Genomic DNA, 82070 nt, shown 5'->3' with positions numbered 1-82070 from the left:
GCCGCCCACCAAGTCGCTATCATCGACTTGGCGAGCGGAAAAAGTGTCGGCTATGTCCCCGAACACCCGTCGGTCATGTCCCCGGGCTGAACACTTGATCGGGCGATCCAGTATTCCAGAGACAGTGCGAGGATACGGAGGCGACCTACTGCTTCGGCGTCGGCGCCATCATCGCGCCGCCCTTCTTCGCTGCCGGCGCGGGCGCCGGCTTCGTCGTCGCGGCGGTCGCCTGTGCCGGAAGATATTTGGCGACGATGGCAGGATCGACCTGGGCGATGTAGGCGTCGGGAAGACGCGTCCAGGTCTCGTCCTTGCCGAACAGGGAAATGCCGAGGAAGCCGCGCATGGTCAGCGTCTGCCCGTCCGCGCTGACCGACATCTTGGCCTTCCAGATGTTGCCGTCGCGCGGATTGACCACGTTGCCGCCGTCATACTTCAAGCCGTCGCGCTTCATGTCGCGGATGAAGGAGAGCCCGAGCACCGGCGCGTTCTTGCGATCGTCCGTGCATTTCGCACAGACCTCATTCGGGTCGTCGCCGGGGCGCGGAAAGGTTTTTGCGATCACGCCTTCGAAGATGCCGTTGTGGTCGACGAAGAGAAACCATCCCACCGTCTTGCCGTCCTCGATCTTCTGCCAAAGACCCGCGGCGGTTGGCTGCTGCGCCTGTGCGGCTACCGGCCCAACCGCGCCAAGCGTCAGCGCAACAGCGAGCGCGAGGAGCGAGAGCAGCCGAAAGCTGGAAAAGAGAGTCCGCATTATGATCACCTTGCTAAGCCGCCACTGCAATGGCCGCAGACTACGGCGATTTCGCGAACGGTTCCAGCGCCAGAAACATGGGGCATGGCCTGCCGAACCCGGTGCCGTCAGTTGACACCGAGCTTCTTTTGCAGACTGGAGGACGAGGTCGTGTACTGGAACACGAGCCGCTTCTCCGGATAGACGTAGCGATGGGCTTTTTGCGACATCAGCGCGCCCTCGTGGAAGCCGCACAGGATCAGCTTGATCTTGCCGGGGTAGGTGTTGATGTCGCCGATGGCGAAGATGCCGGATACGTTGGTCTCGAACGCGGACGTCTCGACCGGCACCAGATTGTTCTCCAGCGCGATGCCCCAGTTCGCGACCGGACCGAGCTTCATGGTCAGCCCGAAGAACGGCAGCATGGTATCGCAGGAAATTTCGCTCACGCTGTTGTCGTTGCCCTTGACGGTGGCGCCGGTCAGCTTGCCCTCGGTGCCGGACAGCGCGGTGACCTGCCCGAGTCGCAGATCCATCTTTCCGTCGGCCACCAGCGCGCGCATCTGCTCGACGCTGTGGGGCGCGGCGCGAAAATCGTCGCGCCGGTGCAGCAGCGTGATGCGCTTGGCGAGCGGATGCAGATTGAGCGTCCAATCGAGCGCGGAATCGCCGCCGCCGACGATCAGAACGCTCTTGTCGCGGAACGTCTCCATCTTGCGCACGGCGTAGTGCACCGACGTGCCTTCATAGGCCTCGATGCCCGGCACCGGCGGACGCTTGGGCTGGAACGAGCCGCCGCCGGCCGCGATCACCACCACCTTGCATTCGAACACCTTGCCCGCGTCGGTGGTGCAGCGAAACAAGGGATCGCCGATCTTCTCCACCGTCTCCACCATCTCGCCGAGATGGAAGGTCGGATGGAACGGCTTGATCTGCTCCATCAGCGCGTCGGTGAGGCCGTGCCCCGAAATGTGCGGAATGCCGGGAATGTCGTAGATCGGCTTTTCCGGATAGAGTTCGGCGCACTGGCCGCCGACCTTGTCGAGGATATCGATGAAATGCGCCTTCATGTCGAGAAGGCCAAGCTCGAAGGCGGCGAACAGACCACAGGGGCCGGCGCCAATAATCAGCACATCGGTTTTGATCACGTCGCTCATGTCGTCTCTTTATCGATCGTTATCGGTTGGACGCCGCCCGGGGGCAGAAGTGACCCTGCCTGTCTAGCCAACGGGGATGGATCAGGGAAGGCATAAAAGAGGGAGCACCCCGCGGCCGCGCCCACTTGCCGGGTCAGGATAACTGGGCTGTAACGGGATGCGATATGACGGAGATCAATCGGTGAACGCACCAAGCCGCCTCGATACGACGCCGCGCCTGGAGGACTATCCCTATCGTCTCGGCGACAATGTCCGCTTCGGCGATCTCGATCCGAACCAGCACGTCAACAACGCGGTCTACGCCACTTATTTCGAGACCGGCCGTGTCACGCTGATGAAGAGCCCGGAATACGGGCTGACGCCGCCGGGCTCGCCTGGATCATGGTGCGGCTCGACATCCATTTCCGCGCCGAGCTGCACTGGCCGAACACGATCGAGCTCGGCCTCGGCGTGGTCAAGCTGGGACGGACGTCGGTGACCTTCGAACAGGTGGTGTTTTCGGAAGGAAAGTGCATCGCATCGGCGATGTCGGTCGGCGTCATGCTCGACGAGGCGACGCGGCGGCCTGCACCGCTCACCGCTGAGATCATCGAGAAGCTCAGACCCTGGCACAAGCGCGGTATCGAGGTCGCGCCGCCGAGCATCTAGTATAGTGAGGGACGATCAGGCCTGCCGTTCCGGCGTCGCCACGACGAGCCCGTCGAGTTCGTCGGAGACCTTGATCTGGCAGGACAGCCGCGAGTTCGGGCGCACGTCGAAACCGAAATCGAGCATGTCCTCTTCCATCGGCGTCGGGCTGCCGACCTTCTCGCGCCAGGCTTCGTCGACATAGACATGGCAGGTTGCGCAGGCACAGGCACCGCCGCATTCGGCCTCGATGCCGGGAATGCTGTTGCGGATGGCGGCTTCCATCACGGTCGCGCCGTTCTCGACTTCCACCGTACGGGTTTCGCCCTTGTGGTCGACAAAGTTAATCTTGGCCATGTGTGCTCGTGCTGCCGCGATGTTGCGAATGAAGGAGGGTCCGGGCTGTCCTATAACGGGTCGATCCGCCCGGCGCCATAGGGTTTTGAAGCGACGTGAATCCCGCTTCGCGGGAAGAAAACGCGTCAAAACAAAAGACTAGAGCGCGGTTTCTCGCCCTGTCGCCCTAGGGCTTCAGGATCGCCTCGATGGCGGCGCGAGCCTCGGTCACCGCCTCTTTCAGCGCGGCGAAGGCGTGGGGCTGGCCATGGCCGGTCCGGACCGCGGTCTCCAGGCTGGCTGCGGCATCCGCCACCGCAAAGGCGCCGATTCCGCGCGCCGAGCCCTTGAGCTTGTGGGCGAGTGCGCCGGCCTCGGCCGGCAGTGCTGCCATCGCCGCGATCAGGCGGACCGCCTGCTCGGCGAACATCGCGAGCACTTCCTGTTCCAGCTCAGTGTCCCCGAGCGTCATGCGCGAGAGGTGATCGAGGTCGAGCGGGCTGTCGATGGGTGCAAGCGGGGGCGAAGGCATCCAGTCCATCCGTTGCAGTTCAGGCGTCATGGCGCAGGCCCCGGCATCGCGCGATGTCCGCCGATCCGGCGGTCAAGTTCCCCCCACCGAAGCATGGAAATGGTTAACGAAGTGTTTGGGCCGTTTTACGCAAATCCGCCCGTTTATTGACGAAAAGTTGCCGCAATCCGGCGAGTCCAGTGGAGAATTCCATTTATTGCTAAGGCGTTACGGCGCTATCCTGTTAACGATGATTAAGATTGTCTTAATCCCGGGCATTTCATTCGCGACGCTCTGCCAATAGGATGTTGCGGAAATTGGCGGACAAGCCGTCCGGGTGGGGACGGCTGGGAATCCGCGTAAGCGGCATGATCCGGTCTGTGGGCTTGCGTAGCGCGCTGGGCTCGCGGGGGGACGCGTACAAGTAACGAGGGCTCGGACTGAACATGGCGAACACTCCGAAAAAGGTCAAAGACCCGACAGAAGTTGCGCTTTCTGCGATCCAGGAAGCCCTGAACATCAGCGACACGGCCGCGGACACCAGCCGCAACGCCTCGATGCGCAACGAAACGTCGTCTCCGGTGGGGCCGCCGGCTCCCCCGATCTTCGACGAGCCGACCTTCGAGCCGCGTCCTGCCGCCAACGAGCGCGCCACCGTGTTCGATACGATCGAGGAGCCGCGCAGCTCGCGCCGTGCCGCCAACGACGACCGCGAGACCATCGGCCAGTTGCTCCAGGCGCTTCAGAAGGGCCGCCCTGCCCGCAGCGTCTACACCTTCGCCACCATCTTCGCCGGCGTCTGGCTCGCAGCCTGCGCCGCGCTCACCGTCGGCTTCCTGCCCTCGATCCAGGCCGCCATGGGCCAGAGCGGCGGCGTGCTCGTCATCGCCGGCCTGATCGCGATGTTCTTCGCGCCGATCATGCTGTTCTACTTCCTGGCGAGCCTCGTCTGGCGCGGCCAGGAAATGCGCATGATCGCGCAGGCGATGGCGCAGGTCGCGATCCGCTTCTCCGAGCCCGAGGGCTCGGCGTCCGATTCCATGGTCACCGTCGGCCAGGCCATCCGCCGCGAGGTCGCGGCGATGGGCGACGGCATCGAGCGCGCCATCGCGCGCGCTGGCGAGCTCGAGACGCTGGTCGCCAACGAGGTTGCGGCGCTCGAGCGCGCCTATTCCGACAACGAAGTGCGCATCCGCTCGCTGCTCCAGGACATCGCGCACCAGCGCGACAATCTGGTCGGCCAGGCCGAGCAGGTCCGCAGCGCCATCTCCGGCGTGCAGATCGATCTGCGCCACGACATCGCGCTGATCTCGGACGCGATCGCCTCGCGCGTCGACGAGGTCGCCAAGAGCATCACCGGCGCGCTGGAAGAGCGCGGCGCCCACATCACCGGCGCACTGAGCAATGCCGGCGATAACATGATCCTCGCGCTCGGCGAGCGCGGCGGCGACCTGCTCGACCGCCTCGAGGAGGCCAGCAACGAGACCACGCGCGCCGTGCTCGACGCCAGCGAGCGGCTGACCACCAGCCTCAACTTCAAGACCGGCCACGTCCACGACGAGTTCGTCGACCTCGCCGACCGCGTCCACGAGATGCTGAACGAGCGTATCGACCGCATCACCGGCGAGTTCGAGCAGCGCTCCGCCGCCATCGTCGACGGCATCTCCGAGCGCACCGAGCAGGTGCATGACAGCCTGAAGAATTCGTCGGACTCGCTGCTGCTCGAGCTCGAGCTGCGCTCCAACGACCTCTCCGCCAAGATCGACGATGCCGGCAACCGGCTCGCCGGCCACATCATGACCTCCGGCGACAAGGCGAGCGAGGCGCTCGACGCCACCGTCAACACGCTCGTCGCCAAGGTCGTCAGCCAGACCGAGACCGCGCACGACTCGCTGTCGCTGCAGATGAGCGCGTTCGACGAGCTGGTGAAGAACCAGGGCACCGAGCTGGTCGAGAGGTTCGCCCGCGACTCCGGCACGCTCGGCGCGCTGATCACCCGCCACATCTCCGAGTTCGACCGCACCGTGAAGACGTTCGGCGGTGATATCGTCGATCGCATGGGCCAGCGCACCCAGGACATCGCCGAGAGCCTGAAGACCTATGTCGACAATTTCGATACCCGCTTCACCTCGAACGGCGGGGCGATCACGGCCGTGCTCGACCAGCGCCTGGTGCAGTTCGAGACCACGGTCGGCGAACGTGTCACCAACCTCGACGCCTCGCTGAACGACAAGATCGTCAGCCTCGACGGCACGATCGAAGGCCACATCAGGACCTTCGACGACCAGCTCGTCGGCCGCGTCGCCGCGCTCGAACAGTCGTTCGACACCCGCGCCAAGTCGGTGACCGAAACCATCGACGGACGCCTCAACACCCTCGCCTCGTCGCTGACCGACGGTGCCGCGCAGGCGATCCAGTCGATCGACTCCCGCCTCACTCACCTCACGACGTCGCTCACTGACGGCGCATCGCAGGCCATCGAGACGATCGATACGCGCCTCAACTATCTCGCGACCTCGCTCACCGATGGCGCATCGCAGACCATCCAGTCGATCGATACGCGGCTGACGCACCTCACGACGACGCTCTCGGGCGGCGCCTCGCAGGCGCTCGAATCCATCGATACGCGCCTCACCTATCTGACGACCGCGGTGACGAACGGCGCCTCGCAGGCCGTGCAGTCGATCGACACGCGCCTCACCCTCCTGACCTCGACGCTCACGGACGGCACCGCGCAGGCGATCGAGGCGGTCGACCGCCGCATCACCGGCGTCGCCGAGATGATCGACGGCCGCAGCACGCACCTGACCGACACGGTCACGGCGCGCTTCCAGGACATCCACCAGGCCATCGAGACCAAGGTCGGCTCGGTCGCCAACGACATCGACGTGCGCGTGGCGCAGTTCGAGGACCTGCTCGGCTCGCGTGTCGAAGCCGTCGCCGGCCGCATCGAGAGCAGCGGCCGTCAGGCCAGCGAGGACATGATGTCCCGCGCCGAGATGATCTCGACCGCGATCCGCTCGCATGTCGAGGATGCCGAGCGCTCGCTCACCAACCTCGTCGTCAACACCAGTGAAACGATCCAGACCGGTGCGCGTACCGCCCAGCAGTCGCTGATGACGGTCTCCTCCGACGTCAACGCCCAGCTCAAGATGACCTCCACCGAGGTCGAGCGCGCGCTGACCGCAGTCGGCACCGGTGCTGCGAACTCCATCCTGAGCAGCGCCCGCGAGGCTCAGTCGACCCTGGTCGCGGCCTCGGGCGATGCCTCCAACCAGATCAAGGGGCTCGCGGTCGACGTCGAACGCACGCTGTCGGCGGCCGGTTCTGCCACCGCAGCCTCGATCCTGGCCGGCGCCCGCGAGGTGCAGACCACGCTCGTCACGGCGTCTTCGGACGCGGCCAACCACGTCAAGACCCTCACCGCCGACGTGCAGCGTTCGCTGTCGCTGGCGGGCGCCACCACGGCGGAATCGATCACCGCCGGCGCCCGCGATGCGCAGAGCGCGCTGATCGCGGCCTCGACCGAGACCGCCAACCAGATCAAGGCGCTGTCCTCGGACGTGCAGCGCTCGCTCTCGATGGCCGGCACCTCGACGGCCGAGACCATCATGACCGGCGCCCGCGAAGCCCAGACCACGCTCGTCAACGCGTCCTCGGATGCGGCGACCCAGGTCAAGTCGCTCGCGGTCGAAGTGCATCGGTCGCTCTCGCAGGTCGGCCAGTCGACCGCCGAGACGATCACGACCAGCGCCCGCGACGCCCAGAGCACCCTGCTCTCCGTCTCGGCCGAACAGACCAGCCAGGTCCGTTCGTTGGCGGCCGAGATGCAGCGCGCGCTGGCGACCGCCGGCGGCGCCACCATCGAGGCGCTCACCAGCGGCGTGCGCGAGGCCCAGGGCACGCTGATCACCGCCTCGACGGATGCGGCAAGCCAGATCAAGTCGCTGACCACGGACATCGAGCGCACGCTGACCTCAGTCGGCGCCGACACCGCCTCGACCATCCTCAACAGCGCGCGTGAGGCGCAGACCTCGCTGACGTCGACGTCGGCGGATGCCGCAAGCCAGATCCGCACGATCTCGACCGAGATCGAGCGCGTATTGAGCACGGCCACGACCAACGCCACCAACGACATCCAGACCAGCGCGCTCAACGCCCAGAACGCGCTGATCAACGCCTCCAACGAGGCAAGCTCGCGCGTCAAGTCGAGTTCGTCCGACGTCGAGCGTTCGGTGCTCGCCGCCAGCAGCAGCTTCGGCCAGGCCATGACCGGCAAGACCGACGAGATCGTCACCTACGTGCAGCAGCAGGCCGACCGTCTGTCGAACATGATCGACGCCAAGCGCGGCGCGCTGGTCGACGCGATCGGCTCGAAGACCAGCCAGCTCACGCTCGACATCGACCGCGTCACCTCGGATGCGCTGAAGTCGATCGAGACGCGCGGCCATGCGTTCTCGCAGACGATGATGGGCAACGGCTCCGAAGTCGCCCGCACCATCAACGCGGCGAGCGAGATGGCCACCGGCGCAGTCGGCAAGTCGCTCAAGGACCTCGAGCAGGCTTCCCGCTCGGCGATCGACCAGTCGCGCCAGGTCTCGATCGCGGCCGTCACCGAGATGCAGGAGACCAGCAAGATCCTGCGTACCGACACGGTGGCCCTGTTCGAGCGTCTGCGCGAAGGCAACATCCTGCTCCAGGAGGTGCTGACCGGTGCGCACGACAACCTCAACTCGCTCGAGCGGGCGCTGGTGACACGCGTCGCCGACTTCGTCTCGGCGATGAACGACGTCACCTCGCGCAACGGCGCTGCGACGCAGAACCTGGAAGACCAGCTCAACGTCTTCAACACGAAGACCACACGGGCGCTGCAGGACCTCGGCGAGCTGTCGACCCAGTTCGACGCGCACGGCAAGGCGCTGGTCGAGGCCGCGCAGGTCGTCGAGGTGAGCAACAAGAACACCACCGCTTCCCTCGCCGAACGCAAGCAGGCGCTGGAATCGCTCGTCACGACCATCGACCTGCGCACGGCCGATCTCGACCAGCGTCTGTCGCGCTTCACCGGCCTGCTCGATGAATCGCTGGCCGCCGCCGAAGAGCGTGCCCGCGACATCGCCCGCGTCGTCGCGGAGACCGCTGGCGCAGGTTCCGCCGCGATCACCCGCCAGTTCGAGGCGGTGCGCGTGGCGTCCGAGGAGGAGCACCGCCAGACCATCGAGGCCATGCACGACATCTACCGCCAGACCACGGACGAGGCGGACACGATGTTCAAGCAGTCGACCGAGAAGTTCACCAACCTCGTCTCCAGCATGAAGCAGATGGCGTTCGAGATGCACAACGAGCTCGAAGCCACCCGCAACGAGCTGCGCCGCGGCGTGCTCGAGATGCCGCAGGAGGCCGCCGAGAGCACTGCGCAGATGCGCAAGGTGATCGTCGACCAGATCGAGGCCCTCGCCGAGCTCAACCGCATCGTGGCCCAGCATGGCCGTGGCCTCGACGTCTCCACGACGGGCCGCACCGGCGTGCAGCGCCAGGAAGAGCCATTGCTGGCAGCCGTCGGCACGCGCAACACCGAGACCCGCGGCCGCGACACCGGCAGCGCCTCGACGCTGCCGCCGCCGGACCTCGGCATGCCCGCCCCCTCGCGCCGCACCGAAGCGCCGCCGGTCGCACCCGCGGGCAACGACCAGGGCCGCGACGGCTGGCTGTCGGACCTCCTGAACCGCACGGACGCCAACCAGGGTGCTCCGACCGGACGTGAGGCCCCGCGTGGCCGCGCGGCACCCGCGCCGCAGCCACAGGCTCCGCAGGGTGGCAGCAATCCGCTGGAGTCGCTGTCGCTCGACATCGGCCGCCTGATGGACCGCAACCTCGCCGCCGAGATGTGGGACCGCTACCAGCGCGGCGAGAACAAGGCCTTCACCAAGCGCCTCTACACGCCCGCCGGCCAGAAGGCCTTTGACGAGGTCGCCCGCAAGTACCGCGCCGACCGCAACTTCAAGGGCACGGTCGACCGCTACGTCGCCGAGTTCGAGCGTCTGCTCGACGAAGTCGCCCGCGACGGCCGTGGTCCGCAGGAGCTGCGCAGCCACCTGACCTCGGAGACGGGCCTGGTCTACACCCTGCTCGCACACGCCGCGGGTCGGCTGGGGTAAGCGGCTCGTAACGACAACGAATAACGAATGAAAACGGAGGCCTCACGGCCTCCGTTTTTGTTTGGGGCGTCACTGCGCGAACAATTCGCCGCCTATTGGAGAATTACTGCGTCCTACAAGCACCGTCATTGCGAGGAGCTCTTGCGACGAAGCAATCCAGGCCGTTCCCGCGGAGATAGTCTGGGTTGCTTCGCTTCGCTCGCAATGACGGAGAAGAAAGGCGTGGACTAGACTAGGTGAATGCGCCCGGACCACTCCAATCGAATATCATTGGCCGCAGTTCTTCCAAGACAGATTCAAGCGTCGACAGGGTTGCTCGACGCTCTTCACGCTGACCCCATTTGGTCGGGCTAGAGGGATCAAGCGCAGAAGCGATCACGGTCACGTCGCCTTGAGCATTCGGAAGGTCAAGCCACATTTGAGCGCGCCGATTGCCAAGTCGGTCGAACACCCAGACCGAGCGTACATTGCATTCGCGGTCCAGCTTAGCCACTTGTATGCCGTGCTTTCTTGCCCACGGCGCTAGGACGGAGTCGATGACGTCGTATGGATCGCTTTGAAACACGAACGGATCGCCACCGGACATTGATCGGTCCTTTTGTCACTTCGGCTTCGGCGATCGGTAACCGATTCACATCGAGTCCTACTGCCGCTTGCGCTCGTTCGCTGGCGCCGGCCTCGGCGGCTCGGCGGGCGGCGGCGCGGCGGCCGGGGCGCTGTTGCTGGCGCCGAACAGCACGCGGGTCGGGTTGCGATCGAAATTGTTCACGGCGCGGCTGATGTCACCGAGGGTGCGGCGGCCGTCGGTCATCAATGCGCCGGAGCGCTTGTCGAAGTCATCGGCCAGCTCGCGGATCGACTTCACCGCCTGGAACAGCTCGCCGCCATCCTTGCCGCCGGCGAGCGTGTTGAGGCCGAGCATGAGGCTGTCGGCCTTGTGCATGACGCCGTCGACCTTGGCCATCACGCCGTCGATCTTCTCGGAGTTGCGCGCGAGCGAGTTGGTGAAGGTCTCGAGGTTCTTCAGCGAGTTCTTCACCGACTCCTGGTTGTCCGCGACGATCTTGTTGATGTTCTGGAGCGTGCCGCGGATCGCCTCGGTGACGTCCTGGAGCTTGTTGGGATCGGCCGTCAGCGACGGGATGCCGTCCTCGTCGAGCGGCGGCGGAGGCGCCGCCTCCTCGCCGCCCTTGAGCGAGATCGCGGCGACGCCGGTCAGGCCCTGGAATTCGAGGCCGACCAGGGTGTCCTTGCGCAGCGGTGTGTTGTTCTCGACCATGGCGAGTGCGACAACCCGCCGCGGGTTGTCGAGCTTCACCGAGACCACCTCACCTACCCGGATACCGTTGAAGTTGACACTGCCGCCGTTGCGCAGGCCCGCCGCCGGGCCCTCGAACACGACGCGCAGGGGGCTGCGCTGCTTGGTGGTGTGCAGCGACTGGAACCACAGCACGAAGCCGATCGCCGCGGCGATCACCGCCAGCGTGAACGATCCGATCAGTACGTAATTGGCCCGCGTTTCCATCAGCTACTCCGGCACCTCAGCCCATCACCGCACGGGCGCGCTTGCCGTGGAAATATTGTCTCAGCCAGGGATGCTGCGAGGCCTGCATGTCGGCGATCGACCCTGCCGCAATGATCTTACCGTTCCCTAAAACGGCGATGCGGTCGCAGGCTGTGTAAAGGCTGTCGAGGTCGTGCGTTACCATGAAAACGGTCAGGCCCAAAGTACGCTGGAGCGTCCTGACCAGCTCGTCGAAATCGCCGGCGCCGATCGGATCGAGGCCCGAGGTCGGCTCGTCGAGGAACACGAGATCCGGATCGAGCGACAGCGCGCGCGCCAGCGCCACGCGCTTGATCATGCCGCCCGAAAGTTCCGAGGGAAAGCGATCTGCGACTTCCGGCTTGAGCCCGACCATGGTGAGCTTGGCCAGGGTGATCTCGTCCATCAGCCGCTGCGAGACCCGGAGATATTCGCGCATCGGGAACTGGATGTTCTGCCTGACGGTCAACGAGGAGAACAGCGCGCCCTGCTGAAACAGCACGCCCCAGCGGCGCTCGACGCTGCGGCGCTGCGAGGTGCTGGAGGAATCGAGGTCGACGCCGAACACCTCGATGGAGCCCGCGACCTTCGGCACGAGGCCGATGATGGTGCGCGTCAGCACCGACTTGCCGGCACCGGATGGGCCGACGAAGCCGAGGATTTCGCCGCGCTTGACGTCGAGGTTGAGGCCATCGAGCACGCGCGTCGCGCCGAACTGCACGGTGATGTCGCGAACGCGGATGATCGGATCTTGAATCGCGTCTTGAGATTCTTGCGCCATCGTCACATCCCGATCGAGGCGAAGAAGATGGCGAACACGCCGTCCATGACGATGACGAAGAAGATGCCCTTCACCACGGAGGCCGTGGTGTGCTGTCCGAGCGACTCCGCGCTGCCCTGCACGGCCAGCCCCTCGACGCAGGCGACGATGCCGATCACGGCCGCCATCACCGGTGCTTTCACGATGCCGACGATGAAATGGTCGATCGAGATGGCGTCGCGCAGGCGCAGCAGGAAGGCTTCGGGGTCGACGCCGCCATAGAGCCAGGCGACGAGGCCGCCGCCATAAAGCGCGGCCATGGCGCCGAGGAAGGCGAGGATCGGCAGCGCCAGCACCAGCGCCAGCATGCGCGGCAGCACCAGGACCTCAATCGGGTCGAAACCCATCGTGCGCAGCGCGTCGATCTCCTCGCGCATCTTCATCGAGCCGAGCTCGGCCGTGTAAGCGCTGCCCGAGCGACCTGCGACCATGATCGCGACCAGGAGGACGCCGATCTCGCGCAGCACCAGCACGCCGAGCATGTCGACGACGAAGATGTCGGCGCCGAATCTGCGGAAATGAAAAATGCCCTGCTGGGCGATGATGCAGCCGATCAGGAACGTGATCAGCACGATGATCGGCACCGCACGCCAGCAGACCTGCTCCATGTGGTGCACGGTCGAGGTCAGGCGGAACGAGCGCGGGTGGATCAAGACGCGAAACCCCGCCGCGAGCACCGCGCCGAGCATGTCGACGAGGCCCGCAACCGTGCCGGCGACCCCGGCCACGGCCCGGCCGATCTGCTCCAGCATGCCGGTGATGGTGACCGCGCTGCTGTCGACGACCGGCGTCGCCCTGACCCGCCGCACCTCGTCCACGAGGCTCGAATAATTGGCGGAGAGCCCTGCGATCTGCGCCTCGACAGCGCCCTGGGTCAGGCTGCGGCGCAGCCGTTCGATCAGCCAAGCGCCGAAGGTGTCGAGCTTGGCGACCTCGGAGACGTCGATGAAGATGCTTTGCGAGCCGCCGGCAAGCTTTTCGGCGTCAGCCACCATCCGCTCCAGGACCGGCGCGAAGCTCGCGGTCCAGGTTCCGGTGGCGCAGAGTGCCAGCGCATTGCCCTTGGCAATCCGTTCCAGCTTCGGATCGCCGCTCAAGGTCTCCGCTCCCGTGCCGGGGCGCGAGAAACGGGTAGAATCAGATGGTTGCGCACACGCCCTTACCCAGAGAAGGTATCCCCAACTGGTTAATGTTAGTTGCTAGAGGTAACTAGCAGGTTCAGATTTCGCCAGAGTTCAAAATGACTTCCAGCAAAGTTCCGGCCCTGGCCGCGCGAATCGAGCGCTTTCCCATCGCCGGCAGTTTTACCATCAGCCGGGGCGCCAAGACCGAGGCCGTGACCGTTGTGGCCGAAGTGAGCCGCAACGGCCTCACCGGCCGCGGCGAATGCGTGCCTTATCCCCGCTATGGCGAGACGCCCGAGGCAACCCTAGCCGCCATCCAGGCCATGCAGGCGGCCGTCGCGGGCGGCCTCTCGCGAGAGGCCCTGCAAGCCGCCATGCCGCCGGGAGCGGCCCGTAACGCGCTGGATTGCGCCCTGATCGACCTCGAGGCCAAGGCGACCGGCCTGCGGGCCTGGAACCTGCTGGACCGCCCGGTGCCGGGCGAGCGCACCACCGCCTTCACGATTTCGTTGGGCACCCCCGAGGCGATGGCGGCGGCGACGGCCAGGGCCGCGCACCGGCCATTGCTCAAGATCAAGCTCGGCGGCGACGGCGATCCGGAGCGGATCGCGGCGGTTCGGAAGGCCGCCCCCGAATCCGAACTGATCGTGGATGCTAACGAGGCCTGGACCGAGGCCAATCTGGAGCAGAATCTTGCCGCCTGCGACGCCGTCGGCGTCACCTTGGTCGAGCAGCCGCTGCCGGCCGGGAAGGATGACGCGCTGGCGCGGATCAAACGGCCGCTCGCGGTCTGCGCCGACGAGAGCGTGCATGACCGCAAATCGCTGGCGCCGCTCCGAGAGCGCTACGACGCCGTGAACATCAAGCTCGACAAGACCGGCGGCCTCACCGAGGCGCTCGCGATGGCCGATGCAGCGCAGGCGCTCGGTTTCGAGGTCATGATCGGCTGCATGGTCGCGACCTCGCTGTCGATGGCCCCCGCAATGCTGGTGACGCCGCAGGCGCGCTTCGTCGATCTCGACGGCCCGCTGCTGCTCGCGCGCGATCGCGATCACGGGCTGCGCTACGACGACAGCCTGGTCTATCCGCCTGATACCTCGCTCTGGGGATGAGCCTTGAGTCGATGCCGCGCCGACCAGATCACCAGCGCGCCGGCCGCGGCCATCGCGGCCATGACGTAGTACAAGCTGTCGCCGATGCGGGCGTAGATCGCACCTGATGCGATCGATGTCGCTGCACCCAACAGCCCGTTGCACGCGGCGTAATAGCCCTGCCCCCGCGCGATCTGATGCGATGGCACGCGCTGCACCAGCAGGTTCATGGTGCCGACGATGGTCATGCCGAAGGTGAGGCCGTGGCCGAGCTGCACGATCACGAGCAGCGCCAGCGGCGGCTCCTGCGCGGTGACGATCCAGCGCACCACGGCGCTCACGCCGCCGATCGCGATCAGCGTGGACGGATGCAGCGAGAACCGCGGCGACAGTGCGAACACGACGATCTCGGCGATCACACCCAGCGTCCAGAGGCCCGCGATCGTCAGCCCGTCGAAGCCGTGGAGCTGCCAGTTGATGGCCGAGAACGTGTAATAGGCGACATGGCTGCCCTGGATCAGCGCGGCCGACGCGATGACGGCCCAGAAGCCGCCATCGCGCAGCAAGGCCTTGCCGGCATGCGTCTCCGTCGTCCTTCGCCTGACATCGTCGAGCGGCTGCAGCAGCAGGCTGGCGGCGACCGCAACGACGGTCCACGCGACGATGATCCAGATCAGATCGCGCGCCGCGATGTGGTCGACGAGAAAGCCGCAGGCGAGCGAGCCCGCGGCGAAGGCCGCCGAGCCCCACAGCCGCAACGGTCCGTAGTCGAGCCCGTAGCGGGCGACGCCGCGCAACGCATAGGCATCGGTCAGCGGGGTCGTCGGCGTCCACATCATGCAGGTGAGCGCATAGATCAGGAACAGCGCCAGCGGCTGCTGCTGCAAGCCGACCGCCGTGAACCCGATCGCGGTTGCCACCACCGACACCATCATGCCGGCGCGAATGGCATGTCGCCTTTCGGCAAGGGCGGTGATCTGCGGCAGCGTGGTGAAGCGCGTGATCGCCGGCAGCGCGTTGATGAGGCCGATCCAGCTTGCGTCGATGCCGATCGCCTTCAGCCAGACCGGAAAGAACGGCAGATGCGTGCCCGACACCGCGAAGACCGCCGAATAGAACAGCGCAAGACTCACGGCGAATCGCCGCTTCACGGCGGCTTGCGTGGGGATTTGTGATTCGCCTGCCATCAAACCAATTGCGATTCGGTCGATATCGTGGTGATCGTTACAGTAACGCGTAGTGATTTGCGCGACGAGATTGTCATGGCCAACGAAGCATTCGCCCTCTCGCCTATGTCTGCCCGTGCGGCCGAGCCGAACGAGCAGGATTACGACGCGATCCGCGAAGCCTTCATGGAGACCGCGCGCGGCCGCTGGTTCCTCGGCGAATATGCCAAGCGCAACCGCAATGCGGATACCCGCATGGTGCTCGATGCGGTCGCGAAAATCGAAGAAACCCTTGCGGCACAGCGACTACCGGTCGTCGAGGATCGCCTGCCCGAGGCGCTGGTCGAGATCCGCCGCGCCATCCGCGAGGCCGAGACCATCGCGATCGCCGCCTTCGATCCCGCGGCGATCGAGGCCAGCCTCGCGCCGATTCCGCGCGGCGTGCGCATCATCAAGGAGATCTCCTGGCGCTGGCGCGAGATCGGCGCCGACGGGCGAATCTGCGATCTCATTGATTCGCAGCTAGCCTCCATCGAGGCGGCTTGCGGACAGCTATCGACCATCGACCCCCGCGTCGAGCTCAAGGCCGCATTCGATCTGCTCAGGGATCGGGTCGAGCAGCTTGATGGTGACGGCGACACAGCGCCGCAAGCGGCGGTGCATCCCCCGCCTGCGCCGGTGCAGGAAGCGCCCGTCGCAGAGGCTGCGCTTGTCGAGGCCGCGATGGCCACCGAAGCACCCGTGGCTTTTACGGAGGCGCCGCAGGACATCGCAACGACTCCCGCGCCCGAGGTAGCGGTCGAAGCGGCCAGCGCCGCCGAAGCACGCGCCGTTGGCGAGGACGCGATCGACGTCGCCCCCCAGCCGGAGCTCGTCGCCGGCCATCACGTCGGCCCCGAAGAGGAGGTCGCAGAGGCCGCCGCCTTCACTGAGGTGACTGACGGGGTCTCGCTCGACGCCGCCGCGGAAGCCGAGGACGAAGCCATACTCGATGCCATCGCGCTGGAAATGGCCGCACCCGATCCGGAGTTCGACGAGATCACCGAACCGGTCGAGCTGGAAGCGGCCATTCCGGAGCCGATGGCCGCGGAGGTCGCAGCGCCGATTGCCGCAGAGCTTCCGGAGCCGGTCGCAGCCGAGCCGGCCGTCACCGCAGTCGCGGAGGAGCCCGCCGAAGACGCGCCGATCGCGATGGACTCGCTCGCGCGCCTCACCGACGCCATTGCGGAGGCCGCCGCCGAAGTGATGGAGCAGCCGGCCCCGGCCATGGCGGCCGCCGCGACATTCGGCACAGCTCCGACCGCGACGCTTCCAATGCCCTCGCCCTTGTCCGCCTCCTTGCCCGAGCCCTCGCTCGGCGCCACCATCCTCGCCAGCGGCATCCTGCAAAAGCCCCGCGCGGCGGCCAACGACCCCATGGCGCCAATCCGCCGCATGACCCAGGCCGAGAAGATCGCGTTCTTCTCGTAAGGGGCGCGCGCTCTCCACATCGTCATTGCGAGCGCAGCGAAGCAATCCAGAGTCTTTCCGCGGAGAGATTCTGGATTGCTTCGCTGCGCTCGCAATGACGGAACAAGGTGAATCACCGCACCCTCTCTCGTGTCCCGGACAAGCTGCAACGCGTAGGCAGTTGCGGCGCAGAGCCGGGACCCAGGCTGCTGCACGGGAGGTCTCGCAAACCTAGCCGCGCTACGCGAAGGGGGCCTGCCCGGTCGATGCGTCGACGCCGCCGTCGACTGGCAGGTTCACCCCATTCACGAAGCTGGCGTCGTCGCTTGCGAGAAATGCGATGACGCTCGCGACTTCCTCGGACCGGGCTCCGCGCCCCAGGGGGATACGTTCCACCAGCTTCGCGAACAATTCCGGATATTGCTCCATGATCGGCGTCGTCAGGTCGGTGAGGGTCAATGATGGGCACACCGCATTGATGCGCACGCCTCTCGGGCCAAAGTCGAGCGCCAGGCTGCGTGTGAGATTGCTGACGGCCCCCTTCGTGGCGTTGTAGAAGCTCAAGCCCCGATCGCCGCCGAGCCCGCTGAGAGACGACACGTTGACGATCGAGCCGCCGCTTTCGATCAGGTGCGGAAGCGCGGCGCGCGTCATGTAGAGGACACCGTCGACATTGACCGCGAAGAGATCTCGCCACAGCTGGACCGGCGAGCCCAGGAAATCGATCAGTGCGCCCGTCCCGGCATTGTTGACGAGAATGTCGATCCTGCCGAATTGAAGGACCACGTCGGCGACCAGGCGCTCGACATCTGCGGCGATCGAAACGTCGGCGGATCGGATCATGCAGCGATCGGTGCCGAGTTCGGCGGCGACTTCAGCCAGCTTGACCTCCCGGCGCCCGTTCAGCACGACAATGGCGCCTTCGCCGTGAAAGCGCCTTGCGGCTGCGGCGCCGATGCCGCTGCCGGCGCCCGTAACGATGACGACTTTATCCTTGAACCGATCATTCATGCCAATAACTCCATCCAAAACCGCGAGGTCCGGACAAGAGCTAGGACACCGGAAAGACAGCCCGGTTTCAGCCGAACCGGATTCGGTTACGATTGAAATCTATCGCGCGAAGCGTTCCGCGAGGCCGATCAGCCGCAATTCCAGACTGCGCCGATCGGCGTCCGCGTCCAGCACGGCCCAAAACTGCCGCCATTGTAGCGGCCGCCGCCGAAGCCGGGCCGGCCGAAATAGCGCCATTCGCCATCCCAGCCGTAATATTGGGGCACCGGGTCGATGTACCAGTGGCGGCGGTCGCTGCGCGACATACGCCGCATCGCCTCCTTCTGCTTGTAGAGCGGAATGCTGTTGCTCAGCGGCTGGCGATAGCCCGGCAGGAAGCCGTAACCATGCCAAGCCTGCTTGGGGCGTTTTTGAGATGACGCAGCAGACGCGATGGCGGGCAGCAGCGACAGGACGACAGCAATGGATAGACACATAAGGCGCGACATGGATCGACCATAGACAGTCGCTTGCCCGAAGGCCATTCAAATTCGGGTGCGAGACTTTTCGCCGCTTCGACTCATTGGCTTCTCCCGATAAGCTCGCATTGCGCAGCATGAGGGCTGCGCGTGAAATTTGCATGTTCCGGAGTGAGCGGATGTCTGAAACCCCGCCCGTCGGCGCATTCGCCATCGTTCCCAGCAACGACCTTGCCGCTGCGATTCCGTTCTGGGAACGCCTCGGCTTTGCGCGCGCGGGCGGTGACGCCGACTACGTGATCATGACCGGTTGGGGCTGCGAGGTGCATCTCACACGAGCCGGCAATGGCCCGTGGCGCGTGCCCGAGCACAATCCCTTCGGCGTCTTCATTCGCACGCCCCACGTCGAGGCCATCGCCGCGCGCGTGGACGATCTGATCATCCACCCCGGTGGCGTGCTGCGTCACCGCGAATGGGGGATCTATGAGGTGGGCATCAACGGACCTGACGGTCTTCTCGTCAGGATCGGCTGGCCGTCAGGGCTGATGCATCGCCCTAGCTGATTACGCCCTTCCGGATCAGGAAGCATCCATAACCCCTGCTGTCGCCGACCTGCACGACGCCAAAGCTCGCCGCCGCCGCGCGATAGAATTCCGGGCGCGAGAGCTTGCCGGGAGCAACGGCGCGGCCGACCGCGCGTTCGATCTCCGCCAACACCGCGCGCTGCACGTCGGGGACGCGATCGGGATCGTCGACCGGCGCCATCACGCGCACCGGATCGGGATCGGTTCCAAGCGTGAATCACGCAGCCTACGCTAGTGATTGCGATCACGGACCACGGGCTCGAACGCGGCCAAGCTTCCTCGCAACCAATCTCGCATCGAGATGAGTGCCAGAGGAGCACGCCATGTTCCGCCTAAAGCCTTTCCTGATGACGGCTAGCCTCGTGGGAAGCCTGTTCGGCTTCGCCTGCGGCCCTGCTTCCGCGCAAGTCGCCCCGGTCCAGCCTGCCCCGACCGCGCTGCAAGGCCCGGAACAGCGCGTGGCGCTGGTGATCGGCAATTCCAACTACAAGAACGCGCCGCAGCTCCAAAACCCCGACAATGATGCGGAGTCGATGGCGCAGTTCCTGAACTCAGCCGGCTTCGAGGTGGTCGCCGCGACCGACCTGACCCAGAACGACATGCTCCGCGTCGTCCAGGATTTTTCCGCCAAGGTTTCCGCGCGGGGTCCGAACACTGTCGCCATGGTCTACTACGCCGGTCACGGCGTGCAGCTCGCCGGCGAGAACTATCTCGTTCCCGTCGATGCCAAGGTTTCGAACCCCACCGAGCTCGTGAGCAACTCGGTGCGCCTGGTCGACGTGATGTCGACGCTGGAGACGATCCCGAGCCGCATGCGCATCGTCATCCTCGATGCCTGCCGCAACAATCCGTTCCCTGATGTCAACGACGCCGGCCGCGGCCTCGCCATCGTCGATGCGCCGAACGGCTCGATCGTCGGCTACTCGACCGCGCCGGGCGCGGAAGCACAGGACGGCACCAACGGCCACAGCCCCTATACCCAAGCCTTCCTCAACGTCGCGCGAGAACCCAACGTGCCGATCGAGCAGCTGTTCAAGCGCGTGCGCCTCGAAGTGAACCAGACCACCAGCGGCGCGCAGATCCCGTGGGAAAGCTCGTCGCTGACCTCGGACTTCACCTTCTTCGGCGACACCGCTGTCGCCGCCAACCGCGCGCCGGTGAATGCGCCTGTCGTGCAGGTGGCCTCCAACCTGCCGAGCCGCTCGACGCGCCAGGCCTATGACTACGTCGTGTCCGAGGGACGGCCGGAGTACTATCAGGAGTTCATCCAGATGTACCCGCACGACCCGCTGTGCGACCACATCCGCTGGCTGCTCAACAACCTGCTGATCACGCAGGCCTGGCACAAGGCGGTGCTCGCGAACTCCCCGCTCGGCTACAAGAGCTTCTATGACAGCTACGGCAACAGCCCCTATGCGCAATCCGCGCTGAAGCTCCAGGTGCAGCCAAAGCTGATCCCCCTGATGCAGGCGACCAAGTTCCTGGCGCCGCAGAACATTGCTCCGACGTTCAAGGTCAGCAATCTCGGCCAGCCCAAATACATGCCGCTGATGCAGCAGGGCAATGGCGGTGGGCAGATGAATGGCAATCTGCCGGTCGTGCAGAAGCCGGTGGACAGCAACGTCATCGGCAAGCTCGGCAATGGCGGTCAGGTCGTCAACCTGCCGGCGGGCAACAACCAGCCGAACGGCACGCCGTCGCAGACCCCGGGCAAGATCGTCACTCTGCCTGCACCGACCAACACCAATGGCGGCACCGGCAAGATCGTGACGCTGCCCGCGACCAACAATACGCAGAACGGCGGCAGCAAGAATAACGGCACGACCAAAGGCACGCCTGGCAAGATCGTCAGCATGCCGGTGAATATCGGCAAGGGTGGCACGACTGTCGATACGAAGCCGGTCGTTCAGACGCAGAACAACCCGATCCGCGTCAACAACGGCGTGAAGCTCAACAACAACCCGGTGAACAAGGTGCAGGTCCAGAACAACCAGCAGAACAACCGCCCGCAATTCAATGCGACCAACCGTGTGGTCAACAACGGCGGCAACAACTTCCGGCAGTCGATGAACCAGGCGCCCTCGATGGGCGGCGGCAACAACCACCGCGGCTTCATGCGCTGATCGCCACAAGCGAAACGACAAAGGGGCAGAGCGGCGACGCTCTGCCCCTTCCTCGTGTTAGAAGGTCCGAAACCTAAGCAACCAGCTCGGCAAACAGATCCGCATCCACATTGCCGCCGGAGAGTACGATGACGACGTTCTTGCCGGCGACGTCGAGACGTCCTGCCAGCAGTGCGGCAAGACCGACAGCACCGCCCGGCTCGACCACGAGCTTCAGCTCGCGATAGGCAAAGGCCACGGCCGCACCGACTTCCTTGTCAGATGCCGTCACGCCGCGCGCCAAGAGCTTGCTGTTGATCGCAAAGGTCATCTCGCCGGGGATCAGGGCCATCAGCGCATCGCAGATGGTGCGGCCCGCAGGCCCATGCGGCTCGCGGTGGCCGGCGGTCAGCGAAATGCCGTGATCGTCGAACGCCTCGGGCTCGGCCACCACGATCTCGGCGAGCGGATAGCGCGCCTTCACTGCCGTGGCGACACCCGCGATCAGGCCGCCGCCGGAGGCCGGCGCCACCACGATGTCGGGGCTGAGGCCGAGCGCAGCCATGTCCTCCGCGATCTCACGACCTGCGGTGCCCTGCCCCGCGATCACGAACGGATCGTCATAGGGCCTGACCAGCGTCGCGCCGCGCTTCTCGGCGATGCCGCGCGAGATCGCCTCGCGGTCGTCGCGATCGCGATCGTACAGCACCACCTCGGCGCCGTAGGATTTGGTGCGCTCGCGCTTCGACAGCGGCGCATCCGCGGGCATCACGATGGTCGCGTGCATGTCGAGGATCTTTGCCGCGGCCGCCACGCCTTGGGCGTGGTTGCCGGACGAAAACGCGACGACGCCGCCGGCGCGCTTGTCCTGCGGGATCGAGGCGACCTTGTTGAAGGCGCCGCGGAACTTGAAGGAGCCGGTGCGCTGGAGCATCTCCGGCTTCAGGAAGACCTTTGCGCCGACGCGCTCGTTGAGCACGGGAAAGGACAACAGCGGGGTGCGGATGGCGAAGGGCGCGATCACGCGCGCTGCTGCATCGATATCGGCAGGGCCGATCGGGAGGAGCTGTTCGGTCATACCCAATGTTATCGCGCCGGACGAGGCGCGGGGCAAGACACCTGCGCGCGATGAACCTTGGTTTTCAGGCTACGAAACTAACCGGCTCCGCCCCATTCCTGCCTGGAAGCACCGCGCCAACCGCCTTGATGCTGTCCACAAAGGCCCTCGCCGAGGCATCCCAGGTGTAGTTGGCGGCGAATTCGACGCAGTCCTGCCGGGACACGTCGAGCGCCGCGAAGCAGGCGTTGCGCAGATCGTGATCGAGGGCGCCGACCGGTGCATCGCCGATCACGTCGCGGGGGCCCTTCACCGGGAAGGCCGCAACCGGCAGGCCGCTGGCGAGCGCTTCCAGCAGGACCAGGCCGAACGTGTCGGTCTTGCTGGGGAACACGAACACGTCGGCCGCCGCATAGATTGCCGCCAGCGCCTCGCCGTGCTTCTCGCCCAGGAAGATCGCATCCGGATAGGCTTCTTCCAGCGCGACCCGCGCCGGGCCGTCGCCGACGATCACCTTGGTGCCGGGCAGATCGAGATCGAGAAACGCCTCGAGGTTCTTCTCCACTGCGATCCGGCCGACCGAGAGAAACACCGGCGCCGGCAGGCAGAGGTCGATCCCACGGGGGTGGAACAGGCTGGTGTCGACGCCGCGCGGCCACAGCACGACGTTGTCGAAGCCGCGTTCGCCAAGCTCGCGGGCGAGCGCCGGCGTTGCCGCCATCACGGCGCGGCTGGGCGCGTGAAATCGGCGCAGCGCTCGCCAGATCAGGGATTCCGGAACCGGCACGCGGGCGCGGACATATTCGGGAAAGCGGGTGTGGAAGCTGGTCGTGAACGGCAGCTTGCGCTGGCGGCAGTAGCGGCGGACCATCAGGCCGATCGGCCCCTCCGTCGCAATGTGGATGCTGTCGGGGCGCGCCTCTTCGATCAGCTTCGCGATTCGCGCCGGGCGCGGCATGGCGAGCCGCACGTCGCGGTAGCTCGGCATCGCGAAGGTGCGGAACGATTGCGGCGTCAGGAACGTGAACTCGACACCGAGCCCCTCGGCGGCGTCTGCGAGCTTGGTCAGCGTCCGAACCACACCATTGACTTGCGGGTGCCAGGCGTCGGTCGCGACCAGGATGCGCATCAAGCGGCCCTTGCTGCGACCTGCGGGACCTGTGCCGGCTTCCGCGCCTGATCCGCCCAGGTGATGATCTCGAAATGACCATCGTCATGCTCGACCAGCGCCGTGCAGCTCTCGACCCAGTCGCCGCAATTCATGTAGCGGATGCCGCCCTCGTCGCGGATCACGGCATAGTGGATGTGGCCGCAGATCACGCCGTCGGCGTCGTGACGCCGCGCCTCGGCGGCGAGCGCCTGCTCGAACGCGCCGATATAGTTGACGGCGTTCTTGACCTTCTGCTTGGCCCATTGCGACAGTGACCAATAGGGCACTTTGAACATGCGCCGGAAGAAGTTGACGAAGCGATTCATCTGGATCGCGAAGTCATAGGCCTTGTCGCCGAGATGGGCGAGCCAGCGCGCGTTCTGCACCACGAGGTCGAAGATGTCGCCGTGGATGACGAGATAGCGCTTGCCGTCCACGCCGGTGTGGACGGTGTTCTCGACCACGTCGATGCCGCCGAAATGCGTGCCGTAATAGTTGCGCAGGAACTCGTCGTGATTGCCGGGAATGTAGATGACCTTGGCGCCCTTGCGCGCCTTGCGCAGCAGCTTCTGGACCAGGTCGTTATGCGATTGCGGCCAGTGCCAGCTCGATTTCAGCGCCCAGCCGTCGACGATGTCTCCGACGAGATAGATCGTGTCGGCATCGTGGTATCGCAGGAAGTCGAGCAGCAGGTCGGCTTGAGAACCGCGGGCTCCGAGATGAACGTCGGAGATGAACAACGTGCGAAAGCGCCTTTCAGGGCTCTCGTCACTCACATCGTAACTTCCCATGCGACAGCCTGTAACAATATCCCGTGACAGGGGGATGACCAATGAATCTTTGAGGCACCCTCGGATACGAATCAAACCTCGCCTCGCCCGTCCCGCGAATATCAGTCGCATGCGACAATCAGGCGACATGACGCCGCAACGGCCTCCGCAAGACCCCGGAACCGATGGCTGATCAGGTTAACGGCAGCGGTCCCGCGCGCCGCTGGCGGCCCGGATCAGTAAAATTTGTGGAAATGATGGATCGGCCCGTGGCCGTGGCCGACGCTGAAGCGGTCGGCGGCCGCGATCGCTGCGCTGATCCAGGCCTTGGCGCTCCGCACGGCCCGCTCGAGATCCTCGCCCCGGGCAAGCCCGGCCGCGACGGCCGAGGACAGTGAGCACCCCGTGCCGTGGGTGTTGCGGGTGGCGACCCGCGGCGCCGCAAGCGCGATCGTGTTGTCGGCATCGACGAGATAGTCGATGCTTTCGGCGCCCTCGCCGTGCCCGCCCTTGATCAGGACCGCGCGGCTGCCCAGCGCCAGCAGCCGGCGCCCCTGGCTCTCGATCTCGGCCTCGCGTGTCGCGACGGGCTCGTCGAGCAGAGCCGCGGCCTCGGGCAGATTAGGCGTGATCACCGACGCCAGCGGCATCAGTTTCTTGCGCAGGGCTTCCACGGCCTCCGCGGCGAGCAGGCGATCGCCGGAGGTTGCGACCATCACGGGATCGAGCACGATATGGCGAGGCTTCCAGCGCGACAGCGCCGCCGCGATCGCATCGATGCTGGCGGCCTGCGCCACCATCCCGATCTTCACCGCGCCGACCTCGAGATCGGAAAACACGGCATCGATCTGCGCGGTGACGAATTCGGCGGGCACCGCGTGGATGCCGGTGACGCCGTTCGTGTTCTGCGCCGTCAGCGCCGTGATCGCGGAGGCGCCATAGACGCCGAGCGCGGCAAAGGTCTTCAGGTCGGCCTGGATGCCGGCGCCGCCGCTCGAATCGGAGCCGGCGATGGTGAGCGCCACGGGCGTCGTCATGGGGCGATTTTCCGCGTTTTTGAGACCATCACCCGTCCTAGCGCGCACCCCGGTGGCCCGCAAGTTCGCTTGCTAAATCCGGCCGATTTTGGCCTATTAGCCGCCAGATATGCTTCGGAGTGACTGCAATGGTTCCTTTTTTCGTCCAGATCAAATGCAAGCTCGGCCAGTCCTACACGGTCGCCAACGCGCTTGCCGAAGCCGAGATCGCCTCCGAGATCTACTCCACGGCCGGCCATTACGATTTGCTGGTGAAGTTCTACGTCGACAAGGACACCGACATCGGCCACTTCATCAACGAGAAGGTGCAGGTGCTGCCGGGCATCCAGGACACCCTGACCATCATCACCTTCAAGGCGTTTGGCGCGAGCTGACTGCGCGTCGATTGGAAAGGGCCTGCTTCAGGCGCCGCCTTCCTTGCGTTTCGGCCGCGGCGGCCCGTCCACCGGAGGCAGCGATTTGATGTACTCCGCCATCGCCGCGAGGTCCTCGTCCGGCAATTGCGAGGTGTTCTTGATCACGCGCGTCATCGCGCCGCCGACACTGTCGCCGTCGGGCAATTCGCCGGTCTTGAGAAAATAGGCAATATCCTTCGCGCTCCACTCGCCGAGACGCTTCTGTGTGATGTTGGGCACCCAGCCCTCGCCTTCCGGATTGGGTCCGCCGGCAAAGCGTTCTCCGGAGATGATGCCGCCAAGCGCGTTGCGCGGGCTGTGGCATTCGGCGCAATGGCCGAAACTGTTGACGAGATAGGCGCCGCGATTCCATTGCGGCGACTTCGTGCCGTCGGCGACGAAAGGTTTTCCGTCCATAAACAAGAATTTCCAGATGCCGATGTTGCGCCGGATGTCGAACGGAAAGCGCACGTCGTGGTCACGCACCTTGCCTGCAACAGGCGGCAGCGTTTTCAGATAGGCGAAGAGGTCGAGCACGTCCTCGCGCCTGGCGTGCTGATAGGACGTGTAGGGAAAGGCCGGGAAATAATGCTGTCCGTCCGGCGAGACCCCATGCATGACCGCGTTGACGAAATCGGCGTCGGTCCATTTGCCGATGCCGTAGGTCGGATCGGAGGAGATGTTCGGCGCGTAGAACGTTCCGAACGGCGACTTGATCGCGACGCCGCCGCCGAGCCTGGTGCGATCGGGCTGGTCGGGGACGGCATGGCAGGACGCACATCCGCCGGCGTTAAACATCACCTCGCCATTGGCGAGATTGGGGACATGGGCAGGCGCGGCGGCACCGGCCGCCACCACCGGCGCGCTGAGCCACCAATAGACGCCCGCAGCAGCGACCGCGGCAAGCAGCGCCACGACAATTGTTCGTTGCAACATGCAGATCCATTCATTGCTTGCCGCGAACTTATGACCGATGTCCACGCGGCTCCAGCCACGAAGAATTTAGCCCGCCCCGGCCGGATTCGGGAATAAACTGAAACGGCCAATGTTGGAAGGTTGGCAGGGCCAACGAGGCCTCAGGGAGAATGTCATGAACAAGACCGTCATCGCCATGGTCGCGCTGGGCGCCGCAGCTTTTGCAGCCCCCGCCGGCGCCGAAAAGCTGAAAGCAACGCTCGACGGCAAATCCGAGGTGCCAGCAACCACCACCAGCGGCGCCGGAACCGCCGATCTGGACTATGATGCCGCCAGCAAGAAGCTGTCCTGGAAGGTCACCTATTCCGGTCTGTCCGGCCCGGCAACAGCCGCTCACTTCCACGGGCCGGCCGAGGCCGGCAAGAACGCCGGCGTCGCGGTCGCGATTCCGAATGCGACCTCCAGCCCGGTCGAGGGCTCGGCGACGCTGACCGATGCGCAGGCCGCCGATCTGCTCGCCGGCAAGCTCTACGTCAACATCCACACCGCGGCCAATCCGGGCGGCGAGATCCGCGGCCAGGTGACGAAGTAACCTCAAGGCTGCTTCGTACGCGAAGGCCGGGCGCCGGAGGGAGCGTCCGGCCTTTTCGATTCCGCACGCCGCGAGGTGGCCGCGCACGCTCATTCCGGCATGCCGGCAACCCGGAGCGCTTGCGTCAGCTTTTCGACATCGTCCCGTCGGCGGTATCGCCGTGTGTACGCATCGATACGCTTATTGGGACATAGTTGCATCGCACGGTCGCAAATCCGCCGGGCTTCCCCAACCCGGTCTGACGCCGCATGGCATGCCGCCAGAATGAATTGCGCAGGCGGAAAGATCGGTATCAGCCTGATGGCGGCTGCCGCGCAAGCCAAGGCGTCATCATGACGGTCAGCAAGAAAATGAGCGTAAGCCAAGCCCGTCTGGGCATTGGCGCCCCCATGCGGATGAAGCGGGTTCAAACGCAATGCGGTGTTGAATTGCTCGATTGCGGCGTCACCACGACCAAGCCAGAGTTGGCTCCAACCGTTCCAATGTCGTGCGATGACGAGGTTTGGGTCCAGCTTTATCGCGCGCACGAGAAGAGCATCGCCTTCCTCGACCTCGCCTGCCACCTGGGAGAGCGCGTGTCCGGCCATCGCAAGCACCGACGGATCGTTCGGGTCAAGCTCGACCGCCCGCCTCGCCATCCGCGCTGCTTCACTGTGTTCATGGGCTTCATCAGTGATCCAGTCGAAAACATTCCTCAGGACATAGCAACGGGCGCCGAGCGCGTATGCACGCGCGAATTCGGGATCGATCTCGCGGGCAGTTTTTGCGAGCTCGATAGCCTCGATGCTTGCTTCCTCGGTGAATTTGAAGAAGGAGGCAAATGCCCGAAGATAATAGTCGTAAGCCTGAAGGTTGTCGGTCGGCTGGCGTTGGGCGCGCTCGATTTCGGCGCGCTCCAGTCGCGGGGAGATTGCGCCGATGACGCTGCTTGTCAGCCGATCCTGCAGGTCGAAAAGATCTTCGATCTCACTGTCAAACCGGTCCGTCCAGAGATTCAGGCCGGTCGCCGCGTCGATCAACTGACCGGCGATTCGGACTCGATTGCCGGCCTTGCGCACACTGCCTTCGAGCACGTAGCGAACGCCCAGCTCCTGACCGATCTGTTTGACGTCGATCGCCCTCCCCTTGGAGGCCAGAGTCGAATGTCGCGCGATGACGAAAAGAGACTTCGAACGCGACAGTCCCGAAATGATGTCCTCGACCATACCGTCGGCAAAATAGTCCTGCTCCGGATCCGGGCACAGGTTGGCGAATGGAAGGACCGCGATCGAGGGTTTGTCGGGGAGCGAGAGCGCAGGTTTCGGCGTCTCGGCTCCGCCGTCGGCGGCCGCTGCGCCCTCGGCGGCAAGCGTTTCCCGGACCTGCCCCACGAAGCGGAAGCCTCTGCGTGGCAGTGTTCTTATCAGCCGCTGCTCTTCGCCAGAATCCCCGATCGCGCATCGCGCACTGTTGAGGCGGGTCGTCAGCGCAGCATCGGACACGCAGCGCCCCTGCCAAATGGCATCGATGAGTTCATCCTTGCCTACGACGCGCTCCCGATTGCGGATCAGGTAATCGAGGAGATCGAACACCAGTGGCGTAACTGAGATCCGATCCGCTCCGCGATGCAGCTCTCGCCGACCGGCGTCGAATGCATACTCCTCAAAGAGATAGCGCACGGTGCGAATCCCTTGGGTGAGCCCTCCGGGACGACCGGGGTGGGCTTTTGGGCCCGCTGGACGTCGCAAGAATAAGCTGCCGGTAGGAAAAATGTAAGCTATCGGTCAAGCACGCGCGTCGGTCTTCGGGCACCTTCTCGGGGTGAAAAACACCCTCCGAAGGCACCGCAATGACCCTGATCCAAGGTACAATGTGGCCGGAACGGGCGTCCATATCGTCCCGGCATGTCCGCAGCCTGATCCGGAAGTACTGGGATGTCTTTCAGGCACGTCGCGATCGCCAGAGATTGCGCGGCACGTTGTCCGGCTTGAGTGACCGGGAGTTGATGGACATCGGCACGACGCGCGGCGAGATCGACTACGTTGCCTCCAGCCGCGATATCGACCCGCGAGACATCGTGAGCCATTCGCGCGGAGCGTAAGTCCGGAGCCATTCGGCCTGCCAGAAGATACCAGCCTGACCAACGGCTTGGCACCTTGGCTCGCGCGAGCGGCGGCATGGCCGACCTCATTGCGTTACTTGGGGACGCTTCGGCAATGCCGGGGCTACGCCCTCAAGCCGCGTTCAGCGCCTGCGCGAGATCGGCGATCAGGTCCGACGGGTTTTCAATGCCGATCGACAGCCGGATCGTGGAATCGAGCACACCGATTTTCATGCGGATGTCGGCGGGAACGCCGGAATGGGTCATGGTTGCAGGCAGGCTCGCAAGCGACTCCGTTCCGCCAAGACTCACTGCCAACTTGAGGATTTGCAGCGCGTTGAGGAATTTCACCGCCGCGTCCTTGCCGCCGACGATGTCGAACGAGAAGGTGGAGCCCGCCCCCAGGCATTGCCGCGCGAACACCCCTCCGGCCGGCGAAGCCTTCTCGAGATGGCCGAGGTAGTGAACCTTGGCCACCTTGGGGTGATCGCGCAAATAGTCCGCGACGAGGCGCGCGTTGCTGTCAGCCTTTTCCATGCGCAGGCTCAGCGTCTCGAGCGAGCGGTTGATCATCCAGCAGGAATGCGGATCGAGCTGGGTGCCGATCGCGCCCCGGAGCGCCTTGATGCCCTTCACGATCGCCTTCGCGCCGAGCGCGGCACCCGCGATCAGGTCCGAATGACCGCCGACATATTTCGTGAGCGAGTACAGGGAAATGTCCGCACCATGCTCGATCGGCCGCTGAAACACCGGACCGAGCAGCGTATTGTCGCAGGCGATGATCGGAATGTGTCCCTGGGTCTTGCCGATGGCGTCGGCGACACGGCGCATCATCGCGACGTCGACCAGCCCGTTGGTCGGGTTGGCCGGAGTTTCGATCAGAATCATCGAGACCCGGCCCTTGCGCATGGCCTCCTCCGAGGCCTGGCTGACCGCCGCTTCATCAACGCCATCGGCGAAGCCGACGGCGCCGATCGACAGGCGCGCAAGCGTGTTCGTCAGCAGGGTTTCCGTCCCGCCATAGAGCGGCTGGGAGTGCAGGATGACATCGCCGGGACGGACGAACGCCAGGATCGTGGTTGCGATGGCCGCCATGCCGGATGAGAACAGCGCGCAGCTCTCGGTGCGCTCGTAGATCGCGAGCCTGTCCTCGACGATTTCGCTGTTGGGGTGATTGAAGCGCGAATAGACCAGCCCCGCGCCCATCCCTTCCGGCGGCTCGCGCCGGCCGGCGACGAAATCGAAGAAGTCCTGCCCGTCATCGGCCGTCTTGAACACGAAGGTGGAGGTCAGGAACACCGGGGGCTTGATGGCGCCTTCCGACAATTGCGGATCGTAGCCATAAGTCAGCATCAGCGTTTCAGGATGCAGCATATGGTTGCCGATGTGCGTCTTCGACGGGAACGGTTTGACCATGGCCTGCCTCGCTGTTTTGATTCAGATTCTCGCCGCGAATTGGAACTCTGCGATCGAAGCACACGACTCGGATGCGCCTGCATCCGACAGCTCTCGTCAACGTCGCAGCGGCTGCGATTGAAGATAAGCCCATACGTGGCGCCCCGACAGCGATCAGCCAGGCCTCGCAAACAAATTTTGCCCTTGGTGTGGTTCGACGAATCGATGCCTCGGTCACCGAGGCACCTCAACGCAATGGTCCGAGCCTCCCCCGCCGCGGCCCTACCTATGACGGGCCGCCCGCAAACATCCCCGATTCCGTCCATCCATTTTCGTGTTGCCGCCACAAACAGCACTCACGAAGGCGTGACCGCGTATGGGGAGAAAAAAGTGCGCGCAAGGAGACCATGGAAAGTCGTGGGGGCCAAACATCACCACTCAAGTGTCGAGCAACTTCAGCTCGATCTGGCGGCGATCAACCGGTGCATACACGTGCTGGAAAAGGCGGACGTCAATCCTCAGGACATTGAGGTACTGACCGTTCATGCGCTGACGCTCGCCGAACAGATCGATGAGGTGCGCTGGTTGAACCCAGCGAAGGCTTTGGGGTGGTTACTCGAAAAAGAGACTCGCAGGCCTGCCGCTCGAAAAGCTTCAGGATCCGGCTGAGCAATTGCGCTCGCCTTCGATCCGCCCAGATGCGCGTCCGACCGAAAACGCGTACGAGTCAACCGAGGCGCCCGCACACAACGCAAAAAGGGCGGATGCCGTGCGCATCCGCCCTCACTTTTTGCCGACTCCGCGTCAGCTGTTCTTCACACGAAAGGTCTCGTGACAGCCGCCGCATTCCTTGCCGACCGCGGGAAAAGTCGCCTTGAGCGAATCCAGGTCCTTGATCTTGCCCTTGGCCTCGCCGACGACCTTGGCGAAGCTTGCGATCTTGGCGTCGAAGCCGGCCTTGTCCTCCCAGATCTTCGGCGAGGCGCTGTAGTCGCCCTCGGGCTTCTGGCCCTTTGCGCTCGCCGGGAACAGGTTCGGCAGCTTCTTGGCAGTATCCGCGAACTGCGCCAGCGCGCTATCCACCGTGGCCTGGTCGTAAGGCTTCTCGCCCTTGACGATCGCCGCAACCGCGCCGGCGTTCTTGCCGTTGCCCTTCATGAGGGTCTGGACCTCCTTGACGGAGTCCTGCTGCGCCCAAACCGCGCCCATGCCGAGCAGCAGCGCGCCCCCAACAACCAACACTCGCTTCATTCGCAAAATCCCTTTCCCTGAGACAGGATCGTGCTGACCCCACATTGGGCCAACACCGATTGGCAGAGTTCATTCCATCCAAAGCGCGGCGATAGATCGTCGCACTATGGATTATTTGGTCGAGCTCGAGATTAAAGGCTGTGACGGCGGTGGTGCTCGTTGACGGCGATCCACACCCGCTCCGGGGTGGCCGGCATGTCGATGTGGTCGATCTTGTATTCGCGCCAGAGCCCGTCGACGATGGCGTTGACGACGGCCGGACAGGAGCCGATCGCGCCGGCCTCGCCCGCCCCCTTCACGCCCAGCGGATTGGTCGTGCAGGGAACGTTGCTGGTCTCGAATACGAAGTCCGGACCATCCGCCGCGCGCGGCAGCGCGTAGTCCATGAAGGTCGCGGTGATCAGTTGCCCGTCAGTGGCGCCGTAGACCACCTGCTCCATCAGCGCCTGGCCGATGCCCTGCATGGCGCCGCCATGCACCTGGCCCGCCAAAAGCAGCGGATTGAGCGTCTTGCCGAAATCGTCGACGATCACGTAGTTGACGATCTTGATGATGCCGGTCGCCGGATCGATCTCGACTTCCGCCAGATGCGTGCCGTTCGGATAGGTGCCGTCGGCGCTGGCAAAGGTCGCGCTGCCGTTGAGCTTCGATGGATCGGCGCTCCCGCGCTTGGCGAGATCGGCGAACGACATTGAACGGTCGGTGCCGGCAATCCGCACCACGCCATCGGAGAGCTCGAGGTCGCCGGCGCTGGCTTCCAGCGCCTGCGCCGCGATCTCCTTCAGCTTCTGCCCAAGCTCGCGCGTGGCGCGCTCGACGCTGACGCCGCCTGACGGGATCGAGGCCGAGCCACCGGTGCCGAGCCCCGTGGCGATCTCGTCGGTGTCGCCCTGGCGCACGTGCACGCGCTCCGGGGGCAGGCCGAACTGCTCGGCGACGATCTGCGCATAAGCCGTCTGGTGGCCCTGCCCGCTCGACTGCGTGCCGATCAGAACGGTGACGTCGCCGTTGGGATCGAGCCGCACATTGGCGGTCTCCTCGCCCATCACGCCGCAGATCTCGACATAGCTCGCAAGGCCGATGCCGCGGATCAGGCCATTCTTCTTGGCCGCCTTGGCGCGCTTGGGAAATTCCTTCCACTCGCCGATCTCCATCGCGCGCTTGAGATGCGCGGCGAAGTCGCCGGAATCGTAGACCTTGCCTGTTGCGGTCTTGTACGGCAGCGCCTTCGGCTGAATGAAATTCTTGCGGCGGATGGCGTCCGGCGTCATGTCGAGTTTTCGCGCGCACGCGTCCACGAGGCGTTCGATGACGTAAGCGGCCTCGGGACGGCCCGCGCCGCGATAGGCATCGACCGGCACGCTATTGGTGAAGATGGTGCGCACCCGGCAGTGGAAGGCCTGGATGTCGTAGAGGCCCGGCAGCATGCCGGCGCCGCCATGCGGAATGTAGGGGCCGAAGGTCGACAGATACGCGCCCATGTCGCCCATCAGGTCGCAATCCATCGCGAGGAATTTTCCGTCCTCGGCCAGCGCCATCTTGGCGGTGGTGACGTTGTCGCGGCCCTGCGCGTCGCCCATGAAGTGCTCGGTGCGGTCGGCCGCCCATTTCACCGCCTTCTTGAGCTGCCGCGCGGCGACCGCCATCAAGGCGTATTCGCGGTACGGAAACAGCTTCGTGCCGAACCCACCGCCGACGTCGGGGCAGATCACCCGCATCTTCTCGGTCGGGATGTTGAGCACGTTCTGGCAGAGGATGTCGCGCAGGCGATGGCTGCCCTGGCTGCCGACCGTCAGCGTCAGATGATCGCGCTTGGCGTCGTATTCGCAGACGGCCGCGCGCGCCTCCATGAAGCTCGCGACCACGCGCGGATTGACGATGGAGATCTCGGCCACCGCATGCGCTTTGGCAAAGGCAGCTTCGGTCGCCGCCTTGTCGCCGATCGAGACGTCGAACAGCACGTTGCCGGCCTTGTCCGGCCAGACCTGCGGCGCGCCCTTCTTGACGGCGTTGACGACGCCGGTCACCGCCGGCAGCGGGCTCCATTTGACCTCGATCGCCTCGATCGCGTCGCGGGCCTGGTCGATGGTCTCGGCGACCACGAAGGCGATGGAATCGCCGACATGGCGCACCTCGTCCTTGGCGAGGATCGGGTAAGGCGGGCCTGTGAAGGGATCGGTCTCGAGATTGAACAGGCAGGGCAGATTGCCGAGGTCCTTGACGTCATCGGCGGTCAGGATCAGCGCAACGCCCGGCAGCGTGCGAGCCCGGCTCGCATCGATGGTGTATTTGGCATGCGCGTGCGGCGAGCGCAGCATCAGGCAGCGAAGCGCGGCCTGCGGCGCATAATCGTCGGTATATCGGCCCTTGCCGCGGATGAGCGCGTCATCCTCCTTGCGCAGCACGCTTTGGCCAACGCCGAACTTGATGGGAGCCGCCATTTTCTTATCCCGTCCTCATGGTTGTTTTGCGGGCATATTGCCGTGGAAAAAGTGGCAAGGCAAACGGCTTTAGGCGGGCATAGGCCGCGCAGGCTCGCCCGGTGCCTCGCCTGTCAGAGCGGGATGCGACGAAAACGCCGCAGCCCGGTCATTTCCCTGTGAGGAACGGTCCGGTTGATGGCACGATAGTTGCCGAACTCGTCCCGCGGTGCACTCCTAAGAAGTAGTCGTGCTGACTGCCGCTTGTTCGCAAAGCGTATCTCCGCTTCTGACGGTTGATCACCTATATCACGCCCCGCCTCCAAAGATCCGTGGCGCGATCTCTCAGCGTATCGATAGCGCGTTCAGGCGTGATGTAGTCGATCTCGCTACGCGTCAAGCCGATATCCATCAGCTCCCTGTCACTCAGGTCCTGCAATGCGACCTGCGGGCGCTGCCGCCGCTCCTGAAACGCACGCCAGTATCGCTTGATCAGTCTCAAGACGATGGAGAGGTCGAGCCGAAGCCTCGCGGCATCGCGCTCAATCTCGGATGAGATGTCCGTCTGTTGGGGTGGCATCGGATGCTCCTGCTGTTGTGCCGGCAGGGAGCGTGGCCAAACAAAAGGCCCCGTCCGATGCCGGCGGGGCCTGGTGGAAAAGATGTCGTCGTCGAATTCCTAGCGCGCGACTCCTTCCACGGCCCAGCCGAAGCGGGTCATGTGGTTGCGGTTGAAATGGCGCGACGATTTGATCATGCGGCGCCAATACCACGGCAATCGTGCAAAATCAAGGGATGTGCGGAGGTCGGTTGCACCTTGGAGGCGAGTCCCTCGCTCCGACGAATTCGCTCATTCGACGCGACGGTTCATGTCCCCTACGCGAGGGGCATTCCAAAGCGGACGTTTACGACCGCTCCGAGAGGGCGGCCATTGCCCCCTGGGACATTCTCAACAGCCGGCCGACCCGGACGAGCCGGCCGGCTGCGCGCATCAACGGACGTGCGTCGCTCAGGGACGAACGCGGATAATCATATTTCCCTTACGTCGCTCGGTCGAATTTAAGGCGGCGACGGCATCGTCGAGGGTCGAGACGTTGCCGATGTTGGTCCGCAGTCGTCCGTCCCGCACCCGCTGAACGATCTCACTCAGTTGGGCACGATCAGCCTCGACGACGAAGTCGATCGCCAGCCCGTTGGAAGGCCGCGCTTCCAGCGGCCCGACGATGGACACCAGTGTTCCCCCGGCTCGAATGAGTGCTGTGGACCGCTTCTGGATCTCACCACCGATAACATCGAACACCAGATCGACTTCGCCGATGTCCTCCAGTGCGTCGTTGTCGAGGTCGACGAACTCCTTCGCGCCGAGGTCGAGCACTGTCTGACGATCGGCGGCACGTCCGGAGCCGATGACATAAGCTCCGGCCGCTCGTGCGAGTTGCGTCACCATTGACCCGACTGCGCCTGCAGCCCCGTGTGCCAGCACGCTCTGCCCCGCCTGTAGGCGACCGTGCTGGAACAGCCCTTGCCACGCGGTGAGGCCCGAGATCGGCAGGCTCGCGCCCACGGTAAAGTCGACGTCGCCCGGCAGCGGCGCAAGGTTGCGCGCCTCGATTGCCACGTACTCGGCCAGCGTGCCGTCGCGATACCAGTCCGCGAGGCCGAACACCCGTTGTCCCACCGACAGCCCCGTCGTTCCATATCCAAGGGCAGAGACCACTCCGGCCAGCTCGTGCCCAGGGATCGATGGCGTTCGGTTGCGATCAAGGCGATCGGCCCAGCTCGAGGGCCACGCAAGCTCAGTCGGGATAAATCTCGACGCATGAACCTGGACGACGACATCGTTTATCGCTGCCTGCGGCTCGGGCCGGTGCACCAGCTTCATACCGGCCGTTCCTGCGGCTTGCTCCGTTACAACGATCGCCTTCATGAGATTTTCTCCTTGGTCATTTGTCTCTTCGGTGGAAATGTGAGGGAGCGCGCACGCGCCGGCTTTCCACAAAATGCCAGGCAGTGTGGAACTCCTGTCTCCGTGTCGGCGATCTAATTGTCTGCACCGATCGGAACTCCCGCCAAGCCCGATGGATCGGGCTCGCTCCGATCCACGGTCGTAGCGAGTAGATGCGTTGCGCCTGGCTATAAAAAAGTACCAAGATTGACGATTCTGGCTGTACCAACCGATGCCGTGATGTCGGCCTTGAGACTGTGAGCCGACGAGAATCGCAAAACTGGGCTTGGCAAGTTGCTGCAGACATCAACCGACTGGACTTATTCAGTCACCGGGGCATTGCGCGAGAACGTCGCAATCATAAGTTCGGGATCAATCAAAACGTAGCAAGCGGCGACGGTGTCGCCGCCTGCTCTTCCAAGGCTAGATCAAGGCGCGAGATGTGCCTTGATCTCCGCCGACATCTGCCGAATCGCGGCCTTGGGCTCGGGGTCGCTCTGGATGCCGTTCAGCAGGACGAAGTCGTGGATCATCCCGTTGTAGCGGGTCGCGATCACGGACACTCCGGCCTCCTTGAGCTTGCGCGCGTAAGCCTCACCTTCGTCGCGCAGCGGATCGTTCTCTGCGGTGATGACAAGAGCCGGGGGAAGCCCCTTCAATTGCTGCAGGCTGGCGCGCAGCGGCGAGACGTAGGGGTTGTTGCGCGTCGCCGCGTCCGGCGCGTACAGATCCCAGCCGTATTTCATGAAGGCGCGGGCGAGAAATCGTCCCGTGCCATATTCGTGGTAGGATGCGGTGTCGACACTGGCGTCGGTCGCCGGGATCATCATGACCTGATAGCTGATCTTGGGTCCGCTGCGGTCTTTGGCCATCAGCGACAACGCCGCGGTCATGTTGCCGCCAACCGAATTGCCGGCCACCGCGATCCGGCTACCGTCCGCGCCGAACTCTTCGGCGTGGCTCGCCACCCATTTCAGCACCGCATAGGACTGGTCGAGCTGCGTGGGAAAGCGCGCCTTCGGCAGGGACGTGTACTCAACGAAAACACCGATCTGGCCGGAGCCGACCACCAGGTCGCGCAACAGACGCTGATGGTTCTGGAAATTGCCGACGATCCAGACACCGCCGTGAATGAACAGCAGTACGCCGGGCTTTCCGGTCACGTGCTCGGGCTTCATGATGTAGATCTTCACGGACTGACCATCCTGGGTGATGGTCTGCTCGGTCGTGTTCACCCCCGACATGTCGACTGGCGTCTTGTTCTGAAGCTCCGTCAGGATGTCCTGCGGCTTGGGCTGGGGCAGCTCCCAGAACGGGCTCGGATCCTTGTTGATCTCGCGCAGGAAGGCGCGAACCTGGGGATCGATCCGGGGGTCGGTCCCGGCGTCTGGGGCCGCATCGGCGGCTTGGGTCATGAGGATTGCTCCGAGGCTGAGGATTGCGAGTGAAGAGAACAGTTTCATGGTCAACTTTTGCTTGGGGGTAGACGCACTCGCACAGCTAGCCCGCGCGGAGGGGCTGCCGCTTCTGTCAAATGACCAGTCCGATGACGGGACGGCGATCAGTCCGCGGGGCGGCTGATGCTTGCGAGAACGGGGCGTAGCCCGGACCGCGAGGTGATTCCGGCCTTCGAAAAGATCCGGTGCAGGTGGTACCCGACAGTTCTGTGGGACAGATACAGTCTGGCGCCGATCTCCTTGTTCGAGAGACCTTCGGCGGCGAGTTGCGCGATGTGAAGCTCCTGCGGGGTCAACGTGTCCCACACCTGTTCGGTTCGCCGGCGGCTGGTTTCGCCCGACGCTCGCAGTTCCTCGCGGGCCCGATCGCTCCAGGGCGAAGCGCCGAGCGCATCGAACATGTCGCGTGCCTCGCGCAACGGAGCCCTCGCATTGGCGGATCTGCGCTGGCGGCGCAGCCATCCGCCATAGGCCAGGAGAAAACGGGCTCGCAGGAACGGCCATTTCTTCGCGGCCGGCCCAGGACCTTGCAGTCCAGGACCTTGCAGTCCAGGACCTTGCAGTCCAAGACCTTGCAGGAAGAACGGCTCGGCATCTTCCGGCGCTGCGAGGAACGCCTTGCCATATTGCAGCATCGTCCCGACCCACGGCACCGGCGTCGGAGCCGAGGCGCGCTCGATCTCATCAAGCACGCGGCTCGCCTCGTCCGCATTGCCGGACGACACGGCGGCCTCCACGAAATCCGCGAGGCCAAAGAACTGAAGGCCGAAATTGAAAGCGGGATCGGCCGGCGTGAACAGGCGTCGCAGATGCTCAAAGGCCTCCCAATGACGGCCCGCGCCGATTGCGGATACGCCTCGTGCGATCTGCAACATGGCCAGCAGGAAACTCGCGCCGATGGACAGGGCCAGGGCTTCCGCCTGCGCCGCATACGCTTCGGATTGCTCCAGATTGCCTTGCATTCCTGCGAGCCTGGCTTTCAGGATCGTGGCTGCGGCAATCCACGGAAGCCCGCCGGTCTCTTCGGCAAGCCGGGCGGATTCCTCGGCCTCCCTCATGGCGCCCCGCCAGTCACCGACTTCCATTTCCGCCCACCCTTGGGCGAAAAGCACCCGGGCGAGATCGCTGAGCCGTCCCTGCATGCGCAGCACGGCACTGGACTCGGCGAGAAAGTTCACGCCGATGTCGAAGGTCCCGATGACATTGGCGGTGCTGCCGAGGATGCTCGCAACGGTGGGATCGCCGTGCGCCGTTCCCGCGAGCCCCTGAAGCTTGAGGTACAAGTCCGCCCCCCGCCGCAGCGGCTCGACGTAAGCGGATATCGCGATCAGGCGGGGGTCCCCGTCAGGCAATTCCAGCCGCGCAGCCGCATCGTGAACCCTTGTGCAGAGTTCATCGCTTGCGCTGCTCCACCAGCAGCGTTGCGCGGCTCGCCAAAGAAGATTGGCGGCCAGATCGATCGCGCCGGCGGCGTGGGCTTTCGCGGCGAACCCGATCAATGCGAGAATCTTTGCGGGATCGTTGACCGCCGGGGGCTGGCTGATCTCACGGCACCAGGCGATCCGGACCAGCGCCAACTGGTTCGTCTCGTCGATGTCGGCCTGCCGCAGCAGGCGCTCCATGAGTTCCGGCTGCCCCAGATCGGCGGCGAGTTCGGCCGCTCGCAACAGCCGGTCGCCTCTCGCCTTCGCCGTGCTGCTCAGCCGTGCCGCGCTTTCCAGAACCTCGATCGCCATCGCCACGGCGCCGCGCCGCAACGCGCGCGCCGCCATCAGGTCGTATTCGCCGGCGAGCTCGTCGTCAGGTCCGATCGTTGCTGCGGCACGATGCCACAATTGGCGGTCGAGCTGATCGTGAATCACGGCAGCAAGCGCGGCGTGGATCCTTTGGCGGGTCGCCGGGTCGGCGGCCTGGTGCATGGCGGAGCGAACGAGCGGATGCCGAAACCTCACCTCCGTCCCGTTGATCTCGATGAGCTTCGCGGCGACCGCGGGCGCGATGGCAGCGATACCCACGCGCTCGCCCAACACGGCTTCGGCGGCGGAAAGGATTTCGTGGAGCGATGTCCCGTCGTTCTCCGCCGTCACGAACAACAGCAATTGCGCGATGTGCGGGAGGTCGGACAAGCGACTGGAGAAGGCGCGCTCGAGCCGGTCGGTCAGCGGAAGCCACGGCGCATCTCCAGCGGCTCGTTCTCCGCGGGGCAGCTCCGCAAGGGCCAGCGGATTGCCCGAGGCCTCCCGAAGGAAGCGGCTGCGCAGCTCCGCCGGAAGGCCCGGCGCGTTGGCGTCCAGCAAGCGCTCGGCGTCGGCTTGATCGAGCCCTGAAAGGCGCAGCCTCAGGGTGGAGGCGTCGCCAAGCGAACTCTTGAAGTCGTCGCGCATGGCGACCACGAGAACGATCGGGTCCGAGCTCAGTCTGCGCGAGACGAAGGCCAGCACCTCAAATGTCGCCTGATCCAGCCATTGGGCATCGTCGGCAACAAGCAGCAGAGGCTCGCGCGTCGCCCTTTCGCTCAGAAGAGACAGCGTCGCGAGCGCAACCAGGAAGATATCGGGCGGCCCCGCGTCGTCATGCATGCCAAAAGCGGCCAGCAAGGCCGATCGCTGGCGAGGGACAAGGCCCTCGGCCCCTTTCATCAGCGGACGCAAGGCCTGTTCAAGTGCTGCAAACGGCAAATGGACCTCGGCGAGGACGCCGGTCATGCCCAAGACGGTGAAGCCGCGTTCACTGGCCCTGTGTCTGGCAACATCGAGGAGCGCAGATTTTCCGATGCCGGGCTCACCGCTGATAACAAGAGTGGATCCACCTTGGTCGATCCGTTCGATCAGGTGATCGATCAGCGCAATGTCCTGCGCGCGACCCTGCAAACTGGGAGACGCAAGGGTAGCACCAACCCGCCCTTTCCGCGGCGAGGTCGCCTTTTTCGCCCGTCTGGTCATCGCATAACCGTTGGTGAGACCGCACCCTTTCGAACTCGACCGAGGTTAAACGTTACCATGTACTGGGAACCAGAGGAGAGCCATATACGTGATGGCTGCTTCCGGCGTGTCTCGCCTGCTGCAGCAGGCTTTGGCCCGTCGGATTGATACAGGCCTAGCCACGCACCAGCGAGACCAACCAGCTGCGGCCGAACAGGATGAGGATCGCGAGCGCGTAGACGATGGTGCCTCCGACGGCCAGCAGCACCAGCATCAGCTCATCGCGGAAGTGCATCGAGCCCAGCATAGAACCGCTGAAGCGCGCGATCAGCCAGAACGTGGCGGCGAGGATCAGTCCGGTCAGCAGGAATTTGGCGAGCGACATCAGCCACGCGCGGTCCAGCACGAGAAAGCCTCGCCGCACGGCGAAGAACAGCACCAGCAGCAGATTGGTCCAGACACCGACAGCTGTCGCCAGCGCAAGGCCGATCTGGGCGAGCGAACCCATCAAGGCCACCTTCAGGGCGACATTGACCGCGATGCCCGTCAGCGAGGCGCGGACCGGTGTCGCCGTATCCTTGCGCGCATAGAAGGTCGCGACCGCGCTGCGGATCAGCACGAAGGGGATCAGGCCGATGGCATAGGCCGCGAGCGTGGCGCCGGCGGCGGCGGCATCGGCCTTCGAGAACGCCCCGCGGGCGAACAGCGCACGCATGATCGCGTCGGGCACGGTGATGAAGGCCGCCACGAACGGCACCGAGAACAGCAGCGTGAAATCGAAGGCGCGGCGCTGCGCCTTCATCGCGCCGTCATGATCGTTGGCGGTGATCCGCCGCGACATCTCGGGCAGCAACACCGTGCCGATCGCGATGCCGATCACACCGATCGGCAGCTGATTGAGGCGGTCGGCATAATAGAGCGCCGACAGCGCGCCTGCGGGCAGGAAGGTCGCGATGATGGTGTCGGCGAACAGCGCGACCTGTGTGCCCATCGAGCCCAGCGTCGCCGGCCCAAGCGCCTTGAAGAAGCTGCGGACGTCCTCGTCGAGCTTCAGCGGCGCAAAGCGCGGCAGGCCGCCATGGCGCGCGAGATCGCCCGCGAGCAGGAAATATTGCAGGAAGCCGGAAATCAGGACGCCCCAGGCGGCGGCGTGGCCCGCGCTGGGAAACCAGGCGGCGAGCGCCAGCGTCATCATCATGGAGATGTTGAGGAAGATCGATGCCGCCGCGGCGCTGGCAAAGCGCTGCATCACGTTGAGCATGCCGCCGTAGAGCGTCACCAGCGTGATCAGCAGCAGATAGGGAAAGGTGATCCGTGTCAGCTCGATCGCGAGCCTGCGCTGCTCGGCATCCTCGGAAAAGCCCGGCGCCAGAATGCTCATGGCCTGCGGCATGAACAGCCAGGCGACGATCAGCAGCACCACCTGCGAGGCCAGCAGCAGCGTGAAGATGCGGTCGGCGAACAATTTTGCCGCCCCCTCCCCGCGCTCGCCATGGACATGCGCATAGGCGGGCACCCAGGCGGCGTTGAAGGCGCCCTCGGCGAAGATCGCGCGGAAATGATTGGGCAGCCGCAGCGCCACGAAAAAGGCGTCGGCCACGGGGCCGGCGCCCAGGATCGCCGCGAGCATGATGTCGCGGGCAAATCCCGTCAGCCGCGAGAGCAGCGTGTAACCACCAACCGTGAAGATGCGTCCGAGCATGCGTCTGTTTTAGAGACTTATCAGCCCAACGATAAGGCTTTGAAGTTTGACGTGATCAAAAAAGACGGGCGCTCGGCTTGCGATGTGCATCGCCGTGCCCTCTCCCCTTGTGGGAGAGGGCAGCGCCGCAGGTAGATACAAACTCAATCGGGTGAGGGGTCTCTCTCCCAGCTTTCCGTGCGGAGAGAGACTCCTCACCCGTCTCGCCGCTATCGCGGCCACCCTCTCCCACAGGGGGAGAGGGAAAGAAGGGCAAAACGACGAAATCAGCCCGCGATCGCGCCGCGGACTGCGGCGATGATTCGCTCGTGGTCGGCTTCCGTCAGGTAGGCGTGCATCGGCAGGCTGATGACGTCCTGCGACAGGTTCTCGCAGCCCGGCAGGCCGCCGTCGGCGACCGGATACTGCTTGTAGGCGGTCTGCTGGTGCATCGACTTGCCGTAATAGATCGCGGTCGGCACGCCCTGGGCCTTCAGCGCGGCGGCGAAGCCGTCGCGGTCGGTGCCCTCAGGGAGACGGATCGTGTACTGCGCCCAGACCGAGGTGTTGCCCGGTGCCAGACGCGGCACGGTGACGACGTTGGACAGGCCACGCGCGTAACGCTCCGCAACCTTGTTGCGGGCGGCGATCTCGTCGTCAAAAATCTTCAGCTTCTCGATCAGGATCGCGGCCTGCATGGTGTCGAGCCGGCCGGTCAGGCCGAGGCGGACGTTGTCGTATTTGTCCACGCCCTGCCCGTGCACGCGGATGCTGCGCAGTGTCGCTGCGAGCTCGTCGTCATCGGTGAAGATCGCGCCGCCGTCGCCGAAGCAGCCGAGCGGTTTGGCCGGGAAGAAGCTGGTCGCGGTGGCGAGCCCGAAGGTGCCGAGCTTGCGGCCCTTGTAGCTCGCGCCAAAACCCTGTGCGGCGTCGTCGAGCACGAACAGGCCTTCGGCCCTGGCGATCTCGGCGATGGAATCGTGGTCGGCGGGCTGCCCGAACAAATCGACCGGAATCACCGCGACCGGCTTCAGGCCGGCCTTGCGGGCGGTCGCGATGCCGCGCTTCAGCGACTCCGGGCTCATGTTGAAGGTGGCTTCATCGACATCGACGTAAACAGGCGTCGCACCGGTCCGCGCCACCGGCGAGGCGGTTGCGATGAAGGTGAAGGACGGGCACAGCACGGCATCGCCGGGGCCGACATTCTTCGCCATCATGACCATCAGGATCGCATCGGTGCCGCTGGCGCAGCCGATCACGTGCTTGGCGCCGCTATAGGCCGCAAGCTGCTTCTCGAGCTCGGCGACTTCAGGGCCGTTGACGAACTGGCAATGGTCGAGGACGCGCTTGACGGCGGCATCGAGCGAGGCGCCGAGCCGGCGGCGCTGCGAGGCGACGTCGACGAAGGGAATGGGTTCGGAACGCAGATGCTGGTTCATGGCGCCTTGCGGGTTTTGAGCGGTCGACATTGAGAAGAGATCAGCCCGCGACGCGGCGCGGGCCCTTGCGGGCAGCCGACGAGGCCGCGGGCCGCGACGGTGTTTCCAGGCACTGCGTGGCGATCTCGAGGCTGGCGACGCCCTCGTCGCCGGTGACCGCCGGCGTCTCGCCGTTGCGGACGGCCTTCAGGAACGCGATCAGCTCGGCGCGGAGCGGCTCGTCGTGGCCGACCGGCAGATGCCGCATCGAATAGCTGCCGTCCGGCTTGAAGCCGAAGCACTCGGTGACCTGGCGCGTCAACAGATCGCCCATCACGTATTTGCCGCGGGTCGCGACCGTGACGCTGCGCGCCTTGAACGGCGTCAGCCAGTTGGTGTTGATGTGCGCGAGCACGCCATTGGCGGTGCGGAACTGCAGGAGCGCGATGTCCTCGCGCTCGGCGACCGCGCTCGACAATTGCGGCTGCACCTCGACGATGTCGGATTCGGTGAACCAGCGGATCAGATCGATGTCGTGCACGGCGAGATCGATGACGACGCCGACATTGGACATGCGCGGCGGGAACGGACCGACACGGGTGATCGCGATGGAGAGAATATCCTCGCCCGCGATCGCCTGCTTGACGGCGGCGACCGCCGGATTGAAGCGCTCGACATGGCCGATCATCAGCGTGACGCCGGCCTTTTGCGCGGCGGCGACGATCTCGCGGCCTTCCGCGACCGTGGAGGCGATCGGCTTCTCCACCAGAACGTGGACGTCCCTGGCGATGCAGGCCAGCGCGACCTCGTGATGCAGATGGGTCGGCGCGGCGATGGTGACGGCGTCGACGCCTTCGGCGAGGAGCTGGTCGAGCGTCTCGAAGCCCTGGCAGCTGGCAAGCTCGGTGGTGCGCGTCAGATGCGCCGGCGACGGATCGACCACACCGACGAGGCTGACGCCTGGAAGACCCGCGAGCACGCGCGCATGGTTGCTGCCCATCACGCCCGCGCCAACGACGCCAACGCGCAAGCCGGCCTTTGCCGGTGCAAACCCTTTGGAACTCATCTGAGCAAACCCCGATTCAACGCAAATCCCCGGGCCGCTTCTAGCACGGGCGCCACATTTGTGGCGAATGTCAGCCGAATTGACCGGACACGATTTGATTCAAAAAGTTACACGTTCCCCGGGCCTTAGCGCCAAAAGTTTGCGCCTTCCGGCCCGGGTCGCGTGATTCGGAGCTTGCTGGTTACGACCTTTGATAGTCGTCTTCAATCCGGATGATGTCGTCTTCCCCGAGATAGCTTCCGGTCTGGACCTCGATGAGTTCCAGCATGATCTTGCCGGGATTCTCCATCCGATGCACCGCGCCCATCGGGATGTAGATGGACTCGTTCTCGTGCACCGTCTTGACGGTCTCGTTGACGGTCACCCGTGCGGCGCCGCGGACAACGATCCAGTGCTCGGCGCGATGATGGTGCTTCTGCAGCGACAGCCGCCCGCCCGGCTTGACCACGATGCGCTTGACCTGGTGGCGCTCGCCATTGTCGACGGACTGGTAGCTGCCCCAGGGCCGGTGCACCTTGAGATGCTCCTCGGTGACCTTCGGCGCGACCGCCTTGAGCTTGGTCACTAGGCGCTTCAGGCCGTTGGCATCCTTCTGGCGCGAGACCAGCACCGCATCCGCGGTGGCGACCACAACGAGATCGTCGACGCCTTCGAGCGCGACCAGCGCTGCATCTGTGGTGACGTTGCAGTTGCGCGAGTCTTCGAACACCGCGCTGCCGTGCGAAGCATTGCCTTGCGCGTCCTTCTCCGACAACTCCCACACCGCGTGCCAGGAGCCGACGTCGGACCAGCCGCAGGACACCGGCACGACCGCTGCGCGCGAGGTCTTCTCCATCACCGCATAGTCGATCGAGATCGCCTTCGCCGCGCCGAACGCCTCGGGCTCCAGCGTCACGAAGCCGAGATCGCGGCCGGCATTGCTCACCGCATTGGAGATCGCCTCGACGCTCGCCGGGTCGACCCTGCGGTATTCGTCGAGCAGGACAGTGGCCGGGAACATGAAGTTGCCGCTGTTCCAGAGATAGCCCGAACTGACGTAGTCGGCCGCCTTCACGGCATCAGGCTTTTCGACGAAGCGCGCGACGGCGTGCACCTCGCCGGAGATCACCTCGCCCGGGCTGATATAGCCGTATTCGGTCGCCGGCCGCTCCGGCTTGACGCCGAAGGTGACGATGCGCCCGGCGCTCGCGGCGGTGAGGCCTTCACGGCACGCCGCGACGAAGGCCGCATTGTCCTGCACCACGTGGTCGGCGGCGAGCGCGAGCACGATCGCGTCACTGGCGCGGTTCTGCGCGAACACCGCACCCGCGGCGATCGCGGGGCCGGAATCGCGCCGCATCGGCTCGAGGATCACGTCGGCCTCGATGCCGATCTCGGCGAGCTGCTCCAGCACCATGAAGCGATAGGACGCATTGGTGATGACGATCGGACGATCGAACAGCGAGGCATCCGACACGCGCAGCAGCGTGTCCTGGAAGGTCGAACGCGTGCCGAACAGGGGCAGGAACTGTTTTGGGCGCACCTCGCGCGAAGCCGGCCACAGCCGCGTGCCGGCGCCGCCGCACATGATCAGGGGGATAATGCGTTTGTCCATCGTCATTTCAAACCTTGAAGTAGTCCCGATACCAGGTGACAAAATTACGGACCCCGAGCGCGATCGGCGTTGACGGTGCAAAGCCGGTGTCGCGCGTCAGATCCTCGACATCCGCGAACGTTTCCAAGACGTCTCCCGGCTGCATCGGCAGCAATTCTTTGATTGCCGTCCGACCCAGCTCCTGCTCCAGAAGCCCGACGACATGCATCAGCTCTTCCGGATGGTGGTTGCCGACATTGTAGACCTTAGACGGCGCATTTGCGGCAGCCGGGTCATCCGCGGGCACCCGATCGATGAGCTTGGATACTACACGGGTGACGTCGTCAATATAGGTGAAGTCGCGACGCATTTTGCCATGGTTAAAGAGCCGGATCGGACGCTCCGCCATGATGGCGTTCACGAACAGAAACAGGGCCATGTCGGGGCGGCCCCACGGGCCGTAGATGGTGAAGAAGCGCAGGCCCGTGACCGGCAGCCGGTAGAGATGGCTGTAGGACTGCGCCATCAATTCGTTCGCCTTCTTGGTCGCGGCATAGAAGCTCACGGGATGGTCGGTCCGGTCCTGCACGGCAAATGGCAGTTTAGTGTTGGCGCCATAAACGGAGGATGACGAGGCGTAGACGAGATGACGACAAGAATTGTTGCGGCAGCCCTCCAGCACGTTGAGAAAGCCCTGGAGATTGGAATCGGCGTAAGTGTGCGGATGGTCGATCGAGTAGCGCACGCCCGCCTGCGCCGCGAGATGCACGACTTTGTCAAATCGATGTCGCGCAAACAGCGCCGCGATGGTGTCGCGGTCGGCAAGATCGGCCTCGACGAAGGCGAAGCGGGAATCGCTCCGAAGCAGCGCCAGGCGCGCCCGTTTCAGCGCCGGATCGTAATAGCTGTTGAGATTGTCGAGCCCGACCACGGGCCGGCCCTCGGCCAGGAGCTGCCGGGCGACGTGAAAGCCGATGAACCCCGCGGCTCCCGTGACCAAAATCGCCTGATCCGTCATCCTGTTCCCAAGCGATCTGTTGCCACGCGGTCCCCAAGCCGGCCCCGCGGCGCCTCTTTAGCCGCGGTATCGAGGCCGTCGCAATAGCCCCGCGGCTATTCATCACCGCTCCGGATAAGCGCTATTGCAAGATCGGCGCCAAGACCATACCAAAGCGGCCGAATTCGACGCCTCGCGTCGGGTTGCCTCAAATCTTCGCAAACCCTGTTCATGCGGGCGAGATGCGCCGAATCCTGCTGTCGACGGCCAAAATCCTGATTTCCGGAGCGCTGCTCTACCTGGCGCTGCGCAAGGTCGATCTGTCCGAACTGTTCTCGCGCCTGACCGCGACCAGCCTGCTCTGGATCGCCATGGCGATCGCGGTCACGTTCCTGCAAATCTTCGTCGGCGTGGTCCGCTGGCGCGAGATCAGCGCCGAATGCGGCGCGCCGCTCGAGCTCGGCCGCGCCATGCGCTACAACGTGATCGGCGCGTTCTTCAACCAGACGCTGCCCTCCGCGATCGGCGGCGATGCGGTCCGGCTGTGGCTGGTCGCGCGCGCCGGCGCCGGATGGCGCGCGGCCACCTACTCGATCTTCGTCGACCGCGCGATCGGCCTCGTCGCGCTGGCGATCGTCGTCGTCGCGAGCCTGCCCTGGAGCTACGAGCTCATCACCGATCCGCACGGACGCTCGGCGCTGCTGCTCGTCGATTTCGCGGCGCTCGCAGGCGGCGTCGGTTTCCTGATCTTCGGCGCGCTGAAATGGTCGTGGCTGAAGACCTGGTGGGCCACCCATCACATCCACGCCTGCGCCGTGATTGCCAACCGCGTGATCTTCAACGCCAAGCGCGGACCGATCGTCGCAATTCTGTCGCTTCTCGTTCACGTGCTCGCCGTCGTCATTGCGTGGTGCGTGGTGCAGTCGATCGCCGCACCGGTCAGCTTCGGCCAGACATTCCTCCTCATTCCGCCGATCATGCTGATCACCCTGATGCCGATCTCGATCGCCGGCTGGGGCGTGCGCGAGGCGACGATGGGCCTGGCCTTCGGTTTCGCCGGGCTTTCCGCCAACGAAGGCGTCAACGTCTCGCTGCTGTTCGGCGCCGTGCTCTTCATCGTCGGTGCGATCGGCGGCCTGGTCTGGATCCTCAGCGCGGAGAAGGCCGCGAAAGGGTCGGCGCCGCTCGGAGTGCCGGAGTGAGCCCAGCCATCGACGCTGTTGCCGCCATGTCCTCGCTGCTTGCCGTCGCGGTCGCCGCGCTGATGTCGGCGATCATCACCTGGACCAGCCGCCCCCTGCTCCAGCGCTATGCCCTGGCGCGACCGAATGCCCGTTCCTCGCATCGCATTCCGACCCCGCAGGGCGCCGGCATCGCGGTGATCACCGCCACGCTGCTGGTCGCATCGGCCTGGGCCGCCTGGGCGAACGTTGCGATCCCGCCGGCGCTGGTCATTGCAACGATCGTGATCGCCCTGGTCGGATTCGCCGACGACATCGTGTCGCTGCCGGTGTTGGCGCGGCTCGCGCTGCAAGCAGCCTGCGTCGGAGCGGTCGTGTTCACCGCGCCCGAGACCGCGCGCATCGTGCCGGCACTGCCGCTTCCGCTCGAGCGTGGCCTCATCCTGCTCGCCGGCGTCTGGTTCGTGAACCTCGTGAATTTCATGGACGGGCTGGACCTGATGACGGTCGCGGAAGTCGTGCCCGTCACCGCAGCGCTGCTGCTGCTGGGACTGCTCGGTGATCTCTCGTGGCCCGCCGCGCTGATCGCCACGGCGCTGTGCGGCGCCACGCTCGGCTTTGCGCCGTTCAACCGTCCGGTCGCAAAAGTGTTCCTGGGCGATGTCGGCAGCCTGCCGATCGGCCTTTTGCTCGGCTGGTGCCTGCTGGAGCTCGCCTGGCACGGGCAGCCCGCCGCGGCGCTGCTGCTGCCGGCCTATTACCTCGTCGATTCCACCATCACGCTGTTTCGGCGCATCGCGCGCCGCGAACAATTCTGGTCGGCACACCGCTCGCACTTCTACCAGCGTGCGACCGACAACGGCTTCACGGTCCGCCGCGTCATCGGCGATGTGTTCGCGCTCAATCTATTGCTGGCGGTGCTTGCCATCATCACCGTCAGCGCAAGCTCGACCTGGGTCACATGGCTCGCGTTTGTCGCGGGCGCGATCGCGATCGGATTCGTGCTGCGCCGCTTCTCCCGCCCTCAGGCGTTCTGAGCCGACAGCGTCAGCCGCGCGCGGCGAGATGGACCACGGCGTCGACGCCTTCGAGCGCCGCCTGCCAATCGGTATCAGGGCCGATCGATTCGATCACGACCTCGTCGTCGATCCCCTCCAGGCTGCGTACCGCGCTGCGAACCGACCATCCCTCGCGCGCCAGTTCAGGCGCGACATGGCGGCCGACGAAGCCGCTCGCCCCTGGCACCAGCACGACCGGTTTTCGCTCGCTCATCGTTGCTCCGCCAGATCGGGGTTGCGCAACAATTCGTCGATCAGCCCGGCATAGGCGTTCATCGCGGTCGTCCGGTCGAATCTCGCTGCCGCCTTCACCGCGCGTTCGGCCATGGCGGCGGCGTCGCAGCGGGATGCCGCGCGGATTGCGTCGGCGAGCTGATCGGCGCGGCCCGGCGTCACGACCCAGCCGAGCCCGTTCTCCACCACCGTCAACGCAGCCTCGGCCTCCGGCTCGGAGACCAGCGCCACGGGACGGCCGACCGCCAGCAGATTGTAGAACCGGCTCGGCACCGACACCCCCGCCACGTCCTTGCGGTACGGAATGATCCAGAGATTGGCTGCCGCCAGGAACGCCTCGAGCTCGGCATCCGCGACCCGCGCCACGAAGGACACATTCGGCAAGTTCGCTTCAGTCTGCAACTGCTTCAGCCGCTCGAAGCCGATGCCCCAGCCGGACAACAGGAAGTGGATGTCCGGCTCGTCTTTCAAAAGGCGTGCAGCCTCGAACACGATCTCCGGATCATGGGTGAAGCCGAGATTGCCCGACAGGCCGACAATGAATCGCGCGGATAGCGCTTTACGGAACGGATTGTCCGGCGCCAGGGGACGTGCCGCGGGTACCAGCGTCGCCCAGTTCGGGATGAAGCGGATCTTGTTCCGCCTCATGCCGGAATAGCTCAAGAGCGGCCGCTCCGCATCGCGGCCGATGGTGATGACGGCATTGAGCGCGCGGAACATCAGGCTGTTGGCCGCGCGCATCGTCAGCGTCACCAACGAGCCGGGCTTCAGGATCTCCGCCATCACGAGAACATCGGGGAAGAGGTCGTGCATGATCAGCGCCGAGCGCGCACCCCTCAGCCTTGCTGCCGCCGCCACCGCATATGGCAGCATGAACGGCGCGGTGACGGTGAGCGCGACGTCACCTGCCCTAAGCTCCCGGATCAGCGCGAAGAACGTGCGCGCCGCGAACAGCAGCTCGGACAATCCACGCCGCACCAGCGCGGTCTTTCCCGCCATCCGGTTCTTGATGGCAATCACGCGCGGCTTGCCCGGGCCGGTTTGCGAGGCCGGCAATTCGCCGGGCGAGCCCGACAGCACGATGACCTCGTGGTCGACGGCGACGCGGCAGGCGATCTCGGCCATGATCGCCGCAGTCGTGCTCGGATCAGGCGGGTAATGCTGGCTCGCGACGACGATCTTGCCTTGAGAATGCATGGTCAAGCCGCGGTCGACCCGAATTCCGGAACCGCATCCTTCAGGATGGTCTTGATCGTGGCCCGATCGTCCCGCGTGATCGCCTGCTCCAGCGCCGCGATCCATTTGCGCAGCGTCTGCATCGGCGGCTCGTTCGGCTGCGCGGCCATAATGCCGGCGATACCGATCTCGCGGGTCGGCTCCTCGGAGGCGAACAGGATCTCGTGCAGGCGCTCGCCCGGCCGCATGCCCGTGAACACGATCTCGATGTCGTAGCCGGGCTGGAGGCCCGAGAGACTGATCATGCGCTCGGCGAGATCGACGATCTTCACCGGCTGGCCCATGTTGAGCACATAGACCGAGACGTCGGGACGCTGCGTTCCGAGCGCATGCGTCGCCGCCGTGATGACGAGATCGCAGGCCTCGCGGATGGTCATGAAGTAGCGGACCATGTCGGGATGCGTCACCGTCACGGGGCCGCCGGCCTCGATCTGGGCCTTGAACTTCGGCACCACCGAGCCGTTCGATGCCAGCACGTTGCCGAACCGGACCGAGATCAACCGCATCGGCGGCCTGACACTACCGGTACCTGCGGCGAGATCGTGGTCGAGCGCCTGGCAGTACATCTCGGCGAAGCGCTTGGTGAGGCCGAGCATCGACACCGGCTCGATCGCCTTGTCGGTCGAGATCATCACCATGGCTTCGGCGCCGGCGCCGTGCGCCGCATCGGCAACATTGATCGAGCCGAAGATGTTGGTCTTGACGCCCTCGCTCCAGTCGCGCTCCAAGATCGGCACGTGCTTGAGCGCGGCGGCATGGAACACGATGTCCGGCTTGAACTCCGCCATCAGGCGGATGATGCGCTCGCGGTCGCGAATGTCGGCGATCCGCCCCTCGATCGCGGCCGCCGTGCCGTGCACAGCGAGCGCTTCCGTGACCGCGTAGAGCGCCGGCTCGGAATTTTCCACGATCAGGAGGCGCGCGGCGCCGAAGGCGACGACGCGCTCGCAGATCTCGGAGCCGATTGAGCCGCCGCCGCCGGTGACGATCACCGCCTTGCCCCTAATCAGGGATTCGAGGCGCGCATAGTCGATTGTCTCGCTCGGCCGCAGCAGGAGGTCCTCGACCGCGACGGCCGTGAGGCGCGGCGTATCGCCGCTCTCCAGCGAGGGCATGCGATTGACGATCACCCCTAACTTGCGCGCGCGCATCAGGATCGATTCCGGATGAGCGTCCGGCTCGAACGCGGACGGCGTCATCACCAGGCGTGCGATCGGCTTGTCGCGTTTGGCGAAATCACTAATGACGTCCTCAATGTCGTCAATACCGCCCAGCACCGGCACATTGCGGATCAACTGGCCGCTATCTGCACTCGACGGCGACAAGACGCCGACCGGCCAGATGCGCTTGATCGCGCCGCTCTCAATGCCGCGCAGCAGCACCTCGGCATCCGCGGCGCGGCCGATCAGCAGTGTCGGCGCGGCATTCTGGCCCTTGGCACGACGCCGCACGCGCGTATAGCGGAAGTGCCGGTAGGCTATGCGCAACGCAGTGAGGAACGTTATCTCAAGGAACCAGTAGAGGACGATCGTCACCTTGCCGAGGAAGAAGGCCCCGCGGACGTTGGGGGCGACGAAGATGTAGTCGAGCGCCAGGAGGGCAACCGTCAGCACAGTCGCGACGCGGATGATGTTCAGAGCGTCAGGCAGCGAGATGAAGCGCCATTTCGTCGTGGTGAGGTTGAAGACGAAGAACACGACCATGCTGAAGGCGAGGAAGTAGGGCAGGATCTGGAATAGCAGCGGCAAGCGGTCAAAGAAGCCGTGGCCACCCTCGAAACGCAGGTAGAACGCTGCGAACAGCGCCGCCGTGGTCGCCAGCAGGTCGTGGAGCGCGATCAGGAAATTGCGCAAGGTGAGATGCGAAAGACGCGTCATCCGCCGACCGATGAAATCCCAGTTAGATGCAACCTGACCGCGCTGATAGCCCATCTCGTCAAGACTTGCCAGTACAAGGCTTGCCAGCTGCGCGGCCGTTCAGGAACCGGCTTCCCCCACCTTCGCCTCGGCGTGTCGGGCCCGGATCACCATGCCGCCGGCAACGCCGACGCCGATGACATACATCCAGCCCTCGTGGAAGTCGAACAGATGGGAGTTGAACAGCGAGGTGAAGACGTTCTGCACCACGACCAGCAGGCCAATCCAATGGGCCAGCCCGTCGCCGCGGAACAACAGGAGATGCAGGACCCAGATCGCGTAGAGAACGGCGATGCCGATGACGCCCCATTGCACGGCGACATTTAGCGTCTGGTTATGCGGATTGCCGATCACCTCGGCGGAGGCCTGGTAGCCGCTGCCGGTCTTGACCTGCTCGAACAATCCACGCGTCGAACCGGTGCCGTGCCCCTTGATCGGCGCCTCCGCGAAGAAGCCGAGCGATTTCCGCCAGAATTCGAGCCGCAGGCCCAGCGAGGTCGGCTCGCCCTTTTCGACATAGCGCGTGTAGTCGCTGGCGAAGGTGTCCGCGGTCTTGCGCAATTGCGGCGAGGCCTGCCAGGCGAGAGCGGCGCCGGCGAGCAGAGCGACCGAGATGATCGCGATGCTGCGCCAGCGCAGGTGCAGCAGTGCGAACACGCCGAACATGATCGGAACGGTGACCAGCGCGGTGCGCGACACCACCACGAAGGCCATGTTGACGAAGAAGCTCAGAGCCAGCGCGATCAATAATCCCGCGAACCAATAGCGCTTCTCGCGCAGCAGCATCACGATGGGATAGGCGAGCGCGACCGCGCACAGCGCGAATTCCTGGCTCTGGTCGATGTAGTTCTTGACGAAGATGCCGCGCTCGAGGTGATCGGGCTTGAGCGTCAGGTTGGGATAGAAGGCCACTAGCCACGACATCACCGAGAGCAGCGCGCAGGACACCAGGAACGCGATGAACATCCAGTGCCCGCGCGACGAGCGCTCGAAATGATAGAGCAGCACGGGCAGCACGAGCAGCTTGACGGTCGGATTGACCGCATAAAGACGCGCGCCCCAGGCCGCATCCGACCACAGCGTACCCACCAGCGCGAGCAGGACCAGCGCGATCGGCGCGGCCGCGATCGGGCGCTTCAGCGATTGCAGGAATGCGCGGACGTCGAGAAACGGCACCATGCAGACCAGGAACAGAGCGTTGAAGATCGCCGCGAGCGAGGTCGACCAGGGCAGCGAGGCCACGGTCAGGATCGCGAACAGGTCGGCCGTCTCGCACCACGCCGCCGGGCTGCGAAAGCGCCGCCACAGCATCTGGGCGGGCGTCTCCCGGGCGAGCGTCGTCGCCTGGTCCGTCACTTGCCCCCTCCCCGCGCGCGATGGACCAGCGCGGTCGTGCTGAAGCCCTGGAGGATGTCGACCAGCACGACGATTCCGCCGGCGGCTTCGACGACCTCATGGCCAACCACCTGCTCGCGGGTGTAGTCGCCGCCCTTCACCAGCGCCCTCGGCTTGATCCGGGTGATCAAATCGATCGGCGTATCCTCCTCGAAGATTACGACGAGATCGACGGCTTCGAGCGCCGCGAGCACTTCCGCACGCGCCCGTTCGTCCTGAACCGGGCGATCGGCGCCCTTCAGCCGCCGCACCGAGGCATCGCTGTTGAGGCCGACGATCAGGCGATCGCAGGCTCCGCGCGCCGCGGTCAACACCTTGACGTGGCCGGGATGCAGGATGTCGAAGCAGCCATTGGTGAAGCCGACGCGCAGGTCCTGCCGGCGCCATTCCGCGAGCTGCGCGTCGAGCGTATCAGGCTCGAGCACGATCTTCTCCTCAGCCGCGAGATAAGCATGCGGCAGGATCTTTCGCCGCAACTCGGCCGCGCTCACGCTGGCCGTGCCTTGCTTGCCGACGGCGACGGCAGCAGCCGCATTCGCCATCCGCAACGCCGTGTCCCAATCCGCACCCGCCGCGAGCGACACCGCAAGCGCCGCGGCGACGGTGTCACCGGCGCCGGAGACGTCGCGCACCTTCACGGGGACAGCCGGAACGTGAACGGCTTCGCCATTGCGCGGCACCAGCGTCATGCCGTGCTCGCCTTGCGTGACCAGGATCGCCTCGCAATCGGCGAGCCGCATCACGTCCTCGCTGGCATCGACGATGCTCTGCGGCGTGTCGGCGCGGCTGCGGGTCGCCTCCGAAAATTCCTTGCGATTGGGTGTGAGCAGCGTGGCGCCGCGATAGATCGCCCAGTTCAGGCTCTTGGGATCGACGATCACGGGCTTGCCGAGCGTTCGCGCGGCGTCGATCGTGTGACGGATCACGCGCGCGGTCAGCACGCCCTTGGCGTAGTCGGAGAGCAGCACGATGTCGGCGCGCGCGATCTGCGGCAGGATTGCGTCGATCAGCCTGGTCTCGATGTCGTCGGAGGCAGGCACCGCCTGCTCCCAATCCGCGCGCAGCATATGCGTGGAAAAATGCTCGGAGACGAAGCGGACTTTTCGCGTGGTCGGCCGCGACGGATCGCACACCAGCGCGCTTTCGATGCCGGCATGCTCCGCAAGTGCCGCTTCGAGCCGCTTGCCCGCATCGTCCTCGCCGACGAGGCCGACGAAGATGCAGCGCGCCCCGAGGGAGGCGATATTGCGCGCGACATTGCCGGCGCCGCCGATATGGATCTCGCTGCGCTGGGCGGCGATGACAGGCGCCGGCGCTTCCGGCGAGATCCGCGACACCTCGCCATAGACGAACTCGTCCAGCATGATGTCGCCGATGCACAGCACCGCACGGCCTGAGATGGCTTGCGCGAGAGCGTCGAAATCGAGAATGGGGGTCGGCATGGTCCTTGAAGCCTCAGCGGAAGCGGTCTGGCCGGTCGAGATAATCGCCGACATAGGCTTTCACCGCATCCTCGAGCGTCGTGAAGCCGCCGTTATAGCCGGCGCGGTGCAGGCGATCGACCTCGCTCTGGGTGAAGTATTGATAGCTGCCGCGGATCTGCTCGGGCATGTCGACATATTCGATGTTGGGCCTGGTGCCGAGGGCCGCATAGGCAGCGAGCATCAGGTCCCTGAAGCTGCGCGCCTTGCCGGTACCGACGTTGAAGAGACCGGACACCGACGGCGTCGCCAGCAGCCACATGACGACGCGGACGACGTCGTCGACATAGATGAAATCGCGGCGCTGATCGCCGTCGGCGATGCCCTCGCGGTGCGACTTGAACAGTTGCACGACACGGCCCGCCCTCACATCATCGAAGCGGCGCGCCAGCACGCTCATCATCGAGCCCTTGTGGTATTCGTTGGGGCCGAACACGTTGAAGAATTTCAGTCCGGCCCATTGCGGCGGCAGCTTCTCGCCGCGCGCGACGCGCTCGGCGACGGCGAGATCGAACAGGTGCTTGCTCCAGCCGTAGAGATTCATCGGCCTCAGTTTCTTCAATGCGGGCAGTGAGGCGTCGTCGTCGAAGCCGTCGGCACCATCGCCATAGGTCGCGGCCGACGAGGCGTAGATCAACGGCACCGCATCCGCCGTGCACCAGTCCAGCAGGCGCATCGACAGGCGAAAATTGGTCTCGATCACGAGGTCGCCGTCGGTCGCGGTGGTCTCGGAAATCGCCCCGAGATGAATCACGGCGTCGAGCTTGCGGTCCTTCAGCCAGTCGAGCAGCTCGGCCGGCGGGACGATATCCACAAGCTGGCGCTTGGCGAGGTTTCGCCACTTGCCCTCGGTCCCGAGGAGATCGCAGACGACGACATCGCTGCGACCGGCCTCGTTCAGCGCGGCGACGACATTCGATCCGATAAAACCGGCCCCACCGGTCACCAGCAACATTCCACCTACCCTGCCAGGTTTTGCCCTGCCCGATTTTCACGGCCCGGTCCTGCCCTAGCGCATGATCCGCCAAAGTGTAAGCGGTTTTGGGGTCGGCGCTGTCCCGGCTTTACCTGCAGGTCCGGAGCGGGTAACCGAACCGCCACATCAGCGCGTTCCCGGTCCTATTAACGAATGAATCAAGATTCGCAATTTAGCCGAGATGCAGATCGGAGCGACACCCGCCCGATCCTGATCATCCCCTATATGTGGATCGGCGATTTCGTCCGGAATCACACCGTTGTCCGGGTCCTGAACGAGCGCTGGCCCAACCGGCCGGTCGATCTCCTGACCACCTCCCTCTGCGCCCCCCTGGTCGACTACATGCCCGGCGTGCGCGATGGCATCGTGTGGGACCTGCCGCGCAGCCGGCTCGCCGTTGGCCGCCAGTTCGGCCTGGCGAAGCTCCTGCGCGAGCGGAATTACGGGACAGCCCTGGTGCTGCCCCGGACCTGGAAGGCGGCCATCGCGCCCGCCCTGGCCGGGATTCCGGAAAGGGTCGGCTTCGTCGGCGAGTTCCGGTTCGGCCTGCTCAACCGCTGGCGCTGGGGCGAGAAGAAGCTGCCCCGGTTCATCGACAAGAACGCCGCCCTGGCCCAGCCCGACGGTGCCCCCCTTCCCCCGGAATGGCCGGTGCCGCAATTGCGGGTCCCGGCCGAGGACATCGTCCGCTGGCGGCAGGCCAATGGCCTCAGCGCCGGCGCGGCGGTCGCGCTCGCCCCCGGCTCAGTCGGCGTCTCAAAGCGCTGGACCTACTATCCGGAGGCTGCCCGCCTGCTGGCCGAGCGCGGCCTGGAGGTCTGGGTGGTTGGCGGCCCCGCCGAAAAGGGCCTCGCCCAGGAGATCGTCGCCGCGGGCGGTCCGGGCGTGCGGGACCTCACCGGCAACGATCTGCGCAACGGCGTGCTGGCGATGGCCGCGGCCGGCGTCGCCATCTCCAACGATTCCGGCCTGATGCACATCGCAGCCGCGCTCGGCACACCCACCATGGGCATTTTCGGCCCGACCAGCCCCTATCTCTGGGCCCCCCTCAACGGCCTCGCCGCGACCGTGGTCCAGGACAAGAGCGTGCTGTCGTGCCAGCCCTGCCAGAGCACGATCTGCAAGATGAACGACCACCGCTGCATGCGGGATATCGCGGCTTCCGAGGTCGTGGCGATCGCGCAGCGGGTGCTCGGAGTGTGAACTCATTGACGCCATGCGTTGGTCGGGCAACTGGCAGCGAATCCAACAGCAGGTCTTTCCGTCCGCCAGCTTTAGTCAGTGACGTTGTCAGTTCATTCGCGGGATAAGGCTGCGTCGCTGCCGCTTGTGAAGGCTGAACCAAGATCACGTCGACAAAGACGAATCTTCATCGAGATTCGAACAAGAGGTTCGCTCCTCAAACGTCGCTCGATACATGCCTCTTGGACATTTTACACAGTTATGGAGGTAGCCCCATGCCGATCGTTCAATTCACTCGCTTCAAGACCGACAAGCCCGAGGAAATGATCAAGATCGTCAGGCAGGCGAAGAAAATCTTTGAGAAACACGGCGCCGAATTTCTTCGGCTCTCCCGCTTCCACACCGGCCAGTGGGCAGGAGAGTTGCTGGTTGCGACGCGCTATTCCAATTGGGAAGTTTACGGCAAAGTGCAGGAAGCCGTGGCAAACGACCCGGAGTTCGCGCAAGTGCAGGCTGACGGAATGAAGATTTCCCAACTACAGGGCCGCAACATCGCCGTTAGCATCGATCTCTAGCTGGGGCGCCGCCCCGCAGGCCACTCAAGCGCGGAGGCCGCCGGACAAATGCGGCGGCCTTTCCAGCTCTGACAGATCGCACTCGTCATCGCGCTACGCTGCGCTTTGCCTCAAGCAGACGAGCGCTCTGCAGAGCCTATTGACTTAGATCAACAACAGCTTCGCCAGTTCGCCGCACCCAAATACTGCTCAAGACCGATACGAAGGGGCGCGTCTTGCTGCGCCCCCATCGGCGTCGAAGAGGCTGATTTGGCAGTATTGACCATTTAGTCGGAGAGTTTCATGAGGACCTTCAATCCTTTGGTGACGCTGGCACTTCTCGTGACGCAATCGGCATCGATACAGGCTGCGGATTTGAACGGAGCTTGGACAATCGACGCCTCGGCCTGTGGCCAAATATTCACCAAAGAGAACAACAGGCTTGCCTTCAAGAAAGATGCTGATCTCCACGCCGGCGGTTTAATCGTCCAGGGAAGGCAAGTAACCGGCACATTTGAAAAATGCACGGTCAAATCGTTGCGCGATGACGGGCCGAATATGCGAATAATCGCGTCGTGCTCGGACGGCGTCGCGATTTCAGACGTCGCATTCGACCTGACATTCTCCGGAGAGAATAATATCACACTCAGCTCCAAGGAGCCGGTGCCAGTGCAAATGCCGTATGTGCGCTGCCCAATGTGAAGTCGACCGCGACGGTTTGAAGGAACCTGGATGGATGATCCGGGTATCGCAACTGCGGCCGATGATGACATCGTGCCGCTGTTTTGCCCGACGTGTCAAACGGCCTCGTAAAATCCGCAACGCATCGCACCGGCCGTCAACCCGTTGATTCCGCTGGCACCGGCTACTTTGCATGGGGTTGTTTTCGAGATTTTTGTTTGCGGTCGCGAAAGCGGCAGTTCAGAGCAGCGGACGATAAACGTCGCCGATCCGCGCCGCTTCGGCATCGAGGCTGAACTTCGCCAGCACCCGTGCCCGCCCCCGCGCGCCCATGGCGAGCGCGGCGTCCGGGTCGCGCATCAGCGGTTCGAGCGCGGCGGCCAACGCATCAGCGTCACCAGTCGGGATCAGCACACCTGTCGAGCCGTCCTCGACCACTAGCGCGGCCGCACCGGCGCGCGCGGCGACGAGCGCGCTGCCGGCCGCCATCGCCTCGATCAGCGTCAAACCAAAACCTTCGTTGCGCGAGGTGAAGGCGTAGATCGTCAGCCGCTGATACCAGCGCTGCACCGCTTCGATCGGCAGTTCACCGGTGATGACGATGCGCGACTGCAGGCCGGCGGCCTCGATCCGCTTCTTCAGATCGTTCGCAAAGGGAGTCTGCTCAGGCGTGACCTGTCCGACGATGATTGCAGTGAAGTCAGGATAGCGCGGCAGCAGGCGACACATCGCATCGACGAACACATCGGTGCCCTTCTGCGCGCGCACGCGACCGAAGCAGCCGATCGCGTAGCGGCCCGGCAGCGCGGCTTCCGCGAAGGCAGCGGCGCGATCTGGCGGCGGCGCATAGACATTAGTGTCAACGCCATGCGGGATCACCGTCGCCTTCACCTTCAGGAACGAGGCCGAGATGTCTGAAGTCGCGATGATCGCGTCCATGCGCCGGATCAGCCAGCGCGTGATCCAGCTGTGATGCCGCTGTGCGGCCGACGTGAACACGAGTTTCAATGGCCAGCCGAGCGCGCGCAGGAGCACGCCCGCGATCATCTCGTTGTTGCGCCGCGCGTGCCAGATCAATGGCGTCTTGCGGCCCCATAGCCTGAGGAAATCGGCAGCGCTCAGTCGCGAAATCCCCTCCGGCGCGTCCGAGCCGAACCACGCCGCGCGATAGAGCTTTGCCAGCCGTGGCGCCACCATCCGGTTGGTCGCGGTGACCCCGGAATAGCGCCTGTGCAGATTTGGCACGATCACTTCGAGATCGCCGGGGGAATTCGCCACGTCATGCTCCGTTACGGAAGCCCCCTATACGCAACATTAAGCATAGTGACCAGTTCAGGCCTGCCGAAACCCCCTCTTCACCGCGCAAACGTTAACGTGGCGCGTTGATCGAAGACGGGTGAGATCATGACTGTGCTAGTCACCGGCGGCGCCGGCTATATCGGAAGTCACACGGTCCTGGCGCTGGCGGAAGCCGGCGAGGACGTCGTCGTGATCGACGATCTCTCGACCGGTTTCTCGGCCTATCTGCCCGAGGGCGTGCCGCTGTTCATTGGCGACGCCGGCGACGAGAACCTGGTCGAAGGCGTGATCGCCCAGCACAACATCGAGAGCATCATCCATTTCGCGGGCTCCGTCGTCGTGCCGGAGTCGATGCGCGATCCGCTCGGCTACTACCGCAACAACTTCATGACCGCGCGCAACCTGCTCAACGTCGCCGTCAAGCGCGGCATCAGCCGTTTCATCTTCTCCTCGACCGCAGCGGTCTACGGCAATCCGGACCTGGTACCGGTGCCGGAGCACGCGCCGACGCGGCCGCTGTCGCCCTACGGCTCGTCGAAGCTGATGACCGAGATCATGCTGCACGACGTCGCCGCCGCTTACGGCATGCAATACGTGACCTTGCGCTATTTCAACGTCGCCGGTGCCGATCCGCAGGCGCGCATCGGGCTGGCCACCGTCGGCGCCACGCATCTGCTCAAGATCGCGGTCGAGGCCGCGACCGGCCAGCGCGCCAAGATCGACGTGTTCGGCACCGACTATCCGACCCAGGACGGCAGCTGCATCCGCGACTTCATCCACGTCTCGGACCTCTCGCAGGCCCATCGCTCGGCACTCGCTTACCTGCGCAATGGCGGCGCCTCGACGACGCTCAATTGCGGCTATGGCCGCGGCTATTCGGTGCTGGAAACCATCGACGCGGTGCGCCGGGTTTCGGGGCGCAGCTTCGCCGTGCAATACGCCCCGCGCCGGCCCGGCGACATCATGACCATGGTCGCCGACACCAGCCGCATCCGCGGCCTGCTCGACTGGAAGCCGCAATACGACGACCTCGAGACCATCGCGGCCCACGCGCTGGCCTGGGAAGACAAGCTGTTCCGCGAGCGCCATGGCGAGCTCCGCCACGCCGTCTCGGCCTAGATTCCATCCCAGCGCAAGCCCTTAATTGGGCTTGAAAAGCGCGGCTTTAGCGGGCACAGAGGCCCTTCGATCCCTGACGCGCGGGCAGGCTTTTCCTTGCCCCGTCAATGGACACCGGATGGCTCAGTTTCCAAAGAAAATCACCGACGATCCCTATACGGCGGCAATCCTGATTCGCCGCCTGGTCACGGAACAGGGGATCATCTACTGGCGGCGTTACCTCGTCGCCTTCGCGCTGATGGCGCTTGCCGCCGGATCGACCGCGGGCGCGACCTACGTGCTCGGCCAGGTCATCAACCAGGCCTATGTCGACAAGAACATCCCGGGCATCGCGATGTTCTCGGGCATCACGGTGATCCTGCTGTTCATCAAGGGCGTGGCGACCTACGGCCACATGGTGATCCTGACCAAGATCTCCAACGCGATCCTCGCCACCAACCAGCGCCAGCTGTTCGCCAAGCTGATGCGCGAGAGCGTCGGCTTCTTCTCCGAACGGCATTCGTCTGAATTCCTGGCGCGGCTGACCGCCGGCGCCAAATCCATCACCGACGTGCTCAACATGCTGGTCAACGCCGTCGGGCGCGACCTCATGATGCTGCTCGCGATGATCGGCGTGATGGTGTGGCAGGACCCGGTGATGTCGTTCATCGGCCTCGTCGTGGTGCCGCCGGCAATGCTGGTGCTGCGCAAGCTGGTCAAGCGCATCAAGGGCCTCGCCTTCAACCAGTTCACCGGCACCGCCGACATTTTGGAGACGATGCAGGAATCGCTCCAGGGCATCCGCACGGTGAAGGCATTCACGCTCGAAGACACCATGCAGAAGCGCATCGACGAGAACATCGCGATCGTCGAGCGCAACGCCAACAAGATGGCCCGCGTCGCCAACCGCTCCAACCCGCTGATGGAGATGCTCGGCGGCTTCGCGGTCGCCGGCTGCCTGCTCTACGGCGGCTACAGCGTGGTCGCGCTCAACGCCACGCCCGGCGCGTTCTTCTCCTTCATGACCGCGTTCCTGATGGCAACCGAGCCGGCCAAGCGGCTGGCGCGGCTCAACATCGACCTCAACAGCCAGCTGGTCGGCGCCCGCATGCTGCTCGAGGTCGTCGACAGCCCGGCGAGCGAACATTCCGACGACGACAAGCCGGCGCTGAAGCTGTCCGAAGCGAAGATCGAGCTGCGCGACGTCAGCTTCTCTTACCGGACCGGCGAGACCGTCCTCAACCGCATGTCCTTCGTTGCCGAGCCCGGAAAAGTCACCGCGCTGGTCGGCCCCTCCGGCGGCGGCAAATCGACCGTGCTGGGGCTGCTGCTGCGCTTCTACGAGGTGACGCAAGGCGACATCGTGATCGACGGTCAGTCGATCGGCGCGATCTCGCGCAAATCGCTGCGCGCGCAGACCGCCTATGTCGGCCAGGACGTCTATCTCTTCCGCGACACCATCCGCAGCAACATCGCCTTCGGCAAACCCGGCGCGAGCGAAGAGCAAATCATTGATGCCGCGAAAGCCGCCTGCGCGCATGATTTCATCATGAGCTTCCCGCTCGGCTACGACACGCCGGTCGGCGAGCACGGCACGCAGCTCTCCGGCGGCCAGCGCCAGCGCATCGCGGTGGCGCGCGCGCTGATCAAGAACGCGCCGATCATCCTGCTCGATGAAGCCACCGCCGCGCTCGATTCCGAGTCCGAGCGGCAGGTGCAGGAGGCGATCGAGCATCTCTGTCAGAACCGCACCACCATCGTGATCGCGCACCGCCTGCACACCATCATGCACGCCGATGCGATCCTGGTGGTCGAGGGCGGCGAGATCGTCGAACAGGGCCGGCACGACGAATTGCTCCGCCGCTCCGGTCGCTACGCCTCGTTCTTCCGCCTGCAACATCACGACGCCGGCGCTCTGGCGCCGATCAGCGCAACCGCATAGAGTTTCCTTCACCCCACCAAGAGCAGCGAGACCGCTCCATGAACGCCGCCTCCTACGTCATTCCGCTTCCGCCCCAGGCTTCGCTTCCCGTCGTCGGGGAGAGCGGCCGTTACCCGGTGCGCCGCATCTGGTGCGTTGGCCGCAACTACCTCGAGCACATCCGCGAGATGGGCAACGACGAGCGCGCCCCGCCGTTCTTCTTCGCCAAGCACGCCGACATGCTGGTGCCCGACGGCGCCACCATTCCCTATCCGCCGCTGACCAAGGATCTGCATCACGAGGTCGAGCTGATCGTCGCGATGAAGAGCGGCGGCCTCAACATCCCCGCCGACAAGGCGCTCGACCATGTCTACGGCTATGCCGTCGGCATCGACCTCACCCGCCGCGACCTCCAGATCGCCTCGCGCAAGAAGGAGCGTCCGTGGGAGATCGGCAAGTCGTTCGACGGCTCGGCCCCCTGCTCCGCAGTGCAGCCGGCCTCGAAGATCGGCCATCCCGCCAAAGGCAAGATCTGGCTGACGGTCAACGGCAAGGAAGCCCAGAAGGGCGATCTCACCGAGCTGATCTGGAACGTGCCCGAGATCATCTGGCAGCTCTCCCAGCAGGTGAAGCTCGCCGCCGGCGACATCATCATGACGGGCACGCCCGCCGGCGTGTCGCAGCTCCAGCCCGGCGACAAGCTCGAATGCGGCGTCGACGGCGTCGGCACGCTGAAGGTGAGCATCGGCCAGCCGGAATAGGCTGAACGACATCTGGAAATCGAAAGGCCCCGGACATGTCCGGGGCCTTTTGCATTCTACCAGGCCTTCACCGGCCGATTGGCGTGGCTTGCCTGCGGCACACCGCGATTGAGCGACATGTGCGAATGCACGCACAGCCAGCTGTCGCCATTTTTTGAAAACACCATCGTCGCCCGACCCGGCCGCGGAAACGCGCTGCCATTGGGATGATAGCCCGTGCTCGTCCACGGCGCGACCACCGTCGCCATCGTGCCGTCGGGGGATGCCAGAATGGAGACCTGCTCGAGCACGAAGCGGAAGTCGGTCGTCCTCGGCCAGACGTTGTTCCATTGGGACGAAACCCATTGGTCGAGGCCCGGGATGACATCGTTATGCGTGCCGAAGGCCAGCACGTCCGGGTGGAAGAGCGGCCGCGCCGAGGCGTAGTCGACCTCGCGGACATAGCCTGAGAAGGTATCCAACCACTCGCGGAAGAATTGCACGATCTCGGTGTTCGCAAGTGGCAACGGGGCCATTGCCTGCTCCATGTTTGGCCGCTAAATCGCGGCGACCTTGTTGCCATGGACTGAAGTGTGCGGCAAGATTCGCGGTCGAGGCTGAAGGGTCCGCCGCAGAGACTGCATCAGAAAACGAGAGGATGTCTCGGATGTCGAACACGATCACGGAGCTCGAGGGCCTGCTGATGCAGCGCTCGCTCACCGACCCACAGCTTGTGGCCGCAGCGGAGAAGGCAGCGGACTTCCGCATCCTCCCCGAGGCAACTGTCATCAAGATCGGCGGCCAGAGCATGATCGATCGCGGCCGTGCCGCGGTCTATCCAATCGTCGAGGAGATCGTCGCCGCCCGCAAGGCCCACAAGCTCCTGATCGGCACCGGTGCCGGTACCCGTGCGCGGCATCTGTATTCGATCGCGGCCGGGCTCCGCCTGCCCGCCGGCGTGCTGTCGCAGCTCGGCGCTTCCGTCGCCGACCAGAACGCCGCGATGCTCGGGCAGCTGCTGGCCAAGCACGGTATCTCCGCCGTCTCCAGCGCCGGGCTGTCGTCCGTGCCGCTGTTCCTCGCCGAGGTGAGTGCGGTGATCTTCAGCGGCATGCCGCCCTATAGCCTTTGGATGCGGCCCGCGGCCGAGGGCGTGATTCCGCCCTACCGGACCGACGCCGGATGCTTCCTCGTCGCCGAGCAGTTCGGCTGCAAGGCGATGATCTATGTGAAGGACGAGAACGGCCTCTACACCGCGAACCCCAAGACGTCGAAGAACGCGACCTTCATCCCGAAGATCTCGGTGGCGGAGATGAAGGCCAAGGGCCTGCAGGATTCGATCCTCGAATTCCCGGTGCTCGATCTCCTCACCTCGGCGCGCCATGTCCGGCAGGTGCAGATCATCAACGGCCTCGTCCCCGGAAATCTCACCCGCGCGCTCGCGGGCGAGCATGTCGGCACCATCATCACCGCGAGCTGAAGAGAGCACCGTCATGGCTGATACCAACCAGATCAAGCACGTCGCCTCGCCGCTCGCGCGCCAGACTCTGCTCGACAGCGATCTCACCCGTCCCGTCGCCGGCAACCGTCCGATCAAGCTGCTGCCCTGGCTGCAGGTCATCAAGATCGGCGGCCGCATCATGGACCGCGGTCACGAAGCGATCCTCCCGCTCGTCGACGAGCTGCGGTCGCTCTTGCCGGAGCATCGCCTGCTCATCCTGACCGGCGCCGGCATCCGCGCCCGCCATCTCTACAGCGTCGGCCTCGATCTCGGCCTTCCCGTGGGTTCGCTCGCACCGCTCGCCGCCAGCGAGGCCGGCCAGAACGGCCACATCCTGGCAAGCCTGCTCGCACCGGAGGGTGTCTCCTATGTCGAGCACCCGACCATCGCGAGCCAGCTCGCCATTCACCTCCAGGCGGCGCGCGCTGTCGTCGGCAGCGCGTTCCCGCCCTACCACCATCATGAATTCCCGACCGCGCGCATCCCGCTGCATCGGGCCGATACCGGCGCCTTCCTGCTCGCCGACGCGCTCGGTGCGGCGGGCCTCACGATCGTTGAAGACGTCGATGGCGTCTACACAACCGATCCCAATGGCGCGGATGGCAAGAAGGCCGAGCTGCTGAAAGAGACGAGCTTTGCCGATCTTGCGAAGCTGAAGGGCACACTGCCGTTCGATCCCGCGCTGCTCGAGGTGATGGCCAACGCACGACACATCGCGCGCGTGCAGGTCGTCAACGGTCTCGTGCCGGGTCGGATCAGCGCGGCGCTGCGCGGCCAGCATGTGGGGTCGATCATCAATACCGGCGCCAAGCCGGTGTGAGGCCGCAGCAACGTCCGCAAAAACAAACCCCGGAGCGTTGCTCCGGGGTTTTTCGTTGGGCGGATTAGCGCAGCGCCGACATTACGATGAGGCCGAGGATCAGCGCCGTCAGCGAATATTTCAGCGTGTAGTAGACGTTGCGGTTCCACTCCTTGACCTTGCGGCTGCCGAGATGGATCTCATAGAGCTTGCCGAACACCTTGTTGAGCACGCCAACGCTCTCGCCGTCCACGTTCTGGGTCGCCGACGCCTTGACGATGTGATGGCTGACCCAGCGGTTGATCGCGGTCATGAAGCCGTACTTCATCGGGCGCTCGACGTCGCAGAACAGGATGATGCGGTTGACGTCGGTCGCATTCTCCGCGCTGTGGATGAAGGTCTCGTCGAACATGAAGGCCTCGCCGTCGCGCCAGACGCATTCGACGCCGTCGACGAGGATGCGGCACTTGTTCGAGTTCGGCGTGACGAGGCCGAGGTGATAGCGCAGCGAGCCGGCGAACGGATCGCGGTGCGCGCCAAGCTTGCCGCCCGGCGGCAGCATCGCGAACATCGCGCCATGCACGCTCGGGATCGACTTGAGTAGCTCCACCGTCTTCGGGCACAGCGTGTTCGCCGACGGCAGAAAGTCGTCATACCATTTCAGGTAAAACCGCTTCCAGCCGCTCTTGAAGAACGAGTAGAAGCCCCAATCGTTGTTCTTCGCAGCGGCCCGAATGAAGCCTTCGTCGAACAGGCGCACTGCCTCGTCGCGAATGGTCTCCCAATTCTCGCTGAGCGGCTTCAGCTCCGGAAACTGCTCGACCGGGATCACCGGCTTGTTCGGCACGGCCGAGCCCGCATACATCAGCACGTTGTAGGGCGCGAGATAGGTCGAGTGATCGCCGAGCTGGCGGGCGAAGCGCAGTCGCTGCTTGCCGCGGAAGTGAACGTAAATGGTCGAAGCCGCGAGCACATAGAGAATGACAAGTTGCGGCGCAAAAAGCTGCTTCAGCATTTCCCCAAATCCCGAGTGACCCAGCCGGGGACGTCATCTACTCCGACCCGGCCCGAGCTGCAAGATATTGGCGTGCATCCTGAGGCTGTTCCGCAGGTTGTGATTGGGACGTCCCGAGCCGTTCCGCGCACAATTTGAAATCGTAGCCGACCCGTCGCCAATCCCCGCGTTGCGGTCGGTTTGCGGCGTGCTATCCTGGTTCCAGGGTTGGAAAATCGGGGTGCGTCTTGGGGATGTGGCGGTCGTTGGCGGGCTCCGCGCTCGCGCTGGTTCTGCTTGGAATATTCGCACCCGTGAACGGCCAAGGCACTTCGCCGTCACCCCAAGGCGGCAAGCCTCCGGATCCGGAGCTGCGCGGCCAGTGGCTACGGGTCGGGCAGACATTCGCCTGCAAGGTCGAAGCCGGTAAGCGCATCACCCCGCCCGATCCCGACGTGCTTAGCTTTGCCTGCCAGCGCATGGGCGCGCTCGGCGTCGGCATCTCGGAGGCCTCGCTCAAGGCCGTGCTCGGCGAGCCACACCGCAAGCTGCCGCAACCGAACAACGCGACGGCCTATGTCTACTTCCTCGGCAAGACCGGCGAGTTTCCCTATCTTGCCGCCATCGTGAAAGCGAACCGCACCGTCGCACTCCAGATCAGCGGCGAGGCACCGGTCGCCGCCTACAGCTTCAACCGGGTCAATCTGGGCGACAGCACCGACAAACTGATGGCGCAGTTCGGCGGCCCATTCCACGTCGGGCCGAGCGGGCTGGAGAAGACCGAGCTCTGGACTTACGAGCCATGGCCCTTCTCATTCGAGGTGAGGCAGGACCGCGTCACCTCGATCCGGATCAGCGATCCGACCGTCGGGGCAAAGTAGGTTCGATTGCGCGCGTGCCGCTCAGACCCGCGACAGCGCCTGGAGACCCTTGAAGGTCAGGCGCTTCGGGTCGGTGACGCCGGCGAGATAGAGCCGACGGATGAAGGCGCTGACGGCGTCGCGGTCGCAATCGGTCAGCGCGACGACGGCGTCGACCGCAATCTTCTGGGCTTCCATTGGGCTCACCTCGGCCTTGCGAGTAACCCCGGCCGAGACAGGCTAGGACTCACCGGTTAATCCGGCGTTAACCGTTCGGGCAGCATGGCCGATTCAGGCGAGTGGCCGTATACGCAAAACAACGCATTGGCAGTCGCTGTGCGGCCGCAATGTCTAGCGTGCACCGAGGCTCTTCTTGAGCTGCGCAAAGTGCTTCTTCAGCCGGGGCACGGCGAAGTCGGTGAAGGCCCGTACCTTCGGCACCGCGAGCCGGCCCTGCGGGCAGATCAGATGCGCGGGCATCTCCGGATCCTCATCGTCGGCCAGCACGATCTCGAGCTCGCCGCGCGCGACCTGCTCGGCCACCTGGTACGAATACATCCGCGCCACGCCGCGCCCGGCGACCGCGGACGCCACCGCCGCATAGGTGCTGTTGACGACGAGCCGCGGCGTGAACTGGACTGTCCTGGCTGCCGATGAGCCGGCCGGTGGCGCAAAGGTCCAGGAATTGGGAAGGTGCGCCATCGCCACGATCTGGTGCTTGGCGAGATCGCCGGGTTCAGCGATGCGCGGGTGCTGCTTCAGGTAGCGTGGCGCTGCGACGACGACGCGGCTGATCTCGCCGACCCGCATCGCCACCATCGCCGAATCCGCGAGAGGCCCGATGCGAAGCGCGATGTCGACGCCCTCCTCGATCAGATTGACCGAACGGTCGAACAGCAGGAGCTTTGCCGACACCGTCGGATAGGCATCGAGAAATGCATCGAGGATCGGCCGCAGCACCATCTCGCCCGAGACCACCGGCGCCGTGATCGCGAGCAGGCCGCGGGGCGCCGTGCGCGGTCCGGCCACGATGTCGTCGGCCTCCTCCAGCTCGGTGAGCACGCGACGGCAGATCGCAACATAGCGCTCGCCCTCCTCGCTCAGCTTGATCGATCGCGTCGTCCGGTGCAGCAGCTCGGCGCCGACCCGCTCCTCCAGGAAGGCGATGGCGCGGCTGACCGCCGCCGGCGAGCGGCCGAGCTTGCGTCCTGCGGCGGCCAAGCTGCCCTCGTCCACCGCAAGGACGAACACCTTCATCGCATCCAGACGATCCATGCCTACCCGTCGCCCCATCAAATTCCAGTGACAAGCTAGGCGCTCGCCCCCGCCGCGACAACCGCCGCCAAAGGCCGGTCCGGCATTCGTTCGCACCACGTAACAGTGTCTGCCGGACAACGTGTATTCGCAGCCGGGCCGCCGCGGCGTACCTCAGTACGCGAGCCAGCCGCTGCTGGCGCAGGTTCTGAAAGCCAACAACAGGAGTCAGCCACGGGTATCGAGCAGAAGGTCGCCATCATCACCGGTGCATCGCAGGGCATCGGCGCCGCCCTGGTCCAGGGTTTTCGCGATCGCAACTATCGCGTCGTCGCAACGGCGCGGTCCATCAAGCCGTCGGGCGACGATGACATCCTCGCCGTTCCCGGCGATATCGCCGACCGGGCCACCGCGGAACGCGTGGTCTCGGAGGCCGTCGCGCGCTTCGGCCGCGTCGACACGCTGGTCAACAATGCCGGCATCTTCGTCGCAAAGCCGTTCACGCAGTACACGGCCGAGGACTATGCGGCGGTGATGGGCACCAACGTTGCGGGCTTTTTCCACATCACGCAGCTCGCCATTGCGGAGATGGAGAAGCAGGGTTCGGGTCACGTCGTCCAGATCACGACCACCCTGGCCGATCAGGCCAATTCGAACGTGCCGTCGGTGCTGGCCTCGCTGAGCAAGGGCGGGTTGAACGCCGCGACCAAGTCGCTCGCGATCGAATACGCCAGGCGCGGCATCCGCGTGAACGCGGTGGCGCCCGGCATCATCAAGTCGCCGATGCATCCCGTTGCGACGCATGCCCAGCTCGGCGCGCTGCATCCGGTCGGCCACATGGGTGAGATGTCCGACATCGTTGGCGCCGTGCTCTATCTCGAGCAGGCAAGCTTCGTCACCGGCGAGATCCTGCACGTCGACGGCGGCCAGAGCGCCGGCCACTGAGCGCGGAGAAACACCATGCCGATCGTCACCATTCAAGTGACCCGCGAAGGAACGACGCCGGGAGCGGCGTCGCTCACGGCGGAGGAGAAGGCCGCGCTGATCAAGGGATCGAGCCAGTTGCTGCTCGACGTGCTCGGCAAGCCGCTCGAGTCCACCTTCGTCGTGATCGAGGAAGTCGACACCGACAATTGGGGCTGGGGCGGCCTGCCCGTGCAGGACTTCCGGCGCCGCCGCGCCGCAAAGACAGGATGATCCGCGCGCCACTGTGTGCGCAGGAGGATGACATGACCGAACTCAATGCAAACACTGGGCACCACGCCCGGCCGCATCAGCGGCCGGGATCGGAATCGCAATCGACTTCGCGGCAGGCTTGGCGGTACGCCGTGGCGGGATTGTCCGCATCACTGGTCGGGCTTGGCCTCGCCCGCTTTTCCTACACGCCGCTGATCCCGGCGCTGATCGCCGCAAAGTGGTTCAGCGCATCCGACGTCGTTTATCTCGGCGCTGCCAACCTCGCCGGTTATCTCGCCGGCGCGCTCGCGGCACGCGCCCTGGCCAATCGCATCGGCGCAGTCCGCGCGCTGCGGGCGATGATGCTGCTTGCCACCCTCTCATTCTTCGCAAGCTCTAGTCCGGTGTCGTTCACCTGGTTTTTCGCCTGGCGCTTTCTGTCGGGCCTCACCGGCGGAATCATCATGGTGCTGGCGGCCTCCGTCATTCTGCCGCACGTATCGGCCGCGAGGCGCGGCATCGTCGGCGGCGTGATCTTTGCCGGCGTCGGCCTTGGCGTCGCTGCATCGGGCACGCTGGTGCCGCTGCTCTTGCAACAGGGCTTGCAGCAGAGCTGGTATGGCCTCGGCGTGCTCTCCGCCGTGCTCACGCTCGCGAGCTGGTGGAACTGGCCCGCGGAGGCCAGGAGCGATGCCGCGCCTTCGCATCACGCGAAGTCCCATCAGACCTCGCCCGCCGTCCGCGCGCTTCTGGTCCAGTATGGCCTCAACGCGGTGGCGCTGGTGCCGCACATGGTCTTCATCGTCGACTTCGTGGCGCGTGGCCTCGGCCAGGGCATTGCGGCAGGCTCGCGCTACTGGGTGCTGTACGGTCTCGGCGCCATCGTCGGCCCGCTCGTTACCGGCCATCTCGGTGACCGCTCGGGATTCGGACCGGCCTTGCGCGCCGCGTTCCTGATCGAGGCGGCCGCCGTGCTGCTACCTACCGTCAGCACCGCGCCGGTTTCGCTGATCGTATCGAGCGTGGTGGTCGGCGGCTTCACGCCCGGCATCGTGCCGCTGGTGCTCGGGCGCATCCACGAGCTCGTGCCGCACTCGACCGAGCAGCAGCGCGCGACATGGAGCCACGCCACAACCAGCTTTGCGCTGTTCCAGGCGGCGGCAGCCTACGGCTTCTCCTGGATCTACGCGCAGACGGGCGGCGACTATCTGGTCCTGTTCGGACTTGGCGGCGCCGCCGTGGTGCTCGCGCTTGCGATCGATCTTGGGCTCGCGCTCACCACGCGCAAGGCATAAAGCAGGTGGCGGCGTGATCAGGAATACTGCATCACGCCGTCGTCGAGCCGGCCGAATCGCAACGTGACGATGTCGAGCGCGTAGTTCTGGTACAGCCGCCATGGCTGCTTCGAGCCCTGCTTTGGCATCTTCGCGACCGAGCGCTGCACATAGCCCGAGGTGAAATCGAGCGACGGCTGCGCGGTGATTTCAGGGTCGTCATTGTGCGGCATGCACTGACGGAAATTGTGCCGGTCCATGTAGTTGATGAGCCGGCAGACATATTCGCAGGTGAGATCGCATTTCAGCGTCCAGGACGCGTTGGTATAGCCGAAGGCCGACGCCATGTTCGGCACGTCGGCGTACATCATGCCCTTGTAGGTCAGCGTGCTGGCGAAATCGACGGCGCGGCCGTCGACGCTGATTTCGAGACCGCCGACGATCTGGAGCACCAGCCCCGTCGCGGTGACGATGATGTCGGCCGCAAGCTCGCCGCCATCCTTCAGGCGAATGCCGTCGCGCGTAAACGTGTCGATCTCGTTAGTGACGACGGCGGCGCGCTGCTCGCGGATCGCCTTGAACAGATCGCCGTCGGGCACGAGGCAGAGCCGCTGGTCCCAGGGATTGTAGCGCGGCGTGAAATGGGTCGCGACGTCGTAGTCGGGGCCGAGCGCCATCTGCACGCCCTTGAGCACCAGCTCCTTGACCTTGGCAGGCCGGCGCCGGCTGAGCTGGAAGAAGAACATCCCCCACATCACGTTGCGCCAGCGTATAACATGATAGGCAAGCCGCGTCGGTAGATTGCGGCGCAATTTGTTGGCGACGGGGTCCTGCGCCGGGCGCGACACCACATAGGTCGGCGAGCGCTGGAGCATGGTGACCTGCGCCGCCTTCTTGGCGAGCTCCGGCACCAACGTCACTGCGGTTGCGCCCGAGCCGATCACGACGACGCGTTTTCCCGCGTAGTCGATGTCCTCTGTCCATTTCTGCGGATGCACGATGCGGCCGGCGAAATCCGCCACGCCCGCGAACTCCGGCGTATAGCCCGCCTCGTATTTGTAATAGCCCGAGCACATGAACAGGAAATTGCAGGTGAAGCGCACGAGCTCGGTTGCGCCCTCGCCCGTAATGCGCTCGGCCTCGACGGTCCAGCGCGCGTCCGGCGTCGACCACGCCGCGCGCTTGACGCGATGACGGAAGCGGATGTGCTTCTCGATGCCGTTCTCGGCCGCAGTCTCGCGCACATAGTCGAGGATCTGCGGGCCATCGGCGATCGCCTTCGGATCAGTCCACGGCTTGAAGGAATAGCCGAGCGTGAACATGTCGCTGTCGGAGCGGACGCCGGGATAGCGGAACAAGTCCCAGGTGCCGCCGATACAGTCGCGCCCTTCCAGAATAACGTAGCTCTTGCCCGGGCACTTGCCCTGAAGATGATAGCCCGCGCCGATGCCGGACAGGCCGGCACCGACGATCAGGACGTCGAAATGTTCTGCGGCTTTGGCCATGGCGTTCTCCCCGGCACAGGATGGGCGACGCCGTGCCGAATTGCAACCGTCAGGCGGTGGCAGCGCCGTAGACAAGGGCTGTGTCGAAATACTCGTAGAATTCCACTGCCTTGCCATCCTTGAAACGCCAGAAATCGACCTTCGGGGTCTCAGCGATCTTCCCGGTCCTTTTGTTGGTCCAGGCACATGAGCCGCGCGCGAAAACAGCGTCGCCCTGCGCGACGTATTCATTCATGGTGTAGTACTGCATGCTCCAGTCAGCCAGCAGACCGTCGAAATAGCCACGAAGCTGCGCGCGGTCGTCATAACACTTGGCAAAGGGCACCGCCGGAGCCCCCTGCGGAAGCGAGTCGAACTTGATCTGCGGGCCGATGACGCTGTCGAACCAATAGTCGACGCTCCCGCCTTTGCTGTCGTTCCACCGACGATAGGCTTCTTTGAGCAACTGAACGTTGGCTTCGCTGGACATCGCATTCCCTCCATATGCATTTGACAATGAACGTGGGAAACGCGGCCACCCGCTTCAGAAGTGGCGGGCTTGTTTTGGCTCTACCTCCGAGCGTAGCACAATGAGTCTACAAAAAAAGGCCCCGGATCGCTCCGGGGCCTTCGTGTCGCAGCTGGATGCGATCTCAGTAGCGGTAGTGGTCCGACTTGTACGGACCTTCCTGCTTCACGCCGATGTAGTCGGCCTGGTCCTTGCGCAGCTCGGTGAGCTTGACGCCGATCTTGGCGAGGTGGAGACGCGCGACCTTCTCGTCCAGCGACTTCGGCAGCACGTAGACTTCCTTCTTGTACTTGCCGTCCTTGTTGTTGGCGAAAAGCTCGATCTGCGCCAGCGTCTGGTTGGTGAAGGAGGCCGACATCACGAAGGACGGATGGCCCATCGCGTTGCCGAGGTTCACGAGGCGGCCTTCCGACAGCATGATGATGCGGTGCTTGTCGGGGAATTCGATCTCGTCGACCTGCGGCTTGATGTTGGTCCACTTCAGGTTACGCAGACCCGCGATCTGGATCTCGTTGTCGAAGTGGCCGATGTTGCAGACGATGGCGCGATCCTTCATCGCGCGCATGTGCTCGATCGTGATGATGTCCTTGTTGCCGGTCGCGGTGACGAAGATGTCGGCGCGGGGCGCGGCGTCTTCCATGGTCACGACCTCGTAGCCTTCCATCGCGGCCTGGAGCGCGCAGATCGGATCGACTTCGGAGACCATCACGCGGCAGCCGGCCTGGCGCAGCGACGCGGCCGAGCCCTTGCCGACATCGCCGAAGCCCGCGACCATCGCGACCTTGCCCGACATCATCACGTCGGTGCCGCGACGGATGCCGTCGACCAGCGATTCACGGCAGCCATAGAGGTTGTCGAACTTCGACTTGGTGACGCTGTCGTTGACGTTGATCGCCGGCCACAGCAGCGTGCCGGCCTTCTGCATGTCATAGAGACGATGCACGCCCGTGGTGGTCTCTTCGGAAACGCCCTTGATGCTCTTGGCGATCTCGGCGAAGTAGCCCTTCGGCTTCTCCTTGAGCTGCTTCTTCAGGAGCGCGAAGAAGACTTCCTCTTCCTCGGAGCCGGGCTTGTCGAGGAACGCGGTGTCGCCGTTCTCGGCGCGCAGACCGAGATGGACGTACATGGTGGCATCGCCGCCGTCATCGAGGATCATGTTCGGGTGACCGCCGCCGTGCCAGTCGAACAGTTTTGCGGTGTAGTCCCAGTATTCGGCGAGCGTCTCGCCCTTGACCGCGAAGACGGGAATGCCGGCGGCCGCGATCGCCGCGGCGGCGTGGTCCTGCGTCGAATAGATGTTGCAGGAGACCCAGCGAATGTCGGCGCCGAGGGCTGCCAGCGTCTCGATCAGCACGCCGGTCTGGATCGTCATGTGCAGCGAGCCGGCGATGCGCGCGCCCTTCAGCGGCTGCTTCGGGCCGAACTCCTCGCGGGTGGCCATCAGGCCGGGCATCTCGGTCTCGGCCAGCGAGAGTTCCTTGCGGCCGAAGTCGGCGAGCGAAATGTCCTTGACGATGTAGTCGGTGAAGCCGGGCTTCGCATTCATAGCGGAGGTCCTGTTGTTGAATTGGTCGTTCCGGGTCGCCTTAGAAAGGCGAACCCGGAATCTCGACATGATGGATAAGGATCCCGGGTCCGCCGCTGTCGCGGCGCCCCGGAACGACGTTGGTGATCAGAGCGCGCGCTTGAGCGCTTCGACCAAGTCGGTCTTCTCCCAGGAGAAGCCGCCCTCGTTGTCGGGCGTGCGGCCGAAATGGCCGTAGGCCGAGGTGCGCGCGTAGATCGGGCGGTTGAGGTCGAGATGGCTGCGGATGCCGCGCGGGGTGAGATCCATCGCCTTGGCGGCGGCCATCTCGAGCTGGTCCTCCGACACCTTACCGGTGCCGTGGGTGTCGATGTAGATCGACAGCGGACGCGCGACGCCGATGGCGTAGGCGAGCTGGAGGGTGCAGCGATCGGCGAGACCGGCCGCGACGATGTTCTTGGCGACGTAGCGCGCCGCGTAAGCCGCCGAACGGTCGACCTTGGTCGGATCCTTGCCGGAGAACGCACCGCCGCCATGCGGGGCTGCGCCACCATAGGTGTCGACGATGATCTTGCGGCCGGTCAGGCCGGAATCGCCGTCCGGACCGCCGATGTAGAACTTGCCGGTCGGATTGATGTGCCAGATGGTCTTCGGCGTGATCCAGTCCTTCGGCAGCGCCTCGCGGACATAGGGCTCGACGATGTCGCGGATCTGCTTCGACGAGATGTCCTCGACCAGATGCTGGTGCGACACGACGATCTCGCGCACGCCGACCGGCTTGCCGTTCTCGTACTGCACGGTGACCTGGCTCTTGGAGTCCGGACCCAGCACCTTCTCGCGGCCGGAGTGACGCGCTTCCGAGATGAGGCGCAGGATCTTGTGGGCATAGAAGATCGGCGCCGGCATCAGATCAGGCGTCTCGTTGGTGGCGTAACCGAACATGATGCCCTGGTCGCCTGCGCCCTCTTCCTTGACCTCGCCCGGCTGCAGCGCATCGACGCCCTGCGCGATGTCGGCCGACTGCGGATGCAGCAGGATTTCGATGTCGGCCTTCTCCCAGTGGAAGCCGTCCTGCTCGTAGCCGATGTCCTTGATCGCGGCGCGCACGACGCCTTCGATCTGCTCGTTGGTGACGGATGCGGGACCTCGGGTCTCGCCGGCGATCACCACCTTGTTGGTGGTCGCGAGCGTCTCGCAGGCCGCACGGATCTGCCACGGATCGATGCCGGCTTTCGGCCCTTCGCGGTAGAACAGATCGACGATTTCATCGGAGATCCGGTCACAGACCTTGTCGGGATGACCCTCGGACACGGATTCGCTGGTGAAGAGATAGGACGCGCGCATCAGTAACCCCTTGTTCCGCCGTTAACCTGGCGGGCGTTTGCGATGTTTAACCTTGGATTATGTCAATCACGCCGTCGCGAGATGACGTAGGACTCGTCGAGAAACCAGAGCCCGTTGTACTTCCGCAGCACGTCCCGGGCGGCATCCAGAGTGCGGCCGTTTTGAGTCATTTCTGTCAATCGGTCGTCCTCGATCTGCGCCACATACACCGCCGCATTCCACGCTGCAAAGGCCGTCGAGGTTCCGATGGTACCCGTCACCTCGTTGGGCAGCGCTTCCATATCATACCTGAAGATCGAACGGTTGTCCGCATAAGCATTAAAATTTAGGTCCCGGCCCAACGACCCAAGCTCGTACTTCACGGCGCGCAATAGCTCATGACGGCTGACCGCGAAAGGATTTTCTCCAGGCCAGATCGCCTGGATCATTTCCATGCCGGGATCGTGACCATGGGAGTGGATTCCAATCAGCCGCCCGCCCGGCCGAAGCGCCCGCGCCAGCGGTGCAATGATCCGCTTTGCCCGGAAATTGACCGAGGACAGGGCGCGGTAGGGCTGGGATGCAATGACCAGGTCGAAATTGGCCTCGGTCTGGCCCGGCCGCGGAATGGTCGAATCCAGCAGGAACCTTTGGTCCTCGCGGTACAGCACCAGGACGACGGGCCGTTCGTAGAGCGGCATGGCCGTGCGTGGGCTGATGGCGGCGCGCCAGTTCTGCTCCAGGAACGGCCTCAACTCGGCGATCTGCTGCTCGAACTCGCCCGACGAGGCGCCCCGTAGCGGAACCTCGTGCCAGACGGTGGCCGCCGCCGCCGCGGGCGATGCCGGCGTGAGCCAGGGCGCCTCGGAGTAGAACATGTTGGTGAAGACGAACACCGACGCCGGATGCTCGAAAATGCGGTCCGGGACCCTCTCCAGCGTCAGCCGGAGGTCCTCGAGGCTGAGCTCCTTGCCGGCGACGTAGAACGGCATGTGCGGGTAGCGCTGGTGCGTTGCGCGCAGCACCCGGGCCAGCACCGTGCCGTCGCCGACCCCCGCGTCGAAGATACGCAGCGCCGGCGGGCGCGGATGGATGCTGGCGAGCTCCAGCGCCACGCGCTCGGCGACCACCCGCTTCTCGCTGCAGGTATGGACGAATAGCAGGTATTTTTGCCGGTTCTCGAAGAAGCGGAAATTACCGCGCGGATCGCGTTTTTCCGGCGGCACCTGGAGCCCCCGCGGCGGCGGCAGGCCGCCAGTCGTCGATGCGGCGATATAGGCCTGGATCCGCTCCAGCGTGTCGATCGTGATGCGCTTTCCCTCGCGCAGGCGATGGACCAGCTTCCCATCGTTCACCGCGCGCCGGCCAAACGTCGATTCCGCCATGTCCGCCTTGCGGCAGAACTCGGTGATTTGGCTGAGGATTTCGTCGTTTTTCATGAGTGGGAAAGCGGTGGGCAGAACTGTTGGGACCAGCGTCGTAGCAAAATCTGCCCACTGAGGGAATACCCTCTCTTGGCTTTACCCCACGTCCAATGACGAGCGCGTGAACCCCGGCGCACCGCCGGGCAACAAACAAGCGCTTCTCCTTCAAGGGACCATCGCCATGCGCCGCCTGCTCGTCGCGCTCTGCCTGCTCACGGCAAACATGTGGGCCGCGCCCGCCTTGGCGCAGGCGCGCAGCCAGCTCGGGCCGCTCTGCACCACCGACACCACGCCGCCAGACCAGATGATCGACGCCTGCAACAAGATCGTGGCGCTGAAGGTGTTCAAAGGCGAGCAGCTCGCGACGATCTATTTCTGGCGCGCGGTGGGCTGGAACAAGAAGGGTGACTATTCGAAGGTCATCGCTGACACCACCGAGGCGATCCGGCTACAGCCGAGCCAGGCGGTCTACAATCTCAGGGGATCGGCCTATTACGACAAGGGCGACTACGACATCGCGATCGCCGATTTCGACGACGCGCTGAAGCTCGGCCCGCCTGATGGCACCATCTTCCACAATCGCGGCAACGCCTGGCGCGGCAAGGGCGACTACGCCAAGGCCATTGCCGATTACGATGCCACGATCAAGCTGCAGCCGAAATCGACGTTCTCGTTCCAGAACCGCGGCATCGCGAAGGAGGCGCTCGGCGATCTCGACGGCGCACTTGCCGACATCAACCAGGCGATCCGGCTCGACCCGACACTGCCGCAGCCGCTGATCAATCGCACCGCGATCTGGCGCGTGCGGGGCGATCTCGATCGCGCCATTGCCGACGGCAGCGAGGCGATCCGGCTTGCGAAAGAAAAACCGCCCGTCAACATCATGACGCCGCCGAACAGCGTGCTGATCTCCGGCTATATCCACCGCGCGCTGGCCTATGAGGCGAAGGGCGACTACGCCCATGCGCGCGACGACTACAAGGCGACGCTGGCGATCGTGGCGTCCGATGCCGGCAGCAAGGCCAACCAGGCGACCGCCAAGGTGCGGCTGTCGCTGGTGACGGATGCGCTCACCCCCATCCCGCGCGATGCGCCGTCACCGGTGACGCAGCCGGCCCCGCAGCAAACGGGCGCGGCGCCTGCGCCCTCGCCTGCCCCGGCGACGCCTGGCAAGCGCCTGGCACTGGTGATCGGCAATGGCGCCTACGCGCATGTGAAAGCGCTGCCCAATCCGGCCAACGATGCGCGCGCCGTCGCCAGGAGCCTGCGCGACATCGGCTTCACGGTGTCGGAGGGCATCGATCTCGACCGCGCAGCGATGCAGAGAGTGACGCGCGACTTCCTGCGCGAGGCGGCGCGGGCACAGGTCGCGTTGGTGTACTATGCCGGCCACGGCGTGCAGGTCGACGGCCGCAACTATCTCATCCCCGTCGACGTCGAGCTCAAGCCCGGCGCGGGCATGACGGAGGCGATGATCGACATGGACACGATCATGGCCGGCCTCGACGACCAGGTCCGCACCAACATTTTGATCTTCGATGCCTGCCGCAACAATCCGATGGCGCAGCAGGTCGCAGCCGCCGGCACCAACCGAGGCATCGAGGGCGCTTCGGGCCTCGCAGCGCCAACGAGCCTGGGCGCCGGTGCAACGCTGGGCGCGGGCACGCTGATCGCGTTCGCCACCGCGCCGGGCCAGGTCGCGCTCGACGGCGAAGGCGCCAACTCGCCGTTCTCCGCCGCCCTCTCCCGCCATCTCGGCACGCCGGGGCTGGAGGTGCAACAGATGCTGACGCGCGTGCGGGCGGAAGTGGTCTCGAGCACGAAGAACAAGCAGGTGCCGTGGTCGAACTCGTCGCTGCTGGGCGAGGTCTATCTGGCGGAGAAGTGAGGGCGCGTGAGCGCACTGGTTTTCAAGGGTGCGACGCTGCCCGCCACTCACTCGGTGTCGTCGCCCGGCTCGACCGGGCGATCCAGTAATCCGAGACACCAGTGATTCACCGAGAAGCCGCAGCGTACTGGATTCCCCGCTTTCGCGGGGAATGACAGTGAGAGGACAAAGCATCTGCCATCGCCCCGACGCGCCAAATTTGCAACAACCCGCGAGATAGTCGACCGCAACCTATGGCTGCTCTATTTTGTCGCATATCGTTATCCTACAGTGCCGGCAACACCGGGTATCGGTGCACTGATCGCTGGGGAATCTTGTGAGAAAATTCATCGCCGCTGTCGGCATCATTCTGTCCGTCATATTCGGGGCACAGCCCGGCCTCTCGCAAAACGCTCCGTCCAGCGAGGCAGCGCGCAAAGCGGAGCTGGCCGCCGCATGGCAGGCGGCCGGCAATGCGGGCACGGCCGGCCCCGCCGACATTCCCCTGATCGACCAGGCGACGCTGAAAATCCCGGCCGGCGACTTCTTCGTGCCGAAGGCCGAAGCGGCGCGGGTGATGCGCGCGCTCGGCAACACGGTTCACGAAACGAATTTTGTTGGCCTCGTGCTCGGCACCCGTCAGAACGACCGCTGGCTGGTGGTGATCAACTATATCAAGGAAGGCTACATCAAGGATGATGCCGCCAAGGACTGGAACGCCGACGACCTCCTGAAGAACCTGAAGGAAGGTGTCGAAGAGTCCAACAAGGACCGCGCCGCCCGCGGATTTCCCGAGATGGAGGTGATCGGCTGGATCGAGCCGCCGAAATATGATGCCGTGGCGCATCGGCTGGTCTGGTCGATCCTCGGCAAGGACAAGGGCGCACCGGACGACGCGCGCAAGGACGTCAACTACAACACCTACGCTTTGGGGCGCGACGGGTATTTCAGCCTGAACCTGCTGTCGGACTCGAGCCGGATCGCAACAGACAAGGGGGCGGCGCACGAGCTGCTCGCCAACCTCTCCTATCAATCCGGTAAGCGTTACGAGGATTTCAGCGCCTCGACCGACCGCATCGCCGAATACGGACTGCTTGCGCTGGTCGGCGGCGTCGCCGCCAAGAAGCTCGGCCTGTTCGCCCTGGCGCTCGCCTTCGTGCTGAAATTCGCGAAAGTCATCATCTTCGGCCTCGCAGTGGCCGGTGCCGGCGTCATGAAATTCTTCCGCCGCAAGCCGCGCGACGATTCCGCCGGCGGCGCCGCATGAAGACGCTTTTCCTGCTGCTGTTCTCCGGACTGAAATGGGGAAAGCTCGCCACCAGCGGCGGCACCATGCTGCTGTCTCTGGCGGTCTACGCGACGATCTGGGGCTGGCGCTACGCCGCGGGCATCATCGCACTCTTGTTCGCGCACGAAATGGGGCACTACGTCGCCGCGCGGCAGCGCGGCCTCGACGTCGGCGCGCCCACCTTCATTCCATTCGTCGGTGCCTGGATCGCGCTCAAGGACAAGCCTGTCGATGTCGAGACGGAGGCCTATGTGGCGATCGCGGGCCCGGTGGTCGGAACAGCGGCGGCGCTCGCGGTCTATCTGTGGGCGAGATCGGAGGACAGCGCCCTCCTGCTCGCGATCTCCTATGCGGGGCTGTTCCTCAATCTCTTCAACCTGCTGCCGATCTCACCGCTCGATGGCGGCCGGGTGACGGCCGTCCTCGGCCCGCGAATCTGGTTCGTCGGCATGCCCATCCTGATTGCGGTCATGCTGTATCGGCCGAGCCCGATGCTGCTCATCGTGGCGATCCTGGCGGCCCCGCAGCTGATCAGCGCTTGGCGATACGATCCGCACGCGCCGGAGAACGTCGCCTATTACGGCGTGCCGCTCCAGACCAAGCTCGAATATGGCGGCGCCTATCTCGCGCTCGCAGCCCTGCTCGCGGTCATGACCTATGACGTGCACGAGATGCTGGGACCGATGATGCGGACGACGCCGTAGTCAAGCTCGCCGCGAGTTCGCCCCACCCCCAGCTGTCATCGCCCGGCTTGATGTTCAGCCCGGGGACATGACCGACGGGTGTTCGGGGACATAGCCGACACTTTTTCCGCTCGCCAAGTCGATGAT

At 64.8% G+C, this 82070-nt stretch carries 72 protein-coding genes and 1 pseudogene; 27 read left to right on the top strand and 46 right to left on the bottom strand.

The genetic code is table 11. The features are described 5' to 3' along the window. Positions 1 to 145 precede the first annotated feature (145 nt). Together ABIB95_RS41865 and ABIB95_RS41860 are read right to left on the bottom strand one after the other, a co-directional pair. Positions 146 to 757, bottom strand: a complete 612-nt coding sequence (locus tag ABIB95_RS41865) for a DUF2147 domain-containing protein (RefSeq protein ID WP_354248533.1) — start codon at positions 755 to 757, stop codon at positions 146 to 148. A 107-nt stretch (positions 758 to 864) separates the two neighbouring features. Continuing rightward, positions 865 to 1893, bottom strand: coding sequence for an NAD(P)/FAD-dependent oxidoreductase (locus tag ABIB95_RS41860; protein WP_354114896.1), 1029 nt, complete (start codon positions 1891 to 1893; stop codon positions 865 to 867). A 181-nt stretch (positions 1894 to 2074) separates the two neighbouring features. On the opposite strand from ABIB95_RS41860, the pseudogene ABIB95_RS41855 reads away from it, so the two are divergent. Next, positions 2075 to 2541, top strand: a pseudogene (locus ABIB95_RS41855) (acyl-CoA thioesterase). Between the two features lie 15 nt (positions 2542 to 2556). Here ABIB95_RS41855 and ABIB95_RS41850 read toward each other — a convergent pair. Together ABIB95_RS41850 and ABIB95_RS41845 are read right to left on the bottom strand one after the other, a co-directional pair. Beyond that, a complete protein-coding gene (locus tag ABIB95_RS41850; protein ID WP_014493954.1) occupies positions 2557 to 2877 on the bottom strand; it encodes a 2Fe-2S iron-sulfur cluster-binding protein in 321 nt (106 codons plus the stop codon). A gap of 166 nt (positions 2878 to 3043) precedes the next feature. Beyond that, complete coding sequence (locus ABIB95_RS41845; protein WP_354248531.1) at positions 3044 to 3418, bottom strand: Hpt domain-containing protein; 375 nt, start codon at positions 3416 to 3418, stop codon at positions 3044 to 3046. A gap of 395 nt (positions 3419 to 3813) precedes the next feature. On the opposite strand from ABIB95_RS41845, the gene ABIB95_RS41840 reads away from it, so the two are divergent. Continuing rightward, positions 3814 to 9522, top strand: coding sequence for an apolipoprotein A-IV repeat region-like domain-containing protein (locus ABIB95_RS41840; RefSeq protein WP_354248529.1), 5709 nt, complete (start codon positions 3814 to 3816; stop codon positions 9520 to 9522). 232 nt (positions 9523 to 9754) lie between these two features. On the opposite strand, the gene ABIB95_RS41835 is transcribed toward ABIB95_RS41840, so the two are convergent. Genes ABIB95_RS41835 through ABIB95_RS41820 form a run of 4 tightly spaced genes read right to left on the bottom strand, consistent with a single transcriptional unit; the run spans position 9755 to position 12982 of the window. Further along, on the bottom strand, positions 9755 to 10108 hold the full coding sequence (locus ABIB95_RS41835) for a hypothetical protein (RefSeq protein ID WP_354248527.1): 354 nt from the start codon (positions 10106 to 10108) through the stop codon (positions 9755 to 9757). Positions 10109 to 10165: 57 nt separating this feature from the next. Beyond that, positions 10166 to 11047 (bottom strand): MlaD family protein, encoded by an 882-nt coding sequence (locus ABIB95_RS41830; protein ID WP_354248525.1) that lies wholly within the window; start codon positions 11045 to 11047, stop codon positions 10166 to 10168. Between the two features lie 16 nt (positions 11048 to 11063). Beyond that, complete coding sequence (locus ABIB95_RS41825) at positions 11064 to 11846, bottom strand: ABC transporter ATP-binding protein (RefSeq protein ID WP_354248523.1); 783 nt, start codon at positions 11844 to 11846, stop codon at positions 11064 to 11066. A 2-nt stretch (positions 11847 to 11848) separates the two neighbouring features. Then, positions 11849 to 12982, bottom strand: coding sequence for an MlaE family ABC transporter permease (locus ABIB95_RS41820; RefSeq protein ID WP_038944308.1), 1134 nt, complete (start codon positions 12980 to 12982; stop codon positions 11849 to 11851). Between the two features lie 143 nt (positions 12983 to 13125). Here ABIB95_RS41820 and dgcA point away from each other — a divergent pair, with 143 nt between their 5' ends. Next, positions 13126 to 14121 (top strand): N-acetyl-D-Glu racemase DgcA, encoded by a 996-nt coding sequence (gene dgcA / locus ABIB95_RS41815; RefSeq protein ID WP_354248520.1) that lies wholly within the window; start codon positions 13126 to 13128, stop codon positions 14119 to 14121. On the opposite strand, the gene ABIB95_RS41810 is transcribed toward dgcA, so the two are convergent. Next, positions 14091 to 15287 carry an MFS transporter gene (locus tag ABIB95_RS41810; RefSeq protein WP_354248518.1) on the bottom strand — a complete coding sequence of 399 codons (1197 nt, stop codon included), beginning with the start codon at positions 15285 to 15287 and terminating at the stop codon, positions 14091 to 14093. The genes dgcA and ABIB95_RS41810 overlap by 31 nt on opposite strands. A 75-nt stretch (positions 15288 to 15362) precedes the next feature. Here ABIB95_RS41810 and ABIB95_RS41805 point away from each other — a divergent pair, with 75 nt between their 5' ends. Next, positions 15363 to 16736, top strand: coding sequence for a hypothetical protein (locus tag ABIB95_RS41805; protein WP_354248516.1), 1374 nt, complete (start codon positions 15363 to 15365; stop codon positions 16734 to 16736). A gap of 219 nt (positions 16737 to 16955) precedes the next feature. On the opposite strand, the gene budC is transcribed toward ABIB95_RS41805, so the two are convergent. Both budC and ABIB95_RS41795 read right to left on the bottom strand, forming a co-directional pair. Beyond that, the gene (gene budC / locus ABIB95_RS41800; protein ID WP_354248514.1) at positions 16956 to 17726 is read right to left on the bottom strand and encodes a meso-2,3-butanediol dehydrogenase; all 771 of its coding nucleotides are present in this window, start codon (positions 17724 to 17726) and stop codon (positions 16956 to 16958) included. Between the two features lie 128 nt (positions 17727 to 17854). After that, positions 17855 to 18214, bottom strand: a complete 360-nt coding sequence (locus tag ABIB95_RS41795; RefSeq protein ID WP_071912117.1) for a hypothetical protein — start codon at positions 18212 to 18214, stop codon at positions 17855 to 17857. A 149-nt stretch (positions 18215 to 18363) separates the two neighbouring features. Between ABIB95_RS41795 and ABIB95_RS41790 the strand changes: the two genes are divergently transcribed. After that, positions 18364 to 18747, top strand: coding sequence for a VOC family protein (locus ABIB95_RS41790; protein WP_354248511.1), 384 nt, complete (start codon positions 18364 to 18366; stop codon positions 18745 to 18747). Here ABIB95_RS41790 and ABIB95_RS41785 read toward each other — a convergent pair. Next, on the bottom strand, positions 18740 to 18949 hold the full coding sequence (locus tag ABIB95_RS41785; RefSeq protein WP_354120701.1) for an RbsD/FucU domain-containing protein: 210 nt from the start codon (positions 18947 to 18949) through the stop codon (positions 18740 to 18742). The two genes, ABIB95_RS41790 and ABIB95_RS41785, sit on opposite strands and share 8 nt — an antisense overlap. 142 nt (positions 18950 to 19091) lie before the next feature. Between ABIB95_RS41785 and ABIB95_RS41780 the strand changes: the two genes are divergently transcribed. After that, complete coding sequence (locus tag ABIB95_RS41780; protein WP_354248509.1) at positions 19092 to 20891, top strand: caspase family protein; 1800 nt, start codon at positions 19092 to 19094, stop codon at positions 20889 to 20891. 73 nt (positions 20892 to 20964) lie between these two features. Here ABIB95_RS41780 and ABIB95_RS41775 read toward each other — a convergent pair whose 3' ends face one another. The 4 genes from ABIB95_RS41775 to thiD form a co-directional block, all read right to left on the bottom strand. Next, positions 20965 to 21948, bottom strand: coding sequence for a threonine/serine dehydratase family protein (locus ABIB95_RS41775; protein ID WP_028153337.1), 984 nt, complete (start codon positions 21946 to 21948; stop codon positions 20965 to 20967). 64 nt (positions 21949 to 22012) lie between these two features. Beyond that, positions 22013 to 23056, bottom strand: a complete 1044-nt coding sequence (locus tag ABIB95_RS41770; RefSeq protein ID WP_354248507.1) for a glycosyltransferase family 4 protein — start codon at positions 23054 to 23056, stop codon at positions 22013 to 22015. Then, positions 23056 to 23868, bottom strand: coding sequence for a UDP-2,3-diacylglucosamine diphosphatase (locus tag ABIB95_RS41765; RefSeq protein ID WP_028153339.1), 813 nt, complete (start codon positions 23866 to 23868; stop codon positions 23056 to 23058). The genes ABIB95_RS41770 and ABIB95_RS41765 overlap by 1 nt, the downstream gene beginning before the upstream one ends. 215 nt (positions 23869 to 24083) lie before the next feature. Continuing rightward, the gene (gene thiD, locus ABIB95_RS41760) at positions 24084 to 24884 is read right to left on the bottom strand and encodes a bifunctional hydroxymethylpyrimidine kinase/phosphomethylpyrimidine kinase (protein WP_354248505.1); all 801 of its coding nucleotides are present in this window, start codon (positions 24882 to 24884) and stop codon (positions 24084 to 24086) included. A gap of 128 nt (positions 24885 to 25012) precedes the next feature. On the opposite strand from thiD, the gene ABIB95_RS41755 reads away from it, so the two are divergent. Continuing rightward, entirely contained in the window at positions 25013 to 25258 is a 246-nt protein-coding gene (locus ABIB95_RS41755) for an Lrp/AsnC ligand binding domain-containing protein (RefSeq protein WP_014493934.1), read from the top strand. Positions 25259 to 25285: 27 nt separating this feature from the next. Here the strand turns inward: ABIB95_RS41755 and ABIB95_RS41750 are convergent, their stop codons facing one another. Next, complete coding sequence (locus ABIB95_RS41750) at positions 25286 to 26215, bottom strand: c-type cytochrome (RefSeq protein WP_354248503.1); 930 nt, start codon at positions 26213 to 26215, stop codon at positions 25286 to 25288. A gap of 154 nt (positions 26216 to 26369) precedes the next feature. On the opposite strand from ABIB95_RS41750, the gene ABIB95_RS41745 reads away from it, so the two are divergent. Continuing rightward, the gene (locus ABIB95_RS41745) at positions 26370 to 26786 is read left to right on the top strand and encodes a CHRD domain-containing protein (protein ID WP_166099426.1); all 417 of its coding nucleotides are present in this window, start codon (positions 26370 to 26372) and stop codon (positions 26784 to 26786) included. Between the two features lie 89 nt (positions 26787 to 26875). Here the strand turns inward: ABIB95_RS41745 and ABIB95_RS41740 are convergent, their stop codons facing one another. Next, a complete protein-coding gene (locus ABIB95_RS41740; protein ID WP_354248501.1) occupies positions 26876 to 28444 on the bottom strand; it encodes a winged helix-turn-helix domain-containing tetratricopeptide repeat protein in 1569 nt (522 codons plus the stop codon). A gap of 170 nt (positions 28445 to 28614) precedes the next feature. On the opposite strand from ABIB95_RS41740, the gene ABIB95_RS41735 reads away from it, so the two are divergent. Then, positions 28615 to 28866, top strand: a complete 252-nt coding sequence (locus ABIB95_RS41735; RefSeq protein ID WP_085405857.1) for a DUF1127 domain-containing protein — start codon at positions 28615 to 28617, stop codon at positions 28864 to 28866. Between the two features lie 132 nt (positions 28867 to 28998). Here the strand turns inward: ABIB95_RS41735 and ABIB95_RS41730 are convergent, their stop codons facing one another. Then, positions 28999 to 30282: a cystathionine gamma-synthase family protein gene (locus tag ABIB95_RS41730; RefSeq protein WP_354248499.1), complete on the bottom strand. Its 1284-nt coding sequence runs from the start codon at positions 30280 to 30282 to the stop codon at positions 28999 to 29001. A 267-nt stretch (positions 30283 to 30549) separates the two neighbouring features. On the opposite strand from ABIB95_RS41730, the gene ABIB95_RS41725 reads away from it, so the two are divergent. Then, positions 30550 to 30930, top strand: a complete 381-nt coding sequence (locus ABIB95_RS41725) for a hypothetical protein (protein ID WP_354248497.1) — start codon at positions 30550 to 30552, stop codon at positions 30928 to 30930. Between the two features lie 135 nt (positions 30931 to 31065). Here the strand turns inward: ABIB95_RS41725 and ABIB95_RS41720 are convergent, their stop codons facing one another. The 11 genes from ABIB95_RS41720 to ABIB95_RS41670 form a co-directional block, all read right to left on the bottom strand. Beyond that, positions 31066 to 31512 (bottom strand): c-type cytochrome, encoded by a 447-nt coding sequence (locus ABIB95_RS41720; RefSeq protein ID WP_028153044.1) that lies wholly within the window; start codon positions 31510 to 31512, stop codon positions 31066 to 31068. A 131-nt stretch (positions 31513 to 31643) separates the two neighbouring features. Further along, entirely contained in the window at positions 31644 to 33953 is a 2310-nt protein-coding gene (locus ABIB95_RS41715) for a xanthine dehydrogenase family protein molybdopterin-binding subunit (protein WP_354095703.1), read from the bottom strand. A 283-nt stretch (positions 33954 to 34236) separates the two neighbouring features. After that, positions 34237 to 34512, bottom strand: a complete 276-nt coding sequence (locus tag ABIB95_RS41710) for a DUF1127 domain-containing protein (RefSeq protein WP_166342701.1) — start codon at positions 34510 to 34512, stop codon at positions 34237 to 34239. 429 nt (positions 34513 to 34941) lie between these two features. Continuing rightward, entirely contained in the window at positions 34942 to 35859 is a 918-nt protein-coding gene (locus ABIB95_RS41705) for an NADP-dependent oxidoreductase (protein ID WP_354248494.1), read from the bottom strand. Between the two features lie 446 nt (positions 35860 to 36305). Beyond that, positions 36306 to 37292, bottom strand: a complete 987-nt coding sequence (locus tag ABIB95_RS41700) for an alpha/beta hydrolase (RefSeq protein WP_259256765.1) — start codon at positions 37290 to 37292, stop codon at positions 36306 to 36308. 146 nt (positions 37293 to 37438) lie between these two features. After that, a complete protein-coding gene (locus tag ABIB95_RS41695) occupies positions 37439 to 40276 on the bottom strand; it encodes a helix-turn-helix transcriptional regulator (protein WP_354248492.1) in 2838 nt (945 codons plus the stop codon). 154 nt (positions 40277 to 40430) lie between these two features. Then, on the bottom strand, positions 40431 to 41957 hold the full coding sequence (murJ, locus tag ABIB95_RS41690) for a murein biosynthesis integral membrane protein MurJ (RefSeq protein ID WP_354248490.1): 1527 nt from the start codon (positions 41955 to 41957) through the stop codon (positions 40431 to 40433). Between the two features lie 266 nt (positions 41958 to 42223). Then, positions 42224 to 43375 (bottom strand): DegT/DnrJ/EryC1/StrS family aminotransferase, encoded by a 1152-nt coding sequence (locus tag ABIB95_RS41685; RefSeq protein ID WP_502917928.1) that lies wholly within the window; start codon positions 43373 to 43375, stop codon positions 42224 to 42226. Positions 43376 to 43415: 40 nt separating this feature from the next. Next, positions 43416 to 44420, bottom strand: coding sequence for a Gfo/Idh/MocA family protein (locus ABIB95_RS41680; RefSeq protein WP_354248486.1), 1005 nt, complete (start codon positions 44418 to 44420; stop codon positions 43416 to 43418). Between the two features lie 181 nt (positions 44421 to 44601). Next, on the bottom strand, positions 44602 to 46014 hold the full coding sequence (locus tag ABIB95_RS41675) for a mannose-1-phosphate guanylyltransferase/mannose-6-phosphate isomerase (RefSeq protein ID WP_354248484.1): 1413 nt from the start codon (positions 46012 to 46014) through the stop codon (positions 44602 to 44604). A 7-nt stretch (positions 46015 to 46021) separates the two neighbouring features. Then, complete coding sequence (locus tag ABIB95_RS41670) at positions 46022 to 47011, bottom strand: SDR family NAD(P)-dependent oxidoreductase (protein WP_354248481.1); 990 nt, start codon at positions 47009 to 47011, stop codon at positions 46022 to 46024. A 221-nt stretch (positions 47012 to 47232) separates the two neighbouring features. Here ABIB95_RS41670 and ABIB95_RS41665 point away from each other — a divergent pair, with 221 nt between their 5' ends. Both ABIB95_RS41665 and ABIB95_RS41660 read left to right on the top strand, forming a co-directional pair. Beyond that, positions 47233 to 48192 carry a lysylphosphatidylglycerol synthase transmembrane domain-containing protein gene (locus tag ABIB95_RS41665; protein WP_028153035.1) on the top strand — a complete coding sequence of 320 codons (960 nt, stop codon included), beginning with the start codon at positions 47233 to 47235 and terminating at the stop codon, positions 48190 to 48192. Beyond that, entirely contained in the window at positions 48189 to 49208 is a 1020-nt protein-coding gene (locus ABIB95_RS41660; RefSeq protein ID WP_354248479.1) for an MraY family glycosyltransferase, read from the top strand. Before ABIB95_RS41665 ends, ABIB95_RS41660 begins: the two co-directional genes overlap by 4 nt. Positions 49209 to 49218: 10 nt before the next feature. Here the strand turns inward: ABIB95_RS41660 and ABIB95_RS41655 are convergent, their stop codons facing one another. From ABIB95_RS41655 to rfaD, 6 genes are all read right to left on the bottom strand, one after another. Beyond that, complete coding sequence (locus tag ABIB95_RS41655; RefSeq protein ID WP_224517377.1) at positions 49219 to 49443, bottom strand: NAD-dependent epimerase/dehydratase family protein; 225 nt, start codon at positions 49441 to 49443, stop codon at positions 49219 to 49221. After that, positions 49440 to 50660 carry a glycosyltransferase family 4 protein gene (locus tag ABIB95_RS41650; protein WP_166353277.1) on the bottom strand — a complete coding sequence of 407 codons (1221 nt, stop codon included), beginning with the start codon at positions 50658 to 50660 and terminating at the stop codon, positions 49440 to 49442. The genes ABIB95_RS41655 and ABIB95_RS41650 overlap by 4 nt, the downstream gene beginning before the upstream one ends. A 2-nt stretch (positions 50661 to 50662) precedes the next feature. Continuing rightward, the gene (locus tag ABIB95_RS41645; RefSeq protein ID WP_166342715.1) at positions 50663 to 52576 is read right to left on the bottom strand and encodes a nucleoside-diphosphate sugar epimerase/dehydratase; all 1914 of its coding nucleotides are present in this window, start codon (positions 52574 to 52576) and stop codon (positions 50663 to 50665) included. Positions 52577 to 52675: 99 nt separating this feature from the next. Beyond that, positions 52676 to 53926 (bottom strand): O-antigen ligase family protein, encoded by a 1251-nt coding sequence (locus ABIB95_RS41640; RefSeq protein ID WP_354248537.1) that lies wholly within the window; start codon positions 53924 to 53926, stop codon positions 52676 to 52678. 41 nt (positions 53927 to 53967) lie between these two features. After that, on the bottom strand, positions 53968 to 55452 hold the full coding sequence (rfaE1, locus tag ABIB95_RS41635; protein ID WP_354248476.1) for a D-glycero-beta-D-manno-heptose-7-phosphate kinase: 1485 nt from the start codon (positions 55450 to 55452) through the stop codon (positions 53968 to 53970). Between the two features lie 13 nt (positions 55453 to 55465). Beyond that, a complete protein-coding gene (gene rfaD / locus ABIB95_RS41630) occupies positions 55466 to 56446 on the bottom strand; it encodes an ADP-glyceromanno-heptose 6-epimerase (protein WP_354248474.1) in 981 nt (326 codons plus the stop codon). 174 nt (positions 56447 to 56620) lie between these two features. Between rfaD and waaF the strand changes: the two genes are divergently transcribed. From waaF to ABIB95_RS41615, 3 genes are all read left to right on the top strand, one after another. Then, on the top strand, positions 56621 to 57670 hold the full coding sequence (gene waaF / locus ABIB95_RS41625; protein WP_354248472.1) for a lipopolysaccharide heptosyltransferase II: 1050 nt from the start codon (positions 56621 to 56623) through the stop codon (positions 57668 to 57670). Positions 57671 to 57924: 254 nt separating this feature from the next. Next, entirely contained in the window at positions 57925 to 58224 is a 300-nt protein-coding gene (locus ABIB95_RS41620) for a hypothetical protein (RefSeq protein WP_028153513.1), read from the top strand. Positions 58225 to 58506: 282 nt separating this feature from the next. Further along, complete coding sequence (locus ABIB95_RS41615; protein ID WP_354218397.1) at positions 58507 to 58905, top strand: hypothetical protein; 399 nt, start codon at positions 58507 to 58509, stop codon at positions 58903 to 58905. Between the two features lie 219 nt (positions 58906 to 59124). Here ABIB95_RS41615 and ABIB95_RS41610 read toward each other — a convergent pair whose 3' ends face one another. Then, on the bottom strand, positions 59125 to 60162 hold the full coding sequence (locus ABIB95_RS41610) for a glycosyltransferase family 4 protein (RefSeq protein WP_354248470.1): 1038 nt from the start codon (positions 60160 to 60162) through the stop codon (positions 59125 to 59127). A gap of 126 nt (positions 60163 to 60288) precedes the next feature. Here ABIB95_RS41610 and galE point away from each other — a divergent pair, with 126 nt between their 5' ends. The 3 genes from galE to ABIB95_RS41595 all read left to right on the top strand — a co-directional run bounded on the left by galE (position 60289) and on the right by ABIB95_RS41595 (position 63963). Then, positions 60289 to 61302, top strand: a complete 1014-nt coding sequence (gene galE / locus ABIB95_RS41605) for a UDP-glucose 4-epimerase GalE (protein WP_028153516.1) — start codon at positions 60289 to 60291, stop codon at positions 61300 to 61302. A gap of 118 nt (positions 61303 to 61420) precedes the next feature. Further along, positions 61421 to 63223: an ABC transporter ATP-binding protein gene (locus tag ABIB95_RS41600; RefSeq protein ID WP_354124014.1), complete on the top strand. Its 1803-nt coding sequence runs from the start codon at positions 61421 to 61423 to the stop codon at positions 63221 to 63223. 38 nt (positions 63224 to 63261) lie between these two features. Then, positions 63262 to 63963, top strand: coding sequence for a fumarylacetoacetate hydrolase family protein (locus ABIB95_RS41595; RefSeq protein WP_071912070.1), 702 nt, complete (start codon positions 63262 to 63264; stop codon positions 63961 to 63963). Positions 63964 to 64019: 56 nt separating this feature from the next. Here the strand turns inward: ABIB95_RS41595 and ABIB95_RS41590 are convergent, their stop codons facing one another. Beyond that, positions 64020 to 64478 (bottom strand): YybH family protein, encoded by a 459-nt coding sequence (locus ABIB95_RS41590; RefSeq protein WP_354248468.1) that lies wholly within the window; start codon positions 64476 to 64478, stop codon positions 64020 to 64022. Between the two features lie 131 nt (positions 64479 to 64609). Here ABIB95_RS41590 and ABIB95_RS41585 point away from each other — a divergent pair, with 131 nt between their 5' ends. Both ABIB95_RS41585 and ABIB95_RS41580 read left to right on the top strand, forming a co-directional pair. Continuing rightward, on the top strand, positions 64610 to 65422 hold the full coding sequence (locus ABIB95_RS41585; RefSeq protein WP_071912068.1) for an amino acid kinase family protein: 813 nt from the start codon (positions 64610 to 64612) through the stop codon (positions 65420 to 65422). Positions 65423 to 65435: 13 nt separating this feature from the next. Continuing rightward, on the top strand, positions 65436 to 66263 hold the full coding sequence (locus ABIB95_RS41580) for an amino acid kinase family protein (RefSeq protein WP_354248466.1): 828 nt from the start codon (positions 65436 to 65438) through the stop codon (positions 66261 to 66263). Positions 66264 to 66327: 64 nt separating this feature from the next. Here the strand turns inward: ABIB95_RS41580 and ABIB95_RS41575 are convergent, their stop codons facing one another. Continuing rightward, positions 66328 to 67257 (bottom strand): aspartyl/asparaginyl beta-hydroxylase domain-containing protein, encoded by a 930-nt coding sequence (locus ABIB95_RS41575; RefSeq protein WP_259256747.1) that lies wholly within the window; start codon positions 67255 to 67257, stop codon positions 66328 to 66330. A 233-nt stretch (positions 67258 to 67490) separates the two neighbouring features. Here ABIB95_RS41575 and ABIB95_RS41570 point away from each other — a divergent pair, with 233 nt between their 5' ends. Then, the gene (locus ABIB95_RS41570) at positions 67491 to 68117 is read left to right on the top strand and encodes a hypothetical protein (protein ID WP_354248463.1); all 627 of its coding nucleotides are present in this window, start codon (positions 67491 to 67493) and stop codon (positions 68115 to 68117) included. Between the two features lie 21 nt (positions 68118 to 68138). Here ABIB95_RS41570 and ABIB95_RS41565 read toward each other — a convergent pair whose 3' ends face one another. Together ABIB95_RS41565 and ABIB95_RS41560 are read right to left on the bottom strand one after the other, a co-directional pair. Next, on the bottom strand, positions 68139 to 68294 hold the full coding sequence (locus tag ABIB95_RS41565) for a hypothetical protein (RefSeq protein WP_354248461.1): 156 nt from the start codon (positions 68292 to 68294) through the stop codon (positions 68139 to 68141). A 153-nt stretch (positions 68295 to 68447) separates the two neighbouring features. Next, the gene (locus ABIB95_RS41560) at positions 68448 to 69371 is read right to left on the bottom strand and encodes a LysR family transcriptional regulator (protein ID WP_166099557.1); all 924 of its coding nucleotides are present in this window, start codon (positions 69369 to 69371) and stop codon (positions 68448 to 68450) included. 219 nt (positions 69372 to 69590) lie between these two features. Here ABIB95_RS41560 and ABIB95_RS41555 point away from each other — a divergent pair, with 219 nt between their 5' ends. From ABIB95_RS41555 to ABIB95_RS41545, 3 genes are read left to right on the top strand one after another with little or no spacing between them, the layout of a single operon-like run. Then, positions 69591 to 70295 carry an SDR family NAD(P)-dependent oxidoreductase gene (locus ABIB95_RS41555; RefSeq protein WP_354248535.1) on the top strand — a complete coding sequence of 235 codons (705 nt, stop codon included), beginning with the start codon at positions 69591 to 69593 and terminating at the stop codon, positions 70293 to 70295. Positions 70296 to 70310: 15 nt separating this feature from the next. Further along, positions 70311 to 70547 (top strand): tautomerase family protein, encoded by a 237-nt coding sequence (locus ABIB95_RS41550; RefSeq protein ID WP_063982190.1) that lies wholly within the window; start codon positions 70311 to 70313, stop codon positions 70545 to 70547. 32 nt (positions 70548 to 70579) lie between these two features. After that, complete coding sequence (locus ABIB95_RS41545; RefSeq protein ID WP_354248459.1) at positions 70580 to 71821, top strand: YbfB/YjiJ family MFS transporter; 1242 nt, start codon at positions 70580 to 70582, stop codon at positions 71819 to 71821. Positions 71822 to 71838: 17 nt separating this feature from the next. Here ABIB95_RS41545 and ABIB95_RS41540 read toward each other — a convergent pair whose 3' ends face one another. The 5 genes from ABIB95_RS41540 to ABIB95_RS41520 form a co-directional block, all read right to left on the bottom strand. Next, the gene (locus ABIB95_RS41540; RefSeq protein WP_354248457.1) at positions 71839 to 73305 is read right to left on the bottom strand and encodes a flavin-containing monooxygenase; all 1467 of its coding nucleotides are present in this window, start codon (positions 73303 to 73305) and stop codon (positions 71839 to 71841) included. 49 nt (positions 73306 to 73354) lie between these two features. Further along, the gene (locus ABIB95_RS41535) at positions 73355 to 73774 is read right to left on the bottom strand and encodes a nuclear transport factor 2 family protein (RefSeq protein WP_071912056.1); all 420 of its coding nucleotides are present in this window, start codon (positions 73772 to 73774) and stop codon (positions 73355 to 73357) included. 163 nt (positions 73775 to 73937) lie between these two features. After that, on the bottom strand, positions 73938 to 75359 hold the full coding sequence (gene ahcY / locus ABIB95_RS41530; protein ID WP_063982186.1) for an adenosylhomocysteinase: 1422 nt from the start codon (positions 75357 to 75359) through the stop codon (positions 73938 to 73940). Between the two features lie 126 nt (positions 75360 to 75485). Then, positions 75486 to 76682: a methionine adenosyltransferase gene (gene metK / locus ABIB95_RS41525; protein ID WP_166099577.1), complete on the bottom strand. Its 1197-nt coding sequence runs from the start codon at positions 76680 to 76682 to the stop codon at positions 75486 to 75488. Between the two features lie 62 nt (positions 76683 to 76744). Beyond that, positions 76745 to 78100: a hypothetical protein gene (locus ABIB95_RS41520; RefSeq protein WP_028151997.1), complete on the bottom strand. Its 1356-nt coding sequence runs from the start codon at positions 78098 to 78100 to the stop codon at positions 76745 to 76747. 166 nt (positions 78101 to 78266) lie between these two features. Between ABIB95_RS41520 and ABIB95_RS41515 the strand changes: the two genes are divergently transcribed. The 3 genes from ABIB95_RS41515 (at position 78267) to ABIB95_RS41505 (ending at position 81944) form a co-directional block, all read left to right on the top strand. Beyond that, positions 78267 to 79973 (top strand): caspase family protein, encoded by a 1707-nt coding sequence (locus ABIB95_RS41515; RefSeq protein WP_354248453.1) that lies wholly within the window; start codon positions 78267 to 78269, stop codon positions 79971 to 79973. 316 nt (positions 79974 to 80289) lie between these two features. Further along, entirely contained in the window at positions 80290 to 81219 is a 930-nt protein-coding gene (locus tag ABIB95_RS41510) for a DUF2167 domain-containing protein (protein ID WP_354121767.1), read from the top strand. After that, the gene (locus ABIB95_RS41505) at positions 81216 to 81944 is read left to right on the top strand and encodes a site-2 protease family protein (protein ID WP_354248451.1); all 729 of its coding nucleotides are present in this window, start codon (positions 81216 to 81218) and stop codon (positions 81942 to 81944) included. The genes ABIB95_RS41510 and ABIB95_RS41505 overlap by 4 nt, the downstream gene beginning before the upstream one ends. Positions 81945 to 82070 lie beyond the last annotated feature (126 nt).

It is taken from the genome of Bradyrhizobium sp. LA2.1, assembly GCF_040547725.1.
Taxonomy (GTDB): domain Bacteria; phylum Pseudomonadota; class Alphaproteobacteria; order Rhizobiales; family Xanthobacteraceae; genus Bradyrhizobium; species Bradyrhizobium barranii.
This window is presented reverse-complemented; position numbering and strand designations above follow the sequence as displayed.

Excerpts from the sequence above, each read along its gene's own strand:
- ABIB95_RS41615 (WP_354218397.1), top strand. The coding sequence starts at position 58,507 with ATGAGGACCTTCAATCCTTTGGTGACGCTGGCACTTCTCGTGACGCAA.
- ABIB95_RS41675 (WP_354248484.1), bottom strand. The coding sequence starts at position 46,014 with ATGGACAAACGCATTATCCCCCTGATCATGTGCGGCGGCGCCGGCACG.
- ABIB95_RS41575 (WP_259256747.1), bottom strand. The coding sequence starts at position 67,257 with ATGCTGAAGCAGCTTTTTGCGCCGCAACTTGTCATTCTCTATGTGCTC.
- ABIB95_RS41765 (WP_028153339.1), bottom strand. The coding sequence starts at position 23,868 with ATGGGAAGTTACGATGTGAGTGACGAGAGCCCTGAAAGGCGCTTTCGC.
- thiD (WP_354248505.1), bottom strand. The coding sequence starts at position 24,884 with ATGACGACGCCCGTGGCGCTCACCATCGCCGGCTCCGATTCGAGCGGC.
- ABIB95_RS41825 (WP_354248523.1), bottom strand. The coding sequence starts at position 11,846 with ATGGCGCAAGAATCTCAAGACGCGATTCAAGATCCGATCATCCGCGTT.
- ABIB95_RS41795 (WP_071912117.1), bottom strand. The coding sequence starts at position 18,214 with ATGTCGCGCCTTATGTGTCTATCCATTGCTGTCGTCCTGTCGCTGCTG.
- waaF (WP_354248472.1), top strand. The coding sequence starts at position 56,621 with ATGAATCAAGATTCGCAATTTAGCCGAGATGCAGATCGGAGCGACACC.
- ABIB95_RS41560 (WP_166099557.1), bottom strand. The coding sequence starts at position 69,371 with ATGGATCGTCTGGATGCGATGAAGGTGTTCGTCCTTGCGGTGGACGAG.
- ABIB95_RS41685 (WP_502917928.1), bottom strand. The coding sequence starts at position 43,375 with ATGAACCAGCATCTGCGTTCCGAACCCATTCCCTTCGTCGACGTCGCC.
- ABIB95_RS41755 (WP_014493934.1), top strand. The coding sequence starts at position 25,013 with ATGGTTCCTTTTTTCGTCCAGATCAAATGCAAGCTCGGCCAGTCCTAC.
- ABIB95_RS41505 (WP_354248451.1), top strand. The coding sequence starts at position 81,216 with ATGAAGACGCTTTTCCTGCTGCTGTTCTCCGGACTGAAATGGGGAAAG.
- ABIB95_RS41830 (WP_354248525.1), bottom strand. The coding sequence starts at position 11,047 with ATGGAAACGCGGGCCAATTACGTACTGATCGGATCGTTCACGCTGGCG.
- ABIB95_RS41670 (WP_354248481.1), bottom strand. The coding sequence starts at position 47,011 with ATGACGGATCAGGCGATTTTGGTCACGGGAGCCGCGGGGTTCATCGGC.
- ABIB95_RS41585 (WP_071912068.1), top strand. The coding sequence starts at position 64,610 with ATGTCGAACACGATCACGGAGCTCGAGGGCCTGCTGATGCAGCGCTCG.
- budC (WP_354248514.1), bottom strand. The coding sequence starts at position 17,726 with ATGAATGATCGGTTCAAGGATAAAGTCGTCATCGTTACGGGCGCCGGC.
- ABIB95_RS41770 (WP_354248507.1), bottom strand. The coding sequence starts at position 23,056 with ATGCGCATCCTGGTCGCGACCGACGCCTGGCACCCGCAAGTCAATGGT.
- ABIB95_RS41720 (WP_028153044.1), bottom strand. The coding sequence starts at position 31,512 with ATGAAGCGAGTGTTGGTTGTTGGGGGCGCGCTGCTGCTCGGCATGGGC.
- ABIB95_RS41520 (WP_028151997.1), bottom strand. The coding sequence starts at position 78,100 with ATGAAAAACGACGAAATCCTCAGCCAAATCACCGAGTTCTGCCGCAAG.
- ABIB95_RS41845 (WP_354248531.1), bottom strand. The coding sequence starts at position 3,418 with ATGACGCCTGAACTGCAACGGATGGACTGGATGCCTTCGCCCCCGCTT.
- ABIB95_RS41840 (WP_354248529.1), top strand. The coding sequence starts at position 3,814 with ATGGCGAACACTCCGAAAAAGGTCAAAGACCCGACAGAAGTTGCGCTT.
- ABIB95_RS41590 (WP_354248468.1), bottom strand. The coding sequence starts at position 64,478 with ATGGCCCCGTTGCCACTTGCGAACACCGAGATCGTGCAATTCTTCCGC.
- ahcY (WP_063982186.1), bottom strand. The coding sequence starts at position 75,359 with ATGAATGCGAAGCCCGGCTTCACCGACTACATCGTCAAGGACATTTCG.
- rfaE1 (WP_354248476.1), bottom strand. The coding sequence starts at position 55,452 with ATGCCGACCCCCATTCTCGATTTCGACGCTCTCGCGCAAGCCATCTCA.
- ABIB95_RS41750 (WP_354248503.1), bottom strand. The coding sequence starts at position 26,215 with ATGTTGCAACGAACAATTGTCGTGGCGCTGCTTGCCGCGGTCGCTGCT.
- rfaD (WP_354248474.1), bottom strand. The coding sequence starts at position 56,446 with ATGTTGCTGGTGACCGGTGGGGCCGGTTTTATCGGATCGAATGTCGTC.
- ABIB95_RS41600 (WP_354124014.1), top strand. The coding sequence starts at position 61,421 with ATGGCTCAGTTTCCAAAGAAAATCACCGACGATCCCTATACGGCGGCA.
- ABIB95_RS41540 (WP_354248457.1), bottom strand. The coding sequence starts at position 73,305 with ATGGCCAAAGCCGCAGAACATTTCGACGTCCTGATCGTCGGTGCCGGC.
- ABIB95_RS41785 (WP_354120701.1), bottom strand. The coding sequence starts at position 18,949 with ATGGCGCCGGTCGACGATCCCGATCGCGTCCCCGACGTGCAGCGCGCG.
- ABIB95_RS41535 (WP_071912056.1), bottom strand. The coding sequence starts at position 73,774 with ATGTCCAGCGAAGCCAACGTTCAGTTGCTCAAAGAAGCCTATCGTCGG.
- ABIB95_RS41565 (WP_354248461.1), bottom strand. The coding sequence starts at position 68,294 with ATGGAAGCCCAGAAGATTGCGGTCGACGCCGTCGTCGCGCTGACCGAT.
- ABIB95_RS41860 (WP_354114896.1), bottom strand. The coding sequence starts at position 1,893 with ATGAGCGACGTGATCAAAACCGATGTGCTGATTATTGGCGCCGGCCCC.
- ABIB95_RS41745 (WP_166099426.1), top strand. The coding sequence starts at position 26,370 with ATGAACAAGACCGTCATCGCCATGGTCGCGCTGGGCGCCGCAGCTTTT.
- ABIB95_RS41620 (WP_028153513.1), top strand. The coding sequence starts at position 57,925 with ATGCCGATCGTTCAATTCACTCGCTTCAAGACCGACAAGCCCGAGGAA.
- ABIB95_RS41735 (WP_085405857.1), top strand. The coding sequence starts at position 28,615 with ATGACCCTGATCCAAGGTACAATGTGGCCGGAACGGGCGTCCATATCG.
- ABIB95_RS41655 (WP_224517377.1), bottom strand. The coding sequence starts at position 49,443 with ATGAGCGAGCGAAAACCGGTCGTGCTGGTGCCAGGGGCGAGCGGCTTC.
- ABIB95_RS41780 (WP_354248509.1), top strand. The coding sequence starts at position 19,092 with ATGTTCCGCCTAAAGCCTTTCCTGATGACGGCTAGCCTCGTGGGAAGC.
- ABIB95_RS41835 (WP_354248527.1), bottom strand. The coding sequence starts at position 10,108 with ATGTCCGGTGGCGATCCGTTCGTGTTTCAAAGCGATCCATACGACGTC.
- ABIB95_RS41595 (WP_071912070.1), top strand. The coding sequence starts at position 63,262 with ATGAACGCCGCCTCCTACGTCATTCCGCTTCCGCCCCAGGCTTCGCTT.
- ABIB95_RS41545 (WP_354248459.1), top strand. The coding sequence starts at position 70,580 with ATGACCGAACTCAATGCAAACACTGGGCACCACGCCCGGCCGCATCAG.
- ABIB95_RS41805 (WP_354248516.1), top strand. The coding sequence starts at position 15,363 with ATGGCCAACGAAGCATTCGCCCTCTCGCCTATGTCTGCCCGTGCGGCC.
- ABIB95_RS41650 (WP_166353277.1), bottom strand. The coding sequence starts at position 50,660 with ATGCATTCTCAAGGCAAGATCGTCGTCGCGAGCCAGCATTACCCGCCT.
- galE (WP_028153516.1), top strand. The coding sequence starts at position 60,289 with ATGACTGTGCTAGTCACCGGCGGCGCCGGCTATATCGGAAGTCACACG.
- ABIB95_RS41865 (WP_354248533.1), bottom strand. The coding sequence starts at position 757 with ATGCGGACTCTCTTTTCCAGCTTTCGGCTGCTCTCGCTCCTCGCGCTC.
- ABIB95_RS41850 (WP_014493954.1), bottom strand. The coding sequence starts at position 2,877 with ATGGCCAAGATTAACTTTGTCGACCACAAGGGCGAAACCCGTACGGTG.
- metK (WP_166099577.1), bottom strand. The coding sequence starts at position 76,682 with ATGCGCGCGTCCTATCTCTTCACCAGCGAATCCGTGTCCGAGGGTCAT.
- ABIB95_RS41570 (WP_354248463.1), top strand. The coding sequence starts at position 67,491 with ATGTGGCGGTCGTTGGCGGGCTCCGCGCTCGCGCTGGTTCTGCTTGGA.
- ABIB95_RS41645 (WP_166342715.1), bottom strand. The coding sequence starts at position 52,576 with ATGACGCGTCTTTCGCATCTCACCTTGCGCAATTTCCTGATCGCGCTC.
- ABIB95_RS41680 (WP_354248486.1), bottom strand. The coding sequence starts at position 44,420 with ATGAGTTCCAAAGGGTTTGCACCGGCAAAGGCCGGCTTGCGCGTTGGC.
- ABIB95_RS41640 (WP_354248537.1), bottom strand. The coding sequence starts at position 53,926 with ATGCTGTGGCGGCGCTTTCGCAGCCCGGCGGCGTGGTGCGAGACGGCC.
- ABIB95_RS41710 (WP_166342701.1), bottom strand. The coding sequence starts at position 34,512 with ATGCCACCCCAACAGACGGACATCTCATCCGAGATTGAGCGCGATGCC.
- ABIB95_RS41715 (WP_354095703.1), bottom strand. The coding sequence starts at position 33,953 with ATGGCGGCTCCCATCAAGTTCGGCGTTGGCCAAAGCGTGCTGCGCAAG.
- ABIB95_RS41550 (WP_063982190.1), top strand. The coding sequence starts at position 70,311 with ATGCCGATCGTCACCATTCAAGTGACCCGCGAAGGAACGACGCCGGGA.
- dgcA (WP_354248520.1), top strand. The coding sequence starts at position 13,126 with ATGACTTCCAGCAAAGTTCCGGCCCTGGCCGCGCGAATCGAGCGCTTT.
- ABIB95_RS41665 (WP_028153035.1), top strand. The coding sequence starts at position 47,233 with ATGCGCCGAATCCTGCTGTCGACGGCCAAAATCCTGATTTCCGGAGCG.
- ABIB95_RS41705 (WP_354248494.1), bottom strand. The coding sequence starts at position 35,859 with ATGAAGGCGATCGTTGTAACGGAGCAAGCCGCAGGAACGGCCGGTATG.
- murJ (WP_354248490.1), bottom strand. The coding sequence starts at position 41,957 with ATGCTCGGACGCATCTTCACGGTTGGTGGTTACACGCTGCTCTCGCGG.
- ABIB95_RS41730 (WP_354248499.1), bottom strand. The coding sequence starts at position 30,282 with ATGGTCAAACCGTTCCCGTCGAAGACGCACATCGGCAACCATATGCTG.
- ABIB95_RS41700 (WP_259256765.1), bottom strand. The coding sequence starts at position 37,292 with ATGACCCAAGCCGCCGATGCGGCCCCAGACGCCGGGACCGACCCCCGG.
- ABIB95_RS41725 (WP_354248497.1), top strand. The coding sequence starts at position 30,550 with ATGACGGGCCGCCCGCAAACATCCCCGATTCCGTCCATCCATTTTCGT.
- ABIB95_RS41810 (WP_354248518.1), bottom strand. The coding sequence starts at position 15,287 with ATGGCAGGCGAATCACAAATCCCCACGCAAGCCGCCGTGAAGCGGCGA.
- ABIB95_RS41580 (WP_354248466.1), top strand. The coding sequence starts at position 65,436 with ATGGCTGATACCAACCAGATCAAGCACGTCGCCTCGCCGCTCGCGCGC.
- ABIB95_RS41775 (WP_028153337.1), bottom strand. The coding sequence starts at position 21,948 with ATGACCGAACAGCTCCTCCCGATCGGCCCTGCCGATATCGATGCAGCA.
- ABIB95_RS41790 (WP_354248511.1), top strand. The coding sequence starts at position 18,364 with ATGTCTGAAACCCCGCCCGTCGGCGCATTCGCCATCGTTCCCAGCAAC.
- ABIB95_RS41695 (WP_354248492.1), bottom strand. The coding sequence starts at position 40,276 with ATGACCAGACGGGCGAAAAAGGCGACCTCGCCGCGGAAAGGGCGGGTT.
- ABIB95_RS41515 (WP_354248453.1), top strand. The coding sequence starts at position 78,267 with ATGCGCCGCCTGCTCGTCGCGCTCTGCCTGCTCACGGCAAACATGTGG.